Origin of the sequence: Oceanobacillus iheyensis HTE831, assembly GCF_000011245.1 — a bacterium.
Taxonomy (GTDB): Bacteria; Bacillota; Bacilli; order Bacillales; family Amphibacillaceae; genus Oceanobacillus; species Oceanobacillus iheyensis.
Window position 1 is genome coordinate 3,505,115 of record NC_004193.1, and the last position, 115,343, is coordinate 3,620,457.

Consider the following 115,343-nt stretch of genomic DNA (forward strand, 5'->3'; position numbering starts at 1 on the left):
GATATCGCTCGGTTAGCTCTTCCAAACGTTGATTTAGCCGATTTATTTTCTCGACTACTTCTACGTTGTTCTTACCGCGAATATCCGCGGTTCCTTCTAGCTTCACCTGATTGACTGCCGATTCATAGTCTTGAAGCTTTTGTTCGACCGGACTTCGATTCAATTTTATCTCACCCATGTCTTCACTCCCTCACCGCTTCAGAATGCACACCTTATTTCATGGTAAAATTTAACTTATTTTTCATCTATTTTTAGTATAAACATCCTTACTTCGGATTCGAAGGGGAATTTTTTACTATTTTTTAAGGATTACGTATATAAAACAGACTTTTGAACTAGTTAGTAAGTATGTTAACGGTCCGAAGCTTCTCTGCCCACAACGCTATCCGTCTTTCTAATGAAGGTATTGCTCCAAATCATTCGCAACTAAAAAGAAAACTAAAACTACCAAATAATTGAATAAAAGTAAATAAATGGTTATAATCCAACTAAATCGTTCTAAACCATCGCTAATGGTTTGCTAGAATTGAACAAGTTTACGAAATAAGTAATTTATAAAAAGGAATAAAAGAGAGGATTACACAGCACATGTTCGTTACATCACAAAATAGACAACCTGAGATAAAAAAGCGCGCCATTTCATTAGATTTAGCACGAGGCACGATCTTATTATTAATTGTACTTGCCCACGCGCCACTTTACTTATACAACGCGGAACCAGGGCTTATGCAAAGAGTCGCAAGTACGAACTTCTTTGATGAAATTGTAAACCTTTTTGGGATATTTTTTATTGATCATCGAGCGAGAGCAATGTTTGCCTTATTGTTAGGGTATGGTTTAGTCTTGTTATTTAATAGCCAACGCTCTAAAGGAAAAAGTGAGAAAGATGCAGCAAAATTGATACGAAGACGTTCCTGGTATTTAATCTTATTCGGTTTCATATTAGCAGTCATCGTAGGCGGACAAGATATCCTGATGGCTTATGGTTTTGCTGGACTTATTGTGAGCACGCTATTAAGTCGGAATCTTAAAGTAATCGTACGATCACTTATCATTATTACACTCATTTACTGTCTTGTGACTCCCATATTATGGGGATTCGGTATGCTAGAATTCAAGAGTTACGGTTTCCCACTAGATCTATCAGCAACAGACACCTATGTAAATCGCACATTATCTCTTTTAGCTACTTTTCCAATCATTCCAATTATCATTCATTTGATGATTCCTATACTCCCATCCGTTTTGATAGGGATATGGTTAGCGAAAAAACAGTTATTGACAAAACCGGAATTACATTTACAATCGCTTAAACTCTTAAGTGTTGTAGGCTTAACTATTTCGCTATTAGGTGCACTACCACTATCCTTCATAGGGAGCGTGTGGCAGCCTAGTTTCTTCGTATCTGGTTTACTATTTGGACTCCATATATTAACTGGAATTGCAGGAGGGGTAGCCTATGCAGCAATTTTTGGTTTAATCGGGGCGAATGTAAAAAAACCCGGTCCTATTAGTAATTCTTTAAAGGCTCTAGGAAAGCGTTCATTAACATTTTACATATGGAACGAGGCGATGCTTGTTCTATTCTTATCACCAGTAGCACTTGATTTAGCAGGAACCGTCAATAACGGAATAGCCGCTCTTATTGCTGTGGGTATTTGGGTGTTTTCCATTTTGATGGCCACTTTATTAGAGAAAAACAATATGAATGGTCCATTGGAAGTTGTAATGAGGCGAATGATGTATAAAAATGCATAAAATTAATAACGAGGTTGAGACAAAAGAAACGTTTGACTAATAAAACCGATTCATTCGGAATTATCTTTTGTGTAAATGCTTTTGTCCCAACCCCGCCTTTCGTTTTTTAGAGCATTCGTATATGAACTCCAAAGAAGAATACTACGCTTACTTACTTCAGATCCTTCACGCCTGTTTCCAATACTTCCATCTGAAGCAGTGTCTGTTCGTCTGTGATTGTTTTGTCCTTACCATGAATGACAGCTTCATATAAATCATCATATACACGTCCATAATCGCCATGAACGGATGGTACTTTCTCTTCATGAACGGTACCTTCCTCATCAACATAGGTCAGCACGCCATATTGATCGAGCGTATCGATACCAAAATCCTTATTATCCGGCATGTAAAATAACTTCAAATGCTCTTCCTGACGATCTTTTGTTTGCTTCACGAAGCTGCCTTTCTTTCCGTGAATAACAAAGCTTGGTCTTTCTTTCAGTCTAAAATAACTGGATTTCACCGATACTTTTAAACCGTCGTAAAACAAATCAAGATCAAAGTAATCATTCATTCTCCCTTGTCCTAATAACTGTCTTACATCATAGTGGATGTGATCGGGTTTGCCGAAATAGCTGAAGACCTGATCGAGTGTATGGCACCCATGCCCATATAAAAAGGACGCAGCAGGATCAAAGGTATCCGCAGATTCAGGTACTTCGGGACGATAGTAGTCGTAATGCATTTCCACTTCTAAAAGATCCCCAAGTTTCCCTTCTTCGATCACTTTTTGCACGGTTAAGAAATCACTGTCAAATCGTCTATTTTGATAAGCTTGGACAACTAATCCTTTTTCTTTTGCCAGTGCAAATATTTCTTTTGCCTGCTCAGAAGTCTCCATAAATGGCTTTTCTACTAAACAATGCTTGTTATGTTCAAGGACACTTTTTGTGTATTCATAATGGCTGTCATGCTTTGTGCAGACAACAATCAGTTGAATATCCTCATCCTGTAATAATTCATCTATATCCGAAGTATAATGCACCCCGTCAATTTTGCCCCAGCTATCGCGATCAGGGTTTCTGCGATAAATGGTTTTCACCTTGATATTATCTCTTTGCAATACGAACGGCAGATGATATCGGTTCGTACTTTTGCCATTGCCAATATAGCCTATGTTAAGCATAGCCAGCCTCCTAAAATGTTACGTATATATACTATTTTTTGTTACTTCACCCATTTTATCCGATGAACCAGAATAAAAGCACAAGCGCCCGTTTATTACCATATGTCCTGCGTTCCTGAAACACAAGAAAAATACCTCCTTAGCTTGATAGGACTATCATACAAGGAGGTACTTATCTATTTGAGCCAATCTCAATTATTTCTTACATTAATCCGATAACGTGGAATACTATACCTACTACGAACAATCCAAGAATCATAATGATTGGAGAAACTTTCTTCCTTAGCAGCCACATACATAGAAGTGTAAGTAGCAAACCAGCTAAACCAGGAATTAAGCTATCCAGGTTGTCCTGTAAGGTCGTCACATCGGTCTGGGTCAGTGATCGACCCTGTTCTTGCTGAATCAGCGCGGTTCGAATTCCTTCCGCTCCTGAAGGTAAGCTTTCCCAATCGATATAGGCACCTTCGTCCAATTGAACCTCGGATACGGTCGGAGCAAATGAGACAGCTACCCACCTATTTACTAAAGCACCGAGGATGAACATACCGAGTATCGAAGCACCTTTGGTTATATCCTGTAGTAATCCGCCCGATAAGTCCTCGGTAATTTTCGAGCCAGCTTTGTAACCAAGTTCCTGAGAATACCATTTGAAGCCCATACGAATAAGATTCCATAATACAAAGTAAAGAATCGGTCCGAGTATGTTACCACTAAGCGCAAGCGAAGCCGCTAATGCACCAAGGATTGGTTTTACTGTGAACCAGAACATTGGATCCCCAATACCTGCTAGAGGTCCCATCATACCAACTTTTACACCTTGAATTGCCTTGTTATCCACTGGCGCGCCGTTTGCCCGTTCTTCTTCAAGCGCTAACGTTACACCAATAATCGGAGAAGCTACATATGGATGAGTATTAAAGAATTCCAAATGACGTTGTAGTGCTGCAGCACGATCTTCTTTTGTTTTATACAATCTCTTGATGGCAGGAATCATGGAAAATGCCCAACCACCGTTTTGCATACGTTCATAGTTCCAAGAACCCTGAATGAACGTGGATCGCCACCAAATCGCAATCCGATCTCTTTTTGTTAATTTCAATTCTTCTCGAGCCATTTTTAGTCCCTCCTTTTTAGTAGTTATCTATGATTTCACCTAGCGGATCACCAGTGTTTCCGTTTCCACCATTACCAGAACCGCCTTGTTTTGTAAGTGCTAAATAAATCAATGCAAGAGCCACACCGATACCACCAAGACCCATTAGAGTAATAGATGGAATAGTAGCTAATACGAAACCAATTGCAAAGAAAGGCCATACTTCTTTTGTCGCCATCATGTTAATAACCATTGCATAACCAACAGCTACTACCATTCCACCGCCGACTGCTAGACCGTCTGTTAACCAAGAAGGCATAGATTGAAGTAAATCTCTAACCGGACCTGCACCAATTGCCAAAATTAACGCGGCTGGAATTGCGATACGCAACCCTTGCATACAAATCGCTACAATATGCCAAAAGTCGATCCTTCGTATATTTCCTTCTTTAGCCGCGGCATCCATTAAATGGACCAAACCGGTTGCAATCGTTCGAACGATGATTGTTAATAATAGACCTGCAACTGCAAGTGGTACTGCGATTGCGATTGCAGAAGATACACCAGATTCTCCCTGGCCACCTAAAACGAGTATAATTGCCGATGCAATAGATGCTAGTGCAGCATCCGGAGCTACAGCGGCTCCAATGTTCGCCCAACCTAAAGCGATTAATTGTAAGGTACCACCTAAGATAAGACAAGGTACTACTTCTCCTGTAACTAAACCGATTAGTGTACAGGCAATGATTGGCTGATGGAAGTGGAATTCATCCAAGATTCCTTCTACACCAGCTAAAAATGCTACAATAATAATTAATATTATTTGAATAATAGTTAATTCCATAATCATTAATCCTCCTTTTTTTACTGATGATTAGGATTATCTCTGTCTATCTAGCTCTGACTGAGCCCTTCTCATAATCTCATCCATATTACCTCTGGAATCGTTCGGTACTTTACGTACGTCGAATGACAATCCATGTTCTTTTAGCTTTTTAAATGCGTCGAGATCCGCTTGGCTAAAGGCCAATACTTTATTCGGCTGCACCTTACCAGTCGAGTGAGCCATCGAACCAACATTGATTGTTTCTAATGGAACACCGCCTTCTACTGCTTTAAGCACATCATGCGGATTTTCAAAAAGCAGTAATGCTCGCTGACCGCCAAAATGTTTATCATCTTTGGCAAGTTCAATCATTTTATTAATCGGAACAACGTGTGCCTTCACCCCTGATGGAGCAGCTTGCTGAATTAATTTCTTACGCAATTCATCCTTCGCTACTTCATCCGATACAACGATGATACGAGTAGGCAGTGTGTTCTTTGTCCACGCAGTCGCTACTTGTCCATGCAGCAAGCGAGAGTCAATACGGGCTAGTACATATTCAAATTTACCAGGAGCACCTGTATTCACCTGCTGAGCAGTATCTGCAGCAGCATCTGCTGGCTCTAATTCTTCCGGTTTTACCTTCACCGCTTCTTTTGCTGTGTCTAAAATATGTACAGCAATTTCATGCGCTGATTCCTTGGAAAAGCGTGTCGCAAAAGCTTCAATCAACATAGCTAAGTTTAATCCAGCAACGATCGCCCATTTATCTTGATGCGCTTCCATTAAACTGCTTGCTTGGTTGAAAGGAGTACCACCCCAAAGATCGACTAAGAATAAAACTTCGTCTTGATTGTCAAAAGAGGCAATTGCTTTTTCCATTTTTGCCCTTACATCATCAGGGCCTTCGCTCGGCATCAATGTAACAGCTTCTACATTCTCTTGTTTTCCAAAGATCATCTCTCCAGATTGCAAGATACCCTCGGCAAATTCACCATGAGTAGCAATGATAATTCCTACCATCTTTTTTACCTCCCTATTTTTATTATATAAACTCACATAAACATGGTATCCCTAAAGTATATTTTATTCCCTTATCTAGGGCGGCTATACTTTTGATTAGAAAAAAAGGCATGAGTAAAAGATGACTAAATAAAGGTAGGGGAAACAAAAGTACCCTGACCCTCTCTTTAATCCATACTTTTCACTCATGCCTGATCGAATCAGTAACACGTAAAATAATAAAGATAGCTATTTAATGTTGTTTGAAACCGTTTTAATTTTACCGCCAAAATAATCATTAAAAAAACTTTAAAGATTTCCTTAGGAAAATTATATCACAGCGATTTTACCGCTTCAAGAAAATTTTTTACGAGAATCGACCCATTCATGGTAATGAGTGATGATTCCATTTTCTCAAACAACATGGCTTTTTGTAAAGCCCGTCTCGCATGTGTACATTATTTTTTTGATTTACTCTTCAAATTGCGTTTGATAACATCAAAGAACCCTAATGATTGAATCATACGATTCGGATCAACATATTCACGAGTAGCCCGTAATACTTTCTTTGGATCTTTTGAAGAAAAAGTAAACGTCCCATTTTTCTTCGTTTGGATAGCATAACGCGGAATCCACTTCCCTTTGAATAGAACCGAAGCAATCACATAATCTACTTCTTCCCAAGGAATTTGAATAAATTTACGCGAGTCACGTTTATTGTAGAACTCAAACCCTTTATCTCCAATCATGATTTGGCCATAGTCTGTCATATTTATATGTGAGGTCGCATCAATCACTAAATCGACCTTTGTATTAATGGATTGAACCATCTGATATACCCCATTTCTTTCACGCTTCACTTACTCATTATTATACACATTGTACCACTTTAAGCAAAAATACTTTGGGGAATTTGATGCAGTTTTTACATAAAAGCGGACGAGACGGTTACTTATTGAGAGTCATATTAAAGACACTCTATCAAGACTGCATCAGCCAACGATGGGCCTCAGCAAACAGCGGTCCCCACGTGGATTCATGATGTGTTCCATCCGGAATGACGTCAAATCGAATTCTGCTTTCTTCTCCACCTGCTGAAATCAGCTTCTGACGAGCAAGCGTAACGTGCTCACAAGCAATTCGGTTAAAATCTGGATTATCCGTCTCCTGTTCACCGATGCTCAGATAAATTCTCATTGTAGGGGAGATCTCCGACTGTTCGATCAAACGGATAATTGCACCGCTGTCCTGCCACATCACAAAAGAAAATCCACTCACTCGATTGAACTGATCAGGATAACGCAAGGCAGTATAAAGCGATATGTATGCACCGAATGAACTGCCACCAATCATCGTATGTTCCGGCGCGGAAAGAGTGCGGTAATGCTGATCGATATAGGGCTTAAGCGTCTCCGAAAGAAACGCAGCATAAGCCTCCCCTTTGCCACAGAAACCATATTCCGGATTTATCGTAAAATTATATTCATTGTTGCGCTGGTCGCCTCCATGATCAATAGCGACCACGATCGTCTCAAGTGCAGGTTCATCCAACGTCATTTGCTCCAACGTCTCATCGACACCCCACTGGGTCCCCCAAGATGTTGCTTGATTAAATACATTTTGCCCATCATGCATATATAGAACGGGATACTTTCTATCGCTTTCATGATAGCTTCTTGGCAAGTAAATCCATACTCGCCTCTCCGTCTCGAGCTGTGGAATTGGAAAAGCATCGATTATCCGGACATCACCAGTAATGGTATGTGCTGAGTTGTCGGTTAAAACTTCTTTCCATGGCATGGCAGTAGTAGTTTTTAACATATTGGTCTCTCCTAGGTTTTTTTACATATTAGTTTAGCACATGATGTTGCAGCTTTCGTGTTTACTTGTGGTAAGGTTCACCGCATGTTATCTAAGTGAGGGTTAGTACCTATTTGAGTTTATTTATGGCAATATAAAATTTCATTTCTACATTAATAATCTTCCATATACTCTTTTATTTTAACTTTTTTTATTCTTTCTTTATAACCTTCAATATTCGCTTGAATCCATCTTTTATGTCTCAGAAGTTTGATGCCAGTTAAGCTTTTATCAATAAGTTTTAATAACTCAATTTTCTCTTCTAATACCGGAACTTCACTTCCACTCCAAGAAAAAAAGGGCGGGGATAATGGTATTTTGCAAAACAAGTCAAATGAATCGTTGCTTTCCAATAAATGAACTATATATTTCGCCTTGTTTTCTTTATTGAAACTAGCTATAGCATAGAACAACAACGTAATATTCTCTTCATCAAAGCTCCATAAAGAAATTTTCTCTCTTAACCACGAATCACGTCTTTCAATAGTTACTTCTTCCTTTGGGCCCAATAATAAGTTCGTTATTATCGATACTGTATCATAAAAGTTACTTTTCGACTGATTAAATATAAGAGAGATTACTCTATCAAGTATTAACTGCCAATTATCTCCTTCCCATATAAAAGATAAATCAATATCTCTTAAAGTTTTATTTTGACTTTTTAATGTTTGTTCCAGAAAGTGTTCTATTATATTTATGTCAAAATCAATAAATTGTTTTAAGATTAATAACTCCTCGTCTATATTAGAGTCAATTTCTAATAATTTGAGGTAAGCACTTTTTAATGTATTTAAATTATTTCGAAACAAGAAAAATAACTCTTTATTAATTTCAGAGAATGGATTAAATAAATTACTTAAAGTTCTTTGAATAGTGATATCTTTATGTCTCAATGTGCTTTTAGTCACATTCACAAATACATCTTCATCAATTTCTAAATAGCTTTTCAAAAAGTCCAAATCTATTAGATATCCAGTCATTTCTATCTGATCTTCATTAAAGTAATCATATATTTTATTAAGATTATCTAAATTAGGTTTTTCCTCAGATATAACTCTAAGAAAACAATATATCCAATAACTTTGACCATAGAATTTATTTTCACTTAATAACATTACTATGTCATTATCATCTATCGTACTTCTTAATTTATTTATAATAGGAATTGGATATAAATTCACATGGTAATCTCGAGAAATGTACGTTCTAATAATGTTCACCATAAGATCCTCTTTAGCATTTTCTAAAAGAGTACCGAAGCTATTAAAAATTGGATTTATTTCATTATGGAAAATATCGTTATCTACAATGCTATCTAAAATTTGAAAAACAACATTGAATTCTTGAGTATCGAACCCTTTTGCCATATCAACTAACATTTGCTTTTTTTCCAATACTCTTTCTCGATAATTAGGTCTAAAAGTATCTTGTGCCAATATTTTATAGACCTTATATTTTTCAGAACTTAATTTATCTCTTAAATAACTCTCTAATTCTAAGTCTTGTTTTAATAAAAAGTCATTTATTCTATTAAATATAATACTTTCTTTTAATGTTACTTCTGTTAAACTTTCTATAAGTTTTGAGATAAACTTAATATCCTGTATTAAAATATCCTTATTTATTTTTCCTGATCCCTGGCTTCCGAATCCAAAAAGCACTCTACTTACTTCTTCCCCATTTTGGTTATATAAGTCGTTTAATTTGCTCCATGCAATTTCTCTAATTTCAAGAACATCTGGAGTACACTCTAAAGTTATGTCATAGAACTTAAAAGTTTTTCTATCTGACATTTCAGTAATATGATGACTGAACTTCAAATAGTAATCAATTAGCTTAATCAATAGCATTTCAAAAACAATTGATTTTTCTTGGTCATAATAAATTATTAGCAAATTCATTAAATCTTTTTGTATGATGAAATTTTGTCTTTCAGAAATTTCTTTGAAGCCAAAAGCTTGCGTTAAAACAGAATAGACAGAAGAAAATTCAGTAGGTTTTTTTTGCAGATAATTCATTATTAACTCTAGCGATTCATTATAATACTTAGTTTGACCGAAGTTAGAAAGTGTAGAAAGAATTTCTGAACGGCTAGAAGTTTGCTTAGAGATATCATAATTTATTTGATTATCCTCTTCCTTAGGCAGCTGATCAATTTTCTCTTGTATATAAACAAGAGTTTCTACTTCTAATGCAAACCAAAAAGTGTATAAAAAATCTTCTAATTTATCATCTGATTTTTCTTTTAAATCTTGATAGACTTTTATGATTTCCTCTTTTATTAATTCATAATTTTCATTTTGATAATAATATGAAAAAACACCGTTTAAGTTTTCAATAATTCTATTTTTTAGTTTTGGAAAATATGTTTCTATCAATTCTGAATATCTTAAGAGGTTTTTATCAAAAATAGCTAGATAAAAAATATATGTACTCAAGATTTGATCAGATACTTTAGCTACTTCTCCCTCATAGATATCCAGTATCTCCATTGAATGTAGCTTTTCAGTCATTCTTAGAAAATCAATTTTTTCTGAACTTGCTAATTGAGCCATTAAAATTAAATTTTCATCATCCTTAAGATTTACGACCGTTAAAAAACTATATATAGCAGCAGTTCTAAGAAGTCCATTATTTTCTAATTCGCTTTCAAAATCAGTTTTTATACCTTTGTAATACTCTTCCACTAGCTCTGTAACGTTACCTATACTTTCTAAAGTATTTTCTCTTATCGCAGTCTCGCAAGCCATAATAGCTAACCTAGCATTTCCTTTAGAAATCTTACATATTCTCTCTATATATAAGTGATTTTTTATATCATATTCTTCTTTACATAAAGTTTCTATGTCTTTATCTTGTAAGATATCAATTTTAATTAAATGAATATTAAGTTTCGATATCTTGTCTAAGATCTTTCTTTCTGCATATTCTCTTACAGACACAATTAATTTGAACTCAATTCCTTCTTCTTCTAAACCTAAATAATCTAATATTAAATTTAACTGAGTTAATTGGTTAACATCGTCAATAAACAATAAATATTTTCCAGGGTTGCTAAAGTGTAATTTTAAGTCTGAATACAAATTTTGACCATTATTTCTAAGACATTTAATTTCATATTCAAGGTTGGTTTCTTTAAATCTTCTAATGCATTCTAAAGCTAATCTAGTTTTCCCAACTCCAGGTTTTCCTGACAATATAGTGATTTGATTCCTATTTACCGATTCTATAATTAAATCTATTTCTGAATCTCTTGCATACAAAGTGGTATTTAGTGTCGTTGCTAATTTACCTCGATTATAAACTTTTACAAAATCATCAATATCTAAAATTTGCTCTGTATCTAAAGTTATATTTAAAAAATCAGATGCTATTGAAGGAAAATCGAAAATTTTAAAAGAAATAGCATCAACTGTTAGTAACTCTAGTCTTATATTATAGTTACTAACTTTTGCAGTTAACTTACTAATTTCTTCTGTAGAAAGCCTTCCTGTACAGCAACAGATAATTTTTTCAATTTCATTAAGTGGAATATTTGTTTTTGATTCATCCAAACATTTTTCCAAATCATCTTCAAACTTCTTATAAAGATTACTTTTTTGTACGGTGTATTCAATAAAAATATATTTACTTTCTGCTGATTTTATTAATGTATCTGGTGTTCCAGTTTTTGTATTATTATTTCCTATAACAGATCCAATAGAATAGACTTCCCCATTGATTGTCTTAGAAAAATAAACATCCATCATTTTTTGAAACTCTCCACCATTTAATTCATGAATTTTATTTTGAATTTCATTTATTTTAGACAATTACTATCCCTCTATTCTAAACATTTATATTTTGTTTATTCGATATTAAATACAAAAAACCTCATTTATTTATGATATGGTTCACCCCTATTAATCCGAAAACTACGATAAACCTGCTCAATCAATACCAACCGCATTAACTGATGTGGAAATGTCATCTTGGAAAACGACAATGCTAAATCACTTCGCCGCTGCACGTCCTGACTTATCCCAAGTGATCCACCAATCACAAATACGACTTTGCTTTTCCCGTACGTCGCAAGCTCGTCCAGCTTCTTCGCTAGCTGTTCAGACCCTAGCATTTTCCCTTCAATCTCCAAAGTAATCACAAACGCATCGGGTGCGATAGAAGATAGAATTCGTTCGCCCTCTTTGCGCTTGACCTCTTTCATTTCCGCCTCGCTCATGGTTTCTGGTGCTTTTTCATCTGCTACCTCGATTATCGACACTTTCGCGTATGCATTTAAACGTTTTTTATATTCATCAATTCCTTGCTTCAAGTACTTTTCCTTTAATTTACCTACCGATACAATCGTTATATTCATACAAATCTTCCTTTTCGACGCATGTTTTCCTTTAGTTTACCATATGACAATCAAATAATAATTCTATTCACCTTTTAAGATAATACTATAATTCCCTACCCAGCAAGAAAATTTGTATTTGCATTTAATCGAATTGTTAATTACAATGTAATTGATCAATAAATAACTAAAAGTAGGTGTATGGTATGGTTAGGTCAAGCAAAGAAAATCGGAAAGAAGAAATCCTTGAAGCAGGATTAGAAGTATTCGCAAAAAGAGGTTATCATAACACAACTACCGCACATGTTGCAGAAAAAGCGGGCATATCCCAACCATATGTATTTAGATTTTTTAAGACAAAGGAAAAATTGTTTATTGCAGCTTTAGATCGAGCATTTGAAAGGATTCTTCTGGCTTTTAAAAATGTCCATTCGAGTCCGGAACAGCTCGTTGATAAAATGATTGAAGCATATGAAGAACTTTCAGAATTGCACCCTAATGAAATTGCACTACAGGTGATAGGAATTTCGGTAACAGAAGAAGCTATACGAAATGCAACAAAAAAAGGATTATCCAACATTCAAAACTACACTCTAGAACGATTTAAAGACGCTGGAATAGAAAATGTGGAGAGTGAAGTTACGACGTTCTTAGCAAGAGGAATGTTATGCAATATTTCTTATTTCTTAGACCTTCCAGAGCTTATAGCAAAAAATAAATAATCAAAACTCGATTATTTATTTTTTGCGATTTTAGTTATTGATTAATCACTTACTAATGTGAGGAGCTGAAGAGATGAAACTAAACAAAATCGACTTTGTTTTTATTGGAATAATGGTCATTAGTATCAATAGTTGGTGGAATTAATGCTTATTTTCAACATTTTAAAAAGGAGGTGATACAGATGAAGGAGAATAATAAAGAAAATTCTATTTCCTCATTATCCATAGTATTAAGTATAGTAACTATTATCATTGTATTGTTCACTTTTTGGGATTAAACAACAAATTGCATACTTACAATGTGATAATTTAAAAGAATTGTACAATAATCAAAGGGTTTAAATTAATTCTAATTATTTTTTTGTGTTCTTTGTTATTGATTAATCACTAACTAAAGGAGTGTTATAAATGAAAACAGCGATTGTACTAGGAGCAACTGGTGGTTCAGGACAAGTTATGGTTTCAGAATTATTGAATAGAGGGGGCGAAGTTATTGCTTTTGGACGTTCTCAACGTAAACTGAAAGCATTAATAAAAGAACATGATAATAATCCAAAATTAACTTATGCACTGGGAGATATATTTGATTATCAAACAATTATAGAGGCTGCAAAAGATGTGGATGTTATTTTTCAATGTGCAAATGTTAAATATCAAGAGATGAAAACCAAACTCTTGCCGCTTGGGGAAAGTGTAATGAAAGCAGCAGATGCTTTAGGGAAACATATTGTTCTTGTAGATGGTATTTATGTGTATGGACATCAAGTCGCTAAAGGGGATGAAGCTCATCCACATCAACCCCATACGAAAAAAGGCAAACTTAGAGTCGAATTCGAACAATTAATATTCAACAGCAAATGGAAAAATGCCAAAGCATTGATTGTTAGGTTGCCTGATTATTATGGCCCTACATCACAAAATTCTTACCTGCAACCGACACTGGAAGGAATTGCAGCCAATAAGACATCGATTTTTATAGGCAATTTGAAAACTCCTCGTGAATACGTCTATTTACCCGATGCGGCTAGAATGATTGTAACTATAGCTGAAAAGGACGATTCGTACGGAGAGAACTGGAACATACCTGGAGCAGGATTGATCTCCGGGAAAGAAATAATCAAAATCTCTCGTCAAATAACTGGCAATCAAAAAATGGTTATCCCACTAACTAAAAGTACAATTCGTTTTATTGGTTTATTTGATGAATTTATGAGAGAAATTGTTGAGATAATGTACCTTACTAAAGAAGGATTTATCCTAAGTGGAGAAAAATATGAAAAACGAATCGGTACCATTCCAAAAACGCCTTTTAAAGAAGGTCTTAGAGAAACATTACGTGTATTAATGGCCAAAGAAAAATAGATAACATCTGCGTTTTAGGCAATGAAACAGATAGAGCTTGGAGATCTTATGAAGAAAGATACAACTAAAGCAATCTTTCATGTTGTGTCTTTCTTCGATTTTGTAATTCCTTAGCTACAAAAGGTCCCGAGTAATTATTCTTATACACTACTAATGAGGTTCAGACAAAAACTCCCAACTTATAAATAGAAAAATTAAACCTAGAAACTATTACTTTTCTTCCAACTGATCGGTAATCAGCATATGTCCCGGAGCATGGGCAATCATAATCGGCGGCTTAACATTCAATCCAACATTCTGCGGTGTGACACCACATGCCCAAAAGACAGGAGTCCTTTTCTTCTTATCAAAAGAAATACTTTCCCCATAATCCGGATTATCGATATCTTTGATACCAATTTCTTCAGGATTACCAATGTGAACCGGAGATCCGTGAGACGTCTCAAAACGTTCCGTAATCTTCACCGCTTTATCGATCTCCTCTGGCTCCAATGCCCGCATGCTCACAACCATATTCCCTTCAAAGCGCCCGGCTTTTTCACAAGGAATATTGGTCTTGTACATCGGCACGACCCGCTCCTGTTCCTGATGAAGAAGTCGAATGCCATTCTCTATTAACGCCTTTTCAAACGTGAAGCTGCAGCCAATAAGAAACGTAACAAAATCCGCTCTCCATTTGTCTTTAATATCTGTAACTTCTTTATCCAATTGACCGTTACGATAGATTCGATATTTAGGCAAATCGGTACGAATGTCTGCATCAGCTATCTGCGGGGTTGTCACACCTTCTTCAAGCACATCGATAATCGGGCATGACTTCGGATTACGCTGACAGAACAATAAAAATTCAAACGCATATTCTTTTGGCAAAATAATCATGTTGGCTTGCAAATAATTATCACACATACCAGACGTTGTACCTGTGTACTGTTTAGAACGAAACGACTCACGCTGTTGCTTTGGATGCATTGTAATCTCCTCCTATGTATACGAAGCTTACTTTATCTATTAGTTTATTCGCTAGATGAATCGATTGTCTAGAACTTGTTACATATTCTCCATTGCCAAAATACAAGATTTCCTGTGGTATTTTTACGCATAGCCTATATAATGAGTAACAAATAAACAAAGAAGAGGTGATCTATTTGCTTACTTTTCTAGAAAACGTAAAAGATCTCGCTTGGTTATTCATAATTTTATCTAGTTTTGTTTATTATAGGCAACTAAAATCAATGAAAAGAGAAAGAAAGCTTACTGCGATTGAAACTACAATATATGTTATTACGATGATTGCACTGCCTACTTACGCAACTTTATATCTACTATTTCTTCTAGGAACATAAAATAACAAAAAGGAATCGTTAGTAAGATGTAGAACTTAGTATATAGGTTCTATTGTGTTTTTTGCAAAGACCGTTTTAAAAATAAAGGAGGATTGCATGAGAATAAAATATGCAACGATGGGGATTCTTACAGGTATATTTATAATCGCATTTTTAAGATGGATTGGTGTGCCCATCTCAGCATTTAACGTATTTTCGTTATTAGGCGATCCCTCTCCGCTAAAATCAATACTCGTTGTTATTTTCTTATTGGCACTTATATATTTCCTGTTCAAGAAACCCACTACGAATCGAGGAGGGAATTATGAAGAAAATTAAAGATGAACGGCTAATCATTAAAATTTGAAAAATATTCGAGTTGCTTTTCTTGTTCAGACGATTGGAATCATCTCGATCTTAATGTATGATATGATGTGATAACGTTAGGATTATCGGAGGCTGGCAGAAGTACACTGTGGATTTAATTTGTTATTACTGTAGTGGTGTTCAACTTTATAAATATAGGAGTATCCATGGATGTCTACGATGATACCAAAAAGCCAAAAAAACCATTTCCATATTATCTAACTGTGACGATTATCGCTTTTATCGGGATCGTCGTCGGACTGCTCCAACTGCTCTACAGTGGTAAAATTTCTGACGCTATTATTGTAGGTAGTGTAATATTTATTTGCGCCCTCGTACCCTTTACGTATGCCCATTACCTACGAAAATAACGTACAGAACAACTTGATAAATAAATGCTGCACACTATTTTTAAATTACGACAACATAAGCGAATCACAGCTTTTTTTGTTTATCGAACTTTTCTATTCACCAATTCTATCGCAATTCTCTGTTTTTTTGGGTAATAGAGACTTTCTATTACCCAATTCTCTCGCGATTCTCTGCTCTTTTGGGCAATAGAGACCTTCTATTCACCAATTCTATCGCGATTCTCTGCTCTTTTGGTCAATAGAGACCTTCTATTCACCAATTCTCTCGCAATTCTCTGCTCTTTTGGGTAATAGAGGCCTTCTATTCACCAATTCTCTTGCGATTCTCCGCTCTTTTGGGCAATAGAGACCTTCTATTCACCAATTCTCTCGCTTTTCACAGCTCTTTTGGGTAATAGAGCTCTTCTATTCACCAATTCTATCGCTTTTCACAGCTCTTTTGGGTAATAGAGCTCTTCTATTCACCAATTCTATCGCTTTTCACAGCTTTTTTGGGTAATAGAGCTCTTCTATTCACCAATTCTATCGCTTTTCCCAGCTCTTTTGGGCAATAGAGCACGGTCGACAGTCGTCGCCTAGCAATCGTTTGCACGCGCCCCACGTCACGCCCCCAAACCGACAAAGAAATCCCGATCAACGCGCCGCGACTACAATCCTACAATCAAACACCCCCACGCAGGTCTGTCTCCTTAGCAATATCATCTACTGCCTTTAATATACGGTACACCGTTTGCTCGCGGTGCGTCCGCTCTTCCGATAAATCCAGCTAGTGCTAATATCGTTAATACGTATGGCGCGATCAGAAGTAGTACTTGTGGGACATTTTCTAGGAATGGCACACCGGAACTTACTACACTCAAGCTTTGCGCTAATCCGAAGAACAACGCTGCTCCCATTGCTCCGAGTGGATGCCACTTTCCAAAGATGACGGCCGCCAAAGCCATGAATCCTTGCCCAACAATGGTTACGCTGGAGAAGTTCGATGCAATGGTTAGTGCGAATACTGAACCACCTAATCCGCCCAACACCCCAGAAAGTATTACCGCTACATAGCGCATTCTTTCAACTTTTATTCCATTTGTATCGGCTGCCATTGGATGTTCTCCGACTGCACGAAGGCGTAGGCCAAATGGCGTCTTATATAAGACATACCATGCGACGAACGCGAGAATAATTGCCAAGTAAGATGTTACATATACACCTTGGAAAAAGATTGGTCCAATAACGGGAATCTTTTCAAGTATGGCTATATCTGTTGTGTAAAATGGTTGGCTGACCATATCGGTTTGCCCTTTATCATACCAAACCTTCGTCAAGTACACCCCAACACCGAGCGCAAGCATGTTAATGGCTACTCCACTAACTACCTGATTCGCGTGAAATGTAACTGATGCTACTGCATGGATGATAGAGAATATTCCACCGATTACCATTGCAACAACAATCGATACCCATGGAGTCCACGTTCCAAATACATCGGCAAACGTAAGGTTAAATACGATCCCAACGAACGCACCCATCACCATTAAACCCTCTAATCCAATGTTTACGACACCGGATCGCTCACTGAATACTCCGCCTAGCGCTGTTAAAATAAGAGGTGCTGAATAAAATAGAACCGTTGGAACAATGGATTGTAAAATATCTAGCATCTATTTTTCCTCCTTTTTAAAGCGAAGTACTGCCCAGCGAATAATATAACTTGATGCTACAAAGAAAATAATTAATGCAATAATAATATCTACTAATTCGGTCGGTACTCCTGCAGCTGTCGGCATTTCTCCGGCACCTTCTTTTAATGCTCCGAAAAGAATGGCAGCTAATACAACTCCAATCGCATTGTTCGATCCAAGTAATGCTACTGCTATCCCGTCAAATCCGAGATTGGTAAATCCAGCCATCACGGATATGGTACCGTATGTTCCCAGTCCTTCCATAGCTCCTGCTAGTCCTGCAAATGCTCCACCAATCACCATAGATAGAATGATATTTTTACTTACATTCATCCCAGCATAATTCGAAGCATGAAGATTGTACCCAACCGATTTCAATTCATACCCATAACTTGTCCGCTCGATAATAAACCACATGATAAATGCTGCGAGCAGCGCAATCAGAATACCATAGTGAACTCGAGAGTAAAAAGTAATGCCCTGTAACCATTCCGATGCTAAAGAAGCTGTTCCTGCAATCGATTCTGTGGTTGTATTTTGATCGGTTAAGACACTTCGTATAATTTCATTTGTGATAAACAACGCAATATAGTTCATCATAATCGTGATGATTACTTCATGTACTCCTAGTTTTGCTTTTAACAAACCAGGTAAGAAACCCCATAAACTACCAGCTAATGCACCAGCAATAATTGCAAGCGGCAGATGGACAATCATCGGTGCATCGATGGCTAGTCCAACCCAGACAGCAGCGAGCCAGCCAACAATTACTTGTCCCTCGGCACCAATATTAAATAGTCCAGTTTTAAATGCAAAAGCAACCGCAAGCCCTGTTAAGATTAATGGTGTTGTTCTGCGAATTGTTTCGCCAATCGTATAGGCATCGCCAAACGCACCATTCCATAACGCGGTATATCCTTGAATCGGATCGTGGCCGGATAACAGCATGATGACAGCTCCTGCCAGTAAACCGATAATAACCGAAATAATCGGTACTAATAATCCGAATAATTTATTGTTTGATGTCATTCGCTTGTCTCACCTGCCTTGTCCACTTTGCTTCCTGCCATTAACAGACCAAGCTCTTGTTCGTTTGTGTCTTCTGGTTTCACATCGGCGACAATCTTGCCATCAAACATCACGGCAATACGGTCGCTGACATTCATAATTTCATCCAATTCAAAGGAAACAAGAAGGATTGCACGTCCTTTATCCCGTTCTTCGATCAATTTCTTATGGATAAACTCAATCGCACCCACATCCAGACCTCTCGTTGGCTGTGCAGCAATTAATAATGCCGGCGAACGATCAACTTCACGTCCAATTATTGCTTTTTGCTGATTTCCACCAGATAATGCTCTTGCTTTTGTATACACACTCGGTGTACGTACATCGTAATCCTCGATAATGCTTGTCGCCTTTTCAAATATCGCCTTATAATTCAAGACTTTCGCTTTCGAGAACGGTTTTTGATAGTACGTTTGCAAGACAATATTTTCACCAATCGAATAATCCAATACAAGTCCATATTTATGACGATCCTGCGGAATATGCCCAATACCGCTTTCGGTGATTTTTCTTGGAGATAGATTTGCAATTTCTTTATTATGTAATTGGATCGACCCTGATTTTGTTTTTCGCAGTCCCGTAATTGCCTCTATTAATTCCGATTGTCCATTGCCATCTACACCGGCAATCCCAACAATTTCTCCAGCACGAATTGTTAAATCAAGCCCTTTTACCAAATCTACTTTTCTAGCATCTCGTACAAAGAGATTGTTAATTTCAAGAACATTTTCTTTCGGCTGTGAAGGCGTTTTTTCTGTTTTAAAATTCACTTCACGTCCAACCATTAACGATGCTAATTCGGTTGTGTTGGTATCTGCCACAGTAACAGTCCCAATCCCTTTTCCTTTACGAATAACGGTGCAACGATCGCATACTTCCATAATTTCTTTCAGTTTATGTGTAATGAGAATAATCGATTTTCCTTCTTTAATAAGCGCCCGCATAATCACGATCAGTTCATTAATTTCTTGTGGTGTTAATACTGCCGTTGGCTCATCAAAAATCAGCACCTCTGCCCCACGATAAAGGGTTTTTAGGATCTCCACTCGCTGTTGCATCCCAACAGAAATATCGCTAATTTTCGCATCTGGATCAACACGAAGTCCATATTGATCCGATAATGCTTGAATTTCCTGTCTCGCTTTCGATAAATCAATCTTGCCAAATTTATTGGTTGGCTCACTACCGAGCACAATATTTTGTGTAACAGTAAAGGGTTCAACTAACATAAAATGCTGATGCACCATGCCAATCCCTAGATTATTCGCAATATTGGGATTTGTGATGTTAGCCGTTTTTCCATTTACACGAATTTCGCCCTTTTCCGGTTGATACAATCCAAATAAGACATTCATTAATGTCGATTTACCCGCTCCGTTCTCACCTAACAGAGCATGAATTTCCCCTTTTTCCACTTGCACAGTGATATTATCATTAGCGACAATACCTGGAAATTCCTTTCTGATATTCAACATTTCAATTGCATAATCCACTCGTTTTCACTCCTATAATAAAACGTTTGATTCACAACCTCGAACAGCAAGGAATATAGACAAATTAATTATAAGAAAAAGGCTTCTACATACTAATAACTAGAGCACATCGAAACGTAGTGACTGGACAGCATCAACATCATGATGAAATAGTAACCTATGATGACTTTCACTCTATGGCAAAAGGGATACGAAGTCTCTACTAAAATCAAATCATCCTTGCTTCTTTTTTTAAGAAGCAAGAATTGATTCAAGATCGCTCGTTTCACATACTGTAAGCTAAAAGCAGGAAAAACCTTTTTCATTGTATTTTTAAACTTATATAATTATAAAGCTCGCTAACACTTGTATTGCTTATAGTGATTCTAAAAATGTAGTTAATTCTTCTTCTGTATGTGGAACTTCAATTTCACCGTTTAAGATTTGTTTAGTATAATCTTCGATAGCGGTAATGATATCTTCTGTCATCGCTTCTTCGTTTGTAGTAGCGGCAACAATCGCATCATCTTCTATTCCATACTCTAACGTCTCTCCACCAGGGAATTCGCCAAGCATTCCACGATTCGCAACATCTTGTACAGCTACGTCTACACGTTTCACCATAGATGTTAATGTTACGTTATGATCGCCAATCGCACCTTCTTCGTGCTGATCACGGTCAACACCAATTACCCAAATCTCACGCTCTGGATCATTTTGTTTAATGTCTTTTGCTTGGTTAAATACTCCATTACCAGTTGCACCAGATGCATGATAAATCACATCTACGCCGCTGTCATACATGTTTGTTGCAATTAACTTTCCTTTTGCAGCATCAGCAAATGACTCTGCATACTGAACATCCACTTCGATATCAGGATTTACTGATTTCGCTCCAGCGATAAAGCCAGATTCGAATTTTTTGATTAATGGAGAATCTACTCCACCAACAAAACCTATTTTATCTGTAGTAGTTTTCATTGCTGCAGCTACACCAACCAAGAATGAACCTTGGTGTTCACTGAATGTAATACCTACTGCATTATCCGCTTCCACAACATCATCCACTAGCGCAAAGTTCGTATCTGGATATTGCTCAGCAGCTTTTTGAATATCTTCTTTTAATTCAAATCCAATTCCATAAACTAAATCATATTCATCACGTACAAAACGCGTTAAATTCGGCATATAATCCGCCTTGTCCGAAGACTGTGCATAATCAAAACCATTACCTTGAGATAAACCGTTCACTTCTCCCCATGCAGTAATACCTTCCCATGCGGATTGGTTAAATGATTTATCATCTACTCCACCGATATCTGTAACCATTGCAATACTATAATCATCAGAAGCAGTTGCTTCACCTTCACCACTTGTACCTTCTTCTGTTCCTTCTGCACCTGCATCGCTTTCTTCGCCTTCATCCGAACTACCACATGCAGCTAAGAACAGACCGAATGTTAAAACCAAAACAAACAACAAAAACTTATGATTTTTCATTTTTTTCCCTCCTGTTTTGACTTTCTTATGTAGGAACAAACACCCAATAAGCATTTGAACCCTTGCTTTTATTCCGACCTTTATACTCAAATAATCTATTTATCTATGAGTATATAGCAATAAATTGCCCCCTTAAAATAAACAATTAAAAACATTGCTAAAAGAATACGAAATACAAAATTTATATTACCACTATTACTTGGAATTTGAAATACTATTGTAAAAAATATTTTTAAAATTGTTATCTTATTGTTAACAATTTATCGGTTAGAAGCTACTAGTCCTATGTCCCTAGCAACTTTTAATCTTTTTATTCATTTTCACTATTCAGGTAAATAATGTAAAATTTTGATTAGGTATCATTGATTAGGGAATGGTTTTGTAAAGAAATGTTATTTTTACAAGGAGGGTATAGATGAGTATACTCGTGTATTTTATTGCGCCTATGATAGCTGTTACAGTAGTGCATCTTATTATGCACGCGAAGTATAAGAACTCAGAAAAGATAGATAAGGGCTTTGTCTTTATCTACCATAAGTTAACCTATCGCAGAAAATTCATCCGATCGTTATGGAATATCCCCATTTTTACCTTGATTTTCCTTGGGGTATATTGGAGTACAAATTTAACCTCAACCGAATATATGATTTTTGCAATGATTTGTATCTTCCTTTTTCTACTAGATTTCCTGTATACATTTGTAAAGTGGCGGAAGTCGGAAAAAGGTTCGTTTAATCAAGTATAGCTCATGAAATAGTCTGCTCCACTTTTGAAAATAGGAAAAAGGACGGTCATGAGCTTGATGGTCATAACCGTCCTTTTTAATTCTTACATTTAGAAAAATCCTTTTACTCCGCAGCGTTATTAAGCGTGTCACTAATTAATGCTAAGTAATCATCAATGGTATACGAGATCGCAAGTGGATTCGGCGTACCTGCAGCACCCAACTCAGAAGTACCATTAATAAAAGCAACCGATCCTTGCTCAACCGCTGGAATTTGTCCAAGTATTGGATCATTTTGAATTGTTTCCACTAACGTTTCATCACCATAACCCAGGATAACATCGACATCATTTAAGATATCTGCATTCTCTGCACTAAGGTTTAATGAATAGTCGGTCTCATTTTCCAATTGATTTAAGATCTCTTCTGGGAATTCCATCTCTAATTCTTCCGTCAAGAACTTCACACGTGTATCCGTTGGAGTATATAGATGCATACTCGATGTGTCTGTAGCAGAGAAGTTTACCCAAGCTACTTTCTTACCACTGATTTCAGGATGATCTTCTAATTTCTCATCAATTAGAGTCTCTGTATCCTCAATTAATTCTTCCCCTTTTTCCTTCATTCCCATGCCTTCAGCACTCATCATTACTTGCTCGCGCCAAGAAGTCGTCCATGGAGAAACAGGATAAGCTACTACAGGAGCGATTTCTGTCAATAAATCGTAATCCTCTTGCGTAATTCCTGAATATGCTGCCAAAATAACATCGGGATTACTATCTGCAATCGCTTCAAAATCTAACCCATCCGTATCTTGGAATACATTCGGATCTTCAACATTTAATTCCTCTAATTTTTCCGCAGTCCACGGCAATAATCCACTATCATCTTCCACACCAAAATTCGCTGCAGAGAAACCAACTGGAACAACACCAAGTGCTAATGCAACATCCTGATTCCCCCATTGAATAGTAGTTACACGCTCAGGCGTTTCTTCAATTACCGTTTCACCAAACGCATGCTCAATTACAATAGGCTCTGAACTTTCTGCAGCCTCTTCCGTATTATCTTCCTCTGTATCAGCCTCTGCTGAATCTGCATCATTAGAAGAACAACCAATGAGCAATGCAAACATAACGATGGATAATAATATGTAATACAAATAATGTCTCGATTTCATCTGTCCTAATTCCCCCCTACTTTTCATCTAAATAATAATGATAATCATTATCAATAACACTACTTCACAATCTTAAACTTGTCAAAGTATTTTTAATTAGGTAGCTTTAGAAGGAAGGATAGAAATCTGATTTTTGAAAAATATAATTACCAAGCTGCTTCTCTGAGGAGGGAAAAGAATGAAAACAATCGGGTTAATCGGTGGAATGAGCTGGGAGTCATCCAGTGAATATTACCGTATAATAAATGAAGAAGTGAAAGCTAGATTAGGAGGATTACATTCTGCAAAATGCATTCTATATAGCGTAGATTTTGCTGACATCGAAAGGGATCAATCATTAGGTGATTGGAAAAGCGCAGGCCACAAATTAGCACATGCCGCACACTCATTAGAAAAAGCTGGAGCAGATTTTATTATTATTTGTACCAACACCATGCACAAGACCGTAGAAGACATCGAAAAAGCGATATCTATCCCCATACTACACATTGCAGATGCAACTGCAACAAAGATTAAGTCCACAAACATAAACACAATTGGTTTGCTAGGAACAACCTACACCATGCAACACGATTTTTACAAAAATCGAATCAAAATGAGCGGGATAAATGTTATTATTCCTGACTCTGATGATATAAATAAATTAAACAAAATCATTTTTGAAGAGCTTTGCTTAGGAATTATTAACGAACAATCCAAAGCGTATTATATTAGCGTAATAAATAATTTGATGAATCGAGGAGCTGAAGGAATCATATTCGGATGTACGGAGATAGGATTATTAATTCAAGAAAAAGAACTGGACATTCCTATTTTTGATACCACAAAAATTCATGCACTCGATGCAGTGAATATAGCTTTGAAGATGGATTAATTGCTTATTTATTGTTATTTTCTTTCCAATTGTACGGTATATTTATCCATTCCCAAGCAATATAACCTACGTATAGAAAAATTGGAAAAACAATAGTATACCCCCAATCAATGCCATCATCAAAGATGATTTGTTTAAGCAGTAGGAATATAAAAGCAAAAATAGGAATACGGAGATATTTTTTTAACATGCGCTTCACTCCTGTAGCTTTTGTTTTATAGAAGAAATAACATAGGGGGCACATTCTGATGAATTTGTATTATTTAGCAATAACTTATGATATATGTGAACACAATCATTTCGTTGAAGAGATGAATGAATATCGCTTAGATCCAAATGTTGAGATCGAACAACAACTAATTAAATTAGCTAAAAAAGATATAGTTCCACTTATAAAAGTATATCAATCTATGACCAATGACTTTAAAGAAGTAACTCTATATAAAGAATATATATTCAAGGAATACGAATGTAAATGTAATAACTAAACCAATTTTATAATAAGGCTTTTTAAAATTGTATAGAAAAAAGAAATACCCTCGCTTTGGTAATCAGGATTCTATTCACCATATATTCACCGTTCCGCTTGGTTTTTGGTTAATAGACGAGCTCTATTCACCAATTGTCTTGCATTTCTCTTCTTTTTTGGTCAATAGACAGGCTCTATTCACCAATTGTCTTGCATTTTTCTTCTTTTTTGGTCAATAGACGAGCTCTATTCACCAATTAGCTGCCATTCTGCTTGGTTTTTGGTTTAGAGACAGGTTGTAATAAAATTTGATACGTTGAATCACCCCACCTAGCGAAAGAAAAACACGCAGACTCCTGTGACAACGCGCAGTATGAAGACCCCGCAGAAAAAAGCGACCTCCTTTTTTCGAGGAGGCTGAGGACAAAACCACGGAAAGCGCAGTGTTTTTCCGCAGCGCCTGCTTACATTTACACTAAAGAAATACGCACTCAAAATTACAATGTCGTAATAATTGGGCCATCTTCCGTTACAATAATAGTATGTTCGTATTGAGCGACCGCGCTTTCCACCGTTAAGAAGGTCCAGCCGTCTTCTCCTTGATAGACTTGCTCTTCAAATGTTGAGATAAATGGCTCAAAGGCGATAACCATGCCATCTTTTAAAATCTCATTATCCCAACGAGAGAAGTAACTGAAAATATGATCTGGCGCTTCATGTATCGAGCGGCCAATTCCGTGTCCGGTAAGGTTCTTGATCACGGTTAAGCCATGTTTTTTTGCCACATTGTGTGCAGCTTTCCCAAGCGCACTTGTGCTCACACCTGGTTTTGCCTTCTCCAACCCAGCTTCGAATGCTTCTTTTACCACATCACATACTTTCTGTGACATTTCCTCCCCTTGCCCAGCTACAAAGGAAATTCCCGTATCTGCAAAATAACCATTTTTCGACCCGGAAACATCTATGTTAACAATATCGCCTTCCTCAATTACCCGTTCGCCGGGAATCCCGTGCGCTACTTCTTCATTAATGCTAATGCATGTATATCCTGGGAAATCATACTCTCCTTTTGGCGCCGATTGAGCTCCTGCTTGTGCAAACATCGTGCCTGCCATTTCATCAAGTTCTTTTGTAGTCATTCCCGGTTTGGTAGAACGAACCAATTCATCCCGAATCGCTCCACAAATTTTACCTATTTCTTTTAATCCGTTGAAATCCGCTTCTGTCTTTGCAATCATCGTATATACACCTACTTTTTTACATATGTTATGTTCTTTGTGATATTTTGGAACCTATTCTAGTATAGAAGAAATACCTTTTTCTTCAACACATTTAATTCTCTTTCGTTTTGAATACCGTATACATCAGCGGTCCGGCAAAAAATAATCCCCCAACAGCTGACCCTAAGAATACAGCAGAATAGGACATTAATTCAATTTCCCTTCCTAAAAAGTAATCAAGGATTATACGAAAAATCGTTATCGAAGCTGGAAGCACGAAGGCTGCACACAACATTATTTTTACACCTTTGGACACGTAATTACCCCCTTCATATACAATTGTAAAGCCGAAACTTACTGCTCCCAAAGCGTAATTTGTTCTTCTTTATAATACATTTGCTGGGAACCGCCGAAACGAACCAAATATCTTTCACGCTTTTCATCAATGTACACCACCGTGCCCACTAGGGGCATATGCTTATCATCTACAGTCACCATATCACCAATATTGAATTTATCCATCGTATCCGCTCCATTCTTTGTTCCACCTTATTCTGTACAAACCCGTTCAAATTCATCACTTCTTCTTATTATACTAAACTTCTCCTCGTTTTTTAATCCTGTTCACCCGGTTTTCTCTCAAACGATTTTTACAATACCAAACAAAAACAACAAAAATTAAAAATAAACAGAAAAAATGTTATACTTAAAGCAAACGCAAATAAAGATAATGTAAGGGGGTATGTTTCTTGAAAACAGATAAGCAACAAGCATTAATCTCTTTATATGAAAGTAAGCACAATGAAAAAGAAAAAGTGAAATCGCATGAGCATGATACGTATCAATTGCTATATACGCTAAAAGGCACTGGTATCTGTACATTGAACCATCAAGAGTATGCAATTGCACAAGATAATTTTATTATTATTCCACCTGAAACGGAACACTCCATAGCTGCATCATCAAAAATGACTGTTTTGGTGCTTGAATTTGAAGCAGATATTTTTCACTCAGATGTGAAAATGGAGCTAATTCCCGAGGTATTTCGATCTGCGCGTGTACAAAAACTCAGTACATTTGATAGCAGTGAGATACGGCAACTACTTCGTAAAATGCTCTATGAACAATCCTATGGAGATAATTTATGGGAAACGGGTATCAAAATATATATGGCAGAGCTATTTTTTATCATTGCTCGTTCTTTTCACGAACCTTCGCAAACGGATATTAATACATTACGTGTCGAACAGCTAAAACATTATATAGATACACGCTATTTTGACATAAAAAATGCAGAAGATATCGCAGATCGAATGGACATGAGCAAACGTTACATACAAAGTATTTTCAAAGAATACTATAATAGCACGCCGATGCAATACTTGACCGAAGTACGACTTGGCTTAGTGAAACAGATGCTAGTCGACACCGATAAAGATATTGTTTCCATCTGTTTTGAAGTTGGTTTCGAATCACTATCCACCTTTTACCGATTATTTAAGAACAACGTCGGTGTACCGCCTAATATGTATCGACTTACGCAGAGAGAACGTTAGGGTTTTGAAAGACTATGATTCTGTTTTTTAATTGTGTTCCGAAATTGAGAATTTGTTTCCCCTTCTAATAAGACACTCTATGTGGTTATGTTTACACTTAACGTAATCAGTTTTAGGAGGGAATTACATGACTACAAAAAAGATAGGAATCATTATGAACGGTGTTACGGGACGTATGGGAACGAGACAACATTTAATCCGTTCCATTGTTGCTATAAGAGAACAAGGTGGCGTACAGCTGGATAATGGAGATTATCTCATGCCTGATCCGATTCTTGTTGGTCGTAATGAGAACAAATTGAAAGCGCTTGCCAACGAGCATTCCATTGAGCGATGGACGACGAATTTAGAAGAGGCATTAGCAGATGAATCTAACATCATTTACTTTGATTCACAAACTACTTCCCGTCGTGAAAAAGCCATTCAACAAGCAATAGAGGCAAATAAACATATTTACTGTGAAAAACCAACTTCAACGTCACTAGAAGGTTCATTGAGACTAGCGAAACTTGCAAAAGATGCCGGCATCAAAAATGGTGTGGTTCAAGATAAATTATTTTTACCAGGCGTGATGAAGCTAAAACGATTAATCGATGCTGGATTCTTTGGAGAAATTTTGTCTGTTCGTATGGAATTTGGCTATTGGGTTTTTGAAGGTGATTGGCAGGAATGTCAGCGTCCATCTTGGAATTATAAAAAAGAAGAAGGCGGCGGCATCATCGTGGATATGTTCCCGCACTGGCGTTATGTGTTAGACCATTTATTCGGTTCGGTGCAAGCACTTTCTACTGTGGCAACTACACATATTACCAAACGTGTGGATGAAGACGGCAATACGTACGAAGCTACTGCTGATGACGCTGCATACGCAACCTTTGAATTGGAAAATGGTGTAATAGCAAGTGTCAATTCATCTTGGGCGGTGCGTGTAGATCGTGATGATTTATTGACTATACAAATAGACGGCACGGAAGCAAGTGCGGTAGCTGGTTTACGTGATTGTAAAACACAGCATCGAGTCAACACACCAAAACCAGTATGGAATCCGGACCTTCAAAACACGATTGATTTCCAAGATCAATGGGATGAAGTACCAGATAACCAATTGTTTGAGAATGCCTTTAAAATCCAGTGGGAAATGTTCTTAAAACATGTTGTGCAGGATGACGCTTTCCCGTGGGATTTATTAGAAGGTGCAAAAGGTACTCAGCTAGCAGACTTGGGCTTACAATCTTCACAAGAACGTCGTTGGCTCGACGTACCAAGCTTGGATGTCTAAAGGAGGCCGTCACGATGAATATTTATTTACCTCATTCAGATGGAACAACGTATCTATATGAATTAGTAAATCGGGAACCTTTACCAAAACCAGAGAAAAGCTCCTTCCATTCACGGGTTGCCTATTCAGCTGCGCATGTCGTAGCTGATCCATTTGCCAGCAATGATCCATTACAGGAACCTGCGATAGATTGGGAGCTTACGATGCAATATCGCCATTACCTTTGGTCCCTCGGCATGTCTGTTGCAGAGGCAATGGATACGGCACAACGCGGCATGGGGCTTCACTGGGAACATGCGAAAGAACTAATTACCCGCTCGGTAAAAGAGGCAAAAAGCGTTGGTGGAAATATCGCAAGCGGCGCTGGAACGGACCATCTGACTCCTAGTCCAGATGTACGTGTAGAAGATGTCATTCATGCCTATGAAGAACAGGTAGCCTTTGTAGAAGGAGCAGGCAGTAAAGTAATTCTCATGGCCAGTCGTGCGCTCGCCGCTTGTGCCACTTCTGCGTCGGATTACGAATATGTATATAACCGTATTCTAAGTCAGGTGTCCCAACCAGTGATTTTACATTGGTTAGGAGATATGTTCGACCCTCAGTTAGCAGGGTATTGGGGCCATGAGAACTTGGACGACGCTATGGACGTCTGCCTCCGTATCATCCATGCACATGCCGATAAGATTGAAGGCATTAAACTGTCCTTATTAGATGACCAAAAAGAGATTACGATGCGTAGAAGATTACCAGAAAATGTGCGGATGTACACGGGGGATGACTTTAACTATACACCGCTTATTGAGGGAGATAGCCAAGGTTACAGCGATGCTTTACTTGGAATTTTTGATGCGATTGCTCCGGCAGCTTCCTCTGCGTTTCAAGCTTTAGACCAAGGAGATCTAGAAACCTATCGCGAACGATTAGATAAAACGACGCCACTCGCCCGTCATATCTTTCAGAAACCGACATTTGCATACAAAACAGGGATTGTTTTCCTTGCTTATTTAAATGGTCATCAGCCTCATTTTCGAATGATTGCAGGAGCAGAAAGCGCACGTTCTATTCTCCACTTCACGAAACTGTTTGAACTGGCAGATCAAGCGAATGTGCTCACCGATCCAGAGCTGGCCATTGCACGCATGCAGCCAATACTAGAACTAGCTGGAATAAAGCAATTGGAGGTGAAAAAATAATGGAAACAAAACTAGATTTACAGCGATTGAGTCTCAATCAAATCACTACGGAAAATTGGTCATTGGAAGAAGCCATCAATGGCTGCGTCGATCATGAAATACCTGTAATATCCGTTTGGCGCCATAAAATTGCAGAAGTAGGATTGAAAGAAGCGAAAAAAATGATTGCTGCATCCGGTTTGAATGTTTCCAGTGTTTGCCGAGGCGGGATGTTTCCTGCGCTTACTTCAGCAGAGCGGAACGAACGAATAGAGGATAATAAAGTAGCAATTGAAGAAGCAGCCGAACTAGGGACAGATGTACTTGTACTTGTCTGTGGCCCATCGCCGCATAAAGATATTGCAGAAGGCCGGAAATGGGTGCAAGAAGGGATCGAGAAAATCATTCCATTCGCAGAGCAACATAATGTGAAATTAGGGATTGAACCACTCCATCCGATGTTTGCTGCCGATCGTTCTGTCATTACTACGTTAGGGGAGGCAAACACGCTTCAACGATCATTAGGTTCTTCACAAGTCGGTGTTGTGATCGATGCCTTTCATGTGTGGTGGGATCCGTTCCTATATCAAGAAATAGATAAAGCTAAAGGAACGATTCTCGGCTACCATGTTTCCGATTGGAAAGTGCCGCTTCCCGATTTATTTAAAGGCCGATCGATGATGGGGGATGGTGTCATTGATTTACCACGAATTCGCCAGGCCGTAGAAAAGAACGGTTACGACGGACCAATCGAAGTGGAGATCATTAACCAAGCTATCTGGGATATGCCCGGAGATGAAAGTCTAGAGCTCATCAAAGAGCGCTTCTTAACTACGGTATAACAGGGATTTCACTGCCCGTAACTTACAGCATGAAACAGCAGGTAAGAGTTTGAAAACTTTTTTTAGAAATATACTTGTACTTACCTTAAAGCGGCTGGTGAGACTGCGGTTTGCTCATGCATTCAGGGTCTCACTTATGCCTCACTCACGCGGAAAGTCTTCGTATATTTCTTACGCTTAGGCTAGCTTCCACATTACGAAACTTGTTAGATACCCAACATTCTTTCCCATTTCTAAAAGGAGGGGTACATACAATGAAGTCAACATATCATACTGAATTTGAACCAATCTATCATAAGGAAAAACCCGTTGAACCGAATACGCTATTTATCGCTGCTTGCGGATTGGAGCATGGCCATATTTATAATATGTGCAAAGGGATGAAACAAGCAGGAGCAGTGATTCGCTGGGTATGGGATAACGATCCTGATAAAATAGCAGCTTTTCAACAGCAATTTCCCGAAGCAAAAGCCGCTTCTTCTTTAAACGAAATCTTACACGATCAGGCAATTCAAATGGTCGCCTGTGCTGCCATCCCTTCTGAACGTGGTGACATTGGTTTATGCGTACTTGAGGCAGGAAAGCATTTCTTTTCAGCGAAAACTCCGTTTACAACGCTGGAACAACTGCAGGCAGCGAGAGAAAAGGTGAACGATACTGGCCTCACATGGGCTGTGTTTTATAGTGAACGATTGCAAGTGGAATGCAGTGGTTTTGCGGAGCAATTATTAGAACAAGGCGCCATAGGTGATGTCATTCAGGTGCTTGGCTTAGGGCCCCATCGTTTACATATATCAAACAGACCAGCATGGTTCTTCAAAAAGGCATATTATGGAGGAATCATCAGTGATATCGGCAGTCATCAAATTGAACAATTTCTCTGGTTCACCCATGCCAATGACGCAACGATACAAAGCAGCAACGCTCGAAATTTTGCCCATCCAGAGCATCCCGAATTTGAAGATTATGGTGATGTCCATTTAATCGGGGATAATGGTGCCATGCATTATTTCCGTGTCGACTGGTTCACACCAGATGGATTACGTAATTGGGGAGATGGACGTACGACGATCTTAGGCACAGACGGTTATATTGAATTACGAAAATATGTCGACATTGCCAATAACTCAGATGGCGAGCGTTTATATTTAGTCAATCATGGTGGGGAAAGGATGTACGACGTCAAAGGAAAAATTGGTTATCCCTACTTTTATCGGTTGGCACATGACATTCTAGACAACACGTCGACCGCAATGCCGCAGGAACATGCATTTAAAGCAGCAGAGCTATGCCTGTTAGCACAACAGCATGCAGATACTCAGAAGAAAGAAGGTGGCATTCGTTGAGAAAAACATGTGATATCGTCTTAGTCGGTATCGCCGGTTATGGCGAAATTTACTTACGTGCATTAGAAGAAAGAGGCTACCTGACTTGGATTCAAGGTGTCGTAGATATACATCCTGAACGCAGTACCTATTACTCCAAACTAGAAGCATTAAAAATTCCTTGTTATGCATCGCTTGATGAATTTTACCAGCATGCTTCTGCGGACTTAGCAATTATTTCTAGTCCCATCCATTTACATGCTCGTCAATCGATTACCGCAATGGAAAATGGCAGTCATGTTCTTTGTGAGAAACCAATTGCTGGGTCATTGGCAGAAGCAAATCAAATGCGCGAAACCAGAGATAAAACCGGACATTTTTTAGCTGTCGGGTTTAATTGGTCGTTCAGCACGGCTGTACAGCAATTAAAAAAGGACTTCCAAGAAGGACAATTTGGAAAGCCATTGCGTGGTAAAAGTCTTGTGCTTTGGCCTCGAAACAAACAATATTTCCAGCGCTCCAATTGGGCAGGCAAACGTCTCGGTCCAAATGGGGAAGCTATATACGATAGCATCGCTAATAACGCAGCATCGCACTTCCTTCACCACCTCCTTTATGTATTAGGAAATACAACGGAACAAAGCGCAAAAATAAAGCAATTAGAAGTAGAGCTATACAAAGCAAATCCCATCGAAACCTTTGATACATGTGCGCTGCGAGCGACCACAAAACAGTCTGTAGAGTTAGTATATCTCGTTTCTCATGCCGTCGATTCTACGATGGGCCCAGACGTTACTTTAGAATGCGAACACGCCACGATTACCTATGAAGCAGATGGCAATATGCACGCCGTGTTTAAAGATGGAACAACGAAAAGCTACGGCGATCCAGAGGCTGCACATTCTCAAAAGTTAGATGTGTGTATTCAAGCAGTGTTACACGAAGAAACCTCCATCCCATGTAGTATAGAAGCTGCATATTCACATTTGCTTAGTATTGAATACATACATCGCTCGATTCCAACGGTGCCACATTTCCCTTCAAAAATGATAAAGCATGATGCTCAAACACAACGAACATATGTGCATCAATTAGAAGAAAACTTTTTATCTTGTTACGGAGCATATAAGCTGCCGAGTGAAATGAACATCCCTTGGGCGCACCAACCCATAACAATCCAAATTCCCGAAAATAGCTACCCATACGAATAGAAACAACAAGATTGAAAATGTCCGGACTACAGATAACAAGCTGTTCGGACATTTTTTCCAACCTAGTCTCGCTTATTTCTGTTTTTCTTTCTGAAATTGAGATAGTAATTCTTATATTAATAAGACACCCTTTTTGAAAGCGCTTAAAATATAATTATCTGAAAATATTTTATTTATTCGCGATGTAATGAGACTTCCAATGAGTTCCCCAATGGATAGCAATATTTAACCAAGGTAGGAGCCCTGTCTACTATACGTTCTTAGGTCGTCAACTCATCGTGATTAAAACAATGATGGAAGGAGTTTGTACATGAAACCTTACTCATTAAAAAGAAGTTTACTAGTTAGTATATTATTGATAGCAGTATTCTTGCTAAACGCTTGCTCCTCGACAGAGAATGTAGCATCTGGTCAAGAACAAACAACCACACTGACACTAGCTCATATTCATAATGAAGCAAGTCCTGTATATCAAAGTTTAGAAGTGTTTGCAGAAAAAGTAGAGCAGAAAACAAATGGATCGGTTAACATCAAAATCTATACAGATGGCGTTCTAGGAGAAGAGACAAAAGTGATGGAGCTTGTACAAAATGGCGTCATTGATATGACCAAAGTAAATGGTGGCGTGATATCTCAATTTGATGAGACGTTTTCGGTCTTTAGCCTCCCTTATGTTTTCCGAGATGATGCACATTTTCGCAAGTTTATGGAAACGGATACAGTCAGCAATATGTATGAAGACTTAGAAGAAGTGCAATTACGCGGCGTCACATTTTATGATGCTGGTGCACGCAGTTTCTATACTGCAGACACGAAAGTGGAAACGCCAGAGGACTTGAGAGGCCTTAAAATTAGAGTAATGAACAATGTAACCGCCATTGAAATGGTTGAGTTGTTAGGTGCTTCGCCAACACCAATGGGCGCAACAGAGATATATACGAGCCTGCAACAAGGGATTATCGACGGTGCGGAAAGTAGCCCAATCGCATTAACAGATGCCAACCATGGTGAAGTTGCGAAACAATTTTCGTTTGATGAACATACGAGAATACCCGATTTCCTGATTATGAGTGATGCATCATGGAATAAATTAGATGCGACAGAACAACAGGCTCTAATCGAAGCCGGCCAGGAGAGTACAGAGGTACATAACGAAAGATGGGATCAGATGATTGAAGACAGTATGGCCCAAGCAGAAGAAGAAATGGGTGTGGAGTTCTCCTATCCGGACCAAGCACCTTTCAGAGAATTAGTAGAGCCACTGTTAAAAGAACAAAGAGAAGCAAATGATGCGATCGACGCATTGCTTACAGAGATAGAAGCAATAGAGTAACCATAAAGAAAGTTGGAGGGGTTCACGTGAAGAAGGTAAAACGCTGGTTTGATTTAGGACTATTAACCATTGCCAGCATCTTAATCTTATTTCTAGTTGTCGCAGCAATATGGCAAGTGTTCACTAGATTCGTACTGCAAGACCCTAGTATTTCCACGCAGGAAGTATTACGTTTTTCATTAATCTGGGTAGCCGTAATTGGCGCTACTTATGCATTTGGCCAGGATGAACATTTGTCCCTTACCTTTTTAAGAGACAAGATTACTGGGCAAGCTCATAAAATCTTACGTTGGTTCATTGATTTACTTGTTATTGTATTTGCCTTATTTGTGATGGTGATTGGTGGTTTTAATATTGCACAAGCAACCATGGCGGAACTGTCACCAATTTTGAATATGCCGATGGGATTCGTATATGGTGTTCTTCCTATTTGTGGAGTCATCATCATTTTCTATCAAATCATCCATATTTCGGAACGACAGGGCATCGAACAATCCAATTCATTTGAAAAGGGTGAGAATACATGGATGTAACTGTATGGACAGCCATTATATTATTTGGATCGTTTTTCTTACTCTTATTTATTGGCGTACCGATTGCCGTAAGTATCACTATTTCTTCTTTTGTGTCTATTTTAATTCTACTTCCTATGACACCATCCTTATTAGCGGTGTCCCAACAAATCATTACCGGGCTAGATAGTACGGTGTTATTGGCACTTGTATTCTTTATGCTGGCGGGAAGTATTATGAATAATGGCGGGATTGCCGATCGGCTGATTAATTTAGCAAAGTTAATTGGTGGTAGAATGTCCGGTTCACTCGCACATACGAATATTATCGGAAATACACTGTTTGGCGCGATATCAGGTTCAGCAATTGCCGCAGCCGCAACAATGGGACGGATTATGCACCCTCAAGAGAAAAAAGCAGGTTATGACCCTTCGTATGCAGCAGCTGTAAATATCGCTTCCGCACCGACGGGATTAATTATCCCTCCAAGCGGGATGCCGATTATTTACTCTCTATTAACCGGTGGCACATCGATTGGTGCTTTATTTATCGCAGGGTACTTACCTGGTCTGTTGATGATTGCGTTACTCATGATCGTCGCCTATATATTAGCGAAAAAAGCCAAATATCCTGTATCCAAACCAATCAGTGGCGGCGAATCCTTCAAAGTAATACTTCAAGCGATCCCTAGTTTATTATTAATTATTATTGTCATAGGTGGAATTGCCGGAGGGATTTTTACAGCAACAGAAGGAGCTGCAGTAGCTGTACTATATGCTTCTATCCTTAGCGTTATTTACCGTCAGTTAAAACTAACCGACATCCCTAAAATACTTAGAGAAACGACGATTTATTCTGGTATTATCATGTTATTAATAGGAGCATCTACTGCGATGTCCTGGGTACTTGCATACGCAGGTATACCACAGGCAATTACAAGCAGTCTATTAAGCATTACCGATAATACAACCATTCTACTGTTGATCATGTTAGTGATTTTACTAGTAGTTGGAACCTTTATGGATATTGCACCAGCGCTATTAATTTTCACACCGATATTCTTCCCGGTCGCAACACAAATGGGCATCGATCCCGTCCATTTTGGAATGATAATGGCTGTAGCTCTTGCTATTGGAGTAACCACTCCGCCAATTGGGACCGTGTTATTTATCGGAAGTAGTGTCAGCGGAGTACCTATCGAAAAAATCATACCGAAGCTGCTCATCTTCTATATTCCATTAATCGTAGCGCTATTACTCGTTGCGTTTATTCCAGAAATCAGCTTATTCTTACCAAAGTTATTTGGTTTATTGGATTAGGTGAAGATTCATCTACTAAGGAGATTACAGGATAGAATAACTGAGCTATGAACTAAACATAGCTCGGTTATTAATTTGGATACACATCTCAAGTAAACTCCGCTTTCTATTAAACAAACTCTCCCTCATGCCTATCCTAAACCCATCACATAGATCAAACCGAATCCGCATCCGATTAAAATCAATGTTCCTAATAATCCTGCAAAAAATACATGGAATCCGAACTTCTTAAAGGCTTGAAACTCTACATTTAACCCCAAACCAGCCATTGCCATACTTAACAGCAGATACGCTAGCGAAATAAGCAAATTCACGACACTTTCAGGTAAGAATCCGATTGTATTCACCGCGCTCATGGCAAGAAAACCAAATATAAACCAGGGAATCGGGAGTGTTTTTAACGAAAAACGCTGCTTATTGTTTTGAGGTTCTCTTTTCTTCATATAGATACCGATCAAAATAGCCACCGGAACAAGTAAGGCAACTCTCGTCAGCTTTACCACAATAGCAATATTCTCCGCTTCTTCTCCACCGGCAGTGGAAGCAGCGACTGCATGGGCAATTTCATGCAATGTTCCTCCCGCAAAAATCCCGTACTGATAATCGGTAAACGGTAAAAAAGGATACATCATTGTATAGATTAGTGTAAACATCGTTCCAAGCACTGCAATAACAGCGACACTGACTGCTGTCGTGCTTTCTTTCGCTTTTACTAAAGGGGCAATCGCAACAATCGCAGCAGCTCCACATATTGCTGTTCCACAAGCCGTCAAGATACTTAATGTCTTATTTACACGAAACAATCTAGCCAAGCTATAGACAGTCACCAAAGCAACCGTTAACAGCAATCCTGCATATAAAAACGCATGTAAGCCCGCATCATACATGGCTGATAGATTGAGTCGCAATCCTAATAATATAATTCCTGCCCTTAACAGCTTTTTACTGGAAAACTGGACGCCAGATCGATGTGAATTCTTCAACCCAATCGTATGTCCCCATATCATTCCGATCATAATCGCTAGAACAAGTTGTCCCATAATATCAAGATAGGGAATCTTGCAAAGTACCCCCGCCACTAGGGCAATTGCTAGGGTAATCCCTATTCCTGTATAAAAGGATCGTGTCTTATCGTCTGGATGTACATGCTGCATGTTGTTGTGCCTCCTTCTCTATCTATAATTAGTATAGGCTGAGCGCTTTTATTTTTGAAATAAATATATATAATAATACTTATTAAAAAAGTTAATAAAAGAGGGATTTTAACCATGCATATGGAAGAACTGGAGACCTTTATTGTTCTAGCACGCGAGAAAAATTTCACACGAACAGCAACCAAACGCTCACTGTCTCAACCAACCGTCAGTGTTCATATTAAAAATTTAGAGAACGAATTTGCCACATCGCTTATCCAACGCACGACAAAGCGTGTTCACCTTACACCTGAAGGGGAGTTATTTTATGAACATGCATTAAAGATATGGAATCAATATCAACAACTCCAGGAACATCTTTATCAAAAGAAACAAACTGCTTCCGGCCTGATTCGAGTAGGGGCTAGTTTTACCATCGGTGAATACCTCCTTCCAGAAGTGATAGCGATATTGCAGAAACAATACGAACAATTAGACTTTTATGTAACGATTGGCAATACCGAGAAAATTATTGATTCTGTGCGCAGACTTGAGGTGGATATCGGGCTGGTAGAAGGATCAAATTACACAAAGGACGTGTTGCAAACATCGTTTAAAGAGGATCGGCTCGTTATTGTTTGCTCGCCCGAATATGAGACTAATTTTAAAAACTTAGCAGATTTACATCATCATAAATGGGTAATAAGAGAAGAAGGTTCAGGGACGCGACAATACTTTGACCACCTCGTCCAATCGAATGAGATTCAAGTCAAATCAACATTGGTTATTAGTTCAACACAAGGAATAAAGAACAGCGTTACCAACGGATTAGGTTTAGCTCTCTTATCTGAAGCAACCATCAAAGAAGAATTAGCACATGGGACACTTAAAATGGTTCCGATTGAATCTCTGTATGAAAAACGAGATTTTTCCTATGTCTTAACAAAGGGCTCCCAGTTAAACCGAAATACACAACTATTAATTGATACATTAACCAAGATCGATAGATGAAAGTGGATTTTTCGACTTACACCTCATACTGTCATTCTCCATGTGTATTCCATCCGAAACCGGGTAATTACATAACAGAGACAAATTACCTAAAAGGGGATGTATTTCATGGAGTTTTCTGCTACCAATATCATTTTGTTGGCGACGTGTTTACTTGTGATTGCTGCTATCATTATTCCAATAGTGCTAGTTGGCTATATATATTTGAAGGATCGCAAACAAGATCAGCACGCAATATTACGTAACTTTCCGATACTTGGTAAACTACGTTATATTTTGGAAAAAAGTGGACCCGAGCTTCGGCAATATCTATTTAATAACGACCGATCTGGAAAACCATTTTCTCGAAAGGATTATCAAAATATTGTCATGCCTGCGAAATACCAGAAGAATATGCTTGGATTCGGTTCCGTACGTGACTTCGAAAAGGCCGATTTCTATGTAAAAAATGCCATGTTTCCAAAACAACAGGATGAACTTGAAGTAGATAACACGGAAGAGATTGCTTCAAAAGTTTACGACATCCAAGAAGATAATCTACTTAGCCGAAAGGAAAGTCTTCAAGATAAATCTATAAAACCGTGGTTACTTACCGATGACAATACAGTGGTGATTGGCCCATCTTCCCGAGCTCCCTTTCGTGTAAAAAGTTTGGTCGGAATGTCTGCAATGAGCTATGGTTCCCTCGGTGACCATGCAATTACAGCACTATCGAAAGGAATCGGCATGGCTGGCGGTGCGTGGATGAATACCGGAGAAGGCGGCTTATCCGATTATCATTTAAAAGGAGACACCGATATTATCGCACAAATTGGACCAGGTCTATTCGGTGTACGTTCTAAAAATGGAGAATTCAGCTGGGAGCTATTAAAAGAAAAGGCAGCGATACCACAAGTAAAAGCCTTTGAACTCAAACTTGCCCAAGGAGCGAAAACACGCGGAGGACATGTCGACGCAGAAAAAGTCACAGAAGAAATTGCTCATATTCGCAACGTCGAGCCTTACCAAGAGATCAATAGTCCAAATCGATTCAACGAATTTGATGATGTACCGTCTATGTTTTCGTTTATGGAAAAAATACGTAACCACACCGGGTTACCGGTTGGGATGAAGATCGTCGTCGGCAGTTCGGATTCCTTTGAAGAGATTGCATCTTACATGAAAGAATCCGGAATGGGACCTGACTTTATTACCGTTGACGGTTCAGAAGGCGGCACCGGTGCTTCCTTTCAAGAACTAGCGGATCGTGTGGGATTACCAGTCAAATCAGCGGTAATGATCGTGGATCAAACGTTGAAAAAATATGGCGTTCGTGAACGCACGAAGATTATTGCCTCTGGAAAACTATTTACCGCAGACCGTATCGCAGTCGTTTTAGCGATGGGCGCTGACCTGGTAAATGTTGCACGCGCATTTATGATATCAGTAGGCTGCATTATGGCACAAATCTGCCATACGAATCGCTGCCCCGTCGGCGTCGCCACAACAGATGCGAAGCTGCAAAGAGCACTCGTCATTGATGAAAAACAATATCGTGCACTAAATTTTCTTGTGACCCTTCGTGAAAGCCTGTTTCGCATATCTGCAGCAGCAGGGTTAACCAGTCCCACGGGCTTTAATCCTGAACACATCTCATATGTAGATGAGCAACACCGCGTGAAAAGTTTGGATGACTATTATTTGCAGGGAGAGTATTCAACATCACGATAGTTTGATTTTGAGCATTTTGTGGAATAACAAATAATACAAATCAAACGAGCAACCGACAAAGGAGCCAAGTATATGTTTGAAGATCGTGCAGGAAAAGTACTCGTAGATTTATTATCCGAATGGGGTGTTGACCATATTTATGGGATGCCCGGGGATTCTATCAACCAGCTGATGGAAGAGCTACGTAAAGAAAAAGATAAAATGAAGTTTATCCAAGTACGCCACGAAGAAGCTGGTGCGCTTGCAGCCGCTTCTTACGCCAAACTCACTGGAAAGCTTGGTGTATGTCTGTCCATCGCAGGACCTGGAGCGATTCATTTACTTAACGGACTTTACGATGCAAAGAAAGATAGTGCACCGGTGCTAGTACTTGCAGGACAAGTGCCAACAGACCAGATTGGAACGGACGCATTCCAAGAAATAAATATGCAGCGTATGTTTGAAGATGTCGCTGTATTTAACGAACAAGTGGTGTCAGAAGAACAATTACCAGCACTTGTTAATCAAGCGGTGCGCACTGCATATGCAGAAAAAGGACCAGCCGTTCTTACCATACCGGATGATATTCCAGCTGCAAAAATCAAGAAACACGTACAAAAGAATGCAGCGATATACGAGGAACCCGAACAAGTACCAAGCTCTACGGAAATGGAAAAAGCATTAGAGCTGATTGGAAATGCGAAAAAACCAATTATCTTAGCCGGAACAGGTACAAAAGGAGCGAAGCAAGAACTTGAACAGTTTTCGGATAAAATCGCTGCTCCAGTTATTGTTTCCTTGCCAGCAAAAGGCGTGATAGATGATGATCATCCAAACTGCTTAGGCAACTTAGGAATGATTGGAACCAAACCAGCGTATGAAGCAATGGAAGATTCCGATTTGGTTATTCTCATCGGAACGTCATTCCCATATGTAGAGTTTTTACCAGAAGGTGTATCATACATTCAAATTGATAATGATCCACTGAAAATCGGGAAGAGATATCCCGTAAACGTTGGAATTGCTGGCGATTCACAAAAATCATTAACCAGGTTAAACGAACGAATTACTCGAACCGAAAATCGGGATTTCTTAGAAAACAGCCAAGAGAAAATGGCGAAATGGTGGAAAGAGATGGAGGAAGACGAACAACAAACATCTACACCGATTAAACCACAACAAATCATTGCTGAAGTACAGAAAATCGCAGAAGATGACGCAGTACTCTCTGTAGACGTAGGAAATGTGACAGTGTGGGCAGCCAGACACTTTCGTATGAAAACCACACAGAAGTTCCTTACATCCAGTTGGCTGGCAACGATGGGATGCGGCCTACCAGGTGCCATCGCAAGTAAAATGGCATATTCCGACCGCCAGGCTATTGCGTTATGCGGCGACGGTGGATTCTCCATGAATATGCAGGACTTTCTTACTGCGGTGAAATACAATTTACCAATGGTTGTCGTTGTATTTAATAACGAACGCATTGGCATGATTAAGTACGAGCAAGAAGCAAAAGGAAATCTTGATTATAAAACTAATCTCGAAAGCTTTAACTTCGCCCAGTTCGCGGAAAACTGCGGCGGAAAAGGATATCGTGTAGAGAATTTTGAAGACCTTGGTCCATCTATACGAGCAGCGGCATCCTTCAACAAGCCCGTGATTGTAGATGTCTGTATTGAAGATGAGCCGCCAATTCCAGGAAAGCTTTCGTACGAACAAGTAACTAGCTACTCCAAACAAACCATTAAGAAACTATTTGAAAAAGGAAAACTAGAAGTCCCCCCCATTCGAAAAGGATTGAAACGGATGTAACATAGTAAGAGGCAAACCAACAGTCGGTTTGCCTCTTTCGTTGTATTTTACCTTTCTATTCACCAAAATGAATTATCTTTTCTACTATTATGGGTTTTAGAAGCGCTCTATTCACCATTTCCTCGCAGCTCTCATGCTTTTTTGGGTTTTAGAACACCAAAACATTTCTTATTTTCTGTTAGTTTGTGAATAGACTTGTTTTATCCTACCAACCGTCCTGTTATTTTTCTGTAAGCAATTCAAAATCACTCATCTTCGGGAAACGTAACTTCGGGGTATAATTGCATCACTTGATCTTCTACTACGCCTTCCGCTTCGATATGTTTCATCAGCATTTGAACTAAACTCTCTGCGATTTTTTCAGAAGGAACTCCAACTGTATGTACTGGCGTATCAATCGCATCAAATTTTTTAATATTATCGTAAGAAACAATCATTGGCTTTTCCGCTTGTTTATCCATATGATGTAGTAAACCCATCGTAATATCATAACTACCACATATAATTCCTTTTTTAAGCGTATTCTTCATGAGAAATTTCCTTAACGAGTTGCTCGTTACCTCTTCGGACAACCCTTCTGAATCGATTAGTCGATAATTGATTTTCTTTTCTTCACAATAGCGAATGAACGTTTCTTTCTTTATAATTTGTCGGATATCCTTCGTTTCAAGATCACCGATATAATCTATTTCTCTATTCCCTTTGTCTATTAGGGTGTCTACCGCTAGTTGCATAGATTTATCGTGATTAACATTAATGATTGGATAATCTAGTTTTTGCTCTACACCATAGGCAACTACAGGAATATTATTTGATATTTTAGCAGGCAGTCGCGTTTCTTCCCCTTCATCAAAAACGATCACTCCATCAAAACGCAACTCCAAAAATTTCCCTGCAGCAGTTATCGGATCATCAATTGACACTACCATAAAATAACCCGCTTTTTTTACTGCCTCATTTATTTGAGAAGCAAGTGTGGTGACAGCTACTCTATCTACTGCAGGCCATATTAAGCCAACGGTATTACTTTTATTAGAAACCAAAGATCGTGCAGAATTATTTGGGATATAATTCATTTCTTCTGCTTTCTCTTTAATCTTTCTTTTCGTTGCTTCCGTCACGAGCGGAGAGTTTTTAAGTGCCTTACTCACCGTTGAATAGCTCACTCCACATTCTATCGCTATATCCTTTAATGTTACGGCCATTTTATAACTCCTTAAAATTCTCTATTGATTTATCTGTCAGATAATTATATCATAATAATTAACTGTTATGAATATTTCAAACTAAAAAATAACAACGTTGTTATAAACTGACCAGCTTACAATTATTTGGGGGAGTGTTTATAAGCGTTTTAATTATTAACTATAGAACCGTAGAATTCCCCCTTACTGCTCCAAGATTCTTCCCTATTAAAAACCTGAAGGAGGTAAACGAATGCAATTATCTTTTCGATGGTATGGTGACAGTGATCCAGTCACTTTAAAACAGATTAAACAGATCCCTGACATGAAACATATCGTATCCGCAATTTACGATGTTCCTGTTGGTGACGTTTGGACAAAGGATAAAATTAATGCATTAAAATCTTCCATTGAACAAGAAGGTCTTACATTATCCGTTATGGAGAGTCTTCCAGTCCATGAGTCTATTAAACTCGGAGAAGCGAATCGAGATAATTTAATAGAAAATTATAAGAAATCGTTAAGAAACCTTGGTGAATCGGGTATCAAAACAGTTTGTTATAACTTTATGCCTGTATTTGACTGGACACGATCCAACTTGGATTATGAATTAGAAGATGGATCAAAAACGCTAATGTATGATAATGATTTCGTAAAAGATATCGACCCCGTAACTACAAATCTTAATCTTCCAGGTTGGGATGAGAGTTACACAAAAGAAGAAATGGCTACCTTAATTGAGAAATACCGTCAATTTGACGAAGAAGACTTATGGAAAAACCTAGAATACTTCTTAAATGCGGTTTTACCTATAGCCATTGAACATGATATTGACCTTACGATTCATCCAGATGATCCACCGTGGTCCATCTTTGGAATACCTAGAATTATTAAAACAAAAGAAAGCTATCAACGCTTAATCGCGATTAATTCCTCCAAAAATAATGGTATTTGTTTTTGCACAGGCTCCTTAGGATGCCTAGAAGAAAACGATCTTCCAGAAATAATTAAGGAGTTTGGCGACCACATCCACTTTGTCCATATGCGTAATATTAAGCGATTAGATAACCATTCTTTTGTGGAGAGCGGTCATCTATCGAAATATGGTTCTGTGGATATGAAAGCAGTAGTTCGTGCATTAAAAGACATTAATTATAAAGGTACGATACGTCCAGATCACGGAAGAATGATTTGGGGAGAAACTGGAAAAGCTGGCTATGGATTATTTGATCGTGCACTAGGTGCAACATACATTAACGGGCTTATTGAAGGAGTAGAGACGAATGACACAACAATTTCATAATCTTAATGTTGTTATTACCGGTGCAAGCGGGGTAATTGGCAGTACCTTTGTGAAGGCTTTAGTCAGCGAAGGAGCGAACGTTGGGTTGCTTGGACGCAACATAGATAAACTCCACAAAGTAATAGAAGAAACAAATTGCCCTGAAAGAAGCATTGCTCTAGAGGCGGATGTACTGGATAAAGCGTCCCTTATTCATGCGAAACAACAGTTTAATGAACAATTTGGCAACATTCATGCCCTGATTAATTGTGCAGGAGGAAACCATCCTGATGCAACAACCGATGATGAACATTATAATCCTAATACAGAGAAAAACCTGTTTGGACTTAGTGAAGAAGGTGTAGAGAGTGTATTTCGACTCAACTATACCGGTAGCTTTCTCCCCATCCAAGTATTTGGCCAAGATTTAACGGAAGGTGAAGGGAACACAATTATTAATATCTCTTCCATGAATGCCTTTCAGCCGCTCACAAAAATTCCTGCATATAGTGGTGCCAAGGCAGCAATTAGTAATTTCACGCAATGGCTCAGCACCTATTTCGAAGGAAAAGTACGAGTAAATGCCATCGCACCTGGTTTTTTTGAGACATCGCAAAATAAGGCGTTACTCCGAAATCAAGATGGCTCCTATTCAACCAGAGCAAATAAAATACTCGGGCAGACACCGATGAATCGTTTTGGAGACCCGGAAGATTTAATTGGAACACTGTTTTGGTTATTGGATTATAAGGCAAGTAAATTTGTGACAGGGGTCGTTATTCCTGTTGATGGAGGATTCTCTTCTTACTCCGGAGTTTAATCGTTAATAAGGAAAGCCGAACTAAAACGGATATGACACCTAGAATAGTTCTGCTTTTTAATTTATCTATTAAGATTGTTTATTTTCGACTACTTTTAAATCATCGTCATACATTGGGATAGTTGATCCTTTTTTCACAAACAAAGGAATATCATCCAGTGCAATGTTAAAGTAATTTGATTGGATTTAACTTGATATTCATTCATTTTGTTCACTCTAATAACAACGTTGTTATTACTAATATGACACGCTTTCCTAAAAAAATAAAGCTACTTGGTGAAATTATAATACTAAAAAAACAGATAAACATAGCTCACTTTTTCACCTGTTTTTTAGATAGATTCCTGCCTAATATCCAATTTTAGAACCATATAGAGATTACTTTATTTATCACACCTACTGCAAACACTCCTACAAAAATACCAAATGTAAAACGATAAGCACCTTTTTTAGTTTTAACTTGAGTTTTCACCTTACTGTCACCACCAATATCATGATACTCTCATTCTAGCAATTATTTATAATTGTTCAATACACGCTTTCCCAGAAAAAAACTTGTTGGGGTAGAGATGGACATACAAATTCAATCACATTCAAAATATTATTGTTATATTCTCGAATATAACAAAGCCAGAGCACCTATCTGCCCTGGCTTCCCCCCTATCACATATAATGAATCTGATCTTTGTATTTTTCAAATAGCTGAGAATTATAGTCATCTCCACCATCGATATTCGCGCTTCGGAATATAGGAATATCTGTTCCAGCTTCCTCAAATATTTCTATCATCTTTAGCACAATCGAATGAATTGTATAACTGCCTACAATCGTAGAAATTGGCGCTACTTTTTGCGTAAGTAAATCAATCGACACGACTGCATCTCCTGGCTCTCCACCATTATCAATAACGGTATCGCTTAACTCAAACAGTCGATATCCTGACGAGTGTCGAGAGGTAACTTGCTTCGAATACTCTAGATTCGTTAAGCAGATGACTCCCATCCCTCTTTCCTTCGCCGTTAATGCCATATCAATAGCTACGGCATTTCTACCAGAAACAGAGTGGATAAAGAGGATATCTCCTTTTTTCACAGGTTTGGAATCTAACAATATGTCTCCGTAACCTTCTAAACGTTCGAGCTTACTTGTCTGTGTAACAGGCTCTACATTCAACATCAAGCTAGGGCTGAAGATCGGATTGAATAATGCAAATCCTCCCGCTCGATAAAACGCATCCTCAGCAATGATACCCGCATGCGATGCTCCAAATAAATAAATCGAGTTACCATTCATTACAGCAGTAGCCATGCTTTTTGCAGCACTAGCAATCTCTTTATCTTCTTTTTCGGAAATGGTGTTCAGTGCCTCGATAATCTTTGTGTAGTACTCTTTCATATATGTCATGCGTTCACCTCCCTATCAGAATAACTTGGCAATCCAATCCGTCATAAATGCCCATAGAGAAAAGTCATTTCCTCCAAAGATCACAATCCAATCGGCAATGGTTCCATTAAGAATCGGTACCGATAATCCTACAAGAAGAATCATGACAACCCCAGCAACTGCAGATCCGGCAATAGCACCTTTTAATCCGCCAGTTCCATTACCAATGATTGCTGCAGTTCCAATTTCAAAGAAACATGTGATGGTAAGTGGGACGATAACAAAGCTAAAGATTCCCAGACTACCTGTAATAAATATGGTTGCAACCGAGGTAACCATCGATACGATAAAACCGATTAATACTGCATTCGGTGCATATGGGAATAAAATAGGCGCGTCTAAAGCAGGTACCGCATTTGGAATCCACTTCTGTGAAATCCCTTGGAATGCTGGAATAATTTCTGCAAGCATCATGCGTACACCAAGTAATAAAATCGTTAAGCCTGCACCAAATAATACCCCTTGCATTAAGCTATAGATAAATAGGTTTTGTTCCGCAGCAAACGCTTCTGTTGCTGTATCAAACCCGATAATGATACTTACGACAAGATAAACAAGAAACATCGTTATGGAAGAAGTAATACTAATTTCACGTAAGAACTCCGTGGATTTAGGGAATTTAATATCCTCTGAAGACCTTCCCTTTGTACCGAATAGCTTTCCAACTCCTCCAGCAATTAAGCTCAGGATTGTCGTTGGATGTCCAATAATAAAGTCATCGGATCCAGTTACTTTTCGAACGAACGGACGTAATAATGCTGGTGCAATAATGATATATAATGCCGTCATAATCGATGCAAAAATAATTAGTTGAACATTGCTTAAGTTGTTTTCCACTCCAACAGCTACGAATATAAATGGGAACCAGAATAGCATGTGCCCCGTTAAAAATACGTGCTTAATCTTCGTAAATCGAGCTACCAATAAGTTAATTGCAAACGCAGCTAGCATCGCAATCCCAATTTGTGTACCATATTGACTCAGTACTTGATCAGAGCCAAGTGCTGGATTCACTTCGGTTTCCTGAATGTCATACATGAGGTTAAATCCTGCTGTTAATGGCTCAATCGAACTTACTAGAATATTCGTACCTTGAGTTAAAATCACTACACCAATAATCGTTTTTGCTGTACCTGATACAATGGTCGAAATATCCTTCTTCAACAGCAATAGACCCGTTAATGCAATTAATCCTAGAAATATTGCTGGCTCACGAATAATTTCAATTACAAAATTCATTACGGATTCCATCATTTTATCCCCCTTTTATATGGTGATTAGCTTTGTAATTCTTGTAGCACCTTTTCTTTTATCTCTTCTTTATTAACAAAACTATTGATTACTACTACAGGTGTTGTTGCAGAAGTTTTTAAGTTATTTGCTAATTCACTGCTAGTAAAAATGTAATCACAGCTTGTTCCAACTGCAGAACTTACATCTCCTGTAAATACATCCGCCTCAATCCCAACATCTTTTAATACACTATCTAGGTTCATCTTTAATACCATGGATGATCCTAATCCAAACCCACATACTGTCATTATTTTTAATTTACTCATTTCCTTCATCTCCTTTTGATATGATTTGATATGCTTCTTCAATAGTTGAAGCATTTCTTAATGCATTCACTTGCTCCTCTTCCATTAAAAACATAGATAGTTGCTCAATCATTTTAAGATGAGATTCATCACCTTTTGCAGAGAAAGAGAACACGAGGTCAACTGGATCATTCTCTTTACTATGAAATGCTACTGGTTCCTTAAAAATGGCCAATGCCAATGCATTTTCTTTCACGCTTTCATTTGGTCTGGCATGCGCAATGGCAATTCCGGGAGCGATTACAATATATGGTCCATTATCTTCTACAGAAGCAATCATACTTTCTACATATTGCTCTGTTACTGCACCTGAATGAACAAGTAATTGTCCTGATAACTCAATGGCAGCTCGCCAATCTTTTGCTTCTGTTAGTATAGATATATGATTTTTTCGTAGTTGCTTCAATATTACTTCCTCCACTCTTGATTGTTGCTGTCTATAAGTTTTTCGAAAACCGCTTGATTCTCTAAATATCTATAAAGTTGTAAAAAGTCTTGGTTATGTGATTCTTTAATGGCAAGTACGATAATGATTTTGACTTCTTCCGGGTTTTTCGACCCAAATATCATGTCGTTTTCAAAAACCGTCATGCTTATCCCTTCCTTAATAACGTTCTCAGGGCTCGCATGTACGAATGCGATCTTTGGAAGAAAAACCATATACGTCCCATTACGCTCCACAGACATAATCATTTCCTGTATATACCCTTGTTTGATATATCCAGCCTCTAACAATGGTGCAGCAGCAAGGCTTATAGCCTCATGCCAATTATTAGTGTTACTAAAGTGAACATGTTCATCAAATAAGGTCGGCACAATCGACGTTGCATGTTGGTACACTTCATTAAAACGTTGCAGCTGTTTTCGATTTACGACTTTATGCGCTTCATGCTGAATTTTTGCTTTCTCGTCATCCAATAACAATGGGCTAACACGATAGATTTTCGTATCACCGGCACCATCAATCGATAATTTACTGGTCGTCAAAACAAAATCAATATTATCTAAAGCTAACTCCTCATCTACTTCTTGAGAACTTACAACTTTCACCAGATGAAATCCTGGTTCAATATGTTCTAACTTCGTTGTTAAAATTGAAGAAGTAGCTAGCCCAGTCGTACATACGACAATTACATTGGGTAAATATTTTTTATTGCCGCTTCGCTCAAAAGCAGAACTAATATGCATCGTTATATAAGCTACTTCTGCAGCGACCATTTCATAACCCATATCCGTCGTAATCTGATGTACCATCTCATAAATGGCACGATAGCGAATTTTAATTTCCTCGGTATAAGGGTTATCGATTTCTGCCCCTTGCTCCATTCGTAAAAACGCAGATTTTGCATGGTACATTAAGTCATTCATTAATTTCTTATCTGACGCTAGATTGACTTCTAGTATTTTGGAAATCTCCTGAATGAGATACAATGTGAACGCGTGCTCTCGCTTATAGTGATCCAAATCATCTGCCTCAAATTTATAAGCAATCACTTTGAGTTGGTCAAAAACCTGATGGATAAAATTCTTCTCGTTCTCCATCAATTCCGGTTCACCAGTCATTTGATTAAGATAGTCATCCACTTCACCAATAATTGGGTTATGAATACGATGTTTCTTCGGAATAAACACGGATATACCACTATCCACACGGTGTTTCCACCAAATGAAGAATAACGATAAATGTCGTTTGGATTCCTCACTGTACATCACGCCTCTTTCGTTTTCACAGGAACAAATCCAACTAGCAATGGTCTGTTGTTCGTTAATATCCATCGGAAGCCAGCTACATACCGCATCTACATCTACCCATTTACTCGATAACCAATAAAATACAGCTTTTCGCTTACTTCTTTCTGTACCATGAATAAACAGGCCTTTTCTTACTTCCTTCGTGAGCTGTAAATTATAAGGATCAAGCAATTCTTCTACTTCTAAAAGAATCTGATGAACACTAGATCGACTGAGATAAAATTCGTCAGCTATTTTTTGAATCGTTACATTTTCTGTCATTAAGACATATAAGCTCACCATGGTAAGCTGGACATTCTTATCGACTAATGACGTCGCTAATTCCAATGATTCCATAAGTTCTTCTTTTACTTCACTATTGGCATGAAGAACAACACCTTTTCCTGGAGTTCGTGTGAGAGAGCAACCCATTTCATCAAGAAGGCTAGCTAACGTATCTAAATCATTGCGAACCGTTTTCGGGCTAACTTCCAACCACTTTGCCAAAAAGTCCACGGTCATATACTGATGTGTTTCTATAAGCTTGGTAAGTAATTGTTTTTGTCTCGTAGATAACATGTTCATCACCTTTAAGCTTAGTTTATTATTACTTCTTATTTACCTAAAGAACGAAAATTAACACAACTGTGGTAAAAAAAGAGCAGAGCTGTTATTTATATTGGAAGTTCGTCCTTTAAACAGATGTATTGATTAACAACAGCTTTATAAATCCAATATATTACGGTTCTATGTAAATTATCTATAGCAATATATCCCAAAAAAAGCCTTGCTACACTAGTAACAAGGCTTTACAAACGTTTATTCTATTAAAATCGTATACATATTTTCCTCTTCAGATTCAGCTACTCTTACCTCTTCTTCGTGAATGACATTTCCATTTTGTTGAAACGAAAAATGATACATTATTCCAATCGTTAACTCCGCTTTTACAATATGATTCGTTGGCTTTCCCTCGATTACCATCCCAATATCCGATACCGGTTCACCTTCAAAAGCTTCCGTTACAACTGTGATGATACCATATATCGGCTCAGAAGCACGATCGAATAATGCAAACTGGACCGTTGCTGTTTCACGTGAAACTTCTTCTTGTCTGCAACCAAATAAGGAGATGATTAGAATCAACATTAAAAGAATCGCTTTTCGCATTCACTAGTCACTCCCGCTTAGAAAGAGTTACCTTAGCCAGCTTCAATAATAATATCCAAACTACGAGATGTTTCTCTTGCTAACAAATCTGGACCAAAGTCATATGGAGTTAATTCCGCTGTCAACGTATCCATATAACCGATATCATTTAATGATTGGATCACACTTCTCCAATTAACATCTCCAGCTAATAAAGGTACAAAACCACTAATATTTCCTACCTTTGTATCGAAATCTTTCACATGGACTTTTTTTATACGATAAGATAATATCTCTATCCATTGTTCTGGGTAACCAAATTGCAGCACGTTTCCTACATCAAAATAGACACCTACGTACTTAGATGAAAAAGAATCAACATAACTTGCCATTTCCAGTGGTGACAATAAGAACTTGTTCCACACGTTCTCGATAGCTATCGTCACATTCTTTTCTTCTGCTAGTGGAATTAATTTACCTATTACTTCTTGACTCCTATCATAACAATCCTTGTAATTTGTTTCTCCATTGACGATACCTGGGACAACAAGAATAGTATTTGCCCCTAATTCAGCTGCAAATTCCAATTGTTTTTCAATTACAGCTCTGCCTTTTTCTCGTATTACTTTATCTGTATGTGAGAGTGGATATTTCCATAGCAAATCGGTTGATACACTATTTAATTGAATAGAATAATTGGATGCTAATTCTTTTAGTTTCCTCACGTCTGACAAAGTTGTCTCCATTGTTAATCCTGGGCCATTCATAGAAAGGTTTAATTCAACTGCATGAAAATTTGATTGATTACTATATGAGAAAACTTTTTCTATAGGAGTACCTTCGGGATAGCACCATTGGTTTATACCTTTTCGCATTGTTTCACTCCTTCTAACTAATTTACCTCTACTGGTTGTTTTCTACTAGAAGATTCATAACTAGCTAGAGCAACCTCTAAAGCCTCTAAACCATCCTCACCAGTTATACTTGGATTTTTATTACTTTTTACATTATTTATAAAATCTTCTACTAACATCGCATCCATATCATCTCCCCAGAAATCCCAATGAGCTCCATCATTTGAGTATACATCTGTTTTTTGAGAGAAAGCGTCAATGGATAACGTACCTTTTGTTCCAATAAATTCTAACGTAACATCTCCCCATGTAGGGAATGAGTCATTTCTTGACCAACTACAATCAAGTGTGGCGAAGACATTATTATCAAATTCCATAGTGATAATTCCAGAATCATCTATCTCATCTTCGGATATTAAATTCCCTATTTCTGCATAGACTTCTTTAACATTGGCGTTCATATACCACCTTAATAAATCAACCACATGAACAGTATGGTCCATAACGGCACCACCACCAGAATCCTCTTTATTCACAAACCATCCTCCAGGATTCGTTCCGCGATTAGTGCCTTTTATGGCTACAATATTACCGATCTCTCCTGAATTAATGATTCCTTTTCCTTTACCAACAGGTGTGCTAAAACGGACCGGAAAAGCGATCTGCAGGAGAACATTATTTTTTTTACATACATCAATCATTTCACGAGCATGTTCTACAGTAGTAGCTATAGGTTTCTCACATAATATATGAATTCCTTTATTGGCAGCTGCTATAGTATGTTCATGGTGCTTTGCATTTTCTGAAGCAATAATTACCGCATCTAATGGGAGACGTAAGAAGTGCTCCAGGTTATCATAATAATTAGAACAATATTTACGAGCAGCCTCATTCCCCCTCTCTTTGTTGTCATCATATATGCCAACAATTTCAATGTTTTCTATTGATTGCAATGCATGTGCATAGCTATGTGCATGAGAATGTGCGAAACTAATAATTCCTATTTTCATAATAAAATCCCCATTTCTTTATTCGAGATTTCTACAACCTTTCCTGTATCAATTGACTTAAGGGCCGCTAGAGCGATTTCCATGGCTTTATATGCATCTATTGCTGTTACAATCGGTTTTTCTTCTTCAATAACACAATTTATAAAATGTTCTAATTGAATCTGATAAGGAGTTGCTTTTAAAGGACTTTCAGGCACTGCTACTCCTGTATGAGATCCTTCCAACTCTTTGATACTCTTAAAGACTGGACTCACTTTCGAACTATCATAATTTAATATTCCTTCCGTTCCTGCAATATCAAATTTAGTAGTAAACTTTTGATGTGCCCAAGATCCTTCAACATGAGCGATAACTCCATTATTGAATTTTAAAGTTACTAAAGCGTACTCTAACTTAGAATTAACTCTTCCTTTTGAACTTTTAGCATATACATGATCAACTTCTCCAAAACACCATCTCAAGAAGTCGAAATCATGAATAATCATATCTAGAACTAACCCACCACTTTTTGAATAATTTGAGTACCAGTCATTTGAAGCATCAGGAAAACCACCTATTCTACTTGTATTAACAACCGCAGGCTTTCCAATCTTTCCACCCTCTATTAACTGTTTTGCTCGACTATATTCTTTAAAAAAGCGTACTACATGTCCTACAAATAACTTCACACCTTTGGAATTACAATAGTCTATTATCTCCTTAGCGTCTTCTAATGTTCTGGCTAAAGGTTTTTCACAAATAATATGAGTCTTGGTATCTGCGATTTTTTTAACAAATTCCAAATGAAGAGGCGTAGGCAAGCATATAGATACAATATCTACTTCTCCGATTTCCTCTATAGCCTCTTCATATGTCTTATACGAATTGGTTCCTAGTTCCTTAGCTAATAACGACGCTTTCTCCAACTGCACATCTACAATTCCAACAAGATTCACATTGGGTAAGTTGGAATAAGCATTAGCATGTGTTCCCCCCATCGTACCCGAACCGATAACTAATACATTAAGCATTTTCTAAAACCTCCATTTAATTAAACTTATAGACTATCTTCTGACCCCACCTAATGCAATTCCAGCTAATAAGTATTTTTGTAAGAATATAAACATCAGCAACATTGGAATGGTAGATAATACTGCACCAGCCATTAATAGGGGATAGTCAGTAGAATATTGACCTTGAAAATTTGATATGCCAACGGATAATACTCTCATACCCTCAGAGTTTGTCATTACCAATGGCCACAAAAAGTCATTCCATGCAGCTAAAATCGTAAATATCCCTAACGCTGTTAATGCCGGAGTTGCATTTGGTAAAATAATCCTCCAATAAATACCGAAGTAAGAACATCCATCAATTTTCGCTGCATCATCAAGTTCTTTAGGAATCCCCATAAAAAATTGTCTTAACAGAAACACCCCAAATGCGCTAAATACCCCCGGTATAATTAATGCATAAAAAGTATCAACCCACCCAAATTGAGTAATTATTCCGAAATTAGGAATAAGAATAACCTGTAAGGGAACCATCAGAACAGATAAAATTAATAAAAATATTATATTTTTTCCCGGAAATTCTAATCTAGCGAATGCGAAAGCGGCTAACGAACATAAAAATAGTTGTCCTAATGTTCTACCTACAGTGACAATAAGTGTATTGATATAATACTGAAGAAAGTCTACACTTTGAAATACACTGACATAATTATTAAAGTTCCATTCACTAGGCAATATAGTAGGCGGTACTTGCATTGATTCTCCGTATGTTTTAAAGGAAGTTAACACCATCCATAAAAAAGGAATTATCATAAGGAATGAACCTATAATTAAAACACTGTGTTTACCAATAGATCGCACTTCTATTCACCTCTTTATCAAGCATCATAATGTACCCACTTCTTTTGAAAGATAAATTGTACAATGGTTACTAAAAGGATGGTTAAGAATAAAATCAACGCTTGGGCCGAAGCAACTCCCATTTGACCATATTTAAAACCAAATTCATATACTCCATAAACAAGTGTTCTCAATGGTTCTAATAAAGCTGTTGTATTACCAATCATTACAAAAATCAAATCAAATACTTGTAATGAACTTATCATTCCTGTTATTAACACAAAAAATAACGTTGGTGTTAATAATGGTAATGTTATCTTGAAAAATTGCTTCGTTTTTGAAGCACCATCTATTTGTGCTGCTTCATAATAAGACTTCTCAATTCCCTGTAGACCAGCAAGAACTAATATCACGTTATTCCCAACTGTCATCCAAACGTAGACAATAATTACAGATATTAAAGAAATATTTGGATCGAACAACCAAGCGGGTTGTGGTAAATTGAAAATCCCTAAAATATGGTTTACAATTCCATACTCTGTATTGTACAACCACTTCCACACCATACCTACTGCTACAGGCATAGTTACAACTGGTAAAAAGTAAAGTGTTCTATAAAATACCATTCCTTTGATTTTTTGATTTAGCAATAATGAAATTATTATTGCAAACATAATAGATAGAGGAACAGACAAAAGAGTGAAAACCGCTGTATTAATAATAGATCTCATAAATAATGGATCCTGAATCATTAAAATAAAGTTATCTAATGCTACAAACTCAGGAGTATTAATCCCATCCCAATTTGTAAATGATAATACAAATGATCCTAATGCAGGCAATATATAAAAGATAAACAATCCCAATAAAGTAGGAGCAATAAATAGATAGGCAACCATCGCCTCTTTTGTAAAAAGTTTTTTAGACTTTTTGGGACTTGGATTTAACTTCTGCTTCTCACCTTGTTGATATGGATTAATATGCTTATCGGAATTTGATGGTAATTCCAATTTTATTTTCCTCCTTCCCTATACATCCATTTACTTATTCCATATTTTCGGCTTCTAAAACTTTATTCATTTGTTCAGATACCTTTTCTAAAGCTTCATCTATTGTTTGTTCACCTAAGAATGCGCTTTGTATTTCTTTCGTCTCAACATCTTGCCATTCTGCTACATTCTTAGATATTGGGTAAAGCACACCAATATCATGCGCATCTAAAAATACTTGCAAATCTATAGAAGGTATAGAATCTAACCAAATTTGACTCGCTTCTTTATGTGCAGGAGTGGAAAATCCTGTCTCTGCCATAGTTGTAATTCCTTCTTCACCAGATAAGCTTTTAATTAATTCCCATGATAGCTCTTTATTATCCGATTTTGAGTTCATAGCCCACCCGATACCATGTATAACAGAACCCTCTTCCTTACCTGCTGGCAGAGGTGCAACACCTAAGTCATCTCCAAGTTCTTTATGGAACTCCGCTGCATGTACAGATATCTCCGGTAACATAGCTACTCTCTCAGAAATAAACATTTGTGTTGCCTTTGTTTCGATTTGATTTTGAACAGTTGGTGAAATCCCCTTATCTATTAAATTTTGTAAGAATGTAAAAGCTTCTTTAGCCTCCGGTGTATTGAACCCAGACTGCGTTTTATCTTCGTTGATTATATAGCCACCCGCTTGAGGGATTATATTATAATAACCTTGTTGGTTTTCTGTAATTCTTGCTACGTAACCATGGATATTCTCTTCCTTATTTGTTAACTCTTCGCCATACATTTCTATATCTTCCCAAGTCCAAGAATCATCAGGATACGGTACACCTGCCTCATCAAATAATTTCTTGTTGTAGAATAACCCAATAGAATCTACAAAATATGGAGCTGCATACAATTCATCTTCAAAAGAGTACAGATCTAAAACGGTTTCATAATAGTTTTCTTTTGCAAACTGCGGGTCATCATCAATATATGTTTCTAAATTTTCAATTAAATTAGAATCCACGTATTCATAAAAGTTAGGACCATTCATCCAAAAAATATCTGGACCACTTCCTCCACCTAAGCTTGTTCTTAGTTTTGTCCAATATTCAGCAAAAGGAGTATATGTTACTTTAACTTCAATGTCTGGATTTTCTTTTTTAAATGCTTCTATGGATGCATCTACCGCTTCACTAGCGTTTTCATCCCATAGTGCTATTTCCAATGTGTTTTTATCTTTACCACTTGAAGAATTACTACATGCCACCAAGGAGAAACCAACCATTAACAATACAATTAGAATAGTTAATTTTTTCATGATATACCTCCAAAATTTTATTATGTTTCCTGAATTCATTATCTTTTACCCATTCTTACAATTGAAATCGAAAACGTCCCTGTAAAATTACAGAAGCAGCCCCTAATAAATCAAAATCAGGTCCTAATGAAGTACTTTGGAAGTTAACATCTTCCCTAATAATAGGTAATAATCTTTTCTTTACCTCCTCCTGTAATTGATCTATAAACACCTGATTTCCATGAATAATAGCTCCACTTAAAATAATTAATTCAGGACTTAGCGTATGAATAGCATTAACAATAGTGATAGATAGATAATTAACCATATCGTCCATTATTTCCTTACATAACTCGTCATTTTCACGAATAGCCAAAACAAACATGTCTGGTGTTATCTTAGTAAAGTCATTTCCAATATAATTTTTAATTAACGTATCACGTCCTTTAGTAATTATTGCTGATACAATTCGAGAATGAATGGAAGGCCAATTTACATAATTCTCTACACATCCACTATTTCCACACTTGCATTTAATCCCCCCTGGAACGACTGTTGTATGTCCTATCTCACCAGCACTTCCCTTGTAACCCTTATAAATACTGTCATTAATCATAATTCCTGAACCAATACCATCTCCAATCGTTAAAAATAAAATACTATTGTAATGATTATAAGAACCAAAATAACTCTCAGCAGATACAAACGCATTAACATCATTTTCAAGAAATGTTGGTAAACCAATGGTGGATTCAACCATCTTCTTAAGAGGGATATTATATAAGCCAAGATGTGAATTATATGAAATGCACCCTTCTTCCGAATTCACAATTCCTGGTGTAATAATAGAGACACCTTCACAATAGTCCAAATTAACCTTCTCATTTTTGATAAAAGTTTTTAAAGTCTCTATTACAAGCTTAATAATATCTTCACCTTGTTCATTATTAGTTATCTCTACACTCTTTTTTTTAACCTTTCCTTCTAAATTCATTTCTGCAATTTTTATTTTCGAATTTGTGATAGATACTCCTATAATAGAATGTGTATCAGGATTAAAACGGAGTAATACTGGTTTTCTACCGCCATTTGAATTCCCAACACCATCTTCATATACTATCTTTCCTTCGATTAATTCGCTAACAGCAGTGGTAACAGTAGTAGGGCTAATCGTTAGTTTTTTTGCTATATCACTTCTTGAAATAGGACCTTTCTTTCTAATCGTATCTAAAATTAATGACCTATTTAATTCTTGTATCAATTTTAAATTCCCTGTTCTAGACACAATATTTAACCTCTTTTTAAACTTTATTTTTTGGTTGAAATTAGTTTTAAAAATATTGAAGCGTATCATTTTATAATTTGTAACTTATCCGTATTATTTATGTTTTTCTCTAAAAACTAACCAAAATTTAGCACTTACTTTGTCCAGTGACTTTATTAAGTATGATATTATATTCTTACTTTTTTGTAAATATTAAATTGTTAAAAAATTAATAATTGATAGTTTTTTACTAGTGTCTTTTTCAAACAAAAATAACAGGCGACCTTAAGTCACCTGTCATTTTTGTTATCATTTTTAATTATTCGCTTCATACGACTCGATAATTTCATAAGCTTCATTTAAAGCTGCTTCTAACTCCCCAACATACTCCACTAAATACGTAATATCACTATACAATAATTCATTATCACTAACGAGATAACTATTCTCTTCCTCTAACGTTAGCAACGTTTCTTCCAGACCACTGTTTTCACCCTCGAGAAGATTTACTTTCTCTTCTAACGCTTTATTCTCTTCTTGCAATGACGTATTCTTCTCTTCTAATGCTTCTAATTCTGAAGAGTCGTCCATCACGAAAAATGTAATCCCAAAAGCTGCTACAACCGTTACCACGAACCAGATCCAAATGTTTTTGTAAAACGGTTGCTTTGCGTTTTCTGTCTTCGCCATTCGCCCTACTCCTTTATCACATAATAGCTCAACCATATTAACTAATGTATGTAATAGGAAAACAAATCCGTGCTTAATTCATAATATTCTGATTATAATTATAAGGTTGTTTGCAATTTTCATAGCCAACTTATGGATAATTAGCTACAATAAAATTAGATTTATTCAAAAAAATGATATTTTTATGAAGGATGATTCGATGACAGATACGAACATTACTAAGATTGCACACCTAAAAACACTCGTCCTGAACGAGAAAATAGAACAATCGGTTGCTTTTGCAGAAGAAGCAATAACTTCCCAACCTAATAGCCCAATTGGTTATGTATTAAAAGCTTTACACCACTACTACATAAATGAACAAGAAGAAGCGCTATCCTGGGCTAATCAAGCATATGAATTAGCTCCAGAAAGTGAGGAAGCTTTAACAATTGCGCTTGCTTTTTACCATGAGACTGAACTACAACAAGCAAAATGGAAGAACCTCACCAAAACCGCCATTCAGCTTTACCCAAGCAATGATTATTTTCATTTTATGCATGCGCTCATTCATTTAAATGTGGATTTTCATCAATCGAAAAAGTCTTATCAAGAAGCCATTCGTTTGAATCCGGATAACGCTGAATACTACGCTTATTACGCATATATGCTTTACTTTTTAAAAGAGAATAAAGAAGCACAGGAACACGAAGAGATAGCATTAAAAAAGGAACCAAATAACCCTGCTTTTTTAAACCGATTTGCACTCATCGCCTATGACAGGAGAAAATATAAAAAAGCACAGAGATTAATCAACAAAGCAAGACAACTGGATCCAGAAAACACTGTAATTCGAACCTCATTCAAAAAGATTCACCCAACAGAGAATGCGGTAGTTCGAGCCAAGCGAGAAATCAACAATGTGATTCAGAATACTTTTGCTACTCCCGCTGTGTGGTTATGGAGAAATGTTTTTAAAGAAAATATCTCTGTAATGCTTATATCTTTTCTTCTTTTTGTTACGGAATTCGTGTTACTCGGCGTTTTAACAGGTCGATATGGGCTGGCTCTTGTTGCTATCTACCTTCTATGGGGTTATATCAGTCAACAAATAGCAAGAGCGAAACTCTCCAAAGCCGGGTTTACCATGGCAGAATTAACCCTGTTATGGGGACGAGCACGAACTCAGAGTAATATATTTGCTGATAGTAGTGCAAAGTTACAACCAATGCTACCAATCACTGACTTGGAAAACGTGCTGTTCAATTTATGGAATTCCGATAACGACGAGGACACTATAAAATTAGAGGTAGCTACTCTAGATACAGCATCCCAGGAAATAGCATCCACTTCTGCCGTAGGAAATCAAGAAGTAGCTGCAACAACACTAACTTCAGAGAAAGAACACGCACCTTGGCCAACTGCACTACTCATCCTATTGCTAGCTGCTGCGATTTTGCTGCAATTTGGACCATTATTCTAGAACTCAGAACATGTAACATTTAGAATGTGCGTAGAATATTCCATCTACAGAGCAGTTCTATTCACCAAATATTTATCTTTTCTCCTGTATTTTGGTTTAGAGAACTGTTCTATTCACCAAATATTACTCTTTTCTTCTGATTTATGGTTTAGAGAAGCGCTCTATTAACCAATTATTGCGCTTTTCTCCTGATTCATGGTTTAGAGAAGCGCTCTATTAACCAATTATTGCGCTTTTCTCCTGATTCATGGTTTAGAGAAGCGCTCTATTAACCAATTATCGCGCTTTTCTCCTGATTCATGGTTTAGAGAAGCGCTCTATTAACCAATTATCGCTCTTTTCTTCTATTTTTTGGTTTAGAGAGCAGTTCCAATATAAAAAAGGATGGGGTTAATCATCCCCATCCTGCCATTCAATTCGATTCATAAAGTCTTCTGCTGCGCTATATCCTTGCTGTTGTAGGTACCAATTATTTGCTGCTGCTTCAATCAATCCAGCTACGTCACGACCTGGTTGCAGCTGAATTTCAATGCTTGGCACAGATACACCCATGTAATCTCGGTACTGTGTTTCGAACTCCAACTCATTATGTAGCGAATCCTTTTCCCACTTTGACAGCTTTATATCAAGCGATATACGTGTTTCATCTTGGAATGCTCTACTACCATACGCTCGGACTACATTTAATAAACCAACACTTCGTAACGCTAGAAACTCCTTGTTTTTATCATTATGCGTCCCTAGAATCGTTTTATGGCTTAACCGTTTTAGTACAACGATATCATCTGCTACTAAACGATGCCCACGTCCAAGTAATGTATGAGCAAGTTCACTTTTTCCAACACCAGATTCTCCACGAATCAGAATACCGATCCCTAACACATTCATACAAACCCCGTGAACGGCAATTTCTGGTGCAAGTTTTCTAGTAAGGTAGTGATCGACTTTTGCCATAAAATCAACCGTTGCTTCTTTCGTTCGTAACAGCGGTATTTGTTCTGCATGACAATATTTCTTCAAATAAGTAAGCCCATCTTGATCCGAGGTTACGATAAAGCAAGGTGGATGATAATTTACTACATTCCCAATCCGGATATCTCGTTCTTGTTCATTTAGCTGATGGAGGTAGTTAATTTCCTTTTTGCCTAATATCTGCACCCGCTCCATTGGAAAGAAATCGAAATAACCGATAAACTCTAGCCCCGGTCGATGTGTGCGAGATTTTGTAATTGTCCGCTCTCGATGATCCTCTCCCGCTAACACCTCTAAATTAAATTCTTCTACTAGTTGTTGTACTTGAATGGATTTCACTCCGTTGCACTCCTCTACGTTCCTAATGCTCTCCTTTCATTATAACGAATTGAAGGGGAAAGATACAGGAAAGGAGCTGTAAACTGGTTCACTCTAGTGACTACCTACTTCCCACACAAAGGGATTATTCATCGTTGACCAATCTATTCCCATCTCTTCCTTAGTCAACAAGCATTCATCTAGTTCTCTAATAATTACTTCTTTAGGCAAATCTACGCCGATGAATACAAGGTTGGTTTTCCGATCACCGTATAACTCATCCCAATCCTCTCGTAAATTTGGATTGTTTCTCAAAACACGGTCTTTTTCTCGCTTTGTTAAAGCGTCCACCCAGTAGGATATTGGCTCTATAGATACGGATGGTCCTGCTTGAGAAAGTAGAAGTGCTAAATCATTTCTCGTTGCACACCAAGAAATTCCCTTTGCACGTACGACAGCCATAGGCATCTGACTAATCCAATTATAAAAACGTTCCGAATGAAAAGGAACTCTCCTGCTATACACAAAAGAATTAATACCATACTCTTCTGTTTCTGGAGTATGCTCTTCTGGACCAGCCATTAATTCTTTTAACCAACCTGCAGATTGACTTGCCCTTTCAAAACTAAAAAGATTCGTATTTAGTATTTCTTCTGGATTAATTTCACTATAGTTTGTTTGAATAATTTTGGCATCTGGCTGTAATGTTTGTATTACTCTAGTCAATGATTCTAGCTGTTCTTCACTCACCATGTCACATTTATTGATCATTAAAACGTCACAAAACTCAATTTGATCGATAAGCAAGTCTGCTAGATTTCTTTCATCTAATTCTCCTACTGCTTGTTTACGGTCAAGCAATTTATCCCCTGATTCATAATCATGCCAGAATCGATACGCATCTACCACCGTCACCATCGTATCTAAACGACAGAAATTCGTAAGATCAATACCCATTTCCTTATCAATGTAAGAAAATGTTTGAGCAACCGGGATTGGTTCACTAATTCCTGATGATTCAATAACGATATAGTCAATGTCTCCATTTTTTGCGATTTTTTCCACTTCAATGAGCAAATCTTCTCTTAGCGTACAGCAAATGCATCCATTAGACATCTCAACTAGATTCTCTTCCGTTCGGGAGAAATTACCTCCTGTTTCCACAAGATCTGCATCGATATTAACTTCACTCATATCATTGACAATGACAGCTACTTTAAGATTATCCCTATTATTTAAAATATGATTTAATAATGTAGTCTTTCCTGCACCTAAATATCCACTTAACACAGTAACTGGGATTTTTCTTTTCATATTTTTCTCCTTTGATTTTCAAATTTTAATAGCCCATTAGATGGATTTGCGTCTCTCTAAAAAACGTAATCATTACGATTAAAACACTAAAAAAATACTTCACTTTATAAATTTTTTCTAACTAAAAGCCGGCAATGGATCGATCAATTTATTCCAATCGGATTCCATTTCCGAATCGGTTAATAAGCATGAATCTAGCTCTTTCATAATTGCTTGTTTATCCATCTTTATCCCAATAAAAACTAGGTCATTCATTCTGTCCCCGTGCTTACTATCCCAGTACTCTAAAAGGTTAGGATCTTCCTTAATTAATGACTTTTGCTCTTCTTTTGGATATGTGGCAACCCAATTTCCCGCTCCTTGAATAGAGAGTGAAGAGCCAGCTTGTGAGAGTAATCCGGTAACATTATTCCTTGAAGCTAACCAGAAAAATCCCTTTGCTCGAATAATCGTATTCGGCCAATTATTCAACCATTCATTCCATCTTTGTGGATGGAAAGGTCTATTACGGCGATACACAAACGAACTTATCCCATATTCCTCTGTTTCTGGAATATGTTCCTCATTTAACTCTTTTATCCAACCAGCCCCTTGGCTAGCTTTTTCAAAATCAAACAACCTCGTATGAAGTATAGATTCCAATGGTACGACACCGTACTCCGATTGAATTATTTGTGCCTCAGGATTTAACTGGTGAAGTACTGCCATTAATTCTTCCATGTGTATCGTATCAATTAAATCTACTTTATTTACTATGATTACATTTGCAAATTCGATTTGATCGATGAGTAAATCAATTACTTCTCTTTCATCATTTTCATTTACTTCTTGGTTACGATCTAGCAAACTGTCTCCAGAGCCATAATCATCCCAAAAGCGATTTGCGTCCACGACCGTTGCCATCGTAACCAAGCAACAATGATCACTAAGGTTAATTTTCAATTCTTCGTCCTCATAAATAAAACTTTGTGCAACTGGAATTGGTTCTGAAATACCAGAAGATTCTATAACGATATAATCGATATCCAGTTTAGCAAGATTATCTACTTCCTGTATCAAATCTTCTCTTAACGTACAGCAGATACAACCATTCTGTAACGCTACTAGCTTTTCTTCCGTTCTACTGAATCCGCCCATCTTCACCATACTTGCATCGATATTTACTTCACTCATATCATTTACGATGACAGCTATTTTTAGGTATTGTTTATTATTTAATATATAATTCAGCAGTGTTGTTTTCCCAGCGCCTAAATATCCGCTCAACACCGTGACTGGTACTCTCTTAGACAATTGGTTTACCTCCTATGCAGTTTGTACGATTCTTTCGGTAGCTTTTCTCGCTCCGGCAATATTACGTGAAACTGGCCCTATCTCAAGCTCTGCTAAAGCTCCAGCAACAAACAGACCGTTTTTCCACTCTAATGTTTTGGAGACGATTGGAAATCCACAAGGAGCACAAGGTAAACCTAAATGGTCGATGACATCTTTCAACCATTCTCTTCCTGGTAATGTAGATTCAGGTCCCGTAGATAATAAAACTGCATCTCCACATAGCACTTCATCTTGACTCATCGTCAGTTGGATCCCTTGATCTTCTAATTTTGCAGAGACAATCTCTCCATTATAAACATGCAATTTCCCGGCTTTTATTTGTTTTTTAACATTTAAATAGATATCCTTCGTAATAGAACCGCGATATCTAGCCTCTTGAATCACTTCACGCCTTTTTCTATAATTCGTTAATTTATCAAAGCTGGTTAAGAACTTGGGACCAAGCCAGCCTGGATCACTATCAAAGCGGTGGATACGAAATGGATGACGTTTTATTAAAGTAACCGAATGAACATCTTTTTGTGTTGACAAATTGGAAGCTAGTTGAGCAGCTGTCATACCACCGCCAACAACGATTAAACTCCCACTGTTAGGAAAGTCTTCTTTCCATTCAAATATATGATTCATACGCTCGTTGTCTTTTAATTCTTGCGCCCAAGGAGGAAAGTGTGGTGTATTATTCACTCCTATGGCTAAGATTACTCGCTCTCCATAGAAAACATGGCCATCTTGTACACTGACTCCCCAACCATCCTTATGCTTAACAAGCTTATTCACATCACCCTGTTTCCAGCAGTCTCTCACTCCTGATTCATTCACCAGATGTAAACTATGGTCATTAAATAGATCTAGACGAGGCCGCCCATATTTTCCTTTAAAAGGTTGTGTGAAATCATGTTCCTTTGCAAACTTCTTCAAGCTATATGGATCCGCTTCTAGATGATGTACTACAGGTGATCTTAAATACTGCATACCAATTTTACTTGTGATTCGTTGCCACATTTCTAACGGCTCAGCGTGTGGGTCAATAATAACCAACTCTTCTGTTGTTACTTTGTTCTCTAAAAGTAGACGAGAGGCTACAGAGCACCCCTGTACACCTCCGCCAATAATAATCCATTTATACATAAAACAGGAGCCTCTCCTTCTTTCTACATTACCAACTTGATTTCTTTACGCCCGGAATTTGTCCTTTATGCGCATATTCTCTAAAAGCAATTCTAGACATTTTAAACTGTCTCATATATCCTCTAGGTCTTCCTGTCACTTCGCATCTACCAGTTAACCGAGTCGGAGAAGAATCACGAGGTAATTTTCTTATTGCCTCATAGTCACCTTTTGCTTTTAACTCCCTGCGAAGTTCCGCATACTTTTCGACCATCTGTTGTCTCTTTCTCTCTTTTGCTATTTTTGATTTTTTAGCCATTCTTCTATCACCTTTCTTAATTTAAATTTAGATTTTCTTTATCCATATAGATTGCACTTGTAGTAGTGCTTTGTTGAGAAATGAGGTTTATCAACCCTTCTTTTCCAGCGCAAGGATTCGGGCAGACGGATTTAAATGCGATTGCCCAAAAACCTCACCATTCCTGATGCTCCCGCTCCAACGATTAGAACATCATAGTGTTTAACCATCTTATTCCTTCTTTCTACATCGTAACGATTACGATTAAACTTTTAAAATTTTTTACCTTGAAATACATTTATGAAATTGCTCCTTCAATTTTTGCTTGTTTAAGTCTTTCCCGATAAATACGATCTCGCTTCTTGGTGACATATCTCCCCATTCGGCTTGTTCTTCTGCTGCAAACAACATATGAACACCTTGAAAAATATATTTTCTCCTTTTTCCATTGATATATAAAATACCTTTGTAACGGTATAAACTTTCTCCAAGTATTTGAACTAGATAAGAGAACCACAGATTTAGTTTTTCCAAATCTAGAGGTTTTGTTTCTATTAACGATAAAGAAGTCACGTTATCATGATGGTGATGGGTATCATGTAAAAACGTTGGACTTATTCGTAATTTATCCTTTAAATCAAATGAATAGAGATTGAACACTTTATTTATATCAATATTACTTTTTGTTGTTTCATATATATTAGCGAACGGATTTATCTTTGTTATTCTCTCTTTCAGCTTTTCTAACTGTTCACTAGAAATTAGATCAATCTTATTTAACAAGATATTATCTGAAAATGCTATTTGGCTAAGTGATTCATCTTTCTGATCTAAATGCATGGAAATATGCTTACTATCCACAATCGTACAGACACTATCTATGTCGTACGATTCAATCATTTTGGGATCCATTAGGAATGTCTGGACAATCGGTGCCGGATCTGCTAAGCCAGTTGTTTCTATAAGTACTCTATCGAATTCAATCATTCCTTGTTCTCTTGTAAATAAAAGCATCGATAATGTGTCTATTAAATCTTTGCGTACATTACAGCATATACAACCTTTATTGATTTCAATAATCTCTTCTTTTGTCTTTTCTATTAACTGATCATCAATACCTATATCACCATATTCGTTTACGATTATAGCCAATTTTTCACTTGTTTGGTGAAGAATGTGGTTTAAAAAACTTGTTTTACCTGCACCTAAATATCCCGTCACTATAGTAACTGGCGTCCTTGCATCGTTCTCCATGTTTTCAAATTCTCCTCTAAATGAATTATTAAATATCCGTAATCATTACGAATAAAAACTCAAAAAATATGAACCCCTTAGGAAAGTTCAACTTTAGTATTCCGTACTTAGTGGATATATTTTCTTATAATTCACTTTTCCAATAAAGAAATGTTTTCCTTGTTTCTAGTTTACTTGTTATTTTTTCTTCAATATCACTTAACTGCTCCAATAAATCTTCTAACGTCACACCCAACTTCTTTGCAATTCTTTTATGAGGAGAATATGTTGAAACCAAATTTAGCAGTTGTTCATAAGTTTCTGCCTCTTGAATCAAAATATCTTCTATTTCTATAAATGCTTGATAAATATGTCTCTCTCTTTTTGGTAATTCATCAATTATGTTGGAAAGCAAAGCTTCATCTACATGTTTATACACGATAACACTCCTTAACCCAAAACGTAATCATTACGATTTATAAACCACTATATCATTGTATTATTCTTTTTACAAGAAAATAACCACATATTTTTAAAAGGTTTAAAGAAGAAGGATTTACGTTCATCTTTTTTTATGCCAATATATACTGTATACAGCAAGAAAACGAGGAGTACTCGCATGAAAAAAATCACGTACCTTATTCTTTTTATCATTAGCATCGCCATCATGATCAGTATGTCATTTATTCCAGCATTACAAACTGTTACCACAAATGGTGGATCATACTTAGGCATTCCTGCATTTTGGTTAGTCATCTATGCAGATGGAAGTTTTGGATTCCAATGGGCAGGATTTTTACTAAACATCCTCGTTATATATGTCATCGTCCTCATTGTCGCGAAGGTTTATCAACTGTTTTACCGATTCATAACGACTTCATAAATTTAGAGGAGAAAAACAAATGGATAATGACCAACATCAACCGGAAAAACAAAGAGAAAAATTAAGACAAGAAGAGTTAAAGCATCCTGCCAGCAGTTCACAAGGCAGTAACCTAGCCGATCTCGTCGGTGGTATGGGATGGAAAGGTACGTTAATTCTCCTTCTTACTCTTATCCTTATTGCTGTCGTTGTTTCGGTATTTTAAAAGCAATACAATCCTAACAAAAAGGAGAATGCCATTTGCAAAAATTTTATTTGTTTGCATCGATTGTATTTTTATTCCTCGGTTTTTCGCATATCCTATTAAGCTCGGTTTATATTGATATATTTTCAATTGTTACGTTTGGTCAAAAAGGGGAAGTAGGAATAATCATACCAGTTATTTATACTGTTATTAGTCTTCTTTTTGCTCTCTTTTTAAAAAAAGGAATAGCAAATTGGGTGATGATTCTTTTAAGTTCATTTGCTTTGATCGTTAATCTTTTATTTGTATTTATCGCCATTTATGGCTTTCAAGAACCTTAAAATGAAGAACCCAATTAACAATACTATAAAAAAAAGAATAGCAACTGTGATAGTTACTATTCTCTACATATCTATTTAATAATCTGTACGCGACTGATATATCTAGAATCAACTTCTAAGATGTGGAAGGTTAGATTTTCTCTCTCTAACACATCTCCTTCTTTTGGAAACTCTGTAAAGTGCGTTAATAAATACGCAGCTAGTACATCTTCATCCTCCGGAATGTCTGTATCAAACGCATTATTCAGTTGATGCAGTGTGATTTTTCCATCACATATAATTTGCGTATCGGTTAGTTTCTCAATTAATGCATCTTCTTTTTCATCCATCTCATCTTCTATTTCTAAACCAATCATCGTTTCAATAATATCTTCATGCGTAACAATACCTTCCGTACCACCATATTCATCTAACACAATTGCCATATGCTTCTTTTCTTGTGTCATTTTACGGAATACCCATTCAATATTATTAAATTCATATATATAAAGCGGATCGGTATCGCTAAAGTTTGAGAAAGGCTGTCCCTTATCATCGGTCCAAGCAATTAAATATTTGGAATGGAACACACCGATAATATCATCAATATCTTCATCATAGACGGGGTATCTCGTAAAGGGATTTGCTAGTACCAGTTCTTTTACCTCATCGTATGTAGCCGTATTTTCTAATGCAACAATCTCTACTCTTGGTGTTTTTAATACGTCTTTAACATTTAAGTTGTAAAAATCCAGTGCTCCACGAATACGTGAACTTTCTTCTTTACGAAATGTTCCTTCTGAATCAGCAATATCGACAATCGCTCGAAGCTCTTCTTTCGATACAGACTCAGTCTCTACTTGTCCTTTAGAAAGTAGGTTCGTGATAAAACCTGTCAGTCTATTTAATAAAAAGGTGATTGGTTTTAAAACTGTCACTACTAATCGAATAATTGGATATACAATACTTGCCATTTGATTCGGAAAACTTGCCGCAATTGACTTTGGAATAACTTCAGAGCATATGATGATGGTTATCGTCAAAATAGCCGAAGCCAATCCTACATTAAAACCATACTGCACGGCCATCATCGTTACCAATGTTGGTAACACAATGTTAGCAATGTTATTTCCTATTAAAATAGCCGTGATAAACTCACTCGGCTTCGATACTAAATTCAGCATTTTTTCCGCTTTTTTATCACCATTATTCGCTTTTGATTGTAATTTCATTTTATTTGTCGCCGTTAATGCGGTTTCACTTCCTGAGAAGAAAGCAGAGACAAATAATAAAAATATGATCGCAATGATCACGAGTTAATTCCTCCCAATTCCATTTTGAATGTTAATACTATCATAACGGAGATGTATACATATATGCTATTATAATGAATTCATATAGTACCTTTTTTTATATTATTTTCTTAAATTGTCAAATTTAACCCTATTTGATGTTTGATACGGACTTATAGCGTTAATATACATACTAAGAACGTTAAAAAGCAGGTGTATTAAATTGAATAAAGAGCAAGACCTACAAGAGAAAATTGATTTACTTGAGAGACGTATGGATCATGCTTCTGAAAGCAAGTTAAATCATAATCAGTTCATGAAATTATCGAAAGAAAAAGATAAGCTTATGAATGAATTAGCACAACTTAAACAAGCAGAATTAGAAGGACGCGTATTGTATTAACGCGTCCTCTTTTTAATAGAACCTAGTTTGCTTATGATATTAAAAAGTTCCTCCACTTTGAAGGAACTTTTTTCATACCTTACTAACCACGTTTATTTCTCCATTCTTACCATGAAATTAAGTTAACCAAATAAGTTATTAATAAATACGCGAACAACATCAATTCCGCCGATAAACGTTCCAAGTGAGCTACCTAAATTGGCTAGAACAACAACAAGTAAAATTCGTGTTACCTTGTTTTGCCAAAATCCTTTTACTGAGTGGACATCGTCGGATAATTGATCAAAATCCCCAACATTTGGTCGCTTAATATAAGCTTGAACAAATCCGGCAAACCAGCCGGCAGCAAGCAATGGATTCAAGGATGTAATTGGAGCAGCGACAAATGCAGTTAGGATTGCCAACGGATGGGCAAACGCCGCTGCTGCACCGATTGCAGAGAGTGATCCATTCCATAAGGTCCAGCTCAACGTTTGTTGCCAACCAGCTTGTGGATTCACCATAAAGGTATAAGCAATAATTGCGATAATCGCAATCGGAATCGACCATCCTATGATTTTTGGAACCTTCGACTTTTTCGGTCGCTCCGTTAATTTGTTCAAGTCATGTTCCTTTTCAATTTCCTTTGTTATTCCAGGAACATGAGCCGCTCCTAGTACAGCTACTACTTTTTCTCCAGGAGCTTCTTTTATTTTTTGCGACAGGTATTGGTCACGCTCATCAATTAAAGGCTTCTTCAAATCCGGGAAATATTCAGTAAATTCCTTGAGCATAGCATTTATCGTATCTTGTTGCTTCATTTTTTCCATTTCTTGCTCGCTAATCTCTTCTTTACTAAAAATACTACCTACGACTTGCATCATTAACATTGCTTTTCCTTTCAGATTAATATTTCCCCAAATACGTGCAAATGTAATCTGAATATCACGATCGGCTAATACTAATTTTGCATGATGTTCTTTTGCTGATTCAATTCCTTGAATCATTTCCTCCCCAGGACGAATGCCAAATTGTTTTGCCATCCTTTTTTGAAAAGAAGAGATGGCTAAGTTCATCAATAACATGACCGCTTTTTTATCTTTAATAACTTGGAAAATATCTGTATCCTTCCACTTGTTACCTTCCATCACGGATTGATAACGTTGTGCATCAAGCTCGATACACACCGCATCCGGCTGCTCTTCATCAATGACTGCTTTTACCTGTTCAGCACTGTTTTTTGAAACATGCGCTGTTCCAATTAAAATATACTCTTTGTTTCCGCTATGTATCCTTGTAATGGTTTCTTCCGACATGGTAGGACCTTCCTTATCTAATATAAAATAGAGAGAATCGTTTTTTCATTCGTTTTTTGAATAATTCCTGCTTGCACCTGATTTTCTAAATTTAGCATGTAGGTTCACTTTCATTATGATTAACCTTTTTGTTCCACTTCGGTTTATGTTTTCATAGCCTATCATATCTATTGTAATACATTTCTGTCTAGTTAGTGAACTTCCATGCAGTTTTATCTTTATCGAATATACCTCGATACGATATGAAGGTTTTTATGTTAAAATAATGATACCTATTCTAGGGGGCATGATACGTATGTTCAGCTATGTAATTGATAATCAAATCAAGCTTCGTCAACTAAAGCTAAAAGACGCCAAAAATATGTTTAATGTCGTAGATGAATCACGTGATTATTTACGAGAATGGCTACCGTGGGTGGATACCACCAAGAAAGCGGAGGACTGTCTTGCATTTATTGATCAATCGATTCGAAATGCAGAGAATCAACGAGCTTTAACACTTGGTATATTTGTTGAAAAAAAGTTTGCAGGATTAGTGGGGTTTAATTACTTTGACTGGCATAATAAAATTGCTCCTATCGGTTATTGGTTAGCACCTCAATATCAAGGAAACGGTATTATGACAACATCGGTTCGTTCATTGATTGATATCGGTTTTCATGAAATTGGCTTAAACCGTATCGAAATTCGAGCAGCTGTACAAAATCAAAAAAGCCGCTCTATACCAGAACGACTTGACTTCAAAGAAGAAGGGCTCATTCGCCAAGGAGAATGGCTATATGATCATTATGTTGATTTAATCATGTACGGAAAGCTAGCTAGCGAATGGTATCGCTTTAGGTAGATTCTGAAAAATTATCTTGATGTCTCTTTAAATTGTATATCTGTTATTTTTTCGGTATTGGTATTAAAATGAATATCAATAATAACACCAAATTCTTTCGTCTTTCCTTCAAGCCATAGTTTGAACGTTTCTATGGTCTCTTGTTCGTTCGTTTTTCTACCAACATGTAAATAATCCACTACTTTATCTTCCGGATATTTAGCTTTTACTTCTTGTACGGCTATTCGACCCCACTTGGCATAGGCAGGCTCTGGTGGAGTGTCATTCCCCGGTGCACCAAGCGCGCTTATTGGCATTATCATAAATAAAACCAACACCATGGAAAAACATAAAAATAACTGCGTTTTACCTTTCATTTTTATATACACCTCCTAGTAGTTCATCTCTTTAAATTGCATTCATATCTATAGCATTTCTCATCCTACTGAAAATTATGTTTGAAGAATAAAGTATCTTTTTTTATTCCCCGGGAAATATCGACAAGTGTTTTAAAGTGTTCCATACCGTCTTCTGTGTTTATGCGTTAGAATCATAAAACTGGGAAATCATGAACTCGACGCATTTAAAAAAATGCCGACATAACGTCGACATTTTTCTATTTTAGTGCGTATTCAAAAAGAGATTATAACCTTTTATTTCTTCATTTGCACATCATGTAAATGCGCGAATAATCCGCGTTTTTGCAACAAGTCTTCATGCGACCCTTCTTCTTCAATCCCATTTTTGGTTACGACCATGATTCGGTCTGCTTCTTTTATGGTTGCAAGTCGATGGGCGATTACTATTGTTGTACGACTCTCAGCAAGTTCGTTTAACGCTGTTTGGATGATCATTTCTGTCTCTGTATCCAATGCAGAAGTCGCTTCATCTAAAATTAAAATTGGTGGGTTCTTCAAGAACATACGCGCTATCGCAATACGCTGTTTTTGTCCACCTGACAGTTTTAATCCTCGTTCGCCAACTTGGGTTTCATATCCATTTGGAAGTTCGTTAATAAAGTCCTCCATATGTGCACGTTTTGCAGCAAGTTCGATTTCCTCATTCGTCGCATCTAATTTCCCGTACGCTATATTTTCACGTAATGTTCCTGTGAACAGAAATACGTCTTGCTGTACAACACCGATTTGACTACGTAACGATTCTTTGGTCATATCTCGAATATCAATACCATCAATGGTAATCGATCCTTCTGTCACATCATAAAAACGTGGAATCAGTGCTGATATCGTTGTTTTACCCGCACCAGACGGACCAACAAATGCAACAGTTTCACCTGGTTTTACAGTGAAATTCATATTGTTTAATACAGCACGATGGGATTCTTCATAGCCAAACGTTACATCTTGAAATTGGATATTACCTTTTAATTGATCAACTTCCACAGCATCTTCTTTATCTTGTACATCCGGATTCACTTTCATTAAATCGGTAAACCGTTTAAATCCAGCCATTCCTTTTGGATATAACTCTAATAAAGCAGTAATTTTGTTGATTGGTGTTGTTAAGACATTGACAAATAAAATAAAACTAACTAGTTCCCCAGCTGTCATCAGACCTTGATATGTTAACCACGCACCGATTACTAATACGGATAAGGTCATTAAGCGCATTAGGAAATAAATATTGGAATGTACAATTCCCATTACCTTGTATGCTCCCACTTTCGCTAAGCGGAACTTTTCATTATCATTTTGGAAACGTTCTTTTTCAAACGTCTCATTCGTAAACGATTGTACGACACGAACTCCTGATACCGCATCTTCCACGCGGGCATTCACATCAGCTATATTGCCATACATTTTCTTCCATGCTTTATTCATGCGAATATTTCCATATGTAATCAAGAAGATTAAAATTGGTACTAAGATTAAGATGATCATTGCCAATAATGGATTTATCGTAAACATAATAATAAAAGCACCGATAAACGTCATAATTGAAATAAAGAAGTCCTCAGGCCCATGGTGAGCGAGCTCCCCTAGATCAAATAAATCATTCGTAATACGACTCATTATATGGCCGGTTTTTGTATTATCGAAAAATCGGAATGATTGTCGCTGAACTTGATAAAATAAGTCTCTTCGCATATCTGTTTCTATATTAATACCAAGCTTATGTCCTAAATAAGCAACGACATATTGTAAATACGTACTTATGATATATACCACCAATAACAGGATAGCTACCGTTACTATTGCATCCCAATCCTCTCCAGGCAATAGTCGATCAATAAACCATTGTACTGCAACTGGAAAAGCAAGCTCTAACAATGCAACAAATACTGCAGCTGAAAAATCTATAATAAATAAGCGCTTATGTGGCTTATAATAGGAAAAAAACCATTTTAGCATTTCTACGCACTCCCCTCTTTTAGACACCTAAATGAAATTATATAGTTTATTTCAATTCGTGACAATATACTTATTCGACAATATTTATTTTCTTCATCATTGCTTGGCAAGTTTGTTAAACACTAAAAATTATCATTTGTCTCATTAATTAAAAAGTATTACCATTAATACCATCACAGTTTGTCGTAGTACGAATTAAACGGAGGAGATATAATATGACCAACCTTCAAGCTCGAATTGAAGAACACATTGATGCGATTAGTAAATTCACAGCAACACCAGGTCAAGGAACAACGAGGCTCACTTATAGCAAGCAAGATAAACAAGCACGTAAATATATTAAAGAAAAAATGGCGGAATACGATTTAGAGGTAAGTGAAGATGGATTCGGAAACATTTTCGGAAAATTAGAAGGCACGATAAAAGATGCTCCCAGTATTCTAATCGGTTCTCATTTTGATTCCGTACCAAATGGTGGTTCGTATGATGGCCCGGCAGGAGTCGTAGCCGGACTAGAAGTAGCTGCTTTATTTAACCAAAACAACCTAAAACCTAAATATCCTTTAGAAGTCATTGCTCTTATTGAAGAAGAAGGTTCACGATTTGGTGGTGGATTAATGGGGTCAAGAGGTATGACCGGGTTACTTCGTGAAGAAGATTTTAAAAATCTCACAGATTATAACGGTATCACTACGATAGAAGCAATGAGAGAAATCGGACTCGATCCCTCACTTCCAAAAAAGAGAGATTCAGAAACAATCAAGAGCTATCTAGAATTGCATATTGAACAAGGGCCCATTTTAGAAGATAAAAAAATCCCAATCGGTGTAGTAGAAACCATTGTCGGTCTAACTCAATTTGAAATTACGGTGGAAGGCCAAGCTGGACATGCTGGCACAACACCAATGGATCACCGTTCAGATGCATTAGTCACTGCAGCACAAATGATTGCTCAAATTCCTTCCCTCGCTGTAGAAGAAGGAGAAGGTACAGTCGCTACTACAGGAAAATTAAATGTTTTTCCGAATGGTTCCAATGTAATTCCTAGCAAGACCGTCTTCACCGTAGATATCCGCTCCGGCAAAGAAGAACATATCCAGCATGTCATTGATAAATTGCACGAAATGGCAAACTCCTATAATAGAGATGGGATAAAGATTACGATTAGTCAGCAATTATATATGGAGCCTAAAGCAATGAATCCTGATATTATCGCTTTGCTAAAAGAAACAAGCAGTAGTTTTGATATCCCATATTGTTCTATGAATAGTGGGGCTGGTCATGACGCAATGGTTTTAGCTGAAGTTACAGATGTCGGTATGCTTTTTATCCCTAGTAAAGATGGAGTAAGCCATACTCCAGAAGAATGGTCCGATTCACTCGATATTGCCAAAGCTGTTGAAATTTTATTTGCAGCTGCCAAGAAATTAACAGAAGTTGAGGAGATCGATAAATAATAAAGGTATAGTTAGAAGATAAGTAGATAAGTAGATAATCTCTACACTTGATCACATCCGTAACCATAAACTTATTCGGGACAGAGGAAACTTTCTTCACAACTGCTTGGCAAGTTTGTCCACAACCTTGCATACAGTAAAATAAGAAGGGAGGTTATACTTTTGTTACCGAATAAGTTTATTTGTTATGTATTGGGGTATGTATTTATAATATCTGGACTAATAAAATTAATCGATCCATCGAGAAGAGGAATGTTCCATGAGTTAGCACTACCCTTTCCGGAGACCCTTTTCTTTCTTGTCGCTATGGTAGAATTTCTAGCAGGCATGTTATTAGTCAGCCGGATGTACCTTCATCTAGCTATCCCACCACTTATATTTATCATGATTGGCGCACTATTCTTTGCAAAAATCCCGATCCTCTGGACAGAAGGTTTATTATCTTTCTTATTTGCTTCACGATTAGACATTGTTTTATTGGTTTTACTAATATTACTTTGGCAACATGTAGGCAAATGGAAGAAAGTATAGATTTTACGCACATGCATATGTGGAAAACATCTGCATAAGTGTAAAAATCTGTTTATATCCTCCAAATCACTCTAAGTTATCCACATTTTTATACACATATGCACAAACGTTCGTAGTTATTTTGTGTCCGAACATATTTTCTACACCAAATATAGATTTTCGATAAAAAGTTATCCCCGTATTGTGAATAAGTTTTAATTTCTGTGGATAAGTTATCGGGATTTTGTATTCTACACTATTGTTGATAACAAAAAATGGACTTTTTCCTTTCGATGTCGAAGAATTGAAGAAGAATACATGTATGGTTGAAAGGAAGGATATTTGTTTGAAAATGTATAGTTTAAATAAGCAATACGGTCAGCCTATTAGCCAATTTGAATCGAATTTTATGATGAATCGAATCATTCAGACAGATCAAGAGGTAAGAATTGGATGCATGCACTTAGATCATAACGGTATCATTGGATATCACCAAGCTTCCGTAGACCAACTACTTCTTATTGTAAACGGAGATGAATCGGTCCGAACTTCAGATTCAGATCAACTTCCTATTCAAGCTGGACAAGCTGTCTTCTGGAAAAAAGGCGAGTGGCACGAAACAAAGACAACAACTGGTTTAACTGCTATCGTTATTGAAAGCTCTTCCCTAAATCCTGATCGATTCTTAACAGCACTATCCATAAAATAATAGTTATCCACAGATTTATCCACATAACAGGCGCTTACCTTGGGAGTATATCCTTTGAAGATTCTCTTGGAACGAATTCCAATGCTTCAATTACTTCCCTAGATAAGCGCCAATTTTATATTATTTAAGTTTCAAGCTTATTATTGACTTCCCAATGTGATGGTCGTATTCATTTGACGCCCATCTCGATAAATCGTCAGCTCTACTTCGTCACCAATTTCTTTTTCTTGATATAATATTTTTCTCAAATCAATCATGTTATGAATTGGCTCTCCATCCATTTCAACGATAACATCTAATTCTTGTAAGCCTGCTTTATCTGCTGGAGATAATCGTTCTACTGTCCATACGTAGACTCCACCCGTAACTTCTTGTGGTAAATTTAATGAATTTCTCCACTCATATTGTGGAAGCTCTTCTAAAGAGTAAATTTCTACCCCTAAATATGGACGGGTTACTTCCCCTGTTGTTTCAAGCTCTTCAATGACAGGAAGCGCACTATCGATAGGGATGGCAAAACCAATACCTTCCACAGCGTCTTCATTTATTTTCATCGAGTTAATCCCGATTAGATGTCCATTAATATTTATTAGTGCTCCTCCGCTATTACCAGGATTAATTGCTGCATCTGTCTGAATAACTTCTGCTTGCCAATCCGCACGTCCATCCATATCAAAATCCATTGGAATGGTACGTTCCTTACCACTTATAACACCTTGTGTTACTGTACTCGAAAGATATAAACCAAGAGGATTTCCAATAGCGATTGCTGGCTCACCTACTTTTATTGTCGATGATGTCCCCATTTCAATCACTGTATCTACTTCCGATCCATCCATTCTTAGAACGGCTAAATCCGTAAATATATCGCTTCCGATAATTTCCGCTTCAATATGTGTTTCATCATGCATGACTACTTCTACAGTGTCTGCTCCCTCAATAACATGATGATTTGTAACGACGTAAGCTGTATCCCCTTCAAGCTTGTAAATGACGCCTGAACCGGTACCTGCTTCAACGCCTTCCTCTTGTGACCAGAAATCATTCCCACGTTGTAAATTCGTAATCCCCACTACTGCCGGCGTTACTTCACTAACAACGTCAGTCAGTTGCGTGGATACGTCTACTTGTAAAGGTTGAACATTTGGTGATGATTCTATTTCTGGGCTAGTTTGGTCCGTAGAGGTCGCTTGATTCGTATCCCGACCATCTTCGTGATTCAAAAAAATATCAGGGACAACAACTAACATCACGATCCCACCGAGTATAATACCTGTTAATAATGGAACGATCCAGGTACTTTTTCGTTTCTTTTTTCTGTAAGATTGGTCATAATATCCCATATATCGATCTCCTTATCGGTTTCTATACCTAAGTATTCCCTAAAGATCGTAAAACATAAACCCTCATAATCCCAATTCACTACCTTAACCAACTTCGTAAAGAGGGGTTGCAAGTCTTGGATCGGTGTGATGCAATTCTACCTGCATTCCTCGTTCATCCAGCACTTGTTTTACCGACATATGAGCAAGATCTTTCATATTATTATCTAAACTTAAATGAGCTAAATAAATTCGCTTCGTACGATTCGATATGATATCGGTTAATGCAAGACCACAATCCTCATTGGAGACGTGACCCGAATCTCCCAGAATTCGTCTTTTAACACTCCACGGATACGGTCCCATTCGAAGCATACCTACGTCATGGTTTGCTTCAAATATATATGCATCGGCATCTTCCACAGTTTTCTTAATTCGCTCCGATACATAGCCTAAATCCGTAACAAGCGCTACTTTTTTCCCATCATGCCGGAATGTATAAAACATCGGTTCCGCCGCATCATGGGATACACCAAACGACTCCACCTCCAAATCTCCAAAACTGCGAACAGATTCCATATCAAAGGTAAATTTCTGATCAAGCGGAATTTTACCGATCGATTGATCCATCGCATTCCATGTTTTTTCATTTGCGTAGATTGGTAGTTGATATTTACGTGCTACAATTCCTAATCCCTTTATATGATCACTATGCTCGTGCGTCACAAGAATACCATCTAATTGTTTCGGGTCGACCTGAATACTTTGAAACAACTCGTCTATCTTTTTACCACTTAATCCTGCGTCAACTAGCATCTTTTGCTGCTCTGTTTCTATATAAAATGCGTTCCCTGTACTGCCTGAGGCTAGTACACTAAAACGTAGGGTCATTCAACTTCACTCCCGATTTCCTCCAGCTTTCCTTCCATCAATTGTATGATGTTTTCTCTTATTTCATTTTCTTCATTTAATCGTCTTGCTTGCACTAAAATATTTTCATTAATGGTATCTGTAAAAAATTGCGTATAGTCGCCTGGGTAAATAATACCTTCAAAACCATTAACAAAATAATCAACCGCATCATCGATTGTCACTTTCCACGTTGGTGCAAAGACAATTTCTCCACCATCTTCAGGTTCAATACGAGAATAATATCCTATATCTATATCACTGACTTCCTGATCTTGTCTGAGGTAACCATTACTTCCCCTTAACAAATAGCCAATAGCCGTTTTCGGAGTCACTATCGATCTATCTCCTTGTTTATCCGCATCCCCAAGCATGGTTTGCGTATAATGTGTGATCTCATTATCATCATTTAAATAAAAGAGAAGTATTGCCTGCTGATTAAGAAATATTGGTGCGCCTTCTTTTGTTTGAAAGTAAGCAATAACATTTAATTCTTTATTCCATGTACCATAGGTATACTGGCCGGCTTGCATAACATATGGTGCAATGATACTTTGAAGCATTTCACTTTCTGTACCTTCTTCTGGCATCTCAATAGGTTCCTCAAATTGTGCAAATAGAAGCGTATTATCTATGCTTGTAGTCACTTGTAATCCATCTATACCATTTAAATCTTCTACTTCAGCTGATTCAAATAGGCGTTGAGCCACGGATAGATAGCGAAAATCAGGAACTTCTCTATTAAGGACAGCATCGTCAATTTGAATATTTTCTGATTCCAATTGTTCATCTAACGTCTGATTATCGTTGCTCAAAGATGGAAGGTCATTCTGATCTTGACGTTGAACGAATTGGAAAAGCAAATAAATATTTAAGACAAGGAAACTGAGGATAAAAAGTGTTTTAATATGAGACCATTGCATCCTCAATCCCCTCCTTTAGCAGCTGCACCAGGCTGATAATACGGTACAGCTGACCAATTATTATTTATTTTCATAAACCATTCTGGTTCCATTGATACGTAGTCCCCGTTATCATCGGTCTCCACTTGAATCTTATAACCCACTTTTAAATCATTCACGCTATCCATATCAATTTCATTATCCACCAATTCCTCTAATATCTCTTCTCCGCTTCGCATTTCTTTTTTTGTTTTTCGAATAATATCTGTCGTGTCGAGATAAATAGCTGGCCGTTTATACTCTAATAAATGTTGATTACTATGCGTTTGTTTTATCGTTGAGATATCTGATGATGAGCCTTGGAATACGGGATGTCCATCATAATACATTTGATACGTAATCGTATTATTATCGATATTCATTAATCGAAAATCCTCGGTGAAACCAGAATGCCCGTTAATGTTCTGTATACTATTCTCAATCAAATTCAAGTCTGATATCGCTTCTGGCTGTTCTAAATAAATATACTCCATTACATTACGTTCAATCGTCAATTGCCGCACATCTGTGGCATATAAGTAGCCATTTCCCGGTGTCGCCGATCCTCTTATTCCAGAAGTATTTTCAAATAACATTTCTTGAAGTACTGATTTGTTCATCTGCGTAAAGAAAATCGATATTGGCTGCATCGCAGGTACTTCTCTCGGAATATAAAAATCATTTTCGGTACCCTCAATTAACGTCATTCTTTGATAGTCTTCCGATTGCAACCTATTCATCTCATCCCACACTTCTTCATACCTCGCCGTACTCGTTACTTCCGCCACTACTTTTTCTCGTCCATCAATAGAAATGAATTCTAATTGTAATGACTTCGAATTAGGCTCAAACGTAATATAGAATCGATCAATCGAGAAAGTAGGGAATGGTGCTGCTTCGTCTTCTAATTGCAGAATACGATCAAATAATAAGAATGGTACTTCCTGTGGAAAGATGACCTCAATCTCATAATTAGATGGTGTTCTTTCTTCTTCTGCTGGCAATCTTTCCATTTCCGTTATGCGTAGTTCCTGCAAACTATTATAAAATTGTTCCTTCAAATTAGGGGTAGCATGCGTATAATAATTTCCTTCTTGTTTAAATATGATCTCAGAAGGCATAACAATATCATCTACAGACTTTTCTACTCCATTTAAAGCTCCTTCTACAGATCGTTCACTCAAAGGGTCATAGTCAGCTTGATAATTCCACATACCGAACGTCAGAATCATACTTGTCCCAATTAAAACGACTAAAAGTAATGATTTAGCAGTCTCTAATTTCATCTGACATCCCCCCGCTTCGAGCTCATCAGTGGTAATGTGAATAGAATTGTTGTGCCTTTCCCTTCACTACTCTGAGCCCATATCTGACCATGATGTGCTTCAACCAATTCTTTCGTAATCGCTAGTCCTAAACCGGTACCTCCAAGTTTTCGGTTTCTAGCTTTATCTACACGATAAAACCTTTCAAATATTTTATCTAATTTATCGTAAGCAATCCCCATTCCTTGGTCTTGTATGCTTACTAATAAATAATGACGTCTAATATCTAATTTAACCCTAATCTTCCCGCCGTCTGGGGAATACTTAATGGCATTCGTTATGACATTATCCAATACTTGTGTAATCTTGTCCCGGTCCATCCAAACATATGCTTTGGTATTCGGGATATTTTTTTCCATATGAATGGATTCTGGCTTATTCATTTCATAGCGATCTAATACTTGGTATAAATAACTTGTAAACTCTTCTCGTTGTTTATGCATAGGAAGTTCATCCGAATCCATCTTGGACAATTGAAGTAAATCATTAACCATACGAATCATACGGTTCGTCTCTTTTTGAGTCACATCTAAAAATCGCGGTGCAATTTCTTTGTTTTCCCAAGCTCCATCCGACAATGCCTCTAAATAACTCTTCATCGTAGTTAATGGTGTTCTCAGCTCATGTGATACATTGGAAACAAAGTCACGACGTTCTTGTTCCATTTTCTGTTGTTCGGTAACATCACTAATAACGGTAATAAATCCTGTTACTTCTTCTTCTTCATCAACCACTGTTGAAAAATTGGCTCGAATAAGGAATGGTGTATCCTCATTACTAAAATCAATAATCATGGAACCATTACTATGCAATTCACTTAGGTCAATTTCTTTTCCTTCTAAGTGCAAGACGTCAATAACAGAATCTCCTATTAAATCTTCTGGGTTTTCACCAATTAACTTAGCAGCTGCATCGTTCATTAATGTAACAGAGCCATCGTTATCTGTTGCAATGACCCCATCCGACATGTTCGCTAGTATCGAACTGAGCTTTCGTCGCTCTTCTTCAATGGTGGCATAGGAATGCTTCAGCCTACTATTGAGATCATTAAACGTCTCTGCTAGTTGCCCGATTTCATCTCTACCATATACATTTACTTTCTGTGTAAAATCTCCATTTGCCATTATTAAAGCTTGTTCTCGCATCTCCATAATAGGTTTTGTGATTGTACGTGCTACCAAAATCCCAATAATAGCTGAAATCGTAATAGCGAGAATAGAACCTTGGAGGAAGATATTATTGATATCCTCAATTTGGCCATACACTTCTTCTAAGGAAGATTTATAAAAGATTGCCCCGACAGCCATATTATCCTCACCTAATATTGGCTTGACATACACATAAACTCTACTGTCGGTATCTTTTTCATAGAATATACTATCATCCGTAGAGTTAAAAAGAAGCGCATCACGAACCATTGGATGCGCAAGCTTTTGACCAATTTGGTTCTGGTCATCCAATACATTTGTTCCTCGTACTCTACTTTGATTATCCACAACATTGATGGTCGTCGAAGCATTTCCTCTATTTATATCGTTAATAATCCGTCGAATCTCTTCCTCTAATGACTCGATAGTTCCACTTTCCTCGGATCGATCTCTGGCAAATGCTTGCTCTAGATTATGACTGAGCATTTCTACACGTTCGCCAACCGTAGTCTTGAAATTTCTTGTTAATTCTTCATTTAAGCGATCCGTAAAGAAGGATCCTATCACTTGCACAGCTATAATCAAGAGTAAAATATAAATAATTATAAATTTTAACTGTATCGATCGAAAGAATCCTACTTTATTCATATACAACTACTCCTGCTCAGGATTACGTAAATAATAGCCCACACCTCTTCGGGTCACAATCCATAAAGGATTACTTGGGTTTTCTTCAATTTTTTCACGAAGACGACGGACAGTCACATCAACTGTACGCACATCACCGAAATAATCATATCCCCATACGGTTTCTAATAGATGTTCTCTTGTCATTACTTGTCCTATATGACGCGCCAGATAATGTAGAAGCTCGAACTCACGATGGGTAAGCTCAATTTCTTCGCCTTTTCGCGATACAACATACGCATCAGGGTGTACGATAAGATCACCAATAACGATGTCTTTGGTTGTTTTCACTGTTTCATCAGGTACTTGTTCACGACGTAAATTCGCCTTAACACGTGCAATAAGCTCTCGATTACTAAATGGCTTTGTTACGTAATCATCCGCACCAAGCTCCAGTCCTAATACTTTATCGATTTCTGCATCTTTTGCTGTAAGCATGATTACAGGTATGTTTTGTGTTTTTCTTACTTCTCTTAATACTTCATTCCCGTCTTTTCCCGGAAGCATAATATCTAACAGAATTAGGTTCGGTTTTTCACTTTCTGCTAATTCTATTGCTGTATCTCCATCATTCGCTACGACAACTTGGTAGCCTTCTTTTTCTAAGTTAAATTGTAATATATCTGCAATTGGCTGCTCATCATCTACTACTAGTATTTTTTGACTCATTTTAGCCACATCCTTTTCATCCAAAAGTTACACAAACTTTTCTTCTATTTTAACGCAAAATGACATTAATGTCTTGTCCACTGAATAATAATTTGTCTTTTACAAAATGTCCCATTATTTTCTTGCCAATCATCATGCGTTTTTTCATTAAAATGCTTCATCTAGTTAACTTATTATCATTGTTTCACGTGTAACAAATGTAAATGAAGTATACTCAAAAAGAAGCTATAACCAATACAACTAGATTGGCTACAGCTTCTTAAGTGATCTTTGTTAAATCGTTTTGTTTATTCTATTATGGACGATACACGCTACGTACAACATTTGTTTGAGAACGATCTGGTCCAACAGAGAAAATAGATAACGGAATCTCTGTTAATTGAGATACTCTTTCCAAATAGTGACGTGCATTCTCCGGAAGATCGTCTAAGCTCTTCGCTCCTGTAATATCTTCTTGCCAACCTGGCATTTCTTCATATACCGGTTCACATTCTGCAAGGACTTTTAAGCTTGCTGGGAACTCTTTCATGATTTCCCCTTTATAACGATAGGCAACACAGATTTTCAGTGTTTCAATACCTGTTAATACGTCAATAGAGTTTAAAGATAAGTCCGTTATACCACTTACTCGACGAGCATGACGAACAACAACACTATCAAACCAACCAACACGACGAGCGCGTCCAGTCGTAGTACCATATTCACGTCCAACTTCACGAATTTGATTACCGATCTCATCATGAAGCTCAGTCGGGAATGGTCCATCTCCTACACGAGTTGTATATGCTTTGGATACACCAACGACGTGATTAATTTTTGTAGGTCCTACTCCAGATCCAATCGTTACTCCACCAGCAATTGGGTTGGAGGAAGTAACAAACGGATATGTTCCTTGGTCAATATCTAGCATAACGCCTTGTGCACCTTCAAATAACACACGCTTACCTTCATCAATCGCATCATTTAATACTACCGAAGTATCCGTTACGTAAGGTGCCATCTTCTGGCCATACGCATAATATTCATCTAAAATTTCTTCTACTTGAATAGGATCTGCTTCATAAACCTTTTCAAATAGACGATTCTTTTCTTTTAAATTTTGTACTAGTTTTTCACGGAAAGCATCTTTATCCATCAAATCCGCTACACGAATACCGACACGTGCCGCTTTATCCATATATGCAGGGCCAATTCCTTTTTTCGTTGTTCCAATTTTATTTGCACCTTTGTCTTCTTCTTGAAGAATATCCAGTTTCAAATGATATGGAAGGATAACATGAGCACGATTACTTATACGTAGATTATCCGTCGATACATTACGTTCATGAAGATACGCAACTTCTTCAACAAAAGCTTTTGGATCAATTACCATTCCATTACCTAATACGCAAATCTTATCCTCAAAGAAAATACCAGATGGAATCAAATGTAATTTATATGTCACATCATCAAATTTGATTGTATGTCCAGCATTATTACCACCTTGATATCTTGCGACTACTTCTGCATTTTGAGAAAGAAAATCTGTAATCTTCCCTTTCCCTTCATCTCCCCATTGGGTACCTACAACAACTACTGAGGACATAGTGCACCTCCATAATGAATTAATTATATACTTAATTCTCATAGCGACTTATATTCGTATTATTCGTCCACTCTTGGTTCTGAAAAATATATGTGTAAAAGTGGACTTTACAAAATTTACTTCACCATGATAAATTATTTGTCTTTTATTCTAACCAATAGTCATTTTATCAATACCATACGAAATCGTCAATGCAAAATACGAACATTTTCTTGTTTTATATAGTTAATGTACGGAAGATCACCGTATATGTAACATAAAAAAAGGGCCTCTATTACCATATTGATAATAGAAACCCTTTACGACAGTCTTATCTTACTCTACATCTTTTGTCCATTCATCTACTTTATCTTGATTCGCTTCTACCCAATCAGCAGCTGCTTGTTCTGGATCAGCACCTTCACTGATATTAAGCATTACTTCTTCCATCGCTGCAGTATCCCATTGGAAGTTATCAAGTACTGTGTATGCTTCTGGCATATCTTCTTCTAGACCTTCACGAACCATAGTTTCAATGGTTTCAGCGTCACCAAATACGCCTTCTGGATCTTCAAGATATTTTAAGTCATACGCTTGGAATTTCCAGTGTGGAGACCAACCAGTTACAATAATTTCTTCTTCATTGTCAATTGCACTACCTAAAGCAGTAGCCATCGCACCACTAGAAGAAGTCTGAACAGACCAACCATCTAGGTTATCATATGTTTCTACAGCGTCTTCCGATGCGGCAACAACACCTGCACCTGGCTCAATACCAGTAATTGTTTGTCCAGCTTCGTCAGAAAGATCTTCAATAGAATTAACATCCATATATTCAGGAACAACTAGACCAATTTTCGCTCCCTCTAAGTTTACACCTAGACTTTCTACTTGATCGCCATACGATTCATACTGCTCAGCATGAGTATTTGGTAACCATGCTGCAACCATTCCGTCAGCTTCACCATTAGCAACAGCTTCCCACATAATTGCATTATCTAGTGGTGTTAATTCCACTTCATAACCTAAGTCTTCTAGTACTTTACCAATTACGTGTGTAGATGCTACTTCCGTATCCCACTCCACGTATGCTAATTCAATTTCTTTATTTTCTTCAGCAGAATCTCCTTCACCACTATTTTCACCATCGTCACTTCCACAACCTGCTGCAAATAATGATAATGCTAGTCCTGAAATTAGACCTGCACGTTTTAAGCTCCATGTAGCCATAAAAATCTCTCCTTTTAGTATAGATTAGTTATATAGACTCTCGTCATGAAATACATGAAAAGAGGTGACCCACAAGGTTATTCTTTTTCTTTGTTCATATTTTGCGTAATACGATCAATAATAATCGCTAAGATAACAATTCCAATACCTGCTACGAAACCAGGTCCTACAGAAGCACGTTGTAGAGAAGAAAGTACCTGACTTCCTAATCCAGGTGCACCAATCATCGATGCAATTACAACCATGGATAGTGCTAACATTACAGTCTGGTTAATCCCAGCCATAATCGTCGATCTCGCCATTGGTAATTCAACCTTAAATAGTTTTTGAGTTCCTGTACTACCAAATGAATCTGATGCTTCTACAAGATCCTTCGATACTTGACGAATACCTAAATTCGTAAAACGAACGGTTGGTGGTGTTGCAAAGATTAGTGATGCAAACACACCTGGAACCATACCAATTCCGAAGAATGCTACAGCAGGAATTAAGTATACGAATGCTGGCATCGTCTGCATAAAGTCTAGAATTGGTGTGAATATGGTATTCGCTATCTTACTCTTTGACATCAGTATTCCAATCGGAACACCAACGATAACGGATAATAAACTTGCTAATAATACAAGGGTAACGGTAGACATTAGCGCATCCCATAAACCTTGGTTATATACAAACCAAAGACCAACAATCGAAAAGGCCGCTAATCCAAATTTCTTACCCGATACAAAAAATGCAATTACGGCAACAATGAGGATAAATAGTACGGGTGGAATTCCTACAAGTAATTCCTCTGATACATAATCCATAAAATCGCCAAAATATGTCTTCAATGGTTCGAAAATAAATGCAAATTTCTCTTGAATCCATTCTGTTGTTGTTTCTGTCCATTGTGATAATGGTATTTCTGGTACAATATCAAGCATGCTTTCATTACTCATCTGTATTCACCTCTCCATCTCCAGCAAGAGCGGCAAGCACAGCTCCACGAACGATAATACCTTCTAAACGATCATCTTTATCTACCACTGCTAACGGAACAGGTGAATCATAAATCATTGAGAAGATTTCCTGCATAGCAGTATCCGGACTTACTTTTAGGATATCCGTTTTCAAAATGTCTTCGATACTATTGCTTTCTTGTTTTCTTGCTGCTGATGCATCATCCGCAGTTACATACCCTTTTAGACGGCGTTTTCCATCTACGACAAGAATGCTCGAAATACCTTCTTTTCGCATTCTTTCAAGAGCGGCACGCGGACCATGTTTATCTATATTTATTGTTTCTGGACGCTTCATAATATGATGTGCAGTTAGGATTTTAGAGCGATCTACATCTTCTACGAATTTTTCAACATAGTCATTCGCTGGATTCATTAAGATTTCTTCTGGAGAACCAATCTGAACAATTGCACCATCTTTCATTAATGCAATTCGATCTCCTAAGCGTAGTGCTTCATCCAAATCATGTGTAATGAAGATAATGGTCTTCTTCATGGAAGATTGTAAATCAATTAATTCATCCTGCATTTCTTTACGAATTAATGGATCTAGGGCAGAAAATGCCTCGTCCATAAGAAGTACTTTCGGATCATTAGCAAGTGCACGCGCCAACCCAACACGTTGTTGCATACCACCAGATAATTGACCTGGTTTTTGATGAATATAATCACCCAATCCTACTAATTTCAATGCTTCTTCCGCACGTTTATGGCGTTCATGTTTATCTATTTTTTGAACTTCTAATCCAAATTCTGCATTTTGCAAAATTGTTCGATGAGGGAACAATGCAAATTGCTGGAAAACCATTCCTAATTTTTCTCGACGAACTTGACGAAGTTCTTTCTTATCCATTTTCGCTAAGTCTTGTCCTTCGATAAGGATAGAACCCTCACTTGGCTCTATTAAACGATTTAATAAGCGAACTAATGTAGACTTACCACTACCTGAAAGCCCCATAATAACAAATATTTCTCCTTCTTCTACAGAGAAGCTAGCACGGTTCACCCCAACCGTATTGCCAGTTTTTTTAAGGATTTCTTCTTTTGTTAGTCCTTGATCAAGCATTTTTATAGACTGCTTTATATTTTTTCCAAAGATTTTAGATAAATCTTTTGTTTCAACTACTGGCATGGTTTCACCTCTATTTCTTATTTATTTTTGGGTAAATTTACATATTACTAAACGATCATATGTGTGATAAATAAAAATAAATGAATCTTTTGGACTCATTTATTTTTTGTTTCAATATGGATGATACCGTCCATTATGAACGCACTTTCGCTATTATAATACAAATTCTAATTCTCAAACAAATACAAAAAAAGCGCTTCTCTTGTACTAATGTATTAAAATTATATCTGTATCTAACTTAATAAAGACATTCATATTATATCGCCCGAATACTCTTGTATACTTCCCTTCATTTGAAATATGAAACATATTTTTGTAATATAACTGTAATTTTGTTACTTTCTATTAATTTGTATCGGTATTCCGTAATTTTTGCATGCGCCATTTATAAATTGCATATGGTGTAAAAGTCACCGCAAACCCGATAAATAAAATACTAAGTACACCAATTAACATATTCCTCACTATATTCCATTCAATATATACCGAACCGAGAAAAACAAAAAATAATGCAATAAAAATACCAATACTATATTTGCCCAAATAGGAGCTCTCTTTATGAAAACGACTTTGTAATTTTTCTGGATTTCTCTCTAGCCTAGCTACACCAGCAGGAGCATAAAACAAGTGTAAACTATTAGTAGTATCCGCTAATTTCCACCCCGCTATTTCGAATGCATGATAATAGTCATTCGTCGGATTTGGGTGAGAATCGAAATGATATCTTATTGTTGTAGGCTCTACTTCTTCTAATATGTATACAAGGCCGCCCAACATTATTTTCTTAACTTGCCACCCTTCTTTTGCTAAAGATTCAAGTTTGTCGACACTTCGATTCTCAGCAAAAATAAATGGGTTACTTATTATAAATTTAATACGCTTCAATATTTCTTTCCATCTGTTTATCATTTCAACAACCCCTCTATCAATCGTAGTTTTATTAAGATATATGACCTTTATAGTTTCTTATACCCTATTATTATGATTTCTGACTAATCATTTGAGATTTTTAAATCTTTTTATAAAAAAGCCTAGATACCACTTATCGGATATCTAGGCTTCGTTCGATTTTTTCGAATATCATGCACTGCAAATTGATATATTATTTCTACCTCTTATTACGCTCGTGGCTCATTACCTAGCATTTTAAATAATATTTTTTTGAGTTGCACTGCCTCTGCTTCATTTAAATTCGTCTGTTCAATAAACTTAATTGGAATTTTTTCCGCTTGTTTTTCTGCTTGTTTTCCTTGCTCTGTTAAGACGACCTCAACAATACGTTCATCTTCTTTTGACCGCATACGCTGTATAAAGCCATGTTCTTCCATCCGTTTCAGCATTGGTGTCAATGTACCTGAGTCCAACAAAAGTCTTTCACCTAATGCTTTTACAGAGATTCGATCTGTTTCCCATAGAACAAGTAAGACGATATATTGCGGATAAGTAACGTTTAACTCTTCTAACAATGGACGGTATCGCTTTGTCATTTCTCGAGTCGCTGCATATAACGGAAAGCATATTTGATTATCTAGTTTTAATATATCATTTGCCATTATTAATCACTCCTACACTTATTATAACAAGTTCAATAAAATTATAGTAGTTGACGAAACCCAATTAAATTGTGTACAATTTAATTGTTCAAAACTTAAATAACAAAGAGGAGTGTTTGATTATGGGATCAGCATTATACACGGCGTCTTCTACTGCTTCTGGCGGTCGCCAAGGAACAGTGAAGTCATCTGACGGTACATTAGATTTAGCGTTATCTTTACCAAAAGGGTTGGGTGGAAACGAAAAAGAAGGTACTACTAACCCAGAGCAACTCTTCTCCGCAGGCTACGCTGCCTGTTTTGACAGTGCACTGCAAATGGTTGCTGGGCAAGCAAAGAAAAAAATTACTTCTGAGGTAACCGCAGAGGTAAGCATTGAAAAGCAAACTGGCGGCTTTGGTCTGAGCGTGAACTTAATCGCAGAAATAGAAGGTGTAACACAAGAGGAAGCGGAAGATTTAATGGATAAAGCCCATAAAGCTTGCCCTTACTCCCGTGCCATTGAGGGAAATGTAGAAGTTAATAAAAATGCAATTGGAAAATAATTATAGTAAAAACACACCCAAATCCTTCGCGTGATTAGGGTGTGTTTTTCTAGCGTAAATATGATCACGTACTATTTCCAATTTATTATTAAGGAACCTTCAGTTGATTATAAAAAAAGAAGCTGGACAAAAGTATTCATGCAAAAGATAAATCAGAATGATTAGCTTTGAAAAACCACTTCAGAAATATACTGCGCTTATTCTAACTTTCATTCGGCTTTTGACCAGGTTCCGAGCCTCAACTTACACGGATAATTACATCGCTGGAGGGATATCTCCTTCCTGGTATCGATGGTCCAAATCAACGAATTTATTATATTCTTTTACAAAGGCTAGTTCTACCGTTCCTGTTGGGCCATTACGTTGTTTTGCAATTATAATTTCTATAATATTTTGTTTTTCTGTCTCCTGATCATAATAATCATCACGATAAAGGAAGCCTACAATATCTGCATCCTGCTCAATACTTCCAGACTCACGAATATCAGACATCATCGGTCGTTTATCTTGTCGTGATTCTACACCACGAGATAACTGAGAAAGAGCGATAAGAGGGACTTCTAATTCTCTTGCTAATGCTTTTAATGCACGTGAAATCTCAGATACCTCTTGCTGTCGATTCTCTTTCGAACTTCCACTTCCTTGAATCAATTGCAAATAATCGATTAAGATCATACCAAGTCCATGCTCCTGCTTAAGACGACGACATTTAGAACGAATCTCATTCACCCGTACGCCTGGTGTATCATCTATATAAATTCCCGCATTGGATAGGGAGCCCATGGCCATGGTTAGCTTGCCCCAATCATCTGCTTGGAGTTGTCCATTTCGAAGACGTTGTGCATCAATATTCCCTTCTGCACAAAGCATACGTTGCACTAATTGGTCAGCTCCCATCTCAAGACTGAAGATGGCCACATTCTGATCCGTTTTTACTGCAACGTTTTGGGCTACGTTCAGGGCGAATGCCGTCTTACCAACCGAAGGACGAGCAGCAATAATAATTAAATCATTTCGCTGGAAACCAGATGTAATACGATCTAAGTCCTGAAATCCTGTCGGTACTCCGGTTACATCTCCGTTTTGTTGATGCAATTGTTCTATATTATCATACACATCGATTAAGACATCTTTGATATTTTTAAAAGCACCAGAGTTTTTTCTCCCAGACACTTCCAAAATACTTTTCTCTGCGTCATTTAATACATCTTCTACTTCGTCCTCTTTTTCAAACGAAGAGGTCACAATGTCTGTTGCTTTACGAATTAAACTGCGTAAAGTAGACTTCTCTTCTACAATCTTACTATAGTACTCTATATTTGCAGCTGTTGGAACACTTTCTGCTAGCTGGGTTAAATAAGTAACACCACCAGCTTCTTCCAATTGCTTCCGATCATTTAAAAATGTTGTCACTGTTATAACATCAATAGGTTCACCTTTATCGGATAAACTCATCATTGCTGCAAATATTCGCTGGTGACTGGCCCGGTAAAAGTCTTCGGCAATCAACGTCTCTGATGCGGTTACGTAGGCTTGCGGCTCTAAAAAAACCGCACCTAGTACCGATTGCTCTGCTTCGATATTATGTGGCGGCGTACGATCATTCCACGATGCACTCATCGCATTCTCCTCCTAATAACAATTAAAACCATCGCTAAAAAACGATATGGCAAGTAGTGTCCGCATGAAATATTTCGATCGTTTACGCACACTTCACCAAAATTATATTTATTAAGATAACGAAGAAATCGGCGTCTAGCATGCCGATTTCTCTTATCATTTCATCTTATTTATTTCTCTGCTACATGTACTTTGATGGACCCTGAAACTTCTGGATGAAGTTTCACTGGTACAGTGGTATATCCTAATGCACGAATTGGTTCATCAAGTTCAATTTTACGTTTGTCAATTTTATGACCAAATTGTTTTTGCAGTGCTTCTGAAATTTGCTTACTTGTGATCGAACCAAACAATCGTCCATTATCACCTGATTTTGCTTCTAATTCTACTGCAATTTCAGCAAGTTTATCTTTTAAGTTAATCGCATCTTCTTTTTCCTTCTGCTCTAGTTGATCTGCTTTTTGTTTTTTTGCTTCTAAAGCTTTCATGTTTCCAGAAGTTGCTTCTTCTGCTAAGTTATTTTTTAACAAGTAGTTACGCGCATAACCATCTGGTACGTTTTTTACATCGCCTTTTTTTGCTTTTCCTTTAACATCTTTTAAGAAGATTACTTTCATTCTGATGCTCTCCCCTCTTCATATTCATCAATAATCTCTATTAAATCTGCTGCTGCTTCTTCAATAGTCGTATCATTTATTTGCGTAGCAGCATTCGTTAAATGACCGCCACCGTTCATTTTCTCCATAATTACCTGTACATTGACATCACCAAGTGACCTTGCACTTATTCCTATTTTACCATCAAACCGCTCGGAAATAACAAATGATGCGCTTATCCCAGTCATAGTCAGTAATGTATCTGCCGTTTGTGCGATTAATACTGGACTATAGGAATTTCCTTCTGGAGCCTTTGCAATCGCAATATGTCCATGAATTATTTCAGAACGCTCGATAATTTGGCTTCTCTCAATATATAATTCTAAGTCTTCTTTTAAGAAACGTTGCACTAAGACTGTATCCGCGCCCTGTGCTCGCAAATAGGATGCCGCATCAAAGGTTCTAGAACCTGTACGCAGCGTGAAACTCTTCGTATCGACGATAATACCAGCCAGTAACGCTGTTGCCTCTAACATCTTCAATTTCGTTCCTTTTGGCTGATATTCAAGTAGTTCGGTTACTAATTCAGCTGTGGATGATGCATATGGCTCCATATATACTAACGTCGGATTATCAATAAATTCTTCTGCTCTACGATGATGATCAATTACAATTTTATAATCGGTTTTATTCAATAAGCTTTCGAAGCCGACCATACTTGGTTTATGTGTATCAACAATCACGAGTAAGCTGCGTTGTGTCATTCTTTCCTCGGCTTCTTCCAAGTCAATAAAGTTATCCCACAGACTTTCATCAGAGCGTATTGTATCCATCATACGATTTACACTTGTTTCCATATCGTTTTCATCAAAAACAATATATCCAGGAACTCCATTTGTCTTGGCAATATTCATGACGCCTATTGCCGCTCCGATCGAGTCCATATCGGGGGATTTATGTCCCATGATCATTACATTATCACTGGCTTTAACAAGTTCTTTCAATGCATGGGAAATAACTCTTGCTCGAACTCGGGTTCGTTTTTCCATCGGATTGGTTTTACCACCATAAAAACGCACTTTCCCTTGTTCATCTTTAATAGCTACTTGGTCGCCGCCTCGGCCTAATGCTAAATCTAAACTAGATTGAGCAACTTCTCCAAGTTCAGGAAGTGTCATATTTCCGACACCAATCCCAACACTTAATGTAACAGGATTGTTTTCGACACCTTCCATTTCCCGGACTTCATCCAAAATATCAAACTTAACCTTTTCTAACTGTTGTAGTATTTTTTTCGTTCCTACCGCTAGAAAACGTTCTTGAGAAGTTCTCTTTAAATATAAGCCATAGTGGCTCGACCAGTTATTTAAAATGGTTGTTACTTGAGAGTTTAATTGACTCTTTGCGGTATCATCCATGTTTTGTGTGATTTCTTCATAATTATCCAAGAATATAATTGCAAGCACTGTCTGTTCGTTATGATATCGTTGTTTTAATGCTTCTTGATCCGTGCGATCCATAAAATAAAGAAGCTTTTCCTCTTTTTTTATGACCGTTAAAAACGTATATCCTGCAAGCTCGACCCATACTTCATCTTTATTCTCCTTGATCATCGGTATGAGGTCTTCAGATAACAGATGCAAGGATCTACCTACAAGCGTTTCTCTGTCTTCACTGAATTGATTCATATATGGATTGGACCATTCAACTTGAAAGTCATCATTAAATAGTACAATACCAAACGGCATTTCCAATAACGCTTCCTCACCCACTTTTTTTACTCGATGAGAAATCGTTGATATATACTCTTCTGCTTCATCCAGAAGAATTTGTTCGGTTCGAATACTGTAATAAAAAGAAGCAGCCAAAACGATGGTCATAACAAGACCGATAATCCATTGGAAATACCAGAGTGCCACAAGCAAAATAATGGATATTGCATATACTACCCATACATGTTTGCTTAGTGCTGGCTTATTGTGTAAATCTGGCATAGCTTTCAGCTCCTTCAAAACCTACAAGTTTCTGTTGGTTTACTTCTTCTCTAAGCGATCTCTTAAGTTAAATCCTACATCAATTATACCTAAGATTCTTATGAAATAAAGAAGAAATTGTGGGAATACCAATGTAAGAATCACAATTATAACCGGAATTGCTTTTGACATCTTTTTTGCATGTGCATAGTAGAAGATAAAAGAAACCCCTTGTATTGCTAATAACATTCCAACAATAAAAAATAGGTTCTGTAAACCGACATACAATGTCGTACCCGGTTCCTGATTAAATAGAGATACAATAAACGCTAAAAAGTAGATCCAAATAATCGAGCTTGGAAATCTAATATCACGTATTGGCGGAAAACGAAGCTTCTGCTTATCTGTTCGATTAATAATTTTATAGCTTAACCATTGAACAACCAATGCAAGAATTGCTGCAGCAGCTACTAAGAAAGATGGGAGTAACTCTGTCATCATTTGTATTTGTGTCTCTGCAACTTCCAGAATTTGCTCTGATTGTTCTGCAAGTCCCATCTCTTCAATAAATGCAGTACTTGTTTCAACAGAATCTTCTACAACTGTTTGGAATTGATTTACTAAATTTACATCCAAGAATACTTGTGTGAATCCAAAGGTAAACAAAATCCCCATGATAAAACCAAATATTCCTCGAGCTAGTGTATCATATGGAGTAACTCCTTTATACATTGCACTTCCTATCATTATTCCACCAAGACCCATCATCACGACTAATGGTATTGCAATAATTGTCATGATAAGCAAGGATATCAATAAAGCGATTGCCAACATCACAAATCCTGACTTCATTCCATACTTTCTTGTAAATAGAACAAAAGGTATTGGTAATACAAATATTGCTATAATAGGTAAAAATAAGAAAGAAGCTAAGATGATTGTAAATATAAATAGCATCAATGCTCCATCTTTTATTTGTTTGGATTGATTCATTTCATGCACCTCGTTCTAACTATAGTGTTATGTCTAATGGCATATTATATAATGATAACATGATTTTCTCTTGAAGGCTTGTCGAATCTTGTTACCAACGTATTTCCCGGGAAATACTTGCATCTTTTCATATGCTCTACAATTATTGACATTTTTTGTCACAAACCTGCTAACAATTTCTACTTTTTATTCCCTTTTTTGATCGTTCATCTATTATAATGAAATAAAACAGACTTTGATTATAAGGATGGCTCAGATGATTTTCCTTGAAATATTAAAACACAGTATAAAATTACCGCAAAAACAAGCCATGTTTCAATTAAATCGAATTGGAATGGACATGATTATATTGTATTTAATTATCATGTTAGCGATTGTATCGATACCGGAATGGATAAATCGATTAAATCAGCCTACTGGTGTTGGTGCAGAAATGCATATCATATTTCAGTTTATCTATTTCTTTATGTTCTATTATTTAATTATGACCGTTTTTGTCTTTATTGCTATTTCAATAATTGCTTATGTAGGAAAAGGAATCACTCATCTTATGAATCGTAAATTAACCTATGGGTTGCTTTGGAAAATGAGTGCATGTACTGTTACGATTCCGTTTTTATTATTCACCATGATTTCCACAATTTGGCAGGTCAATGATTCCTTTCTCTTTTACACATTTATATTTAGTTTAGGCTTATTGTTCATTATGATTCAGCATTACCCAAAACGAAGAAAGTCATAATTATTCATTCATTTTACCAAGATTACATTAACAACAGATCGAAATCGCGCATTCTCTTCCTCACAAAAAAAGGAATGAATCCTCTTATGATTTCATTCCTTTACCCTTATTGGCGATGGTTGACGGTTAGCCTACGTTCAGAAGGTTTATTTTTTCTTTCATTCCAATAAATCTGATATTCAAAAGAATCCTTTGCTAGTATATGTTGAATACGAACTTTTATATCAGGATGAATCAATAACTCATCCAAGCGATCAACAGGATGCCACAGACATCTCCCTTCCGTCCCAGCTTTTATTACCTCGCCTGAAAAATCATTCGAAAAATAATCCAAATACACAAACTGCTCACGTTTTTGTTCATTTATATAACCAGATATACTTACTAGCTCCAATTGGTCTAGTATTAAGCCCGTCTCTTCATAAACTTCACGTTTTGCAGATTCTTCAAATGTCTCCGGAAACTCCACTTTCCCTCCCGGTGGAACATACCCATCAAGATCTCCCTTATTTCTTTCGAGCAAGAGGATATTATTATGTGAATCCACGATAACTACGAAATTCCAGAAATGATAATTGATATTCATCTTCATCGCACCGTCCCTTTATCGTCTAAGCTTATATTAATAAAACGAGTTATAGTTGAACAGAATACACACATACATGTTTATCTTTTAGGATAATTTCTTTTTCTATTTTCATCATTAGTTTCTCCGCTACGTTACGTGATGCAGTATTCTCACGTTGTATTAAAGAAATAACACGATCAACCTCTATATTTTTCCGTGCAAATGCGAACAATGCTAGTGCTGCTTCTGTCGCATACCCTTTTCCCCAATGCTTCTTAGCAATCCAATATCCTATCTCAATCTCGTTTTTTCCTTCTACAGTTTGTGGGACAAGCCCGGCATGTCCGACCCGTTCATTTTGTTTATTTACAAGAACTTGTAAGCCAAGACCATTCCCATTTTTATATGTATCATAAATCCATTGGAGAAAATCGTTGCAAGCTTTATCGTCTCTTACGTTCCCATCTCCAATAAAGCGTACTACTTCTGGATCCTGTAATAGAGATTGCAGAAAAGGAAAGTCGTTATCATGATAAGGGCGAAATGTTAATCGATTGATTTGTAGCATGTTTTCACATCCAAAACATAATTATCGTCTTTAATATATCATTTCCATATAAATACGGATAGAATATTTAGTGAATTCGATATATTAAATTTATATTAAGATACTTTTAACATTTTTTTAGTAAACTATAGATAACACTACTATATTAAATAAAAAGGAGGTGTTGTACATGCGAGTTAACCAGAATTCATTTCATGAAATACAGCATTTTCGGCAAATTTGGGTTTGGATATCCATTTTACTTAGTGCTTCATTAATGTGGTATGACTTTATACAACAAATTATATTCGGTAAAACCGTAGGAAGTAACCCCGCACCGGACGCAGTTGTAATCGCTTTTTGGGGGCTCTTCGGTATTATCTTCCCTGTATTTATTCTCTTATTTTTGAAGCTTGAAACCGAAGTACGTAACGATGGTATTTATATTCGTTTCTTTCCTTTTCATCTCCAATATAGAACGTTCCTTTTCAAAGATATACAGCATTACGAAAGTATTACCTACAGTCCTATCAAGCGATTTGGAGGATGGGGAATTCGATTTAATACAGCTGGAGAAACCGCTTATAACGTAAAAGGCAAGAAGGGAATAGAGTTGAAACTAAAATACGGAACAGTAGTTATTGGAACCCAAAAAACCGAGGAATTCAAAAGAGTGCTGGACTCGGTAATAGAGAAAGAATAAGATTTGCATTATAAAAAAATCCGAACTACTTTAAAGTATTTCGGAAAATAGTGGCCATTTATGCAACATCTTGTGCTACCTTTTCTTTTGACTTTGTAATTGTTAAAACTCCATCAATTAATAGACAAATAAAAGCAGCCCAATGTAGCATCATTCCTAGACCAGGAATAAAACCTACTGTGCTAGCGATGATACCAACAACTGGTCCCCATATCGGTTTATTAGCGTTCTTTGAAAAAACTAATGTAATAATATGATAAACTAACATAAATAATAGCGGTGTCCAATAAAGAGCTAATATTATAGATCCACCTAAAGCAGGGATCCCTAAAATAAATTCGAAACCAGAACCAACAATTTTCAATACACCTGACAATAACATCCTACTCTCACCTCACTTCCATATATTTCTATTTTATAAGTATATATTACCATATTTTTACTTTGACACAACAAAAAATAAGAAATTTATACTATTTTATTAACATACTTAAACAAAAAATGAGCACCTCTCTTAAAAGTACTCATTTTTCTTTAATACTATCAACGAATTTCTACTCGTTTCTTTTGTTTATGTGATAGAGAAGCAGCCTGGTTGATTACGGTTAATTGTAAAAAATCGTCCTTGGTAATGGTTGGCGTACTATTGGTTTGGATAGCATCAGCCCATTGTTTCATTGGCGATGCTACTTGTTTTGGTGCTTCTAGTTCCAACCATCCATCGTCCTCGTATTGCTTACACTTGATTTTTACTTTTCCATCTTCTGCTAAGAGTGTTCCTTCTGTACCATATAATTCTAACTGAAAGGGACTCCCATGAGATAAAAAACTAGTCTCGATTATTCCAATCGCTCCTGACTCGTATTCTACTGTCACAACTGCAGAGTCATCCACTTCATATTGATCACTTATGGATTGCAAATGGGCATATACCGATATAGGATTTCCCATAAGACGGTTGGTTAGATAAATTGGGTGCGCACCTAAATCTACTAAAGAACCTCCTCCAGCCAATTGTTTATCAAAAAAACGATCAGGCAACCATCCTTTTTCTACACCATCAGGAATTACGGCGCCACCATGTGCTAATCGACATCGAATCATCGTTACGCTACCAAGCCAACCTTTTTTTAATACGTCTTCCGCACATAGAAACTCTTTTTCCGTTAGTCTCGGTAACGAAACCATCAACTGAACATTGGATTCCATCTTCGGATTCCATCTTCGCCTTCCATATTTCTTCATTTTCTTCTACAGATAATGCGAGTACTTTCTCTGTAAATATATGTTTTTTATACTGACATGCTTTCAATATTATTTCTGTGTGTAAGTTAGTAGAGGTAGTGACGATAATCGCATCAATATCAATGTCTTTCAATACAGTATCAATATTCTCTTCAAATGGAACACCTAACTCTTTTGCCCATTGTTTACCTCTTTCTACATTATCATCCCATACTCTTTTTATTTGAATGTCATGATTTTCCATAGCTTCTTTTGCATAGTCATTCGCATGCACATGCCATCGACTTAATAACGCGACTCGTATAATATTCCTTCAACTCCTCTAATCAAAATATACTGCTTTCCCCGTTTTCGCAGATTGATAGATTGCTTCTAGAATTTGGGTAACAACTAGTGCCTCTTTCGGCTGCACTGTTGCCTCTTTTTCATTAATAATCGATTCAATCCACAGCCTTGCTTCTAATTCTGCATCACTTTCTGTATTACCATCATAAAAAGCGACACCGCCTGGTCCAAGGTCTACTTGTTTCGTGTATAGTTCACCTAAGTCCTCACCGTGGAGGCGCAGTCCATCCTTCATATCAGCTCCACCTTCAGTACCACTTAGCGAACATTTTGCCTCATCGACGTCCAACGAATTTAGTGCCCAACTCGATTCTAAGATAATCGTGGCACCATTTTTCATTGTAATAAAACCAAATGCCGCATCTTCTACTGTAAATTCATTTGGATTCCATGTTCCCCACGGATTTGCTGCGTCTTTCTTCTTACCCAATAGGTGATGTGTTGTTCCCATAACTGATTTTGGTTCATAATTATCCATCATCCAAAGCGTAAGGTCGAGTGCATGTGTACCAATATCAATTAATGGTCCACCGCCTTGTTTTTCTTCATCTAAAAACACACCCCACGTTGGTACAGCACGTCTGCGAATGGCATGTGCTTTTGCAAAATAAATATGACCAAGATCTCCACGTTGGCATACTTTTTTTAAATATTGACTATCCGTACGGAAACGGTTGTTATAGCCAATTGTTAACTTCTTATTACATTTTTCAGCTGCATCTATCATTGCCTTGGCTTCTTCCGCTGTTTTTGCCATCGGTTTTTCACACATCACATGCTTGCCTCCGTGTAATGCTGCAATACTAATCTCCGCATGTGAGTTATTCGGGGTACATACATGAACTACCTCCACAGAGGACTGCTCAATTAACTGAGAGTAGTCTTCATAAATTACAGCATCTTCTCCTCCATACTCCTTTGCCGCACGCTCTGCTTTTTCCCTATCAATATCACAAAAAGCAACTATTTTAACATGGTTCAGCTTTGATAAACTTGGTAAATGCTTTCCAAAAGCAATACCACCACAACCAATAATCCCTACTTGAATGGTTCTAGTCATGTTACATCCATCTCCTTCTGTTTTTATTCCTTTACAGACCCTGACGTTAATCCCGAAACAATTCTACGCTGGAATATCAGCACAAGTACTACAATGGGTATTGTTACAATAACCGTGGCCGCAGAAATATCCCCCCAAGGAATGGAGAATTCACTTTGGTACATAGAAATCCCAACAGGTACTGTTCGCCACTGGTCATCACTATTAATCGTTAACGCAAAAAGATATTCATTCCACGCAGCGATAAATACGAGAATTCCCGTAGTAAATATACCTGGTGTTGCAAGAGGTAAGATGATTTTTCGAAACGTCTGAAACGGACTAGCTCCATCTAGTTTCGCAGACTCTTCCAATTCATACGGGATTTTCTTAAAGAAAGTAGAAAGAATCCATATCGCTAACGGTAAACTAATGGTGATATATGGAATAATTAACCCTAGATAACTGTTTCTTAAACCAAGATTTGTTACTAAGTTAAACATCGGTGATATGATTGCAATCTGAGGAAACATCGATGCAGCTAAAACCAAGCCTAAGATTAATCCTTTTCCTTTGATTGGTAGTCTTGTAACGGCATAAGCCGTAAATGCTGCGAAGGTTAGTGATAATACCGTCGTTAGCAAGGAGACCACAAAACTATTTAACATGTATCTTAGTAATGGACGATTTGTTAATGCAGCTTCATAGGATGATAATGTTGGATTACTAGTAAACCATTTAAATGAGGAAAAAATTTCATTAACTGGTTTTATTGAGGTTAAGAAAACCCAAATAAATGGAAACATCACTAAAAACACAAAAATTACTAAGAATATATAAAAACCGACGGTGCCTCTTTTTTTCATGCTATTCTCCTCCTCACTTCGTTCTACCTGCAAACAAGTCGGATCCAATTAATTTGACATAAATGAAACTAATAATCGCTACAAATAGGAAAACGATGACAGATAAGACAGATCCCTCTCCGAAATTTTGCTGTGCAAACAAGGTTTTATACGCGTAAACCGATATAGATTCAGTAGCATTTGCCGGCCCACCGCCAGTTAATACGTAGATTAAATCAAACACTCGAAAAGCATCTAACGTTCTAAATAATAAAGCTACAAGAATAGAAGATTTTAATAATGGTAATGTAATCTTCCAAAATTGTTGAAATTTATTTGCTCCGTCTACATCCGACGCTTCATACAACGATTCGGGTATCGTTTGTAATCCCGCTAAGATAAGCAAAGCCATATATGGTGTTGTTTTCCATACATCTGCGAGAATAATCGAGAACATCCCACCATCTGATGTGGATAATAGCCACGAGGCGTCTGGAATGATATGTAATGCTTCTAAATAATGGGCAACAATTCCAGATTGTCCATCAAAGAGGAAGCCCCACATCATTGCTGCTACTGCTGTTGGAATCGCCCATGGGATCAATACGGAAGCCCGTATGATACCCCGCCCTTTAAATGCACGATTAATTAATAAGGCAATACAGACGCCAATCACTAGCTCTAAAGCTACTGTAATTACGGTGAAAAATGTTGTATTCCATAAAGCTCCCCACATTCTATTATCCTGGAGATACTTCCCATAATTTTTCAATCCAATAAAGTTGGACTGTAAAATTGTCTCGCCAGTAGCACCTGTTAAATCTGCAGTTTGTTCAATACTTTGACTTAAGGTTTCATCTGCTGTTGATTCTGCGATCTCCATCAGTGATGCTTGATACTGTAACAATTCCTCTCGATAACGATCTGCAAAATCACTGTCTATCTTCTGATATTTTAATTCAGAATCTGTCACAGGCTGATAATTCATCAATAACTCATCGACTTTTTCTACTTTTTGTTTTGTCTCTTCATCTGATAACAGCTGCTCATGATGATGGTTAATACCTTCTTTCATTTCTTCAATCTTTGCTCCTGCATCACTATCTACCTGCATTGTCAAATCTTCTAATTGGTTATCTAAGTAAAATTGGTTATCTACATATCTTTCTAAGTCTATATTGGCACTAAGCATTAATTCGGATCGATTTGGATCATTTAATCGATAATCAAATAAACTGTTATAAAATGATTGTGCAACTGGCCAAAGAACAACGATACAAACGAGAATTAATGACGGCAAAACCATTGCGTACCCTAATTGTTTCTCATTAAGCTGGAAGCCACGTTTATTTTTCTTCATGTTGTACCTCCTTTACTTACTATCTAGAAAGGCAAGATGAGAGAATTCCCACCTTGCCTTATTAACTTTCATTTTATTCATTCATGGCAGCTTCCATTTTTGTTTGCATATTCGTAGCGGCATCTTGTGCTGATTGATCTCCTGTTAACACTTTTGAGATTTCAATTTGCATAATATCAGATATTTCCGGATAGATTGGAGTTACTGGACGCGGAACCGCTGTCTGTAATACTTCTCTAAATTCAGGATTAGCAAATAACGAACTTACTGCTTGCACCTCTTCATCGTCATAAAGTGCTTCGATCGTTGGTGCGCGACCACCTTCAAGTGCAGATATCTTTTGTCCTTCTGGTCCAGAAATAAATTTAACAAATTCCCAAGCTTCCTCTGGATGTTCAGAGTAACGGTTAATCATAGTCATCCATCCACCTAGAGCAGAAGCACTACCCTCATCTCCTGCTGGCATAGTTGTCATTTCTACATTGTCTACCACATTTGAACGTTCCTCATCATTAGAAGAAGACATCAAATATGGCCAGTTTCGAGCAAACACTGATTTTCCTTCAATCCATGCATTTTCTGTTTCAATTTCCATAAAGTTAAGGATGTTGGACGGTACAAAATCAGAACCAACTACCTCTTTCATTTTTTCTAAAGCTTTCACTGTCTCTGGACTATCTACGACAACTTCATTATTGTCATTAACCACTTCTCCACCATATGAAGCAATAAATTCTATTGCATTTGTAATTAGTCCTTCGTATTGAGCAGCTTGCATTAAGTATCCAAACTCTGTTCCTTCTTCACCTTTTAATTCCTCTGATTGAGCAATTAAGTCATCCCATGTTTCTGGAGGAGTATCTACAATGTCTGTACGGTAATAAAAGACCCCAGCGTCTGTATACTGCGGCATTGCCCATTGCTTTCCATCAAACTTCCCAGCCTGTACTGTACCAGGAAAATATTCTTCCAAGTTAATTCCATCTTTCTCAATAAAACGATCTAACTCTAACGCATAATTTGCTTGTGCAAATTCCGCTGGCCAAATAACATCAGCATTAAACACATCTATTTCTGCACTTTGAGAACTGAATGCGGTCACATATTGATCATGGGATTGACCAGTATCAGATGGCATCTCACGTTGTTCTACTTTTATATTCGGGAATTTCTCTTCAAATGCTTTGATAACAGCATCACTAGCAGGCGTTGTATCGACTCCTCTTGCATAGACAATCGTTACTTGTTCTTCTTCGCCTTTTGCTTCTTCGCTGTTATTTGAATCGTTTTCATCTGTTGACTCATCGGGTGATGAATTATTACAAGCTACTAGAACTAACGCCAAACCAAGTAATAACAAGATTCCAAGCATACGTTTCATTAATTTCAACTTAAATCCCCCTTTTATTTTTTGACTCCATTGTACAAAATAGTTTGTAAAATGAAATCGTTTACATTTTAGTTTATTATAACGTTTCTCTTGAACTTGTCAACATGATTTTTAAATTTTAAGATTATTTCCTCAAAAAAGCACCTTCTGAATTAATTACCTGCCCTGTGATCCACGCTGCGTCTTCACCAGCTAAAAATGCGATTAATTTTGCTGCATCCATTGGTTGCCCAACTCTTCCGGATAAAAATTTTGATTCCAATTCTTTTTTTAATTCTCCGTTCATCCATCCTGTATCGGTAGGACCAGGGTTTACTGCATTAACTGTAATACCTAAGTGGGCAACTTCTGCCGATAGTGACAATGTAAATGCTGATATAGCCCCTTTTGTAGCTACGTATGCAAGTTCATCGATCATTGGACCTTGAAATTGACCAGATGTCAGGTTAATAATTCTTCCTTTTTGGTTAGGATCCTCCGGCTTGAATTGGCGTGCAAATGCTACACTTAACATCATCGTTTGGCGCATATTGACTTGATAGTGTTTATCAATAATCTCTGGTGTAAGTTTTTTATAACCATCTCGAGTAGAATGTGCCGCATTATTGACTAGAATAGACGGCATTCCAATTTTACTGGTGACCGTATTCAATATATTTTTATAGGAATGTATTTCCGATAAGTCAACTTCCATCGACTCGCACGCAACACCTTTATATTTTATTTCTTCTTGAAACGCATGAACCCAATCATCTTCCGATTGATAATGCGTAAAAAAGATGGAATTACCTTGTTCAGCCAACTTTCTACATGTCGCAGCCCCAATACCATCTCCATGACTTACTCCTGTAACAACTGCTATTTGTTTGGTAATTTTCATCTCCTCCTATGTAGACTCTCGAATAATTAATTCATGTTCTAATAAACGACTTTCTACCTTCTCTCCACGAATTTTTGCGATTATCATCTCTGCGGATATACTTCCCATGCGGTACATCGGTTGAGCTATTGTCGTTAATGTGGGATATGTCATATTAGAAAAACTAATCTTATCAAACCCTATAATGGCAATTTCTTCTGGAACAGAAAGACCAACCTCATGTATCTCTTTCAATGCACCTATTGCAAAAATATCTGATACAGCAAAAACGGCATCTGGCTTTTCTTTTTGCTCCAACAGCATTCGCATCGCTTGTTGTCCATTTTCAAAGCTTAAACCGTTTATATTATAGATATAACTGGGATTGACAGATCGACCATATTCTCGAAAAGCCCTTTCATACCCAGCTCGACGTTCTCTGGCATACAAAAATTTTTCCTCTGAGTTTATAAGGGCGATTCTTTGTCTACCAATTTTAATTAAATGTTTTACTGCTTGATAAGCAGCTAATTCATTATTGATGGATACATAGGAAATTAATCCGTCCTTATCAAATTCACTACACTGTACTATTGGATGTTGATTTGCTAGCTGTAATACATTATTCCGATTAATCGTAGGATCCATTAAAATAATCCCATCAGCCATTCGATTTCGAACTAGGTTAAAATAAATTGCTTCTCGTTGTGGATTAGAGTCCGTCTCGCATAGCATAATGTTATATCCTTCTTTAATCGCAGAATCTTCAATTCCATTAATAATTTCTGTGTAAAATGGGTTGGCGATACTAGGAATAAGAACTAATAATAAGCGACTTTCTGAATTACGTAAATTTCTACCTAAGACACTTGGCTCATAATTCAACGCTACAATCGCTTGCTCAACTTTTGATCGAGTCACTTCTCTCACTTGATGACGATTATTAAGGACGCGAGAAACAGTTGCTACAGAAACACCAGCTTTTTTTGCTACTTCTAGAATCGTTGTCAAAGAATCCCTCCTTTTTTGTAATCGATTACAAAAATTTTACTTTTTTCACACATTGTTGTCAATTCAATTTTAAATTTTCTCTAATACATCAAGGTGAACATGTATAACTTCCTGTTTTTCTTTTAACCCAACAAATATTATGGAGACATAAAAAAACAGCACTAAAAGGTAAATACCTAAATAGTGCTGTTTTTATTAATCAGTCTGCAACGTACGGCAATAAAGCCATTGTACGAGCACGTTTGATTGCGATTGTTAATTTACGTTGATATTTTGCAGAAGTTCCAGTCACACGACGAGGAAGAATTTTTCCACGTTCAGAGATGAAACGTCTTAATAGATCAACATCTTTGTAATCGATGTGCGTAATTCCGTTCGCTGTGAAGTAACACACCTTACGACGTTTTGCACGTCCGCGACGAGCTGCCATATTAATACACTCCTTCACTTAAAAATTAGATTTGAAAGTTTATCCTCTTTGAACAAACATTATATTAAAACGGTAAATCATCATCAGAGATATCAATTGGTTCACCATTATTTTTAAATGGGTCCTCTTGATCTTGGTTCTGATTAGATGCATATTGGTTTTGATTTTGATATTGGTTCTGATTTCTGTTTTGCTGGTAACCTCCAGATGAATCCTGTCCACCTTGAGAACCCTTTGTTTCCAGGAATTGAACACTATCTGCTACTACTTCAGTAACGTAGACAGTTTTTCCATCTTGGCCTTCAAAATTTCTCGTTTGAATTCGGCCGTCAACACCAACCATACTTCCTTTTTTCATATAATTGGCTAGATTTTCAGCTGGACGTCGCCAAATCACACAATTGATAAAGTCTGCTTCGCGATTTCCTTGCTGATTCGAGAAAGGTCTGTTTACAGCAATGTTGAAATTGGCAACTGCAACCCCATTTGGTGTATAGCGTAAATCAGGATCCCTCGTTAACCTGCCTACCAGTACGACACGATTTAACATCAGAACCACTCCTTATTATTGTTCATCTTTAATAGCCATATGACGGATAATGTCATCGTTGAACTTCGCTAGGCGGTCAAATTCATTAATTGCTTCTTCGCTACCTCTGAAGTTAATAATTACATAGTATCCATCACGGTAATCGTTGATTTCGTATGCAAGACGACGCTTGCCTTTTTCGTCAACTTTATCAATTTCCGCGCCATTATCAGTTAGAATTGTGTTGAAACGCTCGATTAAAGCAGTTTGCGCTTCCTCTTCTATGTCTGGGCGGATGATATACATGATTTCGTATTTTCTCATCCGTTACACCTCCTTTTGGTCTTAGCGGCCCTTATTATTGGAAAGTACGATTACGATCCTCATAAGAGCAAGGAATAATCAAATTCTAATTACTCACAATGTAGTATTATATCAAATAATGTATTCCTTGACAAGTGCTCGAAAAACTAATCTACGCTATTTTAAATGGGAATTTCTAGGTTAATTAAATATTATACGTTGAATCGGAAATGAATAACATCGCCATCTTTTACGATGTACTCTTTTCCTTCAAGTCTAACTTTTCCACGTTCTCTTGCCGTTGTCATGTTTTCAGCTTCCACAAGATCTGTATAGGAAACGGTCTCTGCACGAATAAATCCTCTTTCAAAGTCTGTATGAATAATTCCTGCTGCTTGTGGTGCTTTAATCCCTTTACGGAATGTCCAGGCACGTACTTCTTGTTCTCCAGCAGTAAAATACGTAGCTAGTCCAAGTAAGTTATAAGATGCTTTAATAAGTTGATCTAAACCAGATTCCGCAATTCCTAAATCTTCTAGGAATTCTTCTTTTTCTTCCGCTTCTAATTCTGCAATTTCTTCTTCGATACGAGCGCAAACAATGATTACTTCTGCATTTTCATCTGCAGCATGCGCTTTTACTTTCTGTACATATTCATTCCCATCAGGATCTGCGACTTCGTCTTCACTTACATTTGCAACATATAATGTTGGCTTACTAGTAAGTAAATGCAAACCTTTCACAATCTTCCATTGATCTTCTGAGAACTCTAATGCACGAACAGGCTTATCATTTTCTAAGCCCTCTTTCACTATAGCTAAGACTGCTTGCTCTGCTACAGCGTCTTTATCTTTTTGTCGAGCTAGCTTCTCTACACGCTGATATCGCTTATTAACGGTATCTAAATCTGCTAAAATTAATTCCAAATTAATAATTTCGATATCATCAATCGGGTCCACCTTACCAGAAACATGCGTAATATTCTCATCTTCAAAGCAACGTACAACCTGACAGATTGCATCTACTTGACGTATATGAGATAAGAACTGGTTTCCAAGACCTTCTCCTTTACTAGCGCCTTTTACAATTCCTGCAATATCTGTAAATTCAAATGCAGTAGGTACTGTTTTCTTTGGATTTACAAGTTCGGTTAATTTATTTAATCGTTCGTCAGGTACTTCCACGATCCCTACATTTGGATCAATCGTTGCAAATGGGTAATTTGCAGCTTCTGCTCCAGCTTGTGTAATCGCATTAAAAAGCGTTGATTTCCCAACATTCGGAAGACCTACGATTCCTGCTGTCAATGCCATATTTCTTTTTCCACTCCTTAAGGATTCCATTCATATGAAGGCTTTCATTAATCCAATTATAGATATTAGACATAAAAAAAACAAGCAAGTAAAAAACAAAAACAGGCATGAATCCACGCCCGTTTTTGCTTTACCCTAATACATTTTAAAAAAACACTTCTCTATATACACCTATTATACTATTTTTCTAGAGTTTTAGTCAATTTTATCTAAATATTTATTCCTGGTTGTTTCCTTTTTCTAGTACTTTCTTCATTTTTTTAGTGAAATCCCTTCTAGGAATCATTACACTATGTTGACATCTTAAGCACTTAATCCGAATATCCATACCCATTCGGATAATTTTCCAACGATTCTCTCCACAAGGATGTGCTTTTTTCATTTGAACAACATCATTTAGGCCGAATTCCTTGTCCATCATGCGTATCTCCTTTTTTTAATACCATTATAGCAATTCGTTACGCATTATTCATCATCATGTGCTCTGGAACGTTCTAGTTCACTGCGTACTTCACCTTTAGAAACTTCTCTTCCTTGTACACCGCGAATTTGATCACGATCAATCGTTAAACGCTCTTTTTCTTCTTTTGAATACATGATGATTCTTGAAGCTGGCAATTCTATACCAGACTTAAATAATTTATCTTGAAGTTCTTTTCGTATATTTCGTTCTGCTGCCCACTGGAATCCTGGAGATGTATCCGCGATAATTCGTATAACATAATGAGAGACATCTAAACTTTGAACACCAATAATTTGAGGAACTTCTAATAGAAATTCATATTTATTTGGTAGCTCTGCAGCAACTTCTTCGATAACATTTTCTGCCTCGTAAACATCACTTTCATAAGGAATGTTCACGTCAACAATAGCTAGTCCATTATGAATGGAATAATTAGTTACTTGGGTCACATTCCCATTAGGAACCACGTTTAATTCCCCAGTCCAGCTAAGAATTTTTGTTGTACGTAACCCAATTTCCTCCACAGTACCTTCTATTCCAGACACCGCTACATAATCTCCTACAGAGAACTGGTCTTCAAAAATAATGAAGAACCCAGAGATGATATCTCGAACAAGGTTTTGTGCACCAAAACCAATAGCTAAACCTGCTACACCGGCACCAGCAAGTAGTGGTCCAATTTCAAAGTTAAATACTCCTAAAATCATCACAATCGCTAAGAAATAAACGACATATGCAACGACGTTCTTAATTAGTTTTTTCAACGTATTTTCTCTTCGCTCCGTAATTCGAATAGGACCAGTTTGTCGTTGAACAAAGAATTTATCTACAAATTTCCTTGTAACTTTTACAATTACTAAAGCGAGTAAAATAATAACTACAATTTGTAATGCACCTTTAAAAATCTCCAGCCATAAATCTGGATTACTTAAATAATTCCAAAGTTTTTCCCATTGTTGATTCAAAAAATCCATTTCTATCTAACTCCTTTTCTCGTTGTCTATGTTCTTTTTTGTCTATTCACTATTCCCCACACTGGGTAAAGTAATAGTCTTGCCAATACATAAAGGTTTAGTATGGCATAAATAGGATATAAAACACTAATAAGGTTCGAGAATCCAAAAGTAGTAAGTGGTATCATAATAATTAATGTTACTAAAACAATCAAGTACATCGGCTTCTGGATATAGTACTGTACCCTTGTAGCAATTCCTAAAACACCTGATGCAGCTGTTGTAAATATAGCAAACCATAACAGAATAGACATAATGATTACCATACTTAATGGATAATGCTTCAGAATGGCAAACAGAGGAATTTCATATAATATAATTTCATCTGCTATTTGAATTAAACTATTATTATAGATATAAGATACCGTCCCTAAAGCAAGTCCACTTCCAATACAAGATACTATGATTTCTTTTTGACTTGATACTTTATTGCCAATCGCACCTAACACTGCAATCAGCGGTAGGATATTTAAAGCTGTAAATGGAAAAGCGGCCATCCAGTTCCGTTGTTCCTCCCAGTGTGAAAGTAAGTGGAGATCTTGGTCAACTGTAAATTTTAATAATACTAATAGCAACCCTCCTATTAGTATCGGTAATATAAATTGGTTGACTGTTAATAAACCATTTATCCCTTTTCTAAATAGCATAACAAGTATAACTACAATTAACACTATACCCCAACTATAATGCAGGTTAAATGCTTGACCAGTAGCACCGCTACCAGCAATCATAATCATCGTAGTTGTAAATAAGTACAACATGATTAATATATCAAATGCTTTTGTTAATTTCTCTCCGACTATTACTTTTAATACCGGTAAATAGTTTGTTGATTGTAAACGATAACTAATTTGCATGATAACAATACAACAACTTGAAAAAAATATAGCAAACAATACAATTGCTAGTCCACTTTCATGGCCAAAAAACTGCCACAGTTCTCTCCCAGAAGCATAACCTGCCCCTATTGTTGTTCCTAAAATGAGTGTCATCCACTTTAGGCATGATCTCCACATATAGTTTCCTCCAATTCATTTTTACACGTATAGTTCGAACAAAAAAGCCGTATACTATACCAATATGATTTTGGAGGATAAGCTATGAATCTAAAACAACGATTTAGCCAAGAATCTTCATTATTACGGTTGCATTATAAAGAAAATAATTTACCTTCATTGATGTGCCAACATATTATGAATTGGTTTCCATATCAGCCTCGTGAATATGTAGCTGTTTTTATCGGAACGGATCGTTCCACAGGAGATGCATTAGGCCCGCTAGCTGGCATGTATTTTCAATCTTATAAACCAAGGCATATACGCGTTTATGGTACGATTCATGAGCCCGTACACGCAGTAAATTTAGAAGAATCGTTGGAACGAATTGATAAGTTACACAACAATCCGTTTATTATCGCCATAGATGCTTGTCTCGGACGTAGTACTTCGATTGGACATATTATTACGGAGAAGAAGTCGTTACAGCCAGGAACAGCCTTAAATAAAACATTACCAGCCGTTGGAGATGTAAGTATTACCGGGGTAGTAAATGTAAGTGGATTTATGGAACATTCTATTTTACAAAACACAAGATTATCTGTGGTGATGGATATGGCAAAACAAGTTTCTTCCATCTTAGAAGAAATTGATGATAAGTTAACATATGTTCGAATTCCTACTGTCATTCAAGCACGGAAAGAGAAAACAAATCCAGAAATAATCTGATGAAGATATGAAAACAAAAGCGCAAATGCCCGTTTAGAAACGTAGGGACTGGAGCGAATCAACTGAGATAAAGGAATCACAGTGAGATGACGAACCGATGATGTATCGTAGGGCGATTTCGTGAAGTCGCCTAGTTTCTGGGCGCTTGCGCTGGACATGGCTATTACTGTATATGAAAATATAAAATCCGAATTCTAATACTTTCTTATCTTTGAACAAAAGCGCAAACGCCTGTTTAGAAACGTAGAGACTGGAGCGAATCAACTGAGATAAAGGAATCACGGTGAGGTGACGAACCGATGATCACTTTCACCACAAGGGTATAAGTGCGACTTAGCCACATAAAAAAACTAGCATTCAGTGGAGTTTTTATTCTTCCCCATTGCATGCTAGTGCAACATAAATCGACTATTTACAAGTAAAAAAGCACAACTTTACTTTAAAGAAATTGCACAATACTATAAATGATAATCACCGTTCCAATGGAAGGAAGTAGGTTTCCGATTCTTATATTTGTTATATTTAATAGATTTAATCCAATCGCTACAATCAATAAACCTCCTACAGCTGTTAGCTCCACGATTAAACCGTCTAAAAAAGTCGCCGATACCCAATTTTCTATTTGTGTTGCAAATAAGGCAATTAATCCTTGATATACAACCACTGGAATAACGGATAAAATAACTCCAAAACCTAAAGTAGTTGTTAATACAAGGGATGTAAACCCGTCAATGACACCCTTTGTCATCAATACCTCATGATCACCTCGAATGCCACTATCTAATGCACCGATAATTGCCATTGCTCCAATACAGAATATGAGAGAAGCTGTAACAAAACCTTGAGCTATACTCGTTTCCTCACTCTTTGTTGATACTCTATGCCCTACCCACTCACCTAATTGGTTCAGTCGCTCTTCTAACCCTATGAATTCACCTATTAATGCCCCCGTTAGCAAGCTCAGCAATACAATTATAATCTGATCTGTTTCAAATGCCATTTGTAAACCTATAAGGAAAACGACTAATCCTATTCCACTCATCACCGTTTCTTTATACTTTTCGGGAATTTTCGTGAAAAACAAACCTAATATACTTCCAATTATAATTAATATTCCATTTACTACTGTACCAAGTAATACCATATATTCTTCTCCTATATATCATTGATGTTTTTAACAATGTTTCACGTGGAACATTTTGTCTAAATATGTACTCGTTACTATATAAGTGATCGTAAAAATGTAGTGAAACGATCACTTATATAGTAATTGAAGCATAGTAGAAAAATAGACGATTCCTGTGAATACAACTTCTTATTGAAAAATGCTCTTGGATAATTGTACTCTGTTTCCAAGTTAGCTGAAGAAGTCCCCACGGAAAACGCCTATTTAATCAAACTATGCTATTATATAAATTTTTATTTATCAAGGTACTCAATAATTCGATTTAAATCGTCATCATTGTAGAATTCGATTTCTATTTTCCCTTTACGCTTCCCTTTATGAATATGTACGGCAGTTCCTAGTACATCTCTTAATGCAGATTCACGCTCTTGAATGAATATATCTTTTTTGGCTTTTGGTTTTGGCTTTGCCGGTTTTTCATTCATTTCAACGATTGCTTTTTCAACTTGTCGTACATTCCACTTTTCTTTACGTATCCGTTGTACTAGTGGTAGTAAATATTCTTTCTTCTTTAATCCTAATAATGCTCGTCC

116 protein-coding genes (2 of these 116 running past the window's edge) are annotated in these 115,343 nt (G+C 37.0%); 34 read left to right on the forward strand and 82 right to left on the reverse strand.

Annotated elements, in window-relative coordinates; all coding sequences use genetic code 11:
* Positions 1-178: the 5' portion of a YwqI/YxiC family protein gene (locus OB_RS17175; RefSeq protein WP_011067768.1), read on the reverse strand. It extends 104 nt beyond the left edge of the window; the window shows 178 of its 282 coding nt (coding positions 1-178); the start codon lies at positions 176-178; its stop codon lies off the left edge, out of view.
* A gap of 410 nt (positions 179-588) precedes the next feature.
* Here OB_RS17175 and OB_RS17180 point away from each other — a divergent pair, with 410 nt between their 5' ends.
* Positions 589-1,758: a DUF418 domain-containing protein gene (locus tag OB_RS17180; RefSeq protein ID WP_011067769.1), complete on the forward strand. Its 1,170-nt coding sequence runs from the start codon at positions 589-591 to the stop codon at positions 1,756-1,758.
* A 151-nt stretch (positions 1,759-1,909) separates the two neighbouring features.
* Here the strand turns inward: OB_RS17180 and OB_RS17185 are convergent, their stop codons facing one another.
* The 8 genes from OB_RS17185 to rlmH form a co-directional block, all read right to left on the reverse strand.
* Complete coding sequence (locus OB_RS17185) at positions 1,910-2,926, reverse strand: oxidoreductase (protein ID WP_011067770.1); 1,017 nt, start codon at positions 2,924-2,926, stop codon at positions 1,910-1,912.
* 202 nt (positions 2,927-3,128) lie between these two features.
* Entirely contained in the window at positions 3,129-4,043 is a 915-nt protein-coding gene (locus OB_RS17190) for a PTS system mannose/fructose/sorbose family transporter subunit IID (protein WP_011067771.1), read from the reverse strand.
* 16 nt (positions 4,044-4,059) lie between these two features.
* Positions 4,060-4,866, reverse strand: coding sequence for a PTS mannose/fructose/sorbose transporter subunit IIC (locus tag OB_RS17195; protein WP_041544385.1), 807 nt, complete (start codon positions 4,864-4,866; stop codon positions 4,060-4,062).
* A 36-nt stretch (positions 4,867-4,902) separates the two neighbouring features.
* Positions 4,903-5,871, reverse strand: a complete 969-nt coding sequence (locus tag OB_RS17200; protein WP_011067773.1) for a mannose/fructose/sorbose PTS transporter subunit IIA — start codon at positions 5,869-5,871, stop codon at positions 4,903-4,905.
* A gap of 437 nt (positions 5,872-6,308) precedes the next feature.
* Positions 6,309-6,680 (reverse strand): DUF956 family protein, encoded by a 372-nt coding sequence (locus OB_RS17205; RefSeq protein ID WP_011067774.1) that lies wholly within the window; start codon positions 6,678-6,680, stop codon positions 6,309-6,311.
* Between the two features lie 151 nt (positions 6,681-6,831).
* The gene (locus OB_RS17210) at positions 6,832-7,671 is read right to left on the reverse strand and encodes an alpha/beta hydrolase (RefSeq protein ID WP_011067775.1); all 840 of its coding nucleotides are present in this window, start codon (positions 7,669-7,671) and stop codon (positions 6,832-6,834) included.
* 152 nt (positions 7,672-7,823) lie between these two features.
* Positions 7,824-11,522 (reverse strand): ATP-binding protein, encoded by a 3,699-nt coding sequence (locus OB_RS17215; RefSeq protein ID WP_011067776.1) that lies wholly within the window; start codon positions 11,520-11,522, stop codon positions 7,824-7,826.
* A gap of 65 nt (positions 11,523-11,587) precedes the next feature.
* Positions 11,588-12,067, reverse strand: a complete 480-nt coding sequence (gene rlmH, locus OB_RS17220) for a 23S rRNA (pseudouridine(1915)-N(3))-methyltransferase RlmH (RefSeq protein ID WP_011067777.1) — start codon at positions 12,065-12,067, stop codon at positions 11,588-11,590.
* A 185-nt stretch (positions 12,068-12,252) separates the two neighbouring features.
* Between rlmH and OB_RS17225 the strand changes: the two genes are divergently transcribed.
* On the forward strand, positions 12,253-12,768 hold the full coding sequence (locus OB_RS17225) for a TetR/AcrR family transcriptional regulator (RefSeq protein WP_011067778.1): 516 nt from the start codon (positions 12,253-12,255) through the stop codon (positions 12,766-12,768).
* A gap of 408 nt (positions 12,769-13,176) precedes the next feature.
* The gene (locus OB_RS17230) at positions 13,177-14,130 is read left to right on the forward strand and encodes an SDR family oxidoreductase (RefSeq protein ID WP_011067779.1); all 954 of its coding nucleotides are present in this window, start codon (positions 13,177-13,179) and stop codon (positions 14,128-14,130) included.
* Positions 14,131-14,340: 210 nt separating this feature from the next.
* Here OB_RS17230 and OB_RS17235 read toward each other — a convergent pair whose 3' ends face one another.
* Positions 14,341-15,099, reverse strand: coding sequence for a putative hydro-lyase (locus OB_RS17235; RefSeq protein WP_011067780.1), 759 nt, complete (start codon positions 15,097-15,099; stop codon positions 14,341-14,343).
* 470 nt (positions 15,100-15,569) lie between these two features.
* Here OB_RS17235 and OB_RS17245 point away from each other — a divergent pair, with 470 nt between their 5' ends.
* Together OB_RS17245 and OB_RS18700 are read left to right on the forward strand one after the other, a co-directional pair.
* Positions 15,570-15,791: a hypothetical protein gene (locus OB_RS17245; protein WP_011067781.1), complete on the forward strand. Its 222-nt coding sequence runs from the start codon at positions 15,570-15,572 to the stop codon at positions 15,789-15,791.
* Positions 15,792-15,985: 194 nt separating this feature from the next.
* Positions 15,986-16,189, forward strand: coding sequence for a hypothetical protein (locus OB_RS18700; protein WP_011067782.1), 204 nt, complete (start codon positions 15,986-15,988; stop codon positions 16,187-16,189).
* Positions 16,190-16,887: 698 nt separating this feature from the next.
* Here the strand turns inward: OB_RS18700 and OB_RS17255 are convergent.
* The 5 genes from OB_RS17255 to OB_RS17280 form a co-directional block, all read right to left on the reverse strand.
* Positions 16,888-17,841: an ABC transporter permease gene (locus OB_RS17255; protein WP_011067783.1), complete on the reverse strand. Its 954-nt coding sequence runs from the start codon at positions 17,839-17,841 to the stop codon at positions 16,888-16,890.
* Positions 17,842-18,891 (reverse strand): ABC transporter permease, encoded by a 1,050-nt coding sequence (locus tag OB_RS17260; protein ID WP_011067784.1) that lies wholly within the window; start codon positions 18,889-18,891, stop codon positions 17,842-17,844.
* Positions 18,888-20,423, reverse strand: a complete 1,536-nt coding sequence (locus OB_RS17265) for an ABC transporter ATP-binding protein (protein WP_011067785.1) — start codon at positions 20,421-20,423, stop codon at positions 18,888-18,890. The genes OB_RS17260 and OB_RS17265 overlap by 4 nt, the downstream gene beginning before the upstream one ends.
* Before the next feature lie 354 nt (positions 20,424-20,777).
* Positions 20,778-21,902 (reverse strand): BMP family lipoprotein, encoded by a 1,125-nt coding sequence (locus OB_RS17270; RefSeq protein WP_011067786.1) that lies wholly within the window; start codon positions 21,900-21,902, stop codon positions 20,778-20,780.
* Between the two features lie 848 nt (positions 21,903-22,750).
* Positions 22,751-23,806, reverse strand: a complete 1,056-nt coding sequence (locus tag OB_RS17280; RefSeq protein ID WP_011067788.1) for an ABC transporter substrate-binding protein — start codon at positions 23,804-23,806, stop codon at positions 22,751-22,753.
* 178 nt (positions 23,807-23,984) lie between these two features.
* Here OB_RS17280 and OB_RS17285 point away from each other — a divergent pair, with 178 nt between their 5' ends.
* Positions 23,985-24,680 (forward strand): aspartate/glutamate racemase family protein, encoded by a 696-nt coding sequence (locus tag OB_RS17285; RefSeq protein WP_011067789.1) that lies wholly within the window; start codon positions 23,985-23,987, stop codon positions 24,678-24,680.
* Positions 24,681-24,684: 4 nt separating this feature from the next.
* On the opposite strand, the gene OB_RS17290 is transcribed toward OB_RS17285, so the two are convergent.
* A complete protein-coding gene (locus tag OB_RS17290) occupies positions 24,685-24,870 on the reverse strand; it encodes a hypothetical protein (protein ID WP_011067790.1) in 186 nt (61 codons plus the stop codon).
* 58 nt (positions 24,871-24,928) lie between these two features.
* Between OB_RS17290 and OB_RS17295 the strand changes: the two genes are divergently transcribed.
* Entirely contained in the window at positions 24,929-25,168 is a 240-nt protein-coding gene (locus tag OB_RS17295) for a hypothetical protein (RefSeq protein WP_011067791.1), read from the forward strand.
* 478 nt (positions 25,169-25,646) lie between these two features.
* Here the strand turns inward: OB_RS17295 and map are convergent, their stop codons facing one another.
* From map to OB_RS18540, 3 genes are all read right to left on the reverse strand, one after another.
* Positions 25,647-26,387 (reverse strand): type I methionyl aminopeptidase, encoded by a 741-nt coding sequence (gene map, locus OB_RS17300; RefSeq protein ID WP_011067792.1) that lies wholly within the window; start codon positions 26,385-26,387, stop codon positions 25,647-25,649.
* A gap of 94 nt (positions 26,388-26,481) precedes the next feature.
* Entirely contained in the window at positions 26,482-26,685 is a 204-nt protein-coding gene (locus tag OB_RS17305; RefSeq protein ID WP_011067793.1) for a hypothetical protein, read from the reverse strand.
* A gap of 38 nt (positions 26,686-26,723) precedes the next feature.
* Complete coding sequence (locus OB_RS18540) at positions 26,724-26,891, reverse strand: hypothetical protein (RefSeq protein WP_011067794.1); 168 nt, start codon at positions 26,889-26,891, stop codon at positions 26,724-26,726.
* A gap of 227 nt (positions 26,892-27,118) precedes the next feature.
* Here OB_RS18540 and OB_RS17310 point away from each other — a divergent pair, with 227 nt between their 5' ends.
* The 9 genes from OB_RS17310 (at position 27,119) to OB_RS17350 (ending at position 36,918) form a co-directional block, all read left to right on the forward strand.
* Positions 27,119-27,925 (forward strand): AraC family transcriptional regulator, encoded by an 807-nt coding sequence (locus tag OB_RS17310; protein ID WP_011067795.1) that lies wholly within the window; start codon positions 27,119-27,121, stop codon positions 27,923-27,925.
* A 127-nt stretch (positions 27,926-28,052) separates the two neighbouring features.
* A complete protein-coding gene (locus OB_RS17315; protein ID WP_011067796.1) occupies positions 28,053-29,204 on the forward strand; it encodes a Gfo/Idh/MocA family protein in 1,152 nt (383 codons plus the stop codon).
* A 14-nt stretch (positions 29,205-29,218) separates the two neighbouring features.
* Positions 29,219-30,397, forward strand: coding sequence for a dihydrodipicolinate synthase family protein (locus OB_RS17320; RefSeq protein WP_011067797.1), 1,179 nt, complete (start codon positions 29,219-29,221; stop codon positions 30,395-30,397).
* Positions 30,397-31,218, forward strand: coding sequence for a sugar phosphate isomerase/epimerase family protein (locus OB_RS17325; RefSeq protein WP_011067798.1), 822 nt, complete (start codon positions 30,397-30,399; stop codon positions 31,216-31,218). Before OB_RS17320 ends, OB_RS17325 begins: the two co-directional genes overlap by 1 nt.
* Positions 31,219-31,472: 254 nt before the next feature.
* Positions 31,473-32,564, forward strand: coding sequence for a Gfo/Idh/MocA family protein (locus OB_RS17330; RefSeq protein ID WP_011067799.1), 1,092 nt, complete (start codon positions 31,473-31,475; stop codon positions 32,562-32,564).
* The gene (locus OB_RS17335; RefSeq protein ID WP_011067800.1) at positions 32,561-33,754 is read left to right on the forward strand and encodes a Gfo/Idh/MocA family protein; all 1,194 of its coding nucleotides are present in this window, start codon (positions 32,561-32,563) and stop codon (positions 33,752-33,754) included. The genes OB_RS17330 and OB_RS17335 overlap by 4 nt, the downstream gene beginning before the upstream one ends.
* A 310-nt stretch (positions 33,755-34,064) precedes the next feature.
* Complete coding sequence (locus OB_RS17340) at positions 34,065-35,087, forward strand: TRAP transporter substrate-binding protein (RefSeq protein ID WP_011067801.1); 1,023 nt, start codon at positions 34,065-34,067, stop codon at positions 35,085-35,087.
* A gap of 26 nt (positions 35,088-35,113) precedes the next feature.
* On the forward strand, positions 35,114-35,620 hold the full coding sequence (locus OB_RS17345) for a TRAP transporter small permease (protein ID WP_011067802.1): 507 nt from the start codon (positions 35,114-35,116) through the stop codon (positions 35,618-35,620).
* Entirely contained in the window at positions 35,611-36,918 is a 1,308-nt protein-coding gene (locus tag OB_RS17350) for a TRAP transporter large permease (RefSeq protein ID WP_011067803.1), read from the forward strand. Before OB_RS17345 ends, OB_RS17350 begins: the two co-directional genes overlap by 10 nt.
* Before the next feature lie 131 nt (positions 36,919-37,049).
* Here OB_RS17350 and OB_RS17355 read toward each other — a convergent pair whose 3' ends face one another.
* A complete protein-coding gene (locus OB_RS17355; RefSeq protein WP_011067804.1) occupies positions 37,050-38,072 on the reverse strand; it encodes a YeiH family protein in 1,023 nt (340 codons plus the stop codon).
* Between the two features lie 114 nt (positions 38,073-38,186).
* Between OB_RS17355 and OB_RS17360 the strand changes: the two genes are divergently transcribed.
* The 3 genes from OB_RS17360 to OB_RS17370 all read left to right on the forward strand — a co-directional run bounded on the left by OB_RS17360 (position 38,187) and on the right by OB_RS17370 (position 42,566).
* Positions 38,187-39,062, forward strand: coding sequence for a LysR substrate-binding domain-containing protein (locus tag OB_RS17360; protein ID WP_011067805.1), 876 nt, complete (start codon positions 38,187-38,189; stop codon positions 39,060-39,062).
* Between the two features lie 108 nt (positions 39,063-39,170).
* On the forward strand, positions 39,171-40,772 hold the full coding sequence (locus OB_RS17365; protein WP_011067806.1) for an FMN-binding glutamate synthase family protein: 1,602 nt from the start codon (positions 39,171-39,173) through the stop codon (positions 40,770-40,772).
* A gap of 72 nt (positions 40,773-40,844) precedes the next feature.
* Positions 40,845-42,566 carry a pyruvate oxidase gene (locus OB_RS17370; protein WP_011067807.1) on the forward strand — a complete coding sequence of 574 codons (1,722 nt, stop codon included), beginning with the start codon at positions 40,845-40,847 and terminating at the stop codon, positions 42,564-42,566.
* A 245-nt stretch (positions 42,567-42,811) separates the two neighbouring features.
* On the opposite strand, the gene OB_RS17375 is transcribed toward OB_RS17370, so the two are convergent.
* Positions 42,812-43,771: a LacI family DNA-binding transcriptional regulator gene (locus tag OB_RS17375; RefSeq protein WP_011067808.1), complete on the reverse strand. Its 960-nt coding sequence runs from the start codon at positions 43,769-43,771 to the stop codon at positions 42,812-42,814.
* Positions 43,772-44,003: 232 nt separating this feature from the next.
* Here OB_RS17375 and uxuA point away from each other — a divergent pair, with 232 nt between their 5' ends.
* Together uxuA and OB_RS17385 are read left to right on the forward strand one after the other, a co-directional pair.
* Positions 44,004-45,053, forward strand: a complete 1,050-nt coding sequence (gene uxuA, locus OB_RS17380) for a mannonate dehydratase (protein ID WP_011067809.1) — start codon at positions 44,004-44,006, stop codon at positions 45,051-45,053.
* Positions 45,034-45,852: a D-mannonate oxidoreductase gene (locus tag OB_RS17385; protein ID WP_011067810.1), complete on the forward strand. Its 819-nt coding sequence runs from the start codon at positions 45,034-45,036 to the stop codon at positions 45,850-45,852. Before uxuA ends, OB_RS17385 begins: the two co-directional genes overlap by 20 nt.
* A gap of 663 nt (positions 45,853-46,515) precedes the next feature.
* Here the strand turns inward: OB_RS17385 and OB_RS17390 are convergent.
* The 14 genes from OB_RS17390 to OB_RS17455 form a co-directional block, all read right to left on the reverse strand.
* Positions 46,516-47,256, reverse strand: a complete 741-nt coding sequence (locus tag OB_RS17390) for an SIS domain-containing protein (protein WP_011067811.1) — start codon at positions 47,254-47,256, stop codon at positions 46,516-46,518.
* Positions 47,257-47,271: 15 nt separating this feature from the next.
* Positions 47,272-48,549 (reverse strand): PTS ascorbate transporter subunit IIC, encoded by a 1,278-nt coding sequence (locus tag OB_RS17395; RefSeq protein ID WP_231846972.1) that lies wholly within the window; start codon positions 48,547-48,549, stop codon positions 47,272-47,274.
* A 23-nt stretch (positions 48,550-48,572) separates the two neighbouring features.
* Complete coding sequence (locus OB_RS17400) at positions 48,573-48,854, reverse strand: PTS sugar transporter subunit IIB (RefSeq protein WP_011067813.1); 282 nt, start codon at positions 48,852-48,854, stop codon at positions 48,573-48,575.
* Positions 48,847-49,299, reverse strand: a complete 453-nt coding sequence (locus OB_RS17405) for a PTS sugar transporter subunit IIA (RefSeq protein ID WP_011067814.1) — start codon at positions 49,297-49,299, stop codon at positions 48,847-48,849. The genes OB_RS17400 and OB_RS17405 overlap by 8 nt, the downstream gene beginning before the upstream one ends.
* Positions 49,300-49,301: 2 nt before the next feature.
* Positions 49,302-51,203, reverse strand: coding sequence for a BglG family transcription antiterminator (locus tag OB_RS17410; protein ID WP_011067815.1), 1,902 nt, complete (start codon positions 51,201-51,203; stop codon positions 49,302-49,304).
* Between the two features lie 240 nt (positions 51,204-51,443).
* A complete protein-coding gene (locus OB_RS17415) occupies positions 51,444-51,794 on the reverse strand; it encodes a hypothetical protein (RefSeq protein WP_011067816.1) in 351 nt (116 codons plus the stop codon).
* Positions 51,795-51,826: 32 nt separating this feature from the next.
* Positions 51,827-52,648: a sugar phosphate isomerase/epimerase family protein gene (locus OB_RS17420; RefSeq protein ID WP_011067817.1), complete on the reverse strand. Its 822-nt coding sequence runs from the start codon at positions 52,646-52,648 to the stop codon at positions 51,827-51,829.
* A 17-nt stretch (positions 52,649-52,665) separates the two neighbouring features.
* Positions 52,666-53,637 carry a Gfo/Idh/MocA family protein gene (locus OB_RS17425; protein WP_011067818.1) on the reverse strand — a complete coding sequence of 324 codons (972 nt, stop codon included), beginning with the start codon at positions 53,635-53,637 and terminating at the stop codon, positions 52,666-52,668.
* Entirely contained in the window at positions 53,634-54,647 is a 1,014-nt protein-coding gene (locus tag OB_RS17430) for a Gfo/Idh/MocA family protein (protein ID WP_011067819.1), read from the reverse strand. Before OB_RS17430 ends, OB_RS17425 begins: the two co-directional genes overlap by 4 nt.
* A 33-nt stretch (positions 54,648-54,680) precedes the next feature.
* Positions 54,681-55,442, reverse strand: a complete 762-nt coding sequence (locus OB_RS17435; protein ID WP_081427542.1) for a carbohydrate ABC transporter permease — start codon at positions 55,440-55,442, stop codon at positions 54,681-54,683.
* 65 nt (positions 55,443-55,507) lie between these two features.
* Entirely contained in the window at positions 55,508-56,479 is a 972-nt protein-coding gene (locus OB_RS17440; RefSeq protein ID WP_011067821.1) for a carbohydrate ABC transporter permease, read from the reverse strand.
* A 34-nt stretch (positions 56,480-56,513) separates the two neighbouring features.
* Positions 56,514-57,770: a sugar ABC transporter substrate-binding protein gene (locus tag OB_RS17445; protein ID WP_011067822.1), complete on the reverse strand. Its 1,257-nt coding sequence runs from the start codon at positions 57,768-57,770 to the stop codon at positions 56,514-56,516.
* 55 nt (positions 57,771-57,825) lie between these two features.
* Entirely contained in the window at positions 57,826-59,034 is a 1,209-nt protein-coding gene (locus OB_RS17450; RefSeq protein WP_011067823.1) for an ROK family transcriptional regulator, read from the reverse strand.
* Positions 59,035-59,328: 294 nt separating this feature from the next.
* Positions 59,329-59,703, reverse strand: a complete 375-nt coding sequence (locus tag OB_RS17455; RefSeq protein WP_011067824.1) for a bZIP transcription factor — start codon at positions 59,701-59,703, stop codon at positions 59,329-59,331.
* Between the two features lie 199 nt (positions 59,704-59,902).
* Here OB_RS17455 and OB_RS17460 point away from each other — a divergent pair, with 199 nt between their 5' ends.
* Complete coding sequence (locus OB_RS17460) at positions 59,903-61,165, forward strand: tetratricopeptide repeat protein (RefSeq protein ID WP_011067825.1); 1,263 nt, start codon at positions 59,903-59,905, stop codon at positions 61,163-61,165.
* 390 nt (positions 61,166-61,555) lie between these two features.
* Here the strand turns inward: OB_RS17460 and hprK are convergent, their stop codons facing one another.
* The 7 genes from hprK to OB_RS17495 all read right to left on the reverse strand — a co-directional run bounded on the left by hprK (position 61,556) and on the right by OB_RS17495 (position 68,181).
* On the reverse strand, positions 61,556-62,476 hold the full coding sequence (hprK, locus tag OB_RS17465) for an HPr(Ser) kinase/phosphatase (protein WP_011067826.1): 921 nt from the start codon (positions 62,474-62,476) through the stop codon (positions 61,556-61,558).
* 93 nt (positions 62,477-62,569) lie between these two features.
* A complete protein-coding gene (locus OB_RS17470) occupies positions 62,570-63,769 on the reverse strand; it encodes a GTP-binding protein (RefSeq protein WP_011067827.1) in 1,200 nt (399 codons plus the stop codon).
* A 117-nt stretch (positions 63,770-63,886) separates the two neighbouring features.
* Entirely contained in the window at positions 63,887-65,062 is a 1,176-nt protein-coding gene (locus OB_RS17475) for a GTP-binding protein (protein ID WP_011067828.1), read from the reverse strand.
* A 12-nt stretch (positions 65,063-65,074) separates the two neighbouring features.
* Positions 65,075-66,232, reverse strand: coding sequence for an FAD/NAD(P)-binding protein (locus OB_RS17480; protein ID WP_011067829.1), 1,158 nt, complete (start codon positions 66,230-66,232; stop codon positions 65,075-65,077).
* Positions 66,233-66,260: 28 nt separating this feature from the next.
* The gene (gene rpsN, locus OB_RS17485) at positions 66,261-66,530 is read right to left on the reverse strand and encodes a 30S ribosomal protein S14 (protein ID WP_011067830.1); all 270 of its coding nucleotides are present in this window, start codon (positions 66,528-66,530) and stop codon (positions 66,261-66,263) included.
* A gap of 261 nt (positions 66,531-66,791) precedes the next feature.
* Positions 66,792-67,763, reverse strand: a complete 972-nt coding sequence (locus OB_RS17490) for a CobW family GTP-binding protein (RefSeq protein WP_011067831.1) — start codon at positions 67,761-67,763, stop codon at positions 66,792-66,794.
* A gap of 124 nt (positions 67,764-67,887) precedes the next feature.
* Positions 67,888-68,181, reverse strand: coding sequence for a hypothetical protein (locus tag OB_RS17495; RefSeq protein ID WP_011067832.1), 294 nt, complete (start codon positions 68,179-68,181; stop codon positions 67,888-67,890).
* Positions 68,182-68,361: 180 nt separating this feature from the next.
* Here OB_RS17495 and OB_RS17500 point away from each other — a divergent pair, with 180 nt between their 5' ends.
* From OB_RS17500 to OB_RS17510, 3 genes are read left to right on the forward strand one after another with little or no spacing between them, the layout of a single operon-like run.
* Positions 68,362-68,625, forward strand: coding sequence for a hypothetical protein (locus tag OB_RS17500; protein WP_011067833.1), 264 nt, complete (start codon positions 68,362-68,364; stop codon positions 68,623-68,625).
* 19 nt (positions 68,626-68,644) lie between these two features.
* On the forward strand, positions 68,645-68,830 hold the full coding sequence (locus OB_RS17505) for a DUF6366 family protein (RefSeq protein ID WP_011067834.1): 186 nt from the start codon (positions 68,645-68,647) through the stop codon (positions 68,828-68,830).
* A 35-nt stretch (positions 68,831-68,865) separates the two neighbouring features.
* Positions 68,866-69,150 carry a hypothetical protein gene (locus tag OB_RS17510; RefSeq protein WP_011067835.1) on the forward strand — a complete coding sequence of 95 codons (285 nt, stop codon included), beginning with the start codon at positions 68,866-68,868 and terminating at the stop codon, positions 69,148-69,150.
* Positions 69,151-69,221: 71 nt separating this feature from the next.
* Here OB_RS17510 and OB_RS17515 read toward each other — a convergent pair whose 3' ends face one another.
* Positions 69,222-70,442 (reverse strand): hemolysin family protein, encoded by a 1,221-nt coding sequence (locus OB_RS17515; RefSeq protein ID WP_011067836.1) that lies wholly within the window; start codon positions 70,440-70,442, stop codon positions 69,222-69,224.
* A 202-nt stretch (positions 70,443-70,644) separates the two neighbouring features.
* Here OB_RS17515 and OB_RS17520 point away from each other — a divergent pair, with 202 nt between their 5' ends.
* Positions 70,645-70,824, forward strand: a complete 180-nt coding sequence (locus OB_RS17520; RefSeq protein ID WP_011067837.1) for a hypothetical protein — start codon at positions 70,645-70,647, stop codon at positions 70,822-70,824.
* A 122-nt stretch (positions 70,825-70,946) separates the two neighbouring features.
* Here OB_RS17520 and OB_RS17525 read toward each other — a convergent pair whose 3' ends face one another.
* The gene (locus OB_RS17525; protein ID WP_011067838.1) at positions 70,947-72,119 is read right to left on the reverse strand and encodes a TraB/GumN family protein; all 1,173 of its coding nucleotides are present in this window, start codon (positions 72,117-72,119) and stop codon (positions 70,947-70,949) included.
* A 295-nt stretch (positions 72,120-72,414) separates the two neighbouring features.
* Here OB_RS17525 and OB_RS17530 point away from each other — a divergent pair, with 295 nt between their 5' ends.
* Positions 72,415-72,963 (forward strand): GNAT family N-acetyltransferase, encoded by a 549-nt coding sequence (locus OB_RS17530; RefSeq protein ID WP_011067839.1) that lies wholly within the window; start codon positions 72,415-72,417, stop codon positions 72,961-72,963.
* Positions 72,964-72,974: 11 nt separating this feature from the next.
* Here OB_RS17530 and OB_RS17535 read toward each other — a convergent pair whose 3' ends face one another.
* Both OB_RS17535 and OB_RS17540 read right to left on the reverse strand, forming a co-directional pair.
* Positions 72,975-73,319: a YqzG/YhdC family protein gene (locus tag OB_RS17535; RefSeq protein WP_011067840.1), complete on the reverse strand. Its 345-nt coding sequence runs from the start codon at positions 73,317-73,319 to the stop codon at positions 72,975-72,977.
* 276 nt (positions 73,320-73,595) lie between these two features.
* A complete protein-coding gene (locus OB_RS17540) occupies positions 73,596-75,314 on the reverse strand; it encodes an ABC transporter ATP-binding protein (RefSeq protein ID WP_011067841.1) in 1,719 nt (572 codons plus the stop codon).
* A 215-nt stretch (positions 75,315-75,529) separates the two neighbouring features.
* On the opposite strand from OB_RS17540, the gene OB_RS17545 reads away from it, so the two are divergent.
* The 3 genes from OB_RS17545 to OB_RS17555 all read left to right on the forward strand — a co-directional run bounded on the left by OB_RS17545 (position 75,530) and on the right by OB_RS17555 (position 77,990).
* Positions 75,530-76,771 carry a Zn-dependent hydrolase gene (locus OB_RS17545; protein ID WP_011067842.1) on the forward strand — a complete coding sequence of 414 codons (1,242 nt, stop codon included), beginning with the start codon at positions 75,530-75,532 and terminating at the stop codon, positions 76,769-76,771.
* A 162-nt stretch (positions 76,772-76,933) separates the two neighbouring features.
* Positions 76,934-77,302, forward strand: a complete 369-nt coding sequence (locus OB_RS17550) for a DoxX family protein (protein WP_011067843.1) — start codon at positions 76,934-76,936, stop codon at positions 77,300-77,302.
* Between the two features lie 325 nt (positions 77,303-77,627).
* Positions 77,628-77,990 (forward strand): hypothetical protein, encoded by a 363-nt coding sequence (locus OB_RS17555; RefSeq protein WP_011067844.1) that lies wholly within the window; start codon positions 77,628-77,630, stop codon positions 77,988-77,990.
* A gap of 140 nt (positions 77,991-78,130) precedes the next feature.
* Here OB_RS17555 and OB_RS17560 read toward each other — a convergent pair whose 3' ends face one another.
* The 12 genes from OB_RS17560 to OB_RS17615 form a co-directional block, all read right to left on the reverse strand.
* Positions 78,131-79,333, reverse strand: coding sequence for a S1C family serine protease (locus tag OB_RS17560; RefSeq protein ID WP_011067845.1), 1,203 nt, complete (start codon positions 79,331-79,333; stop codon positions 78,131-78,133).
* 84 nt (positions 79,334-79,417) lie between these two features.
* Positions 79,418-80,203 carry an MBL fold metallo-hydrolase gene (locus OB_RS17565; protein ID WP_011067846.1) on the reverse strand — a complete coding sequence of 262 codons (786 nt, stop codon included), beginning with the start codon at positions 80,201-80,203 and terminating at the stop codon, positions 79,418-79,420.
* A complete protein-coding gene (locus tag OB_RS17570) occupies positions 80,200-81,144 on the reverse strand; it encodes a two-component system regulatory protein YycI (RefSeq protein ID WP_011067847.1) in 945 nt (314 codons plus the stop codon). Before OB_RS17570 ends, OB_RS17565 begins: the two co-directional genes overlap by 4 nt.
* Before the next feature lie 2 nt (positions 81,145-81,146).
* Complete coding sequence (locus OB_RS17575) at positions 81,147-82,448, reverse strand: YycH family regulatory protein (RefSeq protein WP_011067848.1); 1,302 nt, start codon at positions 82,446-82,448, stop codon at positions 81,147-81,149.
* Positions 82,445-84,283 (reverse strand): cell wall metabolism sensor histidine kinase WalK, encoded by a 1,839-nt coding sequence (gene walK / locus OB_RS17580; protein WP_011067849.1) that lies wholly within the window; start codon positions 84,281-84,283, stop codon positions 82,445-82,447. The genes OB_RS17575 and walK overlap by 4 nt, the downstream gene beginning before the upstream one ends.
* Before the next feature lie 6 nt (positions 84,284-84,289).
* A complete protein-coding gene (gene yycF, locus OB_RS17585; RefSeq protein WP_011067850.1) occupies positions 84,290-84,991 on the reverse strand; it encodes a response regulator YycF in 702 nt (233 codons plus the stop codon).
* Between the two features lie 295 nt (positions 84,992-85,286).
* On the reverse strand, positions 85,287-86,576 hold the full coding sequence (locus tag OB_RS17590; protein WP_011067851.1) for an adenylosuccinate synthase: 1,290 nt from the start codon (positions 86,574-86,576) through the stop codon (positions 85,287-85,289).
* A gap of 315 nt (positions 86,577-86,891) precedes the next feature.
* Positions 86,892-87,785, reverse strand: a complete 894-nt coding sequence (locus OB_RS17595; RefSeq protein ID WP_011067852.1) for a glycine betaine ABC transporter substrate-binding protein — start codon at positions 87,783-87,785, stop codon at positions 86,892-86,894.
* 77 nt (positions 87,786-87,862) lie between these two features.
* Positions 87,863-88,723 carry an ABC transporter permease gene (locus tag OB_RS17600; RefSeq protein ID WP_011067853.1) on the reverse strand — a complete coding sequence of 287 codons (861 nt, stop codon included), beginning with the start codon at positions 88,721-88,723 and terminating at the stop codon, positions 87,863-87,865.
* On the reverse strand, positions 88,716-89,915 hold the full coding sequence (locus OB_RS17605) for a quaternary amine ABC transporter ATP-binding protein (RefSeq protein WP_011067854.1): 1,200 nt from the start codon (positions 89,913-89,915) through the stop codon (positions 88,716-88,718). The genes OB_RS17600 and OB_RS17605 overlap by 8 nt, the downstream gene beginning before the upstream one ends.
* Positions 89,916-90,260: 345 nt before the next feature.
* Positions 90,261-90,824 (reverse strand): DUF2812 domain-containing protein, encoded by a 564-nt coding sequence (locus OB_RS17610; protein WP_041544392.1) that lies wholly within the window; start codon positions 90,822-90,824, stop codon positions 90,261-90,263.
* A gap of 209 nt (positions 90,825-91,033) precedes the next feature.
* Positions 91,034-91,468, reverse strand: coding sequence for a MarR family winged helix-turn-helix transcriptional regulator (locus OB_RS17615; RefSeq protein ID WP_011067856.1), 435 nt, complete (start codon positions 91,466-91,468; stop codon positions 91,034-91,036).
* Positions 91,469-91,590: 122 nt separating this feature from the next.
* On the opposite strand from OB_RS17615, the gene OB_RS17620 reads away from it, so the two are divergent.
* The gene (locus OB_RS17620; protein WP_011067857.1) at positions 91,591-92,013 is read left to right on the forward strand and encodes an organic hydroperoxide resistance protein; all 423 of its coding nucleotides are present in this window, start codon (positions 91,591-91,593) and stop codon (positions 92,011-92,013) included.
* A 255-nt stretch (positions 92,014-92,268) separates the two neighbouring features.
* On the opposite strand, the gene dnaB is transcribed toward OB_RS17620, so the two are convergent.
* The 4 genes from dnaB to OB_RS17640 form a co-directional block, all read right to left on the reverse strand.
* Complete coding sequence (dnaB, locus tag OB_RS17625) at positions 92,269-93,633, reverse strand: replicative DNA helicase (protein ID WP_011067858.1); 1,365 nt, start codon at positions 93,631-93,633, stop codon at positions 92,269-92,271.
* Positions 93,634-93,803: 170 nt separating this feature from the next.
* Complete coding sequence (rplI, locus tag OB_RS17630) at positions 93,804-94,250, reverse strand: 50S ribosomal protein L9 (RefSeq protein WP_011067859.1); 447 nt, start codon at positions 94,248-94,250, stop codon at positions 93,804-93,806.
* Positions 94,247-96,223, reverse strand: coding sequence for a DHH family phosphoesterase (locus OB_RS17635; RefSeq protein ID WP_011067860.1), 1,977 nt, complete (start codon positions 96,221-96,223; stop codon positions 94,247-94,249). Before OB_RS17635 ends, rplI begins: the two co-directional genes overlap by 4 nt.
* Positions 96,224-96,262: 39 nt before the next feature.
* Entirely contained in the window at positions 96,263-97,195 is a 933-nt protein-coding gene (locus OB_RS17640) for a YybS family protein (RefSeq protein WP_011067861.1), read from the reverse strand.
* 256 nt (positions 97,196-97,451) lie between these two features.
* On the opposite strand from OB_RS17640, the gene OB_RS17645 reads away from it, so the two are divergent.
* Complete coding sequence (locus OB_RS17645) at positions 97,452-97,937, forward strand: DUF1189 family protein (RefSeq protein WP_011067862.1); 486 nt, start codon at positions 97,452-97,454, stop codon at positions 97,935-97,937.
* Positions 97,938-98,043: 106 nt separating this feature from the next.
* On the opposite strand, the gene OB_RS17650 is transcribed toward OB_RS17645, so the two are convergent.
* The gene (locus OB_RS17650) at positions 98,044-98,529 is read right to left on the reverse strand and encodes an 8-oxo-dGTP diphosphatase (protein WP_050750229.1); all 486 of its coding nucleotides are present in this window, start codon (positions 98,527-98,529) and stop codon (positions 98,044-98,046) included.
* A gap of 43 nt (positions 98,530-98,572) precedes the next feature.
* Positions 98,573-99,073, reverse strand: a complete 501-nt coding sequence (locus OB_RS17655) for a GNAT family N-acetyltransferase (protein ID WP_011067864.1) — start codon at positions 99,071-99,073, stop codon at positions 98,573-98,575.
* Positions 99,074-99,242: 169 nt separating this feature from the next.
* Here OB_RS17655 and OB_RS17660 point away from each other — a divergent pair, with 169 nt between their 5' ends.
* Positions 99,243-99,755, forward strand: coding sequence for a DUF6141 family protein (locus OB_RS17660; RefSeq protein WP_011067865.1), 513 nt, complete (start codon positions 99,243-99,245; stop codon positions 99,753-99,755).
* Positions 99,756-99,813: 58 nt separating this feature from the next.
* Here OB_RS17660 and OB_RS17665 read toward each other — a convergent pair whose 3' ends face one another.
* The 16 genes from OB_RS17665 to OB_RS17735 form a co-directional block, all read right to left on the reverse strand.
* Positions 99,814-100,137, reverse strand: coding sequence for a hypothetical protein (locus OB_RS17665; protein ID WP_011067866.1), 324 nt, complete (start codon positions 100,135-100,137; stop codon positions 99,814-99,816).
* Between the two features lie 161 nt (positions 100,138-100,298).
* A complete protein-coding gene (locus OB_RS18705; protein WP_231846973.1) occupies positions 100,299-100,859 on the reverse strand; it encodes a Gfo/Idh/MocA family protein in 561 nt (186 codons plus the stop codon).
* 7 nt (positions 100,860-100,866) lie between these two features.
* Positions 100,867-101,244, reverse strand: a complete 378-nt coding sequence (locus tag OB_RS18710) for a Gfo/Idh/MocA family oxidoreductase (protein ID WP_231846974.1) — start codon at positions 101,242-101,244, stop codon at positions 100,867-100,869.
* A 78-nt stretch (positions 101,245-101,322) separates the two neighbouring features.
* Positions 101,323-102,405 carry a Gfo/Idh/MocA family protein gene (locus OB_RS17675; RefSeq protein WP_011067869.1) on the reverse strand — a complete coding sequence of 361 codons (1,083 nt, stop codon included), beginning with the start codon at positions 102,403-102,405 and terminating at the stop codon, positions 101,323-101,325.
* Positions 102,406-102,428: 23 nt separating this feature from the next.
* The gene (locus OB_RS17680; RefSeq protein WP_011067870.1) at positions 102,429-103,250 is read right to left on the reverse strand and encodes a carbohydrate ABC transporter permease; all 822 of its coding nucleotides are present in this window, start codon (positions 103,248-103,250) and stop codon (positions 102,429-102,431) included.
* 13 nt (positions 103,251-103,263) lie between these two features.
* The gene (locus OB_RS17685) at positions 103,264-104,589 is read right to left on the reverse strand and encodes a carbohydrate ABC transporter permease (protein ID WP_011067871.1); all 1,326 of its coding nucleotides are present in this window, start codon (positions 104,587-104,589) and stop codon (positions 103,264-103,266) included.
* A 73-nt stretch (positions 104,590-104,662) separates the two neighbouring features.
* On the reverse strand, positions 104,663-105,979 hold the full coding sequence (locus OB_RS17690) for an ABC transporter substrate-binding protein (protein WP_011067872.1): 1,317 nt from the start codon (positions 105,977-105,979) through the stop codon (positions 104,663-104,665).
* Between the two features lie 124 nt (positions 105,980-106,103).
* Positions 106,104-106,859, reverse strand: coding sequence for an SDR family oxidoreductase (locus tag OB_RS17695; RefSeq protein ID WP_011067873.1), 756 nt, complete (start codon positions 106,857-106,859; stop codon positions 106,104-106,106).
* Positions 106,860-106,865: 6 nt separating this feature from the next.
* A complete protein-coding gene (locus OB_RS17700; protein WP_011067874.1) occupies positions 106,866-107,849 on the reverse strand; it encodes a LacI family DNA-binding transcriptional regulator in 984 nt (327 codons plus the stop codon).
* Positions 107,850-108,048: 199 nt separating this feature from the next.
* Positions 108,049-108,279 (reverse strand): 30S ribosomal protein S18, encoded by a 231-nt coding sequence (gene rpsR / locus OB_RS17705; RefSeq protein WP_011067875.1) that lies wholly within the window; start codon positions 108,277-108,279, stop codon positions 108,049-108,051.
* Between the two features lie 64 nt (positions 108,280-108,343).
* The gene (gene ssb, locus OB_RS17710; protein WP_011067876.1) at positions 108,344-108,829 is read right to left on the reverse strand and encodes a single-stranded DNA-binding protein; all 486 of its coding nucleotides are present in this window, start codon (positions 108,827-108,829) and stop codon (positions 108,344-108,346) included.
* Positions 108,830-108,844: 15 nt separating this feature from the next.
* On the reverse strand, positions 108,845-109,132 hold the full coding sequence (rpsF, locus tag OB_RS17715; RefSeq protein ID WP_011067877.1) for a 30S ribosomal protein S6: 288 nt from the start codon (positions 109,130-109,132) through the stop codon (positions 108,845-108,847).
* A 191-nt stretch (positions 109,133-109,323) separates the two neighbouring features.
* Positions 109,324-110,424, reverse strand: a complete 1,101-nt coding sequence (gene ychF / locus OB_RS17720; RefSeq protein WP_011067878.1) for a redox-regulated ATPase YchF — start codon at positions 110,422-110,424, stop codon at positions 109,324-109,326.
* A gap of 217 nt (positions 110,425-110,641) precedes the next feature.
* The gene (locus OB_RS17725) at positions 110,642-110,845 is read right to left on the reverse strand and encodes a DUF951 domain-containing protein (RefSeq protein WP_011067879.1); all 204 of its coding nucleotides are present in this window, start codon (positions 110,843-110,845) and stop codon (positions 110,642-110,644) included.
* A gap of 44 nt (positions 110,846-110,889) precedes the next feature.
* Positions 110,890-111,861, reverse strand: coding sequence for a mechanosensitive ion channel family protein (locus OB_RS17730; protein ID WP_011067880.1), 972 nt, complete (start codon positions 111,859-111,861; stop codon positions 110,890-110,892).
* 26 nt (positions 111,862-111,887) lie between these two features.
* The gene (locus OB_RS17735; RefSeq protein ID WP_011067881.1) at positions 111,888-112,916 is read right to left on the reverse strand and encodes a YkvI family membrane protein; all 1,029 of its coding nucleotides are present in this window, start codon (positions 112,914-112,916) and stop codon (positions 111,888-111,890) included.
* 84 nt (positions 112,917-113,000) lie between these two features.
* Between OB_RS17735 and yyaC the strand changes: the two genes are divergently transcribed.
* A complete protein-coding gene (yyaC, locus tag OB_RS17740; protein ID WP_011067882.1) occupies positions 113,001-113,624 on the forward strand; it encodes a spore protease YyaC in 624 nt (207 codons plus the stop codon).
* Between the two features lie 439 nt (positions 113,625-114,063).
* Here yyaC and OB_RS17745 read toward each other — a convergent pair whose 3' ends face one another.
* Positions 114,064-114,768, reverse strand: a complete 705-nt coding sequence (locus tag OB_RS17745) for a DUF554 domain-containing protein (RefSeq protein WP_011067883.1) — start codon at positions 114,766-114,768, stop codon at positions 114,064-114,066.
* A 275-nt stretch (positions 114,769-115,043) separates the two neighbouring features.
* Positions 115,044-115,343, reverse strand: the end of a protein-coding gene (locus tag OB_RS17750; protein WP_011067884.1) for a ParB/RepB/Spo0J family partition protein. It continues 525 nt past the right edge of the window; 300 of the gene's 825 nt are visible here — the last part of the coding sequence; its start codon lies off the right edge, out of view; it ends in the stop codon at positions 115,044-115,046.

Bases quoted from the DNA above. Each gene is read 5' to 3' on its own strand.
- OB_RS17180 (WP_011067769.1), top strand. From the start codon at position 589: ATGTTCGTTACATCACAAAATAGACAACCTGAGATAAAAAAGCGCGCC.
- OB_RS17185 (WP_011067770.1), bottom strand. From the start codon at position 2,926: ATGCTTAACATAGGCTATATTGGCAATGGCAAAAGTACGAACCGATAT.
- OB_RS17190 (WP_011067771.1), bottom strand. From the start codon at position 4,043: ATGGCTCGAGAAGAATTGAAATTAACAAAAAGAGATCGGATTGCGATT.
- OB_RS17195 (WP_041544385.1), bottom strand. From the start codon at position 4,866: ATGGAATTAACTATTATTCAAATAATATTAATTATTATTGTAGCATTT.
- OB_RS17200 (WP_011067773.1), bottom strand. From the start codon at position 5,871: ATGGTAGGAATTATCATTGCTACTCATGGTGAATTTGCCGAGGGTATC.
- OB_RS17205 (WP_011067774.1), bottom strand. From the start codon at position 6,680: ATGGTTCAATCCATTAATACAAAGGTCGATTTAGTGATTGATGCGACC.
- OB_RS17210 (WP_011067775.1), bottom strand. From the start codon at position 7,671: ATGTTAAAAACTACTACTGCCATGCCATGGAAAGAAGTTTTAACCGAC.
- rlmH (WP_011067777.1), bottom strand. From the start codon at position 12,067: ATGAATATAACGATTGTATCGGTAGGTAAATTAAAGGAAAAGTACTTG.
- OB_RS17225 (WP_011067778.1), top strand. From the start codon at position 12,253: ATGGTTAGGTCAAGCAAAGAAAATCGGAAAGAAGAAATCCTTGAAGCA.
- OB_RS17230 (WP_011067779.1), top strand. From the start codon at position 13,177: ATGAAAACAGCGATTGTACTAGGAGCAACTGGTGGTTCAGGACAAGTT.
- OB_RS17235 (WP_011067780.1), bottom strand. From the start codon at position 15,099: ATGCATCCAAAGCAACAGCGTGAGTCGTTTCGTTCTAAACAGTACACA.
- OB_RS17245 (WP_011067781.1), top strand. From the start codon at position 15,570: ATGAGAATAAAATATGCAACGATGGGGATTCTTACAGGTATATTTATA.
- OB_RS18700 (WP_011067782.1), top strand. From the start codon at position 15,986: ATGGATGTCTACGATGATACCAAAAAGCCAAAAAAACCATTTCCATAT.
- OB_RS17255 (WP_011067783.1), bottom strand. From the start codon at position 17,841: ATGCTAGATATTTTACAATCCATTGTTCCAACGGTTCTATTTTATTCA.
- OB_RS17260 (WP_011067784.1), bottom strand. From the start codon at position 18,891: ATGACATCAAACAATAAATTATTCGGATTATTAGTACCGATTATTTCG.
- OB_RS17270 (WP_011067786.1), bottom strand. From the start codon at position 21,902: ATGAAAAATCATAAGTTTTTGTTGTTTGTTTTGGTTTTAACATTCGGT.
- OB_RS17280 (WP_011067788.1), bottom strand. From the start codon at position 23,806: ATGAAATCGAGACATTATTTGTATTACATATTATTATCCATCGTTATG.
- OB_RS17285 (WP_011067789.1), top strand. From the start codon at position 23,985: ATGAAAACAATCGGGTTAATCGGTGGAATGAGCTGGGAGTCATCCAGT.
- OB_RS17290 (WP_011067790.1), bottom strand. From the start codon at position 24,870: ATGTTAAAAAAATATCTCCGTATTCCTATTTTTGCTTTTATATTCCTA.
- OB_RS17295 (WP_011067791.1), top strand. From the start codon at position 24,929: ATGAATTTGTATTATTTAGCAATAACTTATGATATATGTGAACACAAT.
- map (WP_011067792.1), bottom strand. From the start codon at position 26,387: ATGATTGCAAAGACAGAAGCGGATTTCAACGGATTAAAAGAAATAGGT.
- OB_RS18540 (WP_011067794.1), bottom strand. From the start codon at position 26,891: ATGGATAAATTCAATATTGGTGATATGGTGACTGTAGATGATAAGCAT.
- OB_RS17315 (WP_011067796.1), top strand. From the start codon at position 28,053: ATGACTACAAAAAAGATAGGAATCATTATGAACGGTGTTACGGGACGT.
- OB_RS17320 (WP_011067797.1), top strand. From the start codon at position 29,219: ATGAATATTTATTTACCTCATTCAGATGGAACAACGTATCTATATGAA.
- OB_RS17325 (WP_011067798.1), top strand. From the start codon at position 30,397: ATGGAAACAAAACTAGATTTACAGCGATTGAGTCTCAATCAAATCACT.
- OB_RS17330 (WP_011067799.1), top strand. From the start codon at position 31,473: ATGAAGTCAACATATCATACTGAATTTGAACCAATCTATCATAAGGAA.
- OB_RS17340 (WP_011067801.1), top strand. From the start codon at position 34,065: ATGAAACCTTACTCATTAAAAAGAAGTTTACTAGTTAGTATATTATTG.
- OB_RS17350 (WP_011067803.1), top strand. From the start codon at position 35,611: ATGGATGTAACTGTATGGACAGCCATTATATTATTTGGATCGTTTTTC.
- OB_RS17355 (WP_011067804.1), bottom strand. From the start codon at position 38,072: ATGCAGCATGTACATCCAGACGATAAGACACGATCCTTTTATACAGGA.
- OB_RS17360 (WP_011067805.1), top strand. From the start codon at position 38,187: ATGCATATGGAAGAACTGGAGACCTTTATTGTTCTAGCACGCGAGAAA.
- OB_RS17365 (WP_011067806.1), top strand. From the start codon at position 39,171: ATGGAGTTTTCTGCTACCAATATCATTTTGTTGGCGACGTGTTTACTT.
- OB_RS17370 (WP_011067807.1), top strand. From the start codon at position 40,845: ATGTTTGAAGATCGTGCAGGAAAAGTACTCGTAGATTTATTATCCGAA.
- OB_RS17375 (WP_011067808.1), bottom strand. From the start codon at position 43,771: ATGGCCGTAACATTAAAGGATATAGCGATAGAATGTGGAGTGAGCTAT.
- uxuA (WP_011067809.1), top strand. From the start codon at position 44,004: ATGCAATTATCTTTTCGATGGTATGGTGACAGTGATCCAGTCACTTTA.
- OB_RS17385 (WP_011067810.1), top strand. From the start codon at position 45,034: ATGACACAACAATTTCATAATCTTAATGTTGTTATTACCGGTGCAAGC.
- OB_RS17390 (WP_011067811.1), bottom strand. From the start codon at position 47,256: ATGACATATATGAAAGAGTACTACACAAAGATTATCGAGGCACTGAAC.
- OB_RS17395 (WP_231846972.1), bottom strand. From the start codon at position 48,549: ATGATGGAATCCGTAATGAATTTTGTAATTGAAATTATTCGTGAGCCA.
- OB_RS17400 (WP_011067813.1), bottom strand. From the start codon at position 48,854: ATGAGTAAATTAAAAATAATGACAGTATGTGGGTTTGGATTAGGATCA.
- OB_RS17410 (WP_011067815.1), bottom strand. From the start codon at position 51,203: ATGTTATCTACGAGACAAAAACAATTACTTACCAAGCTTATAGAAACA.
- OB_RS17415 (WP_011067816.1), bottom strand. From the start codon at position 51,794: ATGCGAAAAGCGATTCTTTTAATGTTGATTCTAATCATCTCCTTATTT.
- OB_RS17420 (WP_011067817.1), bottom strand. From the start codon at position 52,648: ATGCGAAAAGGTATAAACCAATGGTGCTATCCCGAAGGTACTCCTATA.
- OB_RS17425 (WP_011067818.1), bottom strand. From the start codon at position 53,637: ATGAAAATAGGAATTATTAGTTTCGCACATTCTCATGCACATAGCTAT.
- OB_RS17430 (WP_011067819.1), bottom strand. From the start codon at position 54,647: ATGCTTAATGTATTAGTTATCGGTTCGGGTACGATGGGGGGAACACAT.
- OB_RS17435 (WP_081427542.1), bottom strand. From the start codon at position 55,442: ATGATAATTCCTTTTTTATGGATGGTGTTAACTTCCTTTAAAACATAC.
- OB_RS17445 (WP_011067822.1), bottom strand. From the start codon at position 57,770: ATGAAAAAATTAACTATTCTAATTGTATTGTTAATGGTTGGTTTCTCC.
- OB_RS17455 (WP_011067824.1), bottom strand. From the start codon at position 59,703: ATGGCGAAGACAGAAAACGCAAAGCAACCGTTTTACAAAAACATTTGG.
- OB_RS17460 (WP_011067825.1), top strand. From the start codon at position 59,903: ATGACAGATACGAACATTACTAAGATTGCACACCTAAAAACACTCGTC.
- OB_RS17470 (WP_011067827.1), bottom strand. From the start codon at position 63,769: ATGAAAAGAAAAATCCCAGTTACTGTGTTAAGTGGATATTTAGGTGCA.
- OB_RS17480 (WP_011067829.1), bottom strand. From the start codon at position 66,232: ATGTATAAATGGATTATTATTGGCGGAGGTGTACAGGGGTGCTCTGTA.
- rpsN (WP_011067830.1), bottom strand. From the start codon at position 66,530: ATGGCTAAAAAATCAAAAATAGCAAAAGAGAGAAAGAGACAACAGATG.
- OB_RS17490 (WP_011067831.1), bottom strand. From the start codon at position 67,763: ATGGAGAACGATGCAAGGACGCCAGTTACTATAGTGACGGGATATTTA.
- OB_RS17500 (WP_011067833.1), top strand. From the start codon at position 68,362: ATGAAAAAAATCACGTACCTTATTCTTTTTATCATTAGCATCGCCATC.
- OB_RS17505 (WP_011067834.1), top strand. From the start codon at position 68,645: ATGGATAATGACCAACATCAACCGGAAAAACAAAGAGAAAAATTAAGA.
- OB_RS17525 (WP_011067838.1), bottom strand. From the start codon at position 72,119: ATGTCGGAAGAAACCATTACAAGGATACATAGCGGAAACAAAGAGTAT.
- OB_RS17530 (WP_011067839.1), top strand. From the start codon at position 72,415: ATGTTCAGCTATGTAATTGATAATCAAATCAAGCTTCGTCAACTAAAG.
- OB_RS17535 (WP_011067840.1), bottom strand. From the start codon at position 73,319: ATGAAAGGTAAAACGCAGTTATTTTTATGTTTTTCCATGGTGTTGGTT.
- OB_RS17540 (WP_011067841.1), bottom strand. From the start codon at position 75,314: ATGCTAAAATGGTTTTTTTCCTATTATAAGCCACATAAGCGCTTATTT.
- OB_RS17545 (WP_011067842.1), top strand. From the start codon at position 75,530: ATGACCAACCTTCAAGCTCGAATTGAAGAACACATTGATGCGATTAGT.
- OB_RS17560 (WP_011067845.1), bottom strand. From the start codon at position 79,333: ATGGGATATTATGACCAATCTTACAGAAAAAAGAAACGAAAAAGTACC.
- OB_RS17565 (WP_011067846.1), bottom strand. From the start codon at position 80,203: ATGACCCTACGTTTTAGTGTACTAGCCTCAGGCAGTACAGGGAACGCA.
- OB_RS17570 (WP_011067847.1), bottom strand. From the start codon at position 81,144: ATGCAATGGTCTCATATTAAAACACTTTTTATCCTCAGTTTCCTTGTC.
- OB_RS17575 (WP_011067848.1), bottom strand. From the start codon at position 82,448: ATGAAATTAGAGACTGCTAAATCATTACTTTTAGTCGTTTTAATTGGG.
- walK (WP_011067849.1), bottom strand. From the start codon at position 84,283: ATGAATAAAGTAGGATTCTTTCGATCGATACAGTTAAAATTTATAATT.
- yycF (WP_011067850.1), bottom strand. From the start codon at position 84,991: ATGAGTCAAAAAATACTAGTAGTAGATGATGAGCAGCCAATTGCAGAT.
- OB_RS17590 (WP_011067851.1), bottom strand. From the start codon at position 86,576: ATGTCCTCAGTAGTTGTTGTAGGTACCCAATGGGGAGATGAAGGGAAA.
- OB_RS17595 (WP_011067852.1), bottom strand. From the start codon at position 87,785: ATGGCTACATGGAGCTTAAAACGTGCAGGTCTAATTTCAGGACTAGCA.
- OB_RS17600 (WP_011067853.1), bottom strand. From the start codon at position 88,723: ATGAGTAATGAAAGCATGCTTGATATTGTACCAGAAATACCATTATCA.
- OB_RS17605 (WP_011067854.1), bottom strand. From the start codon at position 89,915: ATGCCAGTAGTTGAAACAAAAGATTTATCTAAAATCTTTGGAAAAAAT.
- OB_RS17610 (WP_041544392.1), bottom strand. From the start codon at position 90,824: ATGATAAACAGATGGAAAGAAATATTGAAGCGTATTAAATTTATAATA.
- OB_RS17615 (WP_011067856.1), bottom strand. From the start codon at position 91,468: ATGGCAAATGATATATTAAAACTAGATAATCAAATATGCTTTCCGTTA.
- OB_RS17620 (WP_011067857.1), top strand. From the start codon at position 91,591: ATGGGATCAGCATTATACACGGCGTCTTCTACTGCTTCTGGCGGTCGC.
- dnaB (WP_011067858.1), bottom strand. From the start codon at position 93,633: ATGAGTGCATCGTGGAATGATCGTACGCCGCCACATAATATCGAAGCA.
- rplI (WP_011067859.1), bottom strand. From the start codon at position 94,250: ATGAAAGTAATCTTCTTAAAAGATGTTAAAGGAAAAGCAAAAAAAGGC.
- OB_RS17635 (WP_011067860.1), bottom strand. From the start codon at position 96,223: ATGCCAGATTTACACAATAAGCCAGCACTAAGCAAACATGTATGGGTA.
- OB_RS17640 (WP_011067861.1), bottom strand. From the start codon at position 97,195: ATGAATCAATCCAAACAAATAAAAGATGGAGCATTGATGCTATTTATA.
- OB_RS17645 (WP_011067862.1), top strand. From the start codon at position 97,452: ATGATTTTCCTTGAAATATTAAAACACAGTATAAAATTACCGCAAAAA.
- OB_RS17650 (WP_050750229.1), bottom strand. From the start codon at position 98,529: ATGAAGATGAATATCAATTATCATTTCTGGAATTTCGTAGTTATCGTG.
- OB_RS17655 (WP_011067864.1), bottom strand. From the start codon at position 99,073: ATGCTACAAATCAATCGATTAACATTTCGCCCTTATCATGATAACGAC.
- OB_RS17660 (WP_011067865.1), top strand. From the start codon at position 99,243: ATGCGAGTTAACCAGAATTCATTTCATGAAATACAGCATTTTCGGCAA.
- OB_RS17665 (WP_011067866.1), bottom strand. From the start codon at position 100,137: ATGTTATTGTCAGGTGTATTGAAAATTGTTGGTTCTGGTTTCGAATTT.
- OB_RS18705 (WP_231846973.1), bottom strand. From the start codon at position 100,859: ATGATTCGATGTCGATTAGCACATGGTGGCGCCGTAATTCCTGATGGT.
- OB_RS18710 (WP_231846974.1), bottom strand. From the start codon at position 101,244: ATGGAAAATCATGACATTCAAATAAAAAGAGTATGGGATGATAATGTA.
- OB_RS17675 (WP_011067869.1), bottom strand. From the start codon at position 102,405: ATGACTAGAACCATTCAAGTAGGGATTATTGGTTGTGGTGGTATTGCT.
- OB_RS17680 (WP_011067870.1), bottom strand. From the start codon at position 103,250: ATGAAAAAAAGAGGCACCGTCGGTTTTTATATATTCTTAGTAATTTTT.
- OB_RS17685 (WP_011067871.1), bottom strand. From the start codon at position 104,589: ATGAAGAAAAATAAACGTGGCTTCCAGCTTAATGAGAAACAATTAGGG.
- OB_RS17695 (WP_011067873.1), bottom strand. From the start codon at position 106,859: ATGAAAATTACCAAACAAATAGCAGTTGTTACAGGAGTAAGTCATGGA.
- rpsR (WP_011067875.1), bottom strand. From the start codon at position 108,279: ATGGCAGCTCGTCGCGGACGTGCAAAACGTCGTAAGGTGTGTTACTTC.
- ssb (WP_011067876.1), bottom strand. From the start codon at position 108,829: ATGTTAAATCGTGTCGTACTGGTAGGCAGGTTAACGAGGGATCCTGAT.
- rpsF (WP_011067877.1), bottom strand. From the start codon at position 109,132: ATGAGAAAATACGAAATCATGTATATCATCCGCCCAGACATAGAAGAG.
- ychF (WP_011067878.1), bottom strand. From the start codon at position 110,424: ATGGCATTGACAGCAGGAATCGTAGGTCTTCCGAATGTTGGGAAATCA.
- OB_RS17725 (WP_011067879.1), bottom strand. From the start codon at position 110,845: ATGATGGACAAGGAATTCGGCCTAAATGATGTTGTTCAAATGAAAAAA.
- OB_RS17730 (WP_011067880.1), bottom strand. From the start codon at position 111,861: ATGGATTTTTTGAATCAACAATGGGAAAAACTTTGGAATTATTTAAGT.
- OB_RS17735 (WP_011067881.1), bottom strand. From the start codon at position 112,916: ATGTGGAGATCATGCCTAAAGTGGATGACACTCATTTTAGGAACAACA.
- yyaC (WP_011067882.1), top strand. From the start codon at position 113,001: ATGAATCTAAAACAACGATTTAGCCAAGAATCTTCATTATTACGGTTG.
- OB_RS17745 (WP_011067883.1), bottom strand. From the start codon at position 114,768: ATGGTATTACTTGGTACAGTAGTAAATGGAATATTAATTATAATTGGA.